The 96,711-nt window shown below is 52.4% G+C and carries 85 protein-coding genes and 1 tRNA gene (1 of these 86 cut by a window edge); 48 read left to right on the top strand and 38 right to left on the bottom strand.

The features are described from left to right. Nucleotides 1-128: 128 nt before the first annotated feature. From G3I67_RS02675 to G3I67_RS02640, 8 genes are all read right to left on the bottom strand, one after another. Nucleotides 129-770 carry a M48 family metallopeptidase gene (locus G3I67_RS02675; RefSeq protein WP_163651397.1) on the bottom strand — a complete coding sequence of 214 codons (642 nt, stop codon included), beginning with the start codon at nt 768-770 and terminating at the stop codon, nt 129-131. Nucleotides 771-870: 100 nt separating this feature from the next. Then, a complete protein-coding gene (locus tag G3I67_RS02670) occupies nt 871-1,467 on the bottom strand; it encodes a Maf family protein (RefSeq protein WP_235931619.1) in 597 nt (198 codons plus the stop codon). A 43-nt stretch (nt 1,468-1,510) separates the two neighbouring features. Continuing rightward, a complete protein-coding gene (gene rlmH, locus G3I67_RS02665; protein WP_163651396.1) occupies nt 1,511-1,981 on the bottom strand; it encodes a 23S rRNA (pseudouridine(1915)-N(3))-methyltransferase RlmH in 471 nt (156 codons plus the stop codon). Between the two features lie 24 nt (nt 1,982-2,005). Further along, entirely contained in the window at nt 2,006-2,482 is a 477-nt protein-coding gene (rsfS, locus tag G3I67_RS02660) for a ribosome silencing factor (RefSeq protein WP_163651395.1), read from the bottom strand. A 2-nt stretch (nt 2,483-2,484) separates the two neighbouring features. Continuing rightward, on the bottom strand, nt 2,485-3,093 hold the full coding sequence (gene nadD / locus G3I67_RS02655) for a nicotinate (nicotinamide) nucleotide adenylyltransferase (RefSeq protein ID WP_163651450.1): 609 nt from the start codon (nt 3,091-3,093) through the stop codon (nt 2,485-2,487). Then, nucleotides 3,090-3,986 (bottom strand): oxygen-dependent coproporphyrinogen oxidase, encoded by an 897-nt coding sequence (hemF, locus tag G3I67_RS02650; protein WP_311197036.1) that lies wholly within the window; start codon nt 3,984-3,986, stop codon nt 3,090-3,092. The genes nadD and hemF overlap by 4 nt, the downstream gene beginning before the upstream one ends. Nucleotides 3,987-4,050: 64 nt before the next feature. Next, nucleotides 4,051-5,334 (bottom strand): phosphoribosylamine--glycine ligase, encoded by a 1,284-nt coding sequence (gene purD, locus G3I67_RS02645; RefSeq protein WP_163651393.1) that lies wholly within the window; start codon nt 5,332-5,334, stop codon nt 4,051-4,053. Nucleotides 5,335-5,338: 4 nt separating this feature from the next. Further along, entirely contained in the window at nt 5,339-6,070 is a 732-nt protein-coding gene (locus G3I67_RS02640; protein ID WP_163651392.1) for a YebC/PmpR family DNA-binding transcriptional regulator, read from the bottom strand. 100 nt (nt 6,071-6,170) lie between these two features. Here G3I67_RS02640 and G3I67_RS02635 point away from each other — a divergent pair, with 100 nt between their 5' ends. Continuing rightward, complete coding sequence (locus G3I67_RS02635) at nt 6,171-7,160, top strand: quinone oxidoreductase family protein (protein ID WP_163651391.1); 990 nt, start codon at nt 6,171-6,173, stop codon at nt 7,158-7,160. A gap of 196 nt (nt 7,161-7,356) precedes the next feature. Here G3I67_RS02635 and G3I67_RS02630 read toward each other — a convergent pair whose 3' ends face one another. Together G3I67_RS02630 and pepN are read right to left on the bottom strand one after the other, a co-directional pair. After that, nucleotides 7,357-8,370: a class 1 fructose-bisphosphatase gene (locus G3I67_RS02630; protein WP_163651390.1), complete on the bottom strand. Its 1,014-nt coding sequence runs from the start codon at nt 8,368-8,370 to the stop codon at nt 7,357-7,359. A gap of 115 nt (nt 8,371-8,485) precedes the next feature. After that, entirely contained in the window at nt 8,486-11,206 is a 2,721-nt protein-coding gene (gene pepN, locus G3I67_RS02625) for an aminopeptidase N (RefSeq protein WP_163651389.1), read from the bottom strand. 108 nt (nt 11,207-11,314) lie between these two features. On the opposite strand from pepN, the gene G3I67_RS02620 reads away from it, so the two are divergent. Together G3I67_RS02620 and G3I67_RS02615 are read left to right on the top strand one after the other, a co-directional pair. Beyond that, the gene (locus G3I67_RS02620; RefSeq protein WP_163651388.1) at nt 11,315-12,151 is read left to right on the top strand and encodes a TauD/TfdA dioxygenase family protein; all 837 of its coding nucleotides are present in this window, start codon (nt 11,315-11,317) and stop codon (nt 12,149-12,151) included. Nucleotides 12,152-12,290: 139 nt separating this feature from the next. Beyond that, a complete protein-coding gene (locus tag G3I67_RS02615; protein ID WP_163651387.1) occupies nt 12,291-13,277 on the top strand; it encodes a Bug family tripartite tricarboxylate transporter substrate binding protein in 987 nt (328 codons plus the stop codon). 311 nt (nt 13,278-13,588) lie between these two features. Here G3I67_RS02615 and G3I67_RS02610 read toward each other — a convergent pair whose 3' ends face one another. Further along, a complete protein-coding gene (locus G3I67_RS02610) occupies nt 13,589-13,957 on the bottom strand; it encodes an H-NS histone family protein (RefSeq protein ID WP_163651386.1) in 369 nt (122 codons plus the stop codon). A gap of 202 nt (nt 13,958-14,159) precedes the next feature. Between G3I67_RS02610 and G3I67_RS02605 the strand changes: the two genes are divergently transcribed. From G3I67_RS02605 to G3I67_RS02550, 12 genes are all read left to right on the top strand, one after another. Next, complete coding sequence (locus G3I67_RS02605; protein ID WP_163651385.1) at nt 14,160-14,972, top strand: carbon-nitrogen hydrolase family protein; 813 nt, start codon at nt 14,160-14,162, stop codon at nt 14,970-14,972. Nucleotides 14,973-15,077: 105 nt separating this feature from the next. Further along, nucleotides 15,078-16,538, top strand: a complete 1,461-nt coding sequence (gene tldD / locus G3I67_RS02600) for a metalloprotease TldD (protein WP_163651384.1) — start codon at nt 15,078-15,080, stop codon at nt 16,536-16,538. Between the two features lie 272 nt (nt 16,539-16,810). Beyond that, nucleotides 16,811-17,884, top strand: a complete 1,074-nt coding sequence (aroG, locus tag G3I67_RS02595) for a 3-deoxy-7-phosphoheptulonate synthase AroG (RefSeq protein ID WP_163651383.1) — start codon at nt 16,811-16,813, stop codon at nt 17,882-17,884. A 1-nt stretch (nt 17,885) separates the two neighbouring features. Beyond that, the gene (locus tag G3I67_RS02590) at nt 17,886-19,298 is read left to right on the top strand and encodes an FAD-binding oxidoreductase (RefSeq protein WP_163651382.1); all 1,413 of its coding nucleotides are present in this window, start codon (nt 17,886-17,888) and stop codon (nt 19,296-19,298) included. Between the two features lie 60 nt (nt 19,299-19,358). Then, a complete protein-coding gene (locus tag G3I67_RS02585) occupies nt 19,359-20,855 on the top strand; it encodes an FAD-linked oxidase C-terminal domain-containing protein (RefSeq protein ID WP_163651381.1) in 1,497 nt (498 codons plus the stop codon). 9 nt (nt 20,856-20,864) lie between these two features. Then, nucleotides 20,865-21,962, top strand: coding sequence for a glycolate oxidase subunit GlcE (gene glcE / locus G3I67_RS02580; RefSeq protein ID WP_163651380.1), 1,098 nt, complete (start codon nt 20,865-20,867; stop codon nt 21,960-21,962). Between the two features lie 10 nt (nt 21,963-21,972). Beyond that, nucleotides 21,973-23,205, top strand: a complete 1,233-nt coding sequence (gene glcF, locus G3I67_RS02575; RefSeq protein WP_163651379.1) for a glycolate oxidase subunit GlcF — start codon at nt 21,973-21,975, stop codon at nt 23,203-23,205. Nucleotides 23,206-23,372: 167 nt separating this feature from the next. Beyond that, the gene (locus G3I67_RS02570) at nt 23,373-23,711 is read left to right on the top strand and encodes a bactofilin family protein (RefSeq protein ID WP_163651378.1); all 339 of its coding nucleotides are present in this window, start codon (nt 23,373-23,375) and stop codon (nt 23,709-23,711) included. Nucleotides 23,712-23,756: 45 nt separating this feature from the next. Continuing rightward, nucleotides 23,757-24,842: a M23 family metallopeptidase gene (locus G3I67_RS02565; RefSeq protein ID WP_163651377.1), complete on the top strand. Its 1,086-nt coding sequence runs from the start codon at nt 23,757-23,759 to the stop codon at nt 24,840-24,842. Continuing rightward, nucleotides 24,832-25,272, top strand: a complete 441-nt coding sequence (locus tag G3I67_RS02560; protein ID WP_163651376.1) for a bactofilin family protein — start codon at nt 24,832-24,834, stop codon at nt 25,270-25,272. Before G3I67_RS02565 ends, G3I67_RS02560 begins: the two co-directional genes overlap by 11 nt. A 175-nt stretch (nt 25,273-25,447) precedes the next feature. After that, nucleotides 25,448-25,783 carry a c-type cytochrome gene (locus G3I67_RS02555; RefSeq protein WP_163651375.1) on the top strand — a complete coding sequence of 112 codons (336 nt, stop codon included), beginning with the start codon at nt 25,448-25,450 and terminating at the stop codon, nt 25,781-25,783. Between the two features lie 53 nt (nt 25,784-25,836). Beyond that, nucleotides 25,837-27,105 carry an NAD(P)/FAD-dependent oxidoreductase gene (locus G3I67_RS02550; protein ID WP_163651449.1) on the top strand — a complete coding sequence of 423 codons (1,269 nt, stop codon included), beginning with the start codon at nt 25,837-25,839 and terminating at the stop codon, nt 27,103-27,105. A gap of 33 nt (nt 27,106-27,138) precedes the next feature. Here G3I67_RS02550 and G3I67_RS02545 read toward each other — a convergent pair whose 3' ends face one another. Genes G3I67_RS02545 through G3I67_RS02535 form a run of 3 tightly spaced genes read right to left on the bottom strand, consistent with a single transcriptional unit; the run spans nt 27,139 to nt 30,007 of the window. Next, the gene (locus tag G3I67_RS02545) at nt 27,139-28,581 is read right to left on the bottom strand and encodes an NAD(P)(+) transhydrogenase (Re/Si-specific) subunit beta (protein WP_163651374.1); all 1,443 of its coding nucleotides are present in this window, start codon (nt 28,579-28,581) and stop codon (nt 27,139-27,141) included. Next, on the bottom strand, nt 28,578-28,889 hold the full coding sequence (locus G3I67_RS02540) for an NAD(P) transhydrogenase subunit alpha part 2 (RefSeq protein WP_163651373.1): 312 nt from the start codon (nt 28,887-28,889) through the stop codon (nt 28,578-28,580). Before G3I67_RS02540 ends, G3I67_RS02545 begins: the two co-directional genes overlap by 4 nt. Next, on the bottom strand, nt 28,889-30,007 hold the full coding sequence (locus G3I67_RS02535) for a Re/Si-specific NAD(P)(+) transhydrogenase subunit alpha (protein WP_163651372.1): 1,119 nt from the start codon (nt 30,005-30,007) through the stop codon (nt 28,889-28,891). Before G3I67_RS02535 ends, G3I67_RS02540 begins: the two co-directional genes overlap by 1 nt. A 69-nt stretch (nt 30,008-30,076) precedes the next feature. Between G3I67_RS02535 and mnmA the strand changes: the two genes are divergently transcribed. From mnmA to G3I67_RS02520, 3 genes are all read left to right on the top strand, one after another. Beyond that, nucleotides 30,077-31,204, top strand: coding sequence for a tRNA 2-thiouridine(34) synthase MnmA (mnmA, locus tag G3I67_RS02530; RefSeq protein WP_163651371.1), 1,128 nt, complete (start codon nt 30,077-30,079; stop codon nt 31,202-31,204). Between the two features lie 131 nt (nt 31,205-31,335). Continuing rightward, nucleotides 31,336-32,922 (top strand): AMP-binding protein, encoded by a 1,587-nt coding sequence (locus G3I67_RS02525; RefSeq protein ID WP_163651370.1) that lies wholly within the window; start codon nt 31,336-31,338, stop codon nt 32,920-32,922. Between the two features lie 14 nt (nt 32,923-32,936). Continuing rightward, nucleotides 32,937-34,079: an acyl-CoA dehydrogenase family protein gene (locus G3I67_RS02520; RefSeq protein ID WP_163651369.1), complete on the top strand. Its 1,143-nt coding sequence runs from the start codon at nt 32,937-32,939 to the stop codon at nt 34,077-34,079. Nucleotides 34,080-34,088: 9 nt separating this feature from the next. Here the strand turns inward: G3I67_RS02520 and G3I67_RS02515 are convergent, their stop codons facing one another. Further along, nucleotides 34,089-34,700: a glutathione S-transferase family protein gene (locus tag G3I67_RS02515; protein ID WP_163651368.1), complete on the bottom strand. Its 612-nt coding sequence runs from the start codon at nt 34,698-34,700 to the stop codon at nt 34,089-34,091. Between the two features lie 129 nt (nt 34,701-34,829). On the opposite strand from G3I67_RS02515, the gene purB reads away from it, so the two are divergent. From purB to G3I67_RS02500, 3 genes are all read left to right on the top strand, one after another. Beyond that, complete coding sequence (gene purB, locus G3I67_RS02510) at nt 34,830-36,206, top strand: adenylosuccinate lyase (protein WP_163651367.1); 1,377 nt, start codon at nt 34,830-34,832, stop codon at nt 36,204-36,206. Between the two features lie 78 nt (nt 36,207-36,284). Further along, complete coding sequence (locus G3I67_RS02505) at nt 36,285-36,746, top strand: c-type cytochrome (RefSeq protein WP_163651366.1); 462 nt, start codon at nt 36,285-36,287, stop codon at nt 36,744-36,746. A 458-nt stretch (nt 36,747-37,204) separates the two neighbouring features. Then, nucleotides 37,205-39,034, top strand: a complete 1,830-nt coding sequence (locus G3I67_RS02500) for a sensor histidine kinase (RefSeq protein ID WP_163651365.1) — start codon at nt 37,205-37,207, stop codon at nt 39,032-39,034. Nucleotides 39,035-39,050: 16 nt separating this feature from the next. On the opposite strand, the gene G3I67_RS02495 is transcribed toward G3I67_RS02500, so the two are convergent. The 3 genes from G3I67_RS02495 to G3I67_RS02485 are packed head-to-tail and all read right to left on the bottom strand — an operon-like array spanning nt 39,051 to nt 42,176. Continuing rightward, nucleotides 39,051-40,214: an NADH:flavin oxidoreductase/NADH oxidase gene (locus G3I67_RS02495; protein WP_163651364.1), complete on the bottom strand. Its 1,164-nt coding sequence runs from the start codon at nt 40,212-40,214 to the stop codon at nt 39,051-39,053. Between the two features lie 2 nt (nt 40,215-40,216). Next, complete coding sequence (locus tag G3I67_RS02490; protein ID WP_163651363.1) at nt 40,217-41,098, bottom strand: MBL fold metallo-hydrolase; 882 nt, start codon at nt 41,096-41,098, stop codon at nt 40,217-40,219. Between the two features lie 4 nt (nt 41,099-41,102). Continuing rightward, entirely contained in the window at nt 41,103-42,176 is a 1,074-nt protein-coding gene (locus tag G3I67_RS02485; RefSeq protein ID WP_163651362.1) for a LacI family DNA-binding transcriptional regulator, read from the bottom strand. Between the two features lie 276 nt (nt 42,177-42,452). On the opposite strand from G3I67_RS02485, the gene G3I67_RS02480 reads away from it, so the two are divergent. The 6 genes from G3I67_RS02480 to G3I67_RS02455 all read left to right on the top strand — a co-directional run bounded on the left by G3I67_RS02480 (nt 42,453) and on the right by G3I67_RS02455 (nt 48,285). Next, nucleotides 42,453-43,631 carry an ABC transporter substrate-binding protein gene (locus G3I67_RS02480; protein ID WP_203583511.1) on the top strand — a complete coding sequence of 393 codons (1,179 nt, stop codon included), beginning with the start codon at nt 42,453-42,455 and terminating at the stop codon, nt 43,629-43,631. Nucleotides 43,632-43,701: 70 nt separating this feature from the next. Then, nucleotides 43,702-44,568: a branched-chain amino acid ABC transporter permease gene (locus G3I67_RS02475; protein ID WP_163651361.1), complete on the top strand. Its 867-nt coding sequence runs from the start codon at nt 43,702-43,704 to the stop codon at nt 44,566-44,568. 2 nt (nt 44,569-44,570) lie between these two features. Beyond that, entirely contained in the window at nt 44,571-45,632 is a 1,062-nt protein-coding gene (locus G3I67_RS02470) for a branched-chain amino acid ABC transporter permease (RefSeq protein ID WP_163651360.1), read from the top strand. Continuing rightward, nucleotides 45,629-46,354: an ABC transporter ATP-binding protein gene (locus G3I67_RS02465; RefSeq protein ID WP_163651359.1), complete on the top strand. Its 726-nt coding sequence runs from the start codon at nt 45,629-45,631 to the stop codon at nt 46,352-46,354. The genes G3I67_RS02470 and G3I67_RS02465 overlap by 4 nt, the downstream gene beginning before the upstream one ends. Further along, nucleotides 46,351-47,046 carry an ABC transporter ATP-binding protein gene (locus G3I67_RS02460; protein WP_235931615.1) on the top strand — a complete coding sequence of 232 codons (696 nt, stop codon included), beginning with the start codon at nt 46,351-46,353 and terminating at the stop codon, nt 47,044-47,046. The genes G3I67_RS02465 and G3I67_RS02460 overlap by 4 nt, the downstream gene beginning before the upstream one ends. 75 nt (nt 47,047-47,121) lie before the next feature. Further along, on the top strand, nt 47,122-48,285 hold the full coding sequence (locus tag G3I67_RS02455) for an acyl-CoA dehydrogenase family protein (protein ID WP_163651446.1): 1,164 nt from the start codon (nt 47,122-47,124) through the stop codon (nt 48,283-48,285). 42 nt (nt 48,286-48,327) lie between these two features. Here the strand turns inward: G3I67_RS02455 and G3I67_RS02450 are convergent, their stop codons facing one another. Genes G3I67_RS02450 through G3I67_RS02435 form a run of 4 tightly spaced genes read right to left on the bottom strand, consistent with a single transcriptional unit; the run spans nt 48,328 to nt 51,534 of the window. After that, nucleotides 48,328-48,741 carry a carboxymuconolactone decarboxylase family protein gene (locus G3I67_RS02450; RefSeq protein WP_235931612.1) on the bottom strand — a complete coding sequence of 138 codons (414 nt, stop codon included), beginning with the start codon at nt 48,739-48,741 and terminating at the stop codon, nt 48,328-48,330. A 29-nt stretch (nt 48,742-48,770) separates the two neighbouring features. Beyond that, nucleotides 48,771-49,580 (bottom strand): SDR family NAD(P)-dependent oxidoreductase, encoded by an 810-nt coding sequence (locus G3I67_RS02445; RefSeq protein ID WP_163651358.1) that lies wholly within the window; start codon nt 49,578-49,580, stop codon nt 48,771-48,773. Further along, the gene (locus tag G3I67_RS02440) at nt 49,577-50,497 is read right to left on the bottom strand and encodes an NAD(P)-dependent oxidoreductase (RefSeq protein ID WP_163651357.1); all 921 of its coding nucleotides are present in this window, start codon (nt 50,495-50,497) and stop codon (nt 49,577-49,579) included. Before G3I67_RS02440 ends, G3I67_RS02445 begins: the two co-directional genes overlap by 4 nt. Before the next feature lie 50 nt (nt 50,498-50,547). Beyond that, nucleotides 50,548-51,534, bottom strand: a complete 987-nt coding sequence (locus G3I67_RS02435; RefSeq protein ID WP_163651356.1) for a Bug family tripartite tricarboxylate transporter substrate binding protein — start codon at nt 51,532-51,534, stop codon at nt 50,548-50,550. 229 nt (nt 51,535-51,763) lie between these two features. Between G3I67_RS02435 and G3I67_RS02430 the strand changes: the two genes are divergently transcribed. Together G3I67_RS02430 and G3I67_RS02425 are read left to right on the top strand one after the other, a co-directional pair. After that, nucleotides 51,764-52,960, top strand: coding sequence for a pyridoxal phosphate-dependent aminotransferase (locus G3I67_RS02430; protein WP_163651355.1), 1,197 nt, complete (start codon nt 51,764-51,766; stop codon nt 52,958-52,960). Nucleotides 52,961-53,014: 54 nt separating this feature from the next. After that, nucleotides 53,015-53,890: an NAD(P)-dependent oxidoreductase gene (locus G3I67_RS02425; protein WP_163651354.1), complete on the top strand. Its 876-nt coding sequence runs from the start codon at nt 53,015-53,017 to the stop codon at nt 53,888-53,890. Nucleotides 53,891-53,937: 47 nt separating this feature from the next. Here the strand turns inward: G3I67_RS02425 and G3I67_RS15120 are convergent, their stop codons facing one another. Beyond that, a complete protein-coding gene (locus tag G3I67_RS15120; protein WP_203583509.1) occupies nt 53,938-54,855 on the bottom strand; it encodes an NAD(P)-dependent oxidoreductase in 918 nt (305 codons plus the stop codon). Between the two features lie 79 nt (nt 54,856-54,934). On the opposite strand from G3I67_RS15120, the gene G3I67_RS02415 reads away from it, so the two are divergent. The 5 genes from G3I67_RS02415 (at nt 54,935) to G3I67_RS02395 (ending at nt 58,950) form a co-directional block, all read left to right on the top strand. Continuing rightward, nucleotides 54,935-55,903 carry a LysR family transcriptional regulator gene (locus G3I67_RS02415; protein WP_235931611.1) on the top strand — a complete coding sequence of 323 codons (969 nt, stop codon included), beginning with the start codon at nt 54,935-54,937 and terminating at the stop codon, nt 55,901-55,903. Between the two features lie 65 nt (nt 55,904-55,968). Continuing rightward, the gene (gene gabD / locus G3I67_RS02410) at nt 55,969-57,417 is read left to right on the top strand and encodes an NADP-dependent succinate-semialdehyde dehydrogenase (RefSeq protein ID WP_163651353.1); all 1,449 of its coding nucleotides are present in this window, start codon (nt 55,969-55,971) and stop codon (nt 57,415-57,417) included. 226 nt (nt 57,418-57,643) lie between these two features. Beyond that, entirely contained in the window at nt 57,644-58,108 is a 465-nt protein-coding gene (locus G3I67_RS02405) for a hypothetical protein (RefSeq protein WP_163651352.1), read from the top strand. A gap of 133 nt (nt 58,109-58,241) precedes the next feature. Continuing rightward, nucleotides 58,242-58,508, top strand: coding sequence for an EF-hand domain-containing protein (locus G3I67_RS02400; RefSeq protein ID WP_163651351.1), 267 nt, complete (start codon nt 58,242-58,244; stop codon nt 58,506-58,508). A 10-nt stretch (nt 58,509-58,518) separates the two neighbouring features. Then, nucleotides 58,519-58,950 (top strand): PaaI family thioesterase, encoded by a 432-nt coding sequence (locus tag G3I67_RS02395; RefSeq protein WP_163651350.1) that lies wholly within the window; start codon nt 58,519-58,521, stop codon nt 58,948-58,950. On the opposite strand, the gene G3I67_RS02390 is transcribed toward G3I67_RS02395, so the two are convergent. Beyond that, on the bottom strand, nt 58,940-59,740 hold the full coding sequence (locus tag G3I67_RS02390; protein ID WP_163651349.1) for an IclR family transcriptional regulator: 801 nt from the start codon (nt 59,738-59,740) through the stop codon (nt 58,940-58,942). The genes G3I67_RS02395 and G3I67_RS02390 overlap by 11 nt on opposite strands. Before the next feature lie 104 nt (nt 59,741-59,844). Between G3I67_RS02390 and G3I67_RS02385 the strand changes: the two genes are divergently transcribed. Genes G3I67_RS02385 through G3I67_RS02370 form a run of 4 tightly spaced genes read left to right on the top strand, consistent with a single transcriptional unit; the run spans nt 59,845 to nt 64,165 of the window. Further along, nucleotides 59,845-61,074: a CaiB/BaiF CoA transferase family protein gene (locus G3I67_RS02385; protein ID WP_163651348.1), complete on the top strand. Its 1,230-nt coding sequence runs from the start codon at nt 59,845-59,847 to the stop codon at nt 61,072-61,074. Nucleotides 61,075-61,096: 22 nt separating this feature from the next. After that, the gene (locus tag G3I67_RS02380) at nt 61,097-62,263 is read left to right on the top strand and encodes an acyl-CoA dehydrogenase family protein (RefSeq protein ID WP_163651347.1); all 1,167 of its coding nucleotides are present in this window, start codon (nt 61,097-61,099) and stop codon (nt 62,261-62,263) included. A 28-nt stretch (nt 62,264-62,291) separates the two neighbouring features. Then, on the top strand, nt 62,292-63,302 hold the full coding sequence (locus G3I67_RS02375; RefSeq protein WP_163651346.1) for a Bug family tripartite tricarboxylate transporter substrate binding protein: 1,011 nt from the start codon (nt 62,292-62,294) through the stop codon (nt 63,300-63,302). A gap of 53 nt (nt 63,303-63,355) precedes the next feature. Further along, nucleotides 63,356-64,165, top strand: coding sequence for an enoyl-CoA hydratase-related protein (locus G3I67_RS02370; protein WP_163651345.1), 810 nt, complete (start codon nt 63,356-63,358; stop codon nt 64,163-64,165). 12 nt (nt 64,166-64,177) lie between these two features. On the opposite strand, the gene leuE is transcribed toward G3I67_RS02370, so the two are convergent. From leuE to G3I67_RS02330, 8 genes are read right to left on the bottom strand one after another with little or no spacing between them, the layout of a single operon-like run. Beyond that, nucleotides 64,178-64,843 carry a leucine efflux protein LeuE gene (gene leuE / locus G3I67_RS02365; RefSeq protein WP_163651344.1) on the bottom strand — a complete coding sequence of 222 codons (666 nt, stop codon included), beginning with the start codon at nt 64,841-64,843 and terminating at the stop codon, nt 64,178-64,180. Nucleotides 64,844-64,879: 36 nt separating this feature from the next. Next, nucleotides 64,880-65,182: a branched-chain amino acid transport AzlD family protein gene (locus G3I67_RS02360; protein ID WP_163651343.1), complete on the bottom strand. Its 303-nt coding sequence runs from the start codon at nt 65,180-65,182 to the stop codon at nt 64,880-64,882. After that, nucleotides 65,179-65,901, bottom strand: coding sequence for an AzlC family ABC transporter permease (locus G3I67_RS02355; protein ID WP_163651342.1), 723 nt, complete (start codon nt 65,899-65,901; stop codon nt 65,179-65,181). The genes G3I67_RS02360 and G3I67_RS02355 overlap by 4 nt, the downstream gene beginning before the upstream one ends. Further along, complete coding sequence (locus G3I67_RS02350; protein ID WP_163651341.1) at nt 65,898-66,578, bottom strand: HAD family hydrolase; 681 nt, start codon at nt 66,576-66,578, stop codon at nt 65,898-65,900. Before G3I67_RS02350 ends, G3I67_RS02355 begins: the two co-directional genes overlap by 4 nt. Nucleotides 66,579-66,586: 8 nt before the next feature. Continuing rightward, entirely contained in the window at nt 66,587-68,929 is a 2,343-nt protein-coding gene (locus G3I67_RS02345; protein WP_163651340.1) for an acyl-CoA dehydrogenase family protein, read from the bottom strand. A 14-nt stretch (nt 68,930-68,943) separates the two neighbouring features. After that, nucleotides 68,944-69,912, bottom strand: a complete 969-nt coding sequence (locus tag G3I67_RS02340) for a tripartite tricarboxylate transporter substrate binding protein (RefSeq protein ID WP_163651339.1) — start codon at nt 69,910-69,912, stop codon at nt 68,944-68,946. 60 nt (nt 69,913-69,972) lie between these two features. Continuing rightward, nucleotides 69,973-72,066: an acetate--CoA ligase family protein gene (locus tag G3I67_RS02335; protein ID WP_311197031.1), complete on the bottom strand. Its 2,094-nt coding sequence runs from the start codon at nt 72,064-72,066 to the stop codon at nt 69,973-69,975. Continuing rightward, nucleotides 72,059-72,856 (bottom strand): enoyl-CoA hydratase, encoded by a 798-nt coding sequence (locus tag G3I67_RS02330; RefSeq protein ID WP_163651338.1) that lies wholly within the window; start codon nt 72,854-72,856, stop codon nt 72,059-72,061. The genes G3I67_RS02335 and G3I67_RS02330 overlap by 8 nt, the downstream gene beginning before the upstream one ends. Nucleotides 72,857-72,954: 98 nt before the next feature. Between G3I67_RS02330 and G3I67_RS02325 the strand changes: the two genes are divergently transcribed. From G3I67_RS02325 to recD, 4 genes are read left to right on the top strand one after another with little or no spacing between them, the layout of a single operon-like run. Continuing rightward, nucleotides 72,955-73,698: an IclR family transcriptional regulator gene (locus G3I67_RS02325; protein ID WP_163651337.1), complete on the top strand. Its 744-nt coding sequence runs from the start codon at nt 72,955-72,957 to the stop codon at nt 73,696-73,698. Nucleotides 73,699-73,736: 38 nt separating this feature from the next. After that, nucleotides 73,737-77,339 (top strand): exodeoxyribonuclease V subunit gamma, encoded by a 3,603-nt coding sequence (gene recC / locus G3I67_RS02320; protein WP_163651336.1) that lies wholly within the window; start codon nt 73,737-73,739, stop codon nt 77,337-77,339. Next, entirely contained in the window at nt 77,336-81,106 is a 3,771-nt protein-coding gene (gene recB / locus G3I67_RS02315) for an exodeoxyribonuclease V subunit beta (RefSeq protein WP_163651335.1), read from the top strand. The genes recC and recB overlap by 4 nt, the downstream gene beginning before the upstream one ends. Next, nucleotides 81,103-83,202 (top strand): exodeoxyribonuclease V subunit alpha, encoded by a 2,100-nt coding sequence (recD, locus tag G3I67_RS02310; protein WP_163651334.1) that lies wholly within the window; start codon nt 81,103-81,105, stop codon nt 83,200-83,202. The genes recB and recD overlap by 4 nt, the downstream gene beginning before the upstream one ends. A gap of 3 nt (nt 83,203-83,205) precedes the next feature. Here recD and G3I67_RS02305 read toward each other — a convergent pair whose 3' ends face one another. From G3I67_RS02305 to dapC, 5 genes are all read right to left on the bottom strand, one after another. Further along, nucleotides 83,206-85,185: an ATP-binding cassette domain-containing protein gene (locus G3I67_RS02305; RefSeq protein ID WP_311197030.1), complete on the bottom strand. Its 1,980-nt coding sequence runs from the start codon at nt 85,183-85,185 to the stop codon at nt 83,206-83,208. Next, entirely contained in the window at nt 85,182-86,090 is a 909-nt protein-coding gene (gene prmB / locus G3I67_RS02300) for a 50S ribosomal protein L3 N(5)-glutamine methyltransferase (protein ID WP_163651333.1), read from the bottom strand. Before prmB ends, G3I67_RS02305 begins: the two co-directional genes overlap by 4 nt. Further along, nucleotides 86,083-87,222 (bottom strand): succinyl-diaminopimelate desuccinylase, encoded by a 1,140-nt coding sequence (dapE, locus tag G3I67_RS02295; RefSeq protein ID WP_163651332.1) that lies wholly within the window; start codon nt 87,220-87,222, stop codon nt 86,083-86,085. Before dapE ends, prmB begins: the two co-directional genes overlap by 8 nt. 5 nt (nt 87,223-87,227) lie before the next feature. After that, entirely contained in the window at nt 87,228-88,049 is an 822-nt protein-coding gene (gene dapD, locus G3I67_RS02290; RefSeq protein WP_163651331.1) for a 2,3,4,5-tetrahydropyridine-2,6-dicarboxylate N-succinyltransferase, read from the bottom strand. Nucleotides 88,050-88,199: 150 nt separating this feature from the next. Continuing rightward, the gene (dapC, locus tag G3I67_RS02285; RefSeq protein ID WP_163651330.1) at nt 88,200-89,393 is read right to left on the bottom strand and encodes a succinyldiaminopimelate transaminase; all 1,194 of its coding nucleotides are present in this window, start codon (nt 89,391-89,393) and stop codon (nt 88,200-88,202) included. Between the two features lie 74 nt (nt 89,394-89,467). Between dapC and G3I67_RS02280 the strand changes: the two genes are divergently transcribed. The 6 genes from G3I67_RS02280 to G3I67_RS02255 all read left to right on the top strand — a co-directional run bounded on the left by G3I67_RS02280 (nt 89,468) and on the right by G3I67_RS02255 (nt 95,962). Beyond that, nucleotides 89,468-89,554: transfer RNA gene (locus G3I67_RS02280), tRNA-Leu, on the top strand. Nucleotides 89,555-89,617: 63 nt separating this feature from the next. After that, entirely contained in the window at nt 89,618-90,922 is a 1,305-nt protein-coding gene (gene tig / locus G3I67_RS02275; RefSeq protein ID WP_163651329.1) for a trigger factor, read from the top strand. A 2-nt stretch (nt 90,923-90,924) separates the two neighbouring features. Beyond that, the gene (gene clpP / locus G3I67_RS02270) at nt 90,925-91,581 is read left to right on the top strand and encodes an ATP-dependent Clp endopeptidase proteolytic subunit ClpP (RefSeq protein WP_163651328.1); all 657 of its coding nucleotides are present in this window, start codon (nt 90,925-90,927) and stop codon (nt 91,579-91,581) included. Nucleotides 91,582-91,611: 30 nt separating this feature from the next. Next, the gene (gene clpX, locus G3I67_RS02265; protein ID WP_163651327.1) at nt 91,612-92,910 is read left to right on the top strand and encodes an ATP-dependent Clp protease ATP-binding subunit ClpX; all 1,299 of its coding nucleotides are present in this window, start codon (nt 91,612-91,614) and stop codon (nt 92,908-92,910) included. A gap of 185 nt (nt 92,911-93,095) precedes the next feature. Beyond that, a complete protein-coding gene (gene lon, locus G3I67_RS02260; protein WP_163651326.1) occupies nt 93,096-95,543 on the top strand; it encodes an endopeptidase La in 2,448 nt (815 codons plus the stop codon). A 23-nt stretch (nt 95,544-95,566) separates the two neighbouring features. Then, nucleotides 95,567-95,962, top strand: coding sequence for an Hsp15 family ribosome-associated heat shock protein (locus G3I67_RS02255; protein ID WP_163651325.1), 396 nt, complete (start codon nt 95,567-95,569; stop codon nt 95,960-95,962). Nucleotides 95,963-95,987: 25 nt separating this feature from the next. Here G3I67_RS02255 and lexA read toward each other — a convergent pair whose 3' ends face one another. After that, on the bottom strand, nt 95,988-96,711 hold the 3' portion of the coding sequence (gene lexA, locus G3I67_RS02250; RefSeq protein WP_163651324.1) for a transcriptional repressor LexA. The gene runs 59 nt beyond the window's last position; 724 of the gene's 783 nt are visible here — the last part of the coding sequence; its start codon lies off the right edge, out of view — the gene reads right to left on this strand; it ends in the stop codon at nt 95,988-95,990.

Genomic DNA, 96,711 nt, shown 5'->3' with positions numbered 1-96,711 from the left:
CCGTGAAACACCTTAGCGCCGATGATAGTGGATGTACATCTGTGAAAGTAGGACATCGTCAAGCTCTTACACCTCAAACCCCCGCATGCTATCAGCTTGCGGGGGTTTGTCTTTGGGGAGTAGGAAAGTTACTTCACACAGCTCATCTTGTATTTTTGTTTCGCAACTGTATCGGCATTTTCCATCCGCTCGGTATTTACCGGATGCGTCGATAAAAAAGTCACCGCTGTGCCTTGACCCAATTCCGTCATTCTTTTTGCAAAACGGTAACTACCGCAAGGTGAGTAGCCCGCCTGCATAGCCCATTGCATGCCAAGTGCATCGGCATCGCGTTCGTCCTCGCGATTAAATGTCAGGGTGGCGGTTTTAACGGCAGGGCTTACCAACATGCCGCTAAACGGCACGAATATATTTGCAACCGTCCCGAGTACAAAGCTTGTTGCGCTTTGCGCAAAGGCGACGCTTTCCTGGCGTGATTTATCCGTGTGGCCTAATTTGTGATGGGCCAGTTCATGCCCGAGCGTGGTCGCAAGCACATCCTGATCGTTTCCGAACTCATCCAGAAAGCCTGTCGTAAATATGACTAGCGTACGACCATCTTCGTTAACTGCAAATGCATTGATTTCTTTTTCTCGAGTAACCGCAATCGAGTAACTGAGTCCACTCACGTTTTGCATTCTTTTGCGAACTTGAGCCAGATTCCTGGTTGAGTTGTCTGTGCTTGTAGTTGCTCGATTCCACCAGTCTTCGTTCGGGATAGATACCGTCATTTCCGTTGATTTTCGATTAGACGACGCACATCCGGCTAGACATGCCACCAGACAATACAACATGATTCTCTTAAGCGTCATGTGCATGATTGCAAATGTCTCACAAGTTTTTTAGTAATTGTGCTGTTTCATACAGAGGTAATCCCATGATTCCGCTGTAACTACCTTCGATTTTTTGTATGAATTTCGCTGCGTAACCTTGTACGCCATAGGCACCGGCTTTGCCGAATGGCTCTCCGGTTGCGATGTAATCACTGATGTCTTGAGCTGAAAGTTTTCCGAACGTGACGATCGATTTTGACAGTGCGGTCCATTCACGATTTGCCGTGCTTAATACAATTGCCGTATAGACGATATGTTCGCAGTCAGATAGCGAAGACAAAATACGTGAAGCATCATTAGCATCGATCGGTTTGCCCAATACATCATCACCTAGCGCAACTGTCGTGTCTGCAGTAAGAACCGGACGATTGCAATCGTAGCTTTGCTGGTCTTGAGCGCTTAACCAGATTTTGGCTCTGTGCGCTTTGTCTTTAGCTGTTCTTTGTACATAGTTCAAAGGAGTTTCACCTGAATGGCGAGGCTCATCTTCGCCAGGAGGGGAAGGTACATCAATCACTTCATGCTCAACTCCGACTTGAAGAAGCAATTGATGCCGGCGGGGACTGGCGGACGCAAGGTAAATCATTGAACTCATTTAGACCCCTTCTCATTTAGACCCTTCCTAATTTAGACCCTTTTTAAATCCGATGATATGGATGGTTCACCAGTATCGACCAGGCCCGATAGATTTGTTCGATCAATACAACTCGGACAAGTGGGTGGGGCATGGTCATGGATGACAATCGAATCATGCCTGAACAAGATGCTTTTAGTTCTGCGTCCAAACCATCAGGACCGCCGATGATGATGGCGATAGACTGACCTTGATCTTGCCAGCTTTGCATGACATCGGAAAATTTTTTGGTGGAGTAGTCTCGTCCGTTTTCATCGAGCGCGATGCGAATCGCACCTTCGGGGATGGCAGCCTGAATGCGTTTGCTTTCGGCAGCCATCATTTGTGCGGGTGTCTTGCCGCTTGTGCGAGGCTCGGGCTTGATTTCTTTGAGAGTCACCTGCCAGTCAGCGGGCATTCTTTTTGCGTAGTCATCCCAGGCCGTTTCGACCCAGTTTGGCATGCGCGCGCCGACAGCGATGATGAAAATTTTCATGTCATCATCGCCCTGTTCAATGGATTAGCGTGTCGAGCGTGGTGAGCGGGGTGGGCGTGTCGTGCGCGTGACCTCGCGGCGACCAGTCGATTCTTCACGCATGGCCATCGGGTCGAACTTGGTGTCTGACGACACGACCGCTGGGCGTGTGGATTCGGGCAACAGCTTCAAGCGCACGGGTTTGCCACCCCAGACTTCTTCAAGTCGATAGTACGCACGAATCGCCGGCTGCATGATGTGAATGACGATGTCGCCGATGTCGACCAACACCCATTCGCCCGTGTCTTCGCCTTCTGTTGCGATCACTTCGCCGCCGATGCTCTTGACCTTTTCGCAGACGCTATTGGCGAGCGATCGCGTTTGGCGATTCGATGTGGCCGAACAAATGATGACGCGATCAAAAAGGCTGGTGAGATGCGTGGTGTTGAAAACCTGGATATCCTGAGCTTTCACGTCCTCAAGTGCGTCGACCACGGCGCGTTGTAGTTTTGTAATGTCCATTTTTATGTCCTGTCAGACTGATGCCGACGATAAAGACCGTGAGCAGAGATATAGTTTTCAACGGGTTCGGGAATGAGCTCGCTGATCGTTTCGTTATTCCCAATCCGGCGACGGATCTCGTTTGCCGAAACATTGAGTGGTTCAAACGGAAGGTGAATCAAAGGTTTACGATGATGCTGCATCCAGGCGGTGAGCTCGGCAGGGGCAACGGAATGTGATCCGGGGCGCTCTGCAACCACTAACTGCACGCGCTGGGCAATATCGTACCATTGCCGCCAACTACAGAAATTTTGTAGCTGATCAGCCCCGAGTATCCAGAAGTAATCGTTACCGCCGGGCAGACCCATCACAGTGTCTATTGTATAGGTGGGGCCGCCACGATTGATTTCAACCGGATTGATGACTATTTTTTCAGTCGAACCGACCGCAAGCTTGAGCATGGCAAGTCGATGTTCGGGTTGGGCGCCTAAAGCCGCCTTTTGCCAGGGCTGTCCCGCCGGAATCAGTTGCACCTGGTCAAGAGACAGTTCGGACAAGGCCTTGCACGCCAATGCAATATGGGCAATGTGTACCGGATCGAAGCTGCCGCCAAGAAGTCCGATGCGCATCAGACCCACGACCTAGGTTTCAAATATTGATTCAGTGATGCTTCCGCGGATCCGGGTTCGGCTTGCCAGTTATAGCGCCAGGTCACGATTGGCGGCATCGATAATAGAATCGATTCGGTGCGGCCACCGGATTGCAGGCCGAACAGTGTTCCGCGATCGAAGACCAGGTTGAATTCGACGTACCGGCCTCTGCGATAAGCCTGAAAGTCGCGTTCGCGCTCGCCGTAAGGCGTGTTCAATCGCTTTTGGACAATCGGCAGATAGGCATCGAGGAACGCGTCGCCCACAGAGCGAGTCAGCGCAAAGGCTCCATCGAAACCCGGGGTAGACAAGTCGTCGAAGAATACGCCACCCACACCACGTGTTTCGTTGCGATGCTTGAGGAAGAAATACTCGTCGCACCATTTTTTGTATTCGGGGTAGGCATCGGCACGATGCATATCCAGTGCGTTTTTATTCACTTGATGAAAATGCCGCGCATCTTCCTCGAACACATAATAGGGGGTCAAATCCATGCCACCGCCAAACCAGAAGATATCCTTCTGATCCGTACCGGGTTGCGCCTTAGCGACGAACATCCTGACGTTCATGTGCGTGGTCGGGATGTAAGGATTGCGCGGGTGCAGCACCATGGATACGCCCATGGCCTCCCAGGGCCTTCCGGCAACACCGGGTCTGTGTGCTGTGGCCGACGGAGGTAGCGTCTTGCCCATCACATGGCTGAACAATACGCCGGCGCGTTCGAATACATGCCCGCCCTCGATCAGGCGCGAAATCCCGCCACCGCCTTCGTCGCGCTTCCACTCATCGCGCTGAAATGGCGCACCTTCAATCTTCTCGAGCGCACTGACGATGTTTTGCTGCAGGGACAGCAGATACGAATGAACCGCCGGGATATCGACCTGGCCATCTGCGAGGGCTGTGTGGTTTGAGGTGGAGTCGGTATTCACGCCATTCGTCCTAACGTGGCCCAAGTGCGCGCCAGCCGATATCGGACCTGAACTGGGCACCATCGAACTTGATTGCGTGAACGGCTTCATACGCACGCTGTTGTGTCGCACGAACCGAGTCGTCCAGGGCTGTCACGCAAAGCACTCGTCCACCAGATGTACTCAATACGCCGTCTTTCAGGATAGTCCCTGCGTGAAACACCACGCAGTCGGAACGTGCAGCTGGAATGCCGGTAATCACATCGCCCAAACGAGGGGTCGACGGATAGTTCGCACTCGCCATCACAACCCCCAGCGCTGTGCGCGGATCCCAATCTATTTTGGCTTGATCCAGAGTACCGTTCACTGCGTGTTCAAAGACATCGACCATATCGCTTTGCACCCGCATCATAATCGGCTGCGTTTCGGGGTCGCCCATGCGGCAATTGAATTCGAGCACTTTGATCGATCGCGTCGCATCGTCGCCATCACCGATCATGAGACCCGCATACAGAAAACCCGTGAAAGGGATGCCATCAGCCTGCATACCCTGAATCGTTGGTTCGATGACTTCGCGCATCACGCGCGCGTGAATGATGTCGCTGACCACAGGAGCAGGGGAGTATGCGCCCATGCCGCCGGTGTTAGGTCCCTGGTCGGCATCCTTGAGGCGCTTGTGATCCTGGCTGGTGGCCATAGGCAGAATATGCTTGCCATCGCACATCACGATAAAGCTTGCTTCTTCGCCGAGCAGACATTGCTCGATCACCACGCGTGCGCCCGCAGTGCCCATCGATCCGTCACCCAGCATGGCATCGACAGCCTGATGCGCTTCGGCGGCCGTCATCGCGACCACGACGCCTTTGCCTGCAGCCAAACCATCGGCCTTGATGACGATCGGTGCGCCTTCGCTGTCGATGTAGACATGTGCCGATAAGGGATCGGTAAAGGTCTGGTATTTGGCCGTTGGAATATTGTGGCGAACCATGAACGCTTTGGCGAAGTCTTTCGAGCTTTCGAGCTGTGCGGCGGCCTGGGTCGGCCCGAATATTTTGAGCCCTTTAGCGCGAAACACATCCACGATGCCTTGCGCAAGTGGAGCCTCGGGACCGACCACAGTAAATGCAATATGGTTGCTGATGGCGAATTCGGCTAAAGCCGCCGGATCGCTGATCAAGATGTTCGAGGCTTTTTGCATGAGCGCTGTGCCACCATTGCCCGGCGCCACGTAGACGTGTGCGACCCGCATCGATTGCGACAGGCGCCATGCCAGAGCGTGTTCGCGACCACCAGAGCCAATCACTAGAAGTTTCATCAGATTAGCCTTGTTCATCCATCACTGCGTTGGTGTAGACCTCTTGCACATCATCCAGTGCTTCGAGGGCATCGAGAAGTTTCTGCATCTTGATGGCGTCGTCTCCCGCGAGTTCGATCTCGTTGTTGGGCTTCATGACGATGTCGGCCATTTCAGGCGTCAAGCCTTTGGCTGCCAGCGCATCACGCACAGCCGCAAACTGCGACACAGGACAGACCACTTCGATCACGCCTTCCTCATCGGTCGTGACATCGTCTGCTCCGGCATCCAGGGCGACTTCCATCACCTGGTCTTCCGAGGTGCCAGGTGCGAAGACAAATTGCCCGCAATGCGTAAACATGAAAGCAACCGATCCTTCCTGACCTAGATTGCCACCGTTTTTGGAAAACGCGTGACGCACATCGGCAACAGTCCGGGTGCGGTTGTCGGTCATGCAATCGACGATGACCGCTGCGCCGCCCAAGCCATAACCCTCGTAACGGATTTCATCGAAGTTCGATCCATCGGCCCCGCCTACGCCTTTGGTGATGGCACGCTGGACATTGTCCTTTGGCATATTTGCGGCATTAGCCTTGTCCCAGGCCAGACGCAGACGCGGGTTCGAGTCCGGATCCGGTCCGCCTGCACGTGCGGCGACGGTGATTTCGCGAATGATTTTGGTCCATAGCTTGCCGCGCTTGGCGTCTTGACGCCCCTTGCGGTGCTGAATATTGGCCCATTTGCTGTGTCCAGCCATAATTCCCTGCAATTTTGTCTGAATAATCCGCCATTTTACCTTGTGCAAGAGATAAACTTGTCCTGTTTTTGATCGTCCAAAATCATTCTCAGGAGCACTCATGAGTCAAGTCGTCAAGGCCATCCGCATCGAGCAAAATGGTGGTCCCGAAGTTCTGAAGTTAGTTGATGTCGAAGTTTCGGCACCGGCCGATAATGAAGTCACGATCCAGCAGCATGCCGCCGGCTTGAACTTCATTGACATCTATTTCCGCGAAGGTCTCTACAAACAGCCGTTGCCTCATGGCCTGGGTGCTGAAGGCGCAGGCGTCGTGACCGCTGTCGGCAAGCTGGCTAAAAAGCGCTTCAAGGTAGGTGATCGCGTGGCCTACGGTCAAAGCCCCCTGGGTGGATATGCCCAGGCGCGCAACGTGCCAGCCGCGCAAGTCGTGCATCTGCCCAAGGGCATCAGCTTCGAAGAAGCGGCTGCGATCATGCTTAAAGGCTTGACCGTTCAGTATCTGTTCCGTCAGACGTACCGCCTGCAAGGTGGCGAAACAATTCTGTTTCACGCAGCCGCCGGTGGCGTGGGCCTGATCGCATGCCAGTGGGCAAAAGCCCTGGGCGTCAAGCTGATCGGCACTGTTTCGAGCCCCGAGAAGGCCGTCATAGCCAAAGCCAACGGCGCTTGGCAAGTCATTGATTATTCGAAAGAAAACGTAGTCGAGCGCGTGATGGAACTGACCAAGGGCAAAAAAGTTCCGGTCGTCTATGACGGCGTAGGTAAAGACACTTGGCTGGCATCGCTTGACTGTTTGCAACCACGTGGTCTGATGGTTAGCTACGGCAATGCTTCCGGTCCGGTCGATGGCGTGAACCTAGGCATTCTGGCTACCAAGGGATCGCTGTATGTCACGCGTCCAACCTTGGGCACCCACGTCAACACGGCCGAAAAAATGCAAGCGGCTGCAGACGAGCTCTTCGATCTGGTCTTGAAAAAGAAAATCAAGGTGCGCATCGATCAGCGTTATCCGCTGGCTCAGGCAGCTGACGCGCAAATTGCGTTGGCTGCCCGCAAGACTACCGGCGCGACGGTTTTCACGCTGGATTAAGGATCACGATCGGGCGACTATCCATCGATTTTGATGCGGTAGATAGTTGTCAGGCTAGTCAAAAAAAAGCGCGATTGCATTGAAGTGCAATCGCGCTTTTTTAATCGTGCTTTCTTTTTGAAAAAATATTTATAGCCGGATACTTTATTTGTCCCTTGTGAGGATTTTGGCTAATGCCGTTATCTTTGCAAATAAATCACTTCGTTTCGTGGTGATAGCGGGTGACGCGTTCGACCTCGTTCTTCGATCCCAACACCACGCCAACACGCTGGTGCAGAGATGTCGGTTGAATGTCCAGAATGCGCTGATTGCCGTCAGTTGCGGCGCCCCCGGCTTGCTCGACCAGCATGCTCATCGGGTTGGCTTCGTACATCAGGCGAAGTTTGCCGGGCTTGTTGGGTTCACGCGAGTCCCACGGGTACATGAAGATACCGCCGCGTGTTATCAGGCGATGCACATCGGCCACCATGGAGGCGATCCAGCGCATATTGAAGTCCTTTTCGCGCGGACCGGTTTTACCGGCCAGACACTCGTCGATATACCGCTTAACCGGTGGCGCCCAGTGGCGCATGTTCGACATATTGATAGCGAATTCTTTTGTGTCGGCAGGGATCTGCATGTTTTCGGACGTCAGGATCCATGAACCCATTTCGCGATCCAGCGTGAACCCCACTACACCGTTGCCGATCGTGAGGATGAGCATGGTCTGTGGGCCGTAAATCGCATAGCCTGCTGCAACTTGAGTGCTGCCGGGCTGCAGGAAATCCTCTTCAGTCACTTCGCGCCCCGAGGCCGATTGCGGAGCACGCAGGACAGAAAATATCGTACCGATCGATACGTTTACATCGATGTTCGACGAGCCATCAAGCGGATCAAACAGCAACAGAAATTCGCCTTTGGGATAGCGGTTCGGAATTCGGTGGATGGTTTCCATTTCTTCGGACGCCATGGCAGCCAGATGTCCGCCCCATTCGTTGGCTTCAAGCAAGACCTCGTTGGACATCACGTCGAGTTTTTTCTGCACTTCACCCTGAACGTTTTCGGATTCGAGACTGCCTAGCACTCCACCCAGCGCTCCCTTGCTAACCGCATGGCTGATGGACTTACAGGCACGCGAGACGATTTCTATCAGCAGTCGCACTTCAGCGCTCAGGGCGTGGGCAGAGCGTTGTTGCTCAACCAAGTATTGCGTGAGAGTTTTACGTTTCATATCGATACAGGTTCAGGGATGAGTTGTTAAGGGATGGATAGCGGATAGCGTCAGTTTAACGGTTGTGCAGCGTAACCTAGTAACAAGACTTGTCAACGGTTCTCGCCTATGGTCATCAGAGCGATAGAGCCTTGGACACAATTTCAAGGGTGTTGCGCGAAATGCCCTGGTGCGAGGCTACCCGCTGCAATTGTGACTGCATCAGTTTGGACGCGGTCGGTATCATGCGCGACCACTGGTCCATGGCGCGCGCCAGGCGTGCAGCGATCTCAGGATTGATTTCATCCAGGGCCAATACTTGATCTGCCCAAAAAATGTATCCGCTTCCGTCTTCGGCGTGAAATCCGGTCGGATTATTGATGCAGAACTGGAATATCAACGCCCGCGCGCGGTTCGGGTTTCGTAAAGTAAAGGCGGGGTGGGCCATGAGGCCGCGCACGCGCTCAACAGTGGTCAAAACTGAAGTGGCCTGAGCCGCGAACCACTTATCGATCACCAGCGGCTCATGCTGCCATTGTTCGAAAAAGCCCACGACTGCTTCACTGGCATCCTCGGAATCACTTTGCTGGGCAAGGCCCGCCAGGGCGGCCATCCGGTCCGTCATGTTAGTGGCATGGTTGAATTGCATCAGGGTCAGCAACAAGGCATCCTGCTTTTGTGCAGCAAGCAGATAGGCCAGCGCCAGGTTTTTGAGTGCCCGCTTGCCTGATGGTCCCGGGGCCGGGGAATAGGCTCCCGGCGTGACATTGTCCTTATACGCGGCAAGCAGTTCATGCGCGCAGGCCTGGCCAAGTTGAATCCGCATGGCTTGTCGCGCATGTGCGATCGCTAGTGGATCCATTGGCGACATGCGCGCTTCGAGTGTTTTGTCCGAGGGCAAGGCGAGCGCGCGGGCGCGGTAACCGGCATCCAGGCTGGCGTCTTGCAGGATCGATTTCCACGCTTGTATGAACACGGCATCGATCGAGCTGCATCGCCCTGTTTCTCTCCACGCCTTGGCTAGGCGGATGATTTGCCTGGAGGCGAGCTCCTGTCCGGCTTCCCATCTCGCGAAGGCGTTACGGTCGTGTGCCAACAGCAACGCGAGTTGAGCATCGGTGTAGTCGTATTCGATAATGACGGGCGCCGAGAAATCGCGTAGCAAAGAGGGCGTTGGAGCAGATTCGATGTCATCGAATGTCCAGGACTGTGATTCCTGCAGTAACTCGAGCATGACGGTGCCGACGGTTTGTCCATTGTGCTTCAAGGGCATGTTTTTGCCATTGGCATCCAGCAGTCCGATCAACACCGGGATATGGAAAGGCAACTTTTGCAGATTGGTTTGCTTTTCGACACCGACCGGAGCGCATCGTTGCGTCATCGTCAGGTGGCACTGCCTAGTATTGGCGTTGTAGTCCATCATGACATGCACGCGCGGCGTGCCAGCCTGGCTGTACCACCGTTTGAACACCTCGAGGTTGATCTCGGGGTTGCCCGGATGTTGACGCTCGTAGGCCCATTGCATGGCGCTGACAAAGTCATCGCATGTCACGGCCTGGCCATCGTGACGCCTGAAGTATTCGTCCATGCCGGCCCGAAATCCCTTTTCGCCTAAAAGCGTGTGCATCATGCGGATGACTTCGGCGCCTTTTTCGTAGACGGTGGCGGTATAAAAATTGCCGATCTCCTGATAGCTTTCCGGACGGATCGGGTGCGCCATCGGGCCGCTATCTTCCGGAAACTGGGCGTTGCGCAGCGCAATCACGTCATCGATGCGTTTATTGGCCCGAGCACTGGCAGCTTCATTCGCTGGCAATCCATGCGCCATCATGTCGGCAGTGAATTCCTGATCTCTGAAAACCGTCAGACCTTCCTTCAGACTTAATTGAAACCAATCACGGCAGGTGACGCGGTTGCCGGTCCAGTTATGAAAATACTCATGTCCGATGACCGCCTCGATGGCTTGATAATTGGCATCGGTCGCCGTATTCGGGTCGGCCAGAACATAAGCTGCATTAAAGATGTTGAGGCCTTTGTTTTCCATTGCGCCCATGTTGAAATCGCGCGCCGCAACGATCATGAAGCGATCAAGATCCAATTCCAGACCGAACCGGTCTTCATCCCATCGCAGCGATCGCTCAAGCGACTCCATGGCCCAGGCGGTTTGGTTGATGGTTCCCTGATCGCTATAGATCTGCAGCAGGGCATCGCGTCCGGACGCGGTCTTGGTCATGTGTTCGCGGCATGCGAAATTGCCGGCCACCAGGGCAAACAGGTAACAGGGCTTGGCGAAGGGGTCATGCCACTGGGACTCGTGCAGCCCCTCAGATAAATCCTGTTGATGAATCAGGTTGCCGTTTGACAGCATGTTCGGATAAAGCTTGCGATCGCCGCGAAGGGTGACCCAGTATTCGGACATTACATCGGGTCTGTCGGCAAACCAGCATATGCGTCTAAAGCCTTGCGCCTCGCATTGCGTGAACATGCTTTCACCCGATACGTACAGCCCTGACAAGGTTGTGTTTTTGATCGGGCGACATGTGCTGACGATCGTCACTTCTGCCTCATCTGGCAGGTTCAGTAAAGTCAGCGTGCGATCTGTCAGAACATAATTTTTAGATGTCTGCACCAGACCATTGACGTGGATGGAGATCAGGGACAGTTCTTCGCCATCAAGCACCAGATCCGCAGTCGCGGCCGTCTCGCCAAGTTCGTCGACTCTGCGTTGAACCTCGAGCGTGCAACTGACCCAGGTCTGATCCGCATTGAGTTCGAAGCTCAACCTGACTGTCGGTATCCGGAAAGGGTAGGGTTGATAGTCCTGACGATGAATGGTCGTGTCGGTTTCGTTGTGCATGGGAGATGTCCAATTCAATTCCGTACATTGTAATTTGTCGCTTGCCGACGCCAACGACCTCATTTTTGCCCTATCATTAAATGAAAAGCATAAGGGGCGAATGTATAAATGAGCATAAAACTTGAAGTTAAACCGATATCCGGTTCGGTGGGAGCCGAGATTCACGGAGTCAATCTGCTTGAACCGGTCAGTGATGCGTTGATCGCACAGATTCGTCAGGCTTGGCTTGAGCACGGCGTGGTGTTTTTCCGAAACCAGCCGCTTGAGTCTGGACCCTATCTGGAGTTCGCAAAGCGTTTTGGCGAAGTGATCGAATATCCGTTTGTTAAAGGGTTGCCCGATTTTCCGTTGATCATTCCGGTATTGAAGTTGCCGCATGAAAAAACCAATTTCGGCGGGGTCTGGCATACCGACACCACGTATCTCGAAACTCCACCGACCGCCACGATGCTGATCGCGCGTGAATTGCCCCCCTATGGTGGCGACACGATGTTTTCGAGCAATTATGCGGCTTACGATGCCTTGTCGCCGGGCCTCAAAGAAATGCTCGACGGCATGAAAGCAGTGAACTCTTCGGCCAAGGCTGCCGTCACTAAAACACGTGAGGATCGGCTCGAGGACTCCGCGACCGACAAAGCACGTACGGAATTGTCCGCTGAGCATCCTGTGGTGAGAACGCACCCCGAAACCGGGCGCAAGGCTCTTTACGTCAACCCCGGTCACACAACGCATTTTGTTGGCTGGACCCAGGAAGAAAGCGAGCCTTTGCTGAATTACATATACGCACACCAGGTGAGGCCCGAATTTACTTGCCGCTTCCGTTGGGAAGTTGGTTCGATTGCATTGTGGGATAACCGCTGCGTATTGCATAATCCAATCAACGATTATCATGGCTACAAGCGTCTGCTTCACAGAGTGACGCTCAAGGGCGATAAACCCCGCTGACCCTCTATCCCTCGGGTTGGTTGACGTGCATACGATGGATGATCGCATCCATCGTGTCGTTTCGTCTTCATTCATCTACTCTTTATTTTTAATATTTCCGGATATTTTTATTTGGAAGATGAGGTTTTGGGATTAAAAAATGAATATATTCAAAGGCTTATCTGGAATGGCCTGTTTGCTGATTACACTGGGCATGATGACAGGCGCCCAAGCGCAGATGCCATCCGAACTGTCGGGTAAATCCATCAAAATCATTGTGCCCCAGACGGCGGCAGGGGCATCGGATTCACTCGCCCGCATCATGGCATCCGAATTGTCCAAGCGTTGGGGTGCCAATATTGTGGTTGAAAACCGTCCTGGTGCCGGCGGCAATATCGGCAGCGATATCGTTGCCAAGTCGCAGCCTGACGGGACAACCTGGCTGATGAGCTATTCGGGTACGCACGCAATTAACCCCGCCTTGTACAAGAACATGCCATTCGATACCGCCAAAGACCTTAAGCCTTTGGGATCGCTTGCGACCTTGCCCTTCGTCATGGTGATCACCCCCAGTCTGCCGATCAAATCGGTTGCCGATTTTGTTGCCTATGCCAAGGCTAATCCCGGTAAGGTCAATATCGCATCCTCAGGTAATGGATCAGTCGCTCATTTGCTCGACAACATGATGGATAAGGACGCGGGCATTAAAACGACGCATGTCCCCTACAAGGGCGTGGCTGCCTCGCTCACCGACGTGATGAGCGGCGAAGTGCAAGGCACGTTTGCCAGCGCGCCCTCTGTCATGGGGCAAATCAAGGCGGGGCAGGTTCGGCCGATTGCTGTGTCTGCCACCAAACGGTCGGCCGCTTTGCCTGATGTTCCAACATTTGCGGAGGCTGGTTTGCCGGCTCTCGCGCTAGATGCCTGGTTTGCATTTTTTGTACCCTCCGGCACGCCCGATGCGTTAACCAAGCAAATTCACGCCGAAATTAATAAAGTGCTTGAAGATCCTGCCGTTGTCGCACAGTTTGCAAGCAAAGGAGCTTCACCCATGAAGACCTCTTTGGGCGATTTTCAGAAAATTGTCGACAAGGATATGGCGCAGTGGGGACAGGCTGTTAAAGACTCGGGAGCCAAAATCGATTAATCGATTTACGAGAATCGGTATTGATTTTAGTAATTTTCTTGTATGAATTGATTTAATTTTTACCAATTAAATCAATTCATTACGAAATTTTTTTACAAAATTAATTAATTTAGTTGAAACCACCTGGTTCAAATTGTTACTGGAAACGATTTGGTTTTTAATTGAAGGATCTTGATTTTGTATAACTATTATTTTTGATTCAAAATATTTCAAAATGAAAAAATGCACCAGATTGGTGAAGGTATCTAACTACCTGAATCTGGTGCATTTGGATTTTAATTAGACGGAATCTAATTAAGAAAAATCGATATTTAAATCAGAAACTGCTGGCGAGGCTGTCCGTTTTTCTCGGCCTCCACCACCCACAAAGGTGCTTTGCCACGACCGGTCCAGGTTGCGCCCGATTCGGGATGGCGATACTTTGCCGCAACAGGCTTTTTCGCCGTTGTCTTTGGAGCCTTTGGTGCCTTGGATGAGCTTGGTTTGTCCGCGCCTGATGATTTACGACCAAAGGCTGCTGCAATTTCTTCAGGAGTAATGTTGTACTCTTTCATCGAGCGAATGATCGAGTTGATGACAGGTTTACGGCTCTTGCTCTGAAGAACCTGCGCCTGTTTTTGCAGTCTTTCGATTTCTTTATTGATTTTTGCTTGTAAAGACGCGTAATTTTGGCGTGCCATGTATGTATAACCTTTATGGATTTTGAATCGTTGAATTGTTTATTTTGGAATCAGAAAACGTATTAATAAATAATACGCTTTCATAATAATATCTCATGAACGACTAAATATATATTATTCACGACAGATATTTTTTTAAACTGGACAATTTAATCATAATTAATCAGGCCTGATTAGATAAAAATATTATTTCCAAATTGACATGCATATGAAAGAATCCTTAAAAGTCGCGGCAATTCAAATGGTTACGGGAATATCCTTGTCTGAGAATCTTGAAACTGCCGGACGTTTGATTGATCTGGCCGCATCGGACGGGGCACGGTTAATTGCGCTGCCGGAATATTTTTGTTTATTGGGTCAAAACGAAACCGATAAACTAAAAATTGCTGAAACTCCAGGTGACGGACCCATACAGAAGTTTTTATCGGATAAATCCCGTCAGCACGGAATTTGGTTATCCGGCGGGAGTATTCCGCTGGTTTCGCCTGTGCAAGATAAGGTATTGAATACTCAATTAGTATTTAATCCCGAGGGTGAACAAATCGCCCGTTACGACAAAATCCATTTGTTTAGTTTCTCCCGCGGCGCGGAAAATTACGATGAATCCCGGGGCATAGTCGCGGGGGCGTCGATTCAACGGGTCGATACGCCCATTGCGGATATTGGATTGTCTATTTGTTATGACCTGAGGTTTCCGGAGTTGTACCGGGCGTTGGGGCAGGTTGATTTGATTCTGGTGCCATCTGCTTTTACTTACACAACCGGTCAGGCACACTGGGAAGTCTTGCTACGTGCCCGGGCCATCGAAAATCAGTGTTATGTGCTGGCCCCCGCCCAAGGCGGGGTGCATGCAAACGGACGTAAAACCTGGGGTCATTCGATGTTGATCGACCCTTGGGGCGAAGTGATATCCGTTTTGGATGAGCAGGAGGGGGTTGTAAGCGGTACGATAGACCCCATACGATTAAGTGAAGTCAGGCAGGCGTTGCCGGCACTCAAGCATCGTGTGCTTTGATAGAGCATGCTCTGATTTCTGTTTATGCATCCATGAATGCTGGATGTTAGCGCCCGAATCACTTATCGATTCGGTTGTTCCATATTTGTTTGACGCTTGAGCTAAATGAATCTGATCGATCCCGGTAGTACCTCGCTTGTGACCGCCAAAAACCTTTTGCTCGACCCTTGGGGGTTGACTGAATCCGATATGGCGCGCGCCTTGAGCGAAATTTTCACGCATAAAGTCGACTACGCGGATCTTTATTTTCAATATACGCGCAGCGAAGGCTGGAGCCTGGAAGAGGGCATCGTCAAGACCGGAAGCTTCTCGATTCATCAAGGCGTTGGAGTGCGTGCCGTGGCCGGCGAAAAAACGGCTTTTGCCTATTCGGATGCTTTATCGCCCGAGGCATTGCTTTCGTCTTCACGTGCGGTGCGTAGTATCGCCAGGCAAGGTAAGGGTCGAATTCATGTCCGCACCGGCGATGACCATACGCCCGGGTCCAATTTGTATTTGCCCGTGGATCCGTTGCAAAGCATGACCGCCCCCGAAAAAGTCGCCTTGCTCGAAAAGATCGAGAAAATGGCCCGCGCCAAAGATCCTCATGTGATTCAGGTGATGGCCGGCATGGGCATGGAATACGATGTGGTCATGATCGCAGGCAGCGATGGACGCCTGGCTGCCGATGTGCGTCCTTTGGTGCGTTTATCCTTGAACGTGATCGTCGAGAAAAATGGTCGCCGCGAAACGGGTAGCGCTGGTGGGGGCGGGCGCACGGGGCTGGAGTACTTCACCGATGAGGTGTTGAGAAATTATGTCGATCGCGCTGTGCACGAGGCGCTTGTGAATCTCGAAGCACGACCTGCGCCCGCCGGCGAAATGACGGTGGTGCTCGGATCGGGATGGCCGGGCATTCTTTTGCATGAAGCTGTCGGGCACGGACTTGAAGGCGATTTCAACCGCAAAGGTTCGAGTGTGTTTTCCGGTCGGATCGGCGAAAAGGTTGCTGCCAAGGGCGTCACGGTCGTTGATGACGGCACGATCCAGGGGCGCCGTGGATCCCTGAATATTGACGATGAAGGCAATCCGACGCAGCGTAACGTGTTGATCGAAGACGGGATTTTGCGGGGCTACATGCAGGACACCACTAATGCGCGCCTGATGAAAACCGCAGTCACCGGCAATGGTCGACGAGAATCCTTTGCGCACCTTCCCATGCCCAGGATGACCAATACTTTCATGCTTGCCGGAGATAAAACCCCGGAAGAGATCATTTCTTCGGTCAAAAAGGGCATTTATGCCGCAAATTTTGGCGGGGGCTCGGTGGATATCACCAGCGGAAAATTCGTGTTTTCCGCCTCAGAAGCCTACATGATCGAAAACGGCAAAATCACCTATCCGGTCAGGGGGGCGACTTTGATCGGCAATGGTCCGGAGTCCATGAGCCGCATCAGCATGGTCGGCAACGATTTGAAACTCGATAGCGGGGTTGGCACTTGCGGCAAGGAAGGGCAAAGCGTCCCTGTTGGCGTTGGCATGCCGACAGTCAAAATGGACGGCTTGACGGTGGGTGGCACGGCCTAGTGGTGTCGGATGAGCCGGAACTGTGCACGATGACCTGATTTTCATGGTAGAGTAGAGCGAATATGAATAAACAAGCCCTCCTTATCCATACTTTGCCTGACGCGACCCGCTCTGCCGGTATTGCCTTGGGCGAACGATTTTATAAGTATGGATATACCCATTCGCTGGCGAAGGGCTGGTTGCATTTGATCTGATTAAACCAATACCCGAAACCGCCAGCCAAGCTGGCGGTTTTTTTTTACCCGATACGTGTTCGCTTTCAGGAGTCTGTTGTGTCCCATAATACCGATGACCTTCGCATCCGAGAAATTAAAGAGCTGGCGCCGCCCGCGCACACCATGCGCGAGTTTGCCTGTTCCTCGCAGGTTTCATCCCTGGTGCATGATGCCAGGCAATCCGTGCATCGCATCCTGCATAACATGGATGATCGTCTTGCCGTCGTGATCGGGCCATGCTCCATACATGACACCAAGGCTGCACTTGATTACGCACGTCGCCTCAAAGCCGAACGCGACCGCTTTAGCGGCGAACTCGAAATCATCATGCGGGTTTACTTCGAAAAGCCACGCACCACCGTAGGCTGGAAGGGGCTGATCAACGATCCGCACATGGACGGCAGTTTCAACATTAATGAGGGTTTACGCATCGCGCGTGGCTTGTTGCTCGAAATCAACGAGATGGGTTTGCCGGCCGGTTGCGAATTCCTGGACATGATTACCCCGCAATACATCGCGGACCTTGTGTCCTGGGGCGCGATTGGCGCTCGCACCACCGAAAGCCAGGTGCATCGCGAACTGGCTTCGGGACTGTCTTGCCCAGTGGGTTTCAAAAATGGCACGGACGGAAATGTGCGCATTGCCGTCGATGCGATCAAGGCTGCATCGCATCCCCATCATTTTCTTTCGGTCACCAAAGGCGGTCATTCCGCAATTGTGTCGACCGCCGGTAACGAAGACTGTCACGTGATTCTGCGTGGAGGCAAGGTGCCTAACTATGATGCGCAAAGTGTTGAGGCAGCATGTGTGGACATGGCCAAGGCCGGCCTGGCGCAGCGTGTCATGATCGATGCAAGCCATGCCAACAGCAACAAGAAGCCCGAAAATCAACCTGCAGTCTGTCAGGATGTCGCGAGTCAGATCGCAAAAGGCGATTTGCGCATTATGGGGCTCATGATCGAAAGTAACCTAGTTGCGGGGCGCCAGGACCTGGTGGCGGGTCAACCGTTGACTTACGGCCAGAGTATCACCGATGGCTGTATCGATTGGGACAGCTCGGTTGCGGTCCTCGAGGTTTTGGCTCAATCTGTTAAAGACCGCCGCCGTGCAATCAATACATCCGGTAAATAATATGAACGCACCGCACGCCATGCAAGTTTTGCGCCGTCCGCTTCCACAAGCAATGATCGATTTTTTGCGTGAGCGCTTCGGCGACCGCTTTTCCCAAGCTGGCGCCGTGCGCGAGCATCACGGCAAGGACGAGTCTCCCTATCCTTCGATGTTGCCTGATGCGGTCGTATTTGCCGAAAGCACCGATGATGTCGTTGTCGTCGTCAATTTGTGCAACGAATTCAACGTGCCGTTGATTCCCTATGGCGCAGGTTCGTCGCTTGAAGGGCATATTCTGGCGATCGAAGGTGGCATCACCATCGATTTGTCCGGCATGAATAAAATACTGTCGCTTAACACCGAGGACTCGACCGTGACGGTGCAGGCGGGCCTGACGCGTAAACAGCTCAATGAACAGATACGGGATTCCGGACTGTTTTTCCCGATCGATCCCGGTGCGGACGCATCGCTTGGCGGCATGTCGGCCACGCGTGCTTCAGGCACCAATGCGGTTCGTTACGGCACCATGCGAGAAAACGTTGTCAATCTGACTGTCGTGACCGCGCAGGGCAAAGTGGTGCGCACCGCCCGGCGCGCGCGCAAGTCCTCCGCAGGGTATGACCTGACCAGAATCTTCGTCGGCAGCGAAGGTACGCTTGGCATCATCACTGAAGTGACGGTCAAGCTTTATCCGCAGCCAGAAGCCGTTTCAGCGGCTGTCTGTAATTTTCCGACAGTCCATGATGCTGTTCAATGCGTCATCCAGACGATTCAGCTTGGCGTGCCGATCGCGCGGGTCGAACTGATGGATCAGAATGCCGTCATCGCCAGTAACCGCTACAGCAAGCTCACGCTGCGCGAAACGCCGTTGTTGTTATTCGAATTCCACGGCAGTCAGGCAGGCGTCAAAGAGCAGGCCGAAACGGTTCAGGAAATCGCTCGCGACAACAATGGCATGGATTTCGAATGGGCTGATCGCCCGGAAGAGCGCACGCGCTTGTGGACGGCACGTCACAACGCCTATTTTGCCGGATTACAGATGCGCCCCGGTTGCAAGGCCAGCACCACCGATGTGTGCGTTCCGATTTCGCGCTTGGCCGAATGCATTGACACGGCAACAAAGGATTTGGCTACTGCAAGCTTTCCTTCGACAATCGTTGGTCATGTCGGGGACGGCAATTTCCACGTGTTGATGATGCTTGATCCCGACAGCCAGGCGGAATGGGCTGAATCCGAAAAGTTGAATAAAAAGCTTGTCAAACAGGCAATAGATGCCGATGGAACCTGTACCGGCGAGCATGGAATCGGCTTGCACAAGATCCAGTTCATGTCTGATGAGCACGGTGAAGACGCATTGGATCTGATGCGCTCATTGAAAAAAGCTTTCGATCCCAACAATATCCTCAACCCGGGCAAGGTTATCCGCTTGGATTAAACCCTGTTCGGGTTAATCCCGTCCTGATTATTTTGTCGGGACGGGATAGTATTTCATCCTATGAATGCCATCACCGAATCGGGGTTTGAGCCCTTGAATATTCCCGCGCCTGAAATCATTGTCCAGGCGCTTCGAGCGGTGTTGCCCGCGCATTGCGTGCTGAGTCGCGAAGAAGATACCAGGCCTTACGAATGTGATGGTTTGTCTCTGTACAGATCATTGCCGATCGCTGTTGTGCTTCCCGAAACCGAAGTTCAGGTTCAGGCTGTGCTCAAGACATGCAGAAAATTGAATGTGCCTGTCGTGGCGCGCGGGGCAGGGACAGGGTTGTCGGGTGGCGCAATGCCGCATGCGCAGGGCGTGTTGCTCGGATTGGCCAAATTCAACCGCATCAAATCGATTGACCGTGATGCCGCAATCGCCGTGGTCGAACCAGGCGTTCGCAATCTGGCAGTTTCGGAGGCTGTCAGTAAATATGGCTTGTATTACGCGCCTGATCCGTCCAGCCAGATCGCCTGCACGATCGGTGGCAACGTTGCCGAGAACTCAGGCGGTGTGCATTGCCTGAAATATGGCTTGACCATTCACAATGTTCTGAAAGTGCGCATGGTCACCATGGACGGCGAAATCATGGAACTCGGTTCGCTGGCGCCCGATAGCGCCGGCCCGGACTTGTTGTCCGTGTTCATTGGGTCCGAGGGTATGTTGGGCGTGGTCACCGAAGTGACCTTGCGTCTGACTCCCAAGCCCGCGCTCGCGCGCGTCATCATGGCCAGCTTCGATGATGTCGAAAAGGCTAGCCAGGCCGTAGCCAGTGTCATTGCCGCGGGCATTATTCCTGCAGGTCTCGAGATGATGGACAAACAGGCCACGCAGATGGTCGAGCCGTTTGTCAAAGCCGGTTATGACACGAATGCAGAGGCGATTCTGTTATGCGAGTCTGATGGTACGGTTGAAGAAGTCGCGGATGAAATCCGCCGCATGGAAGACGTGTTTAAAACCGCAGGGGCTACGCGCCTGCAGGTATCCGAATCCGAAGCTGAAAGATTATTGTTTTGGGCCGGCCGTAAAAACGCTTTTCCCGCCGCCGGTCGCGTATCTCCGGATTACTACTGCATGGATGGCACAATTCCGCGCAGAAGGCTCGGCCATGTGCTCAAGGCGATCCAGCAGATGGAAACGACCTTCAGCATGCGTTGCGCAAACGTCTTTCATGCCGGCGATGGCAATTTGCATCCCCTGATTCTGTTTGATTCGAACATACCCGATGAAGTCCGGCGTGCTGAGGATTTTGGTGCGGCGATTCTAGAGCTGTGCGTTGAGGTGGGCGGCACTATCACCGGCGAGCATGGTGTCGGTATGGAAAAAATCAATCAAATGTGTGTGCAGTTTTCTCGCGACGAGCTTGACATGTTTCTTTCAGTCAAGCGTGCATTCGATCCCGATTGTCTGTTGAACCCCGAGAAAGTGATTCCAACCCTTTCGCGTTGCGCCGAGTACGGCAAGATGCATGTGCATGGCGGAGCGATCGCCTTTCCCGATTTACCGAGATTCTGAAGAAGCAGCATGAAATACGAAATCGCGCAGTTAAGCGAACAGGTGCTGGCTGCGAGAGCCAGCTTCAGGCCCATCCTGGTCTCGGGAGGCAACACTAAATCCTTTTACGGCAATCCAAAGCCGGAATCAAACGATGAAGCCATATCCATGGATATGCGTTCATTGCGAGGTGTGGTCAATTACGAACCCAGTGAGTTGGTGATTACGGCCTATGCGGGTACGCCCTTGCAAGAAATCATGGACTTACTGGATGCTTCCGGCCAGATGTTCGCATTCGATCCACCATCGTTTGGTCAGCATGCGACAGTCGGTGGTTGTGTTTCTGCAGGCCTTTCCGGTCCCGGTCGCTATAGCGCCGGAGCAGTCAAGGATTTTGTGCTGGGTGCCCATTTACTGGATGCGCAGGGCCGGGTGCTCAAATTCGGTGGCGAAGTCATGAAAAACGTTGCCGGCTATGACGTGTCGCGCCTGCTTGCCGGATCAATGGGAATGTTCGGTGCCATTTTGCAGGTATCTCTCAAAGTCGCGCCCAAGCCTTTGCAGATATGTACGCTCGAGTGGGAAATTGATCAGGCACGTTCTCTTCACATGTGCCATTCGTTGCGCGCCCAGCCTCTTCCGGTGAACGCCACTGCATGGGAATCGATCGGCCATGCCGGCCGATTGCGCATGCGCCTTGCCGGTGCACCAGCGGCAATTCAGTCCGCACGAGCCAAACTTGGTGGTGATGTTGTCGCTGATGATGTTGCCCGGACTTATTGGGAAGATTTGCGCGAACAAAGATTGTCCTTTTTCACGACACCTTATTTATGGCGTATTGCGGTTGCGCCCGGCACCCCCGAACTGGATTTGGGACCGACATTGATAGAGTGGGGTGGCGGTCAGCGTTGGATCGCAGCCAATTGCGATCCGGCCGAAATTCGAGCTGTGGCCGAAACCGCGCAAGGCCATGCGACGTTATTTCGTAGGCCGTTTGCAAACGAGCTGCCCGAGCACGGCGTATTTCATCCACTCAGGCCCGAAGTCATGAACGTGATTCGACGGTTGAAACAAGAATTCGATCCGAAGGCGGTGTTCAATCCCGGCCGACTGGTCACAGGAATCTGACAGGTCGCATATGCAAACAAATCTCGCCGAATGGGCGCGCAAGTCTGAAATCGGCAATGAAGCGGACGCTATCCTGAGGCGATGCGTACATTGCGGCTTTTGTACCGCGACATGCCCCACCTATCAGGTCCTGGGTGACGAGCTTGATGGCCCGCGAGGTCGCATTTATCTGATCAAAGAGATGCTGGAAGGCAAGGAGCCAACGCAAGCGACACAGCAGCACCTCGACAGGTGTCTGACGTGCCGCAATTGTGAAACGACCTGTCCATCGGGTGTGCAATACGGACATCTGGTGGATATTGGTCGTCAGCTCGTCGAAGAAAAAGTCCAGCGACCGAAATTACAACAGCTTCAACGTCTGGTGCTGCGCAAAGGCTTGACTTCAACGTTGTTCGCGCCTGCTTATCGGCTTGGCCAATCTATTCGGTCCTGGTTGCCGGAGTCCTTGCAGCGCAAGGTGTTGCCATTGCGCGAAGCCGGTGCGGTGCCGGTCACCCGTCAGCATCCGAGGCAAGTACTGATTCTGTCCGGTTGCGTGCAACCAACCATGATGCCGACGATTGATGCCGCCACGATCCGCGTGCTCGACAAAATAGGCATAGGCACGCAAGTGATTCAGGGGGCAGGGTGCTGCGGCGCCTTGAACTTTCATCTGGATGATCAGCAGACCGCCCTTAAACAAATGCGCCTGAATATCGATGCATGGCTGCCTTGGGTCGAATCGGACAAAATCGATGCCATCGTCATGAACGCATCCGGTTGTGGTGCGATGGTGGCTGAATACGCACATCATTTGCGTCATGACCCGATTTATTTGCCCAAAGCGCAAAAAATCGTTGCACTTGTGAAAGATGTCGCGCAAATTGTTGCACCCCATGCCGATGCGTTGCTTAAGCATATTGATGCACAACGCTTGCCTGCGCGCCCTGCATTTCATCCGCCTTGCACGCTGCAGCACTGGCAGGGATTGCGTCCACTGAGCGAGCAGTTGTTGACCAAGTTGGGATTCAATCTAGCGCCGTTTAACGAAACACATTTGTGTTGCGGTTCTGCAGGAGCGTATTCCGTGCTTCAGCCGGAAATTTCCCAATCATTGCGCGATCGTAAATTGGGCAATATCGATGAAGCTAAACCAGACATGATCATGTCGTCCAACATAGGTTGTATTGGTCATTTACAAAGTGGCACGCCAACACCTGTGAGACACTGGATCGAAGTTGTCGATGCGGCATTGCGCAACTGAACATCATGCTCAGTGATTCGTTTTATGCTCTCGCCCGGATGTACTCCATAGGGCTATAAGCCTTATTTTATGCGGTTCTTGAGGGTATTCCCTTTTTTTAATTTGCCATTAAGGTGCTAAGATTCGCGGTCTAACTGCTTAGCAGATACTCAGCGGAGACGGATCGAATGGCAACGCAAGACGCGCATAAAAACAACTTGATCGTTGGCGAAGGTGTATTGATTACCGGCAAGGTGGAAGCGGCCGGCGAGATGCTTGTGCACGGCACGATTGAAGGCGAGGTCCGCGCCGATACGATCCGTGTCGGCACCAATGGACGTATTGAAGGCGCACTAACCGCTAATCACGTCGAGGTACATGGTTTTATCGGGGATACGGTTCAGGCTAACGAACGCCTGACGGTGCGATCAAGCGCCACGGTTGTCGGTTCGATTCAATACAAGAGTATCGAGATCGAATCCGGCGCCAAAGTCAGCGCCACGCTGCAACAAATTGCGCAAGGTTGATCGATATCGCGCGGTGAATTATTACCGTCGACTCGATAAATTCCCATGCTACAGATCATCTCCAACGCCTTAAAACGACTCTGGGCCAAGCCTGGCTGGATCCAGGCGCTGGAGAACGTTTTACCTGAGTCCGAACCTGCCAAACTGATCATTACCCATTCTGGCGGGGTACAGTATCTTGAAGTCAATCGCAACGAAATCGAAGGCTCTCATCTCACGCTGCAAAGGGCGATCAGGTTTGTATGCTTCGGATTGGCCATGGTGTTTGCCTCGCTGATTATTTATATCGCCTATGTGAATTTTCAAGTTTGGCATCTTGACCGGTCGCTTGCAGACAAAAAAGCCGAACTAGTCACGTTGAACGATGCCATCAATGCATCTCAAACAGTGATCGACAATTCGATCAAAATGGCGCTGGAAGACGATCGTCGGATTCACGTCACACAATTGCGCAAGATTTTGATCGATGCACATCGTAAAGAGGATGTGTTCAGTGAATATATTGCCGCCACCAGCGCGATGATGAAAGCCGATGTCAATCAGCTGAAATCGAGATTGACTGGGGTGGGGCTCGATCCCCACCAGATCGCCAAATCCCGCAAGGCAGGTGTCAATACCTGCGACATGCCCGATCGCATTCAGGTGCTCGATGCAGCAAACAAGCATATCGACAGAGATATCCTGAATCTCTATTCTGAGCGTAACAGACTTGTCGCCATGTACAGCGCCTTACCAAAATTGAATCCTCTCAAGGGATCAAAAGTGACTTCGACATTCGGTTTTCGCGATCATCCTAGGCTAGGTAACGCCCGTGTTCACGAGGGTGTTGACTTTACCTCGCCTGATCGTCGCATTCGGGCTTCCGGGGATGGCGTCGTCAAGTCTGCCGAATTCAAAAACGGTTATGGACTGACTGTCGTGATCGATCATGGACATGGACTCGAAACCGTATACGCCCATCTATCCGAAATCAAGGTCAAAACCGGCCAGAAAGTCGCCGCCTCAGATGCGATCGGCATCACCGGCAACACTGGCATTTCGACGGGTACTCATTTGCACTTCGAAACAAGATTCAATGGCAGGCCCGTTGATCCACTCAAGTTACTTGCAGAGGCTAACTATGTTCGGTAAGAAGAAAGAACTCAAGCTTGACGAACCATCAACACAACAAGTGCCTGTGGTCGCACCTTCCCCAGTGATAGCTCAGTCAACTATCGCAGCATCTGTGGAGCCTGTGATCGTTGAGCAAAACATCGTCGAACCGTCGGTACTTAGTAAAGGGGTTGTGATCAAGGGCGTCATCGAGTCGCCCGGGGCATTGCATTTTCAGTGTCACATCGAAGGCGAGGTGAACGCTCCCCAAATCACCGTGGGACGACATGGCAATATCAAGGGGCGTGTTGACTGCGACTCCCTCACGCTCGACGGTTTCATCGATGGCACCATCGTGTGCACCGAGCTCAAGGCTGGCAATACAGCACACCTTGAGGGCTCGATCAAGTGCGCGACTCTAAATCTGGCTTTGGGCGGCTCTATTAACGGTAAGATCGATATCGGTTAATCCTTTAACGACAATGCTTATGAATAATCGCTGCTCCTATTAATTCCATACACATTTCATGGTTTTTGCCTGGAGATTTCAGGCGTAATATCCGAAACAACGACAGTTTTTCTTGGATAACGCCTGTATGTCGTATCACACGATCTTTCGTTCCTACATTTTGATTGGGTCCGCGATGTCTGCCCTGGCATTAGCTGTGCCCCGGTCGATCGCACAAACGACTTACGATGTGGCCACATTGGCAAGTGCTTGCCTGAATTGCCATCTTGCAACGGGATCAGATGCAACATCAGCATCAGGGTCTACATTGATTGCACCGATTTCAGGCCGCTCTAAAGATGCATTACTGGCTCAGTTGCGTGCCTTTAAATCCGACACGCCGCCAGCGGGTACAACGATTATGAATCGTATCGCTAAAGGGTACAGCGATGATGAGCTGATCGCATTGAGCGAATATTTTTCCAAACAACGCGCCGCGCCATCGACACCTTCTAAGGGGGGTGAAAAATGAGCAGGGACTTAAAGTTTTTATCCGGTAAGCAGCCGAACCAATTGCGTCGTAGCATGTTGAAGTCCATGGGGCAAACAACGGTTGCCGCCTCTGTTTTGAATCACTTCATCCTCGCACCTGTTTTTGCGCAGAAGTCAGCGGGGCGTGTTGTCGTTGTTGGCGGTGGGTTTGGTGGCGCGACTGCGGCAAAGTATCTCAAACTTCGCAATTCAGCGCTCGATGTCACCTTAGTGGAACCCTCTAGTACGTATTACACCTGTCCGTTTTCAAATATGTATCTGGGTGGGTTGCGTCAATACGAGCAGTTGGCGCAAAACTACAACGCCTTGCGAGCAATGGGAGTGCAAGTCATTCATGAATCCGCAACCGATGTGGATGTTACGACCAAATCCCTCAAGCTCAGTAGTGGCAAAGCCATCGCATATGACAAGCTGGTGTTGTCTCCTGGCATTGATTTTCGTTGGAATACATTGTCCGGCTATGATCAGGCTGCCTCAGAACTGGCGCCTCATGCGTGGAAGGCAGGCGCACAAACTGTACTGCTTAAAAAACAGCTGACTGATATGCCTGATGGCGGCGTGTTCATCATGTCTGTGCCGGATAATCCGTATCGTTGTCCACCTGGACCTTACGAGCGTGTCGGCATGATTGCCCATTATTTCAAGGCGTACAAACCTAAATCCAAAATCCTGATTCTGGATGCCAAGGATGTGTTCTCAAAGCAAAGCCTGTTCATGGATGGCTGGAAGCAATATTACGGCGACATGATCGAATGGATCCCTTTGTCCAAAGACGGCAAAGTTGTTCGTGTCGACGCCAAGAATCTGTCTGTTGAAACTGAATTCGGACAAGTACACAAAGCTGCAGTACTCAATGTGATTCCACCTCAAAAGGCCGGACTGATTGCCGAGCGTGCAGGCGTATTGACAAACAGCGGGTGGGCAACGGTCAAGCCACAAACATTCGAGTCCGCGCTTGTGCCTGATGTGTTTGTTGTGGGCGATGCCACTATTGCCAATCCGATGCCCAAGTCGGGTTTTGCCGCTAACGTACAGGGCAAGGTGGTGGCTGCGGCTATTGTCAACGCGTTGGCCGGTCGTGCCCCAGATCCGGCAAAATACGCCAACACCTGCTACAGCCTGATTGCTCCGGACTATGGCATATCGATCACAGGGGTATATGAAGTTGCGGGCGGAAAATTGGCTGAAGTCAAAGGCGCGGGTGGGGTTAGTCCAAAGAGCGCCGATGCATCGTTTAGAAAGCGCGAGGCTGATTACGGGGACGCTTGGTACAACGCCATCACTCGTGACACGTGGGGTTGAGCGTGTCGCGAGTGATTAAAATTTATCAATGCATCACTCTACAGCTTTCACCAGGTCCTCAATGACCTTTTTCGCGTCACCAAACACCATCATGGTTTTATCCAGATAGAACAATTCGTTGTCCAGACCGGCGTAACCCGATGCCATCGAACGTTTGTTGACGATGATTGTTTTAGCCTTATAAGCCTCCAGGATCGGCATGCCGGCGATGGGGGACTTGGGGTCGGTTTTCGCGGCAGGGTTCACCACATCATTGGCACCTAGCACTAGCACCACATCGGTTTGCGCGAATTCGCCGTTGATGTCTTCCATCTCGAACACCTGGTCATAGGGCACTTCGGCTTCGGCAAGCAAAACATTCATGTGACCGGGCATGCGTCCGGCAACCGGATGGATCGCATATTTGACCGTCACGCCATGCTCTGTGAGTTTTTCGGCCAACTCCTTTAATGCATGCTGCGCACGTGCCACGGCCAGACCGTAGCCCGGTACGATCGTGACGGTTTCGGCATTGGTCAGCAAAAATGCCGCATCGTCCGGGCTGCCGGATCGAACCGTACGTTGTGCCTGACCGCCGCCGGTGGCAGCACCCGCATCGCTTGCACCGCCAAAGCCACCGAGAATCACATTAAAGAAGGACCGGTTCATCGCCTTGCACATGATGTAAGACAGAATCGCACCGGATGATCCGACAAGCGATCCCGCAATGATCAGCATTTGGTTGTTGAGCGAAAATCCGATCCCAGCGGCTGCCCAGCCTGAATAGCTGTTGAGCATGGATACCACGACAGGCATGTCCGCCCCACCGATCGGGATGATGATCAGTACACCCAGAACGAATGCGATGATCGTCATCAGCACAAAAGGCGTCCAGCTTTGCGTCAGCATGAACCACAAGCCGCATCCCAGCATCACCAGTGCCAGCACCAGATTGATCATGTGCTGGCCCGCGAACGTCACGGGAGCACCCTGAAACAATCTGAACTTGTACTTGCCCGACAGTTTTCCAAACGCAATCACCGAGCCTGAAAACGTGATTGCGCCGACAAAGGTACCGATAAATAACTCCAGTCGATTGCCAAGCGGAATCGTATTGCCCGACTGGACAATGTTGAACGCCTTGGGATCTGCCACGATGGCGACCGCAATGGCGACGGCAGCCAGACCGATCATGCTGTGCATGAAGGCGACCAGTTCCGGCATTTTGGTCATTTCGACCCGTTTGGCCATGATGGCACCCAGACCACCGCCGATCACCAGGCCAAGAAGCACCCAGCCTAGGCCTATAGCGGGGTTTCGATCGCCGGATAAGCTGTAAATCAAGGCGGCAGTCGTGAGCACTGCAATCACCATGCCAGCCATGCCAAACGCATTGCCCAGCCGCGAGGTGGTGGGATGTGACAACCCTTTAAGCGCCTGGATAAAACAAACCGACGCCACGAGATAAAAGAGAGTGACCAGATTGTTGGAGATCATGCTTTGTCTCCGGCCTTAGTGGCTTTTTTCTTGAACATTTCAAGCATCCGGCGCGTAACAAGAAAGCCGCCAAACACATTGACCGCGGCAAGCGCGGTTGCGAAGACCCCCATGGATCGGGCCAGTCCGTCTTCCGTCAGCGCGGCGGCCAGCATCGCCCCGACAATTACGATGGCGGAAATCGCGTTGGTCACTGCCATCAACGGGGTGTGCAAAGCGGGCGTGACATTCCAGACTACGTGGTATCCCACGTAGATGGCCAGCACGAAGATAATCAGATTGATGATGGTTGGATTGATCGCGTCCATTATGCGTTCCTCAGATTTTTTCCGTCTTCGCAGATCAGGCAGGCCGTAACGATATCGTCTTCGCGGTTGATGACCAGCTTGCCATCCTTGTCGATGATGAGCTTGAGAAAGTCCATCACGTTGCGCGAATAGAGTGCCGACGCATCGGTAGCCAGCATGCCGGGTAGATTGGTCAGGCCGACCAGCGTGACATCGTGCTCCTGCACGACCTTGCCTTTTTGCGATAGAGGGCAATTGCCACCACGTTCGACGGCCAGATCTATGATGACCGAGCCCGGCTTCATCGACCGGACCGTTTCGGCCGAAATCAGGGTGGGAGCAGGGCGTCCCGGGATCAGTGCAGTGGAAATCACAATATCGGCCTGTTTACAGCGTTCGGCAACAAGCGTTGCCTGGCGAGCCATCCACGCAGCCGGCATGGGGCGGGCATAGCCACCGACGCCTTGGGCGATTTCGCGCTCTTCATCAGTTTCGAACGGCACATCAATGAATTTCGCCCCTAATGATTCGACCTGTTCTTTGGCTGCAGGGCGCACATCCGACGCCTCAACCACGGCGCCTAGCCGCTTGGCCGTGGCGATGGCCTGCAATCCGGCGACACCTGTGCCCAGTACAACCACGCGCGCAGCTTTGATGGTGCCGGCAGCGGTCATCATCATCGGAAACATCTTCCCGTAGTAGTGTGCGCCAAGCAAAACCGCCTTGTATCCGGCCAGGTTGGCTTGCGAGGACAGCACATCCAGACTTTGCGCGCGGGTCGTGCGGGGAGCTGCCTCAAGCGCAAACGCCGTCAGACCGGCAGCCGCAATGGCATCGTTGCTTGCGGCATCAAACGGATCCAGCATGCCAACCAGAAAAGCCGTACGGCGCATTTTGGACAATTCTTCCGCATCGGGCGCCCGAACTTTCAGGACCAGATCGGCCCCTAGGGCATCATTGGAATCGGTTAATACCGCGCCGGCCTGCTCATACGCCCCATCGTCGAAGTGCGCGGCTTTGCCTGCTTGACGCTCGATTAAGACCTGATGGCCTGTGGCAACGTATTTTTTGACTGTTTCGGGCGTGGCAGCCACACGGGTTTCACCGTCACGGGTTTCGCGCGGAATTCCGATGCGCATACACGTCTCCTTTCTGGTTATTTTTAGGGTTCCTTCGTTTATACACTAAGGGAATACAATAAAACCATCATGATTGAATCTGTTGTTTCTTCCTCTGGCACTAAAAAACGCGTGGTCGTCGGCATGTCCGGCGGCGTGGACTCGTCCGTGACCGCATGGCTGCTTAAACAGCAGGGCTATGAAGTCGTCGGCTTGTTCATGAAAAACTGGGAAGATGACGACGATTCCGAGTACTGCTCGACCCGTCAGGACTGGCTTGATGCCGCCAGCGTTGCAGACGTGGTGGGTGTCGATATCGAGGCGGTCAATTTTGCTGCCGAATACAAAGACCGGGTTTTTGCCGATTTTTTGCGTGAATATTCAGCCGGACGCACCCCTAATCCCGATGTCCTGTGTAATGCTGAAATCAAGTTCAAGGCCTTTCTGGATCACGCCATGAGCCTGGGGGCTGATCACATCGCTACGGGCCATTATGCACGGGTAAGGTCGGTGCAAACTGATCATGGACAGCGGTTCCAGCTACTTAAGGCGCTCGATCACACTAAAGATCAAAGCTATTTTCTGCATCGCTTGAATCAGGCGCAACTGTCGCGCACTTTGTTTCCTCTTGGCGAAATCCCCAAAACTGAAGTCCGTCGCATAGCGCAAGAGCTGGGCCTTCCCAACGCCGCCAAAAAGGATTCGACCGGTATCTGCTTTATTGGCGAGCGTCCGTTTCGCGAATTTCTGAATCGTTACCTGCCGACACAACCCGGCGCGATCAGAACCGAAGACGGCAAACAAGTCGGTACACATCACGGTTTGTCGTTTTACACGCTGGGCCAGCGCAAGGGCTTGGGCATAGGCGGGGTTAAAGGCTATCAGCAAGCCGATGGCACCGGTGCGACCTGGTATGTCGCCCGCAAAGATTTGGCAACCAATACCTTGTACGTGGTGGACGGACATGATCATCCCTGGTTGTTAAGCCATCAGCTAAAGGCGGATCAAGTCAGTTGGGTAGACGGGCAGGGACCGGTACTTGGCAACTATGCCGCCAAAACCCGTTATCGACAGGCAGATGCCGCCTGCAGGCTGGTCGCCTCGGATGCTGATGGCTTCGAATTGACTTTCCCCGATCCGCAGTGGGCGGTGACGCCCGGACAATCAGCCGTGCTGTATGACGGCGATGTTTGTCTGGGTGGTGGAATCATCAGCTGATTTAAGCCTTATTCGTGAAAACCCTGCTTTTTGCGGGGCAAACCGTACATTCCGAAATGCAGAATTGACCCATCTGTACTGTCAAACTACTATCGCTCAAAGAAATCAAGTGTTGACTGGAGAGGGGCGGTATGTCGAGGTTGAATCGCTGGGCGCAACAACAACCGGATCGCGTAGCACTGGTTGATCTGGGATCCGGTGAGACCCTGACATTCAAAACATTAAATGATCGTGTTCAACGTGCCTCGGTATGGTTGATCGATCAGGGGTTGCCCGTCGGTGCCGGAGTGCTGGTTGTCATGGAGAACCGGTCCGAAATCATCGAAATTGGTTTGGCTGCCCGTCGAACAGGTCTGTATTTCACCGCCGCCAGTACCCACCTGACGCAACCTGAATTAACTCACATCGCATTGGATAGCCATGCTGAGGTCATACTCGTATCTGAACAAACCGCGGGCATTGCCATTGAATTGCTCAAGCGCCCCGAACTTAAGCACCTGAAAGCCTTTTGCGTCGGTAAAAACCTGGACCGACAGCACATCGGTCCATTGTCCGACTATGAGGCCGCACTTGCAGATGCTGATCCCTCCAGAGAGTTACCGTTGCGTCCTTTAGGTCGCGACATGCTTTATTCATCCGGGACAACGGGTTTTCCGAAAGGCATTCGTCGTGCCATGGTCTCGGCGGAAAAGCGCGACGAACCCGAGACCGAAGTCGTCAACTGGGCGAAAAACTTCGGGTTTGACGAGCACAGCGTATATCTTTCACCCGCTCCGCTTTATCACGCAGCGCCACTGCGCTATGTGATGCGCACGATCGAAAACGGCGGCTGTGCGGTCATCATGAAAAAATTCGATGCAGAGCAGGCATTAGCCGCAATCGAAAAGTATTCAGTGACTCATTCGCAGTGGGTGCCGACCATGTTTGTGCGCATGCTTGAGCTGCCCCAGGCCACACGCAAACAATACAACCTGCAATCCATGCGCGTGGCTATCCATGCCGCTGCGCCTTGTCCGGTGCATGTCAAACAGGCCTTGCTTGATTGGTGGGGTGATGTGGTCTACGAGTATTACGCGGGTTCCGAAGGCTTTGGCGTGACCACTATCACTTCTGCCGAGTGGCGCACGCATCCTGGATCGGTTGGTCGTGCAACGCTGGGCGTATTGCATATCGTTGATGAAGACACCGGCAAAGAATTGCCGGCTGGTGAAATCGGAAAAATCTATTTCTCGGGTGGCCCTTCTTTTGCTTACTGGAACGATCCCGAAAAAACCAAAAGTGCCTACAACGAACAAGGCTGGGCAACCTATGGCGACATGGGCTATGTCGATGCAGAGGGCTATCTGTACATGGCCGACCGCCGAACTGACCTCATCCTGTCTGGTGGCGTCAATATCTATCCGCAGGAAATCGAAAACGCCATCAGCCAGCACCCTGCCGTGCAGGACGTAGCGGTGGTGGGTGTTCCGGATGATGTATTCGGACAAGTCCCGAAAGCCATCATCCAGTTGCGTGACCCTGCGCAGGGCGATCAAGCATTGGCCCACTCGATTATCGAATTCTGCGGCCCGCATTTGTCTAAAGTGAAAATGCCGCGCACGATCGTGTTCGAACAGAATTTGCCCAGGCTCGAAACCGGCAAACTGTTGCGCCGCGTGTTGAAAGAGCGCTTCAAAACCGATCCGCAAGCAGGTTATTCAGTCAGACCATCTATCTAAATTCAAGGTATTTCATGCGTAACGTTTATCGCGAAGATCACGAACAGTTTCGTACACAGGTGCGCCGTTTTATCGAGAAGGAAATCACTCCTTTTTATGCAGACTGGGAAGAGCAGGGCATAGTGCCCAAGTCCGTCTGGCTCAAGGCCGGCCAAGAAGGCTTATTGAATCCTATGTTGCCTGAGCCTTTTGGCGGCAGCGGTGACTTTGGGCATTCGGCCGTTTTGATCGAAGAGTTTGGGCGTGCCAACTGCGTGGGCGTCGGGTTCCCGTTGCATTCGGATATCGTCGCGCCATACATTTACACCTACGGCACGCCCGAGCAACGCGATAAGTGGTTGCCCAAAATGGCAAGTGGCGAGCTGATCGGATCGATTGCGATGACCGAACCCGGCACCGGCAGCGACCTGAAGTCCGTGCGCACGACTGCGGTGCGCGACGGGGATCACTATGTAATCAATGGCCAGAAAACTTTCATCTCCAACGGCCAAAACACCGGCATCGTGATCGTGATCGCCAAGACCGATCCGGATGCGGGTGCCAAAGGCATTTCGCTGATCGTGGTTGAAGAGGGCACGCCCGGATTTTCGAAAGGTCGCAAACTTAAAAAGATCGGGTTGCGCTCGCAAGACACATCAGAGCTCTATTTCGACAACGTTCGCGTGCCAGTCTCGAATCGCCTTGGCGAAGAAAACTTGGGCTTCAAATATCTGATGCACGAACTTGCGCAAGAGCGCCTGGTGATCGCGGTGCGCGCGGCTGCGTCGATCGAGACCTTTTTGGCCAAAACGATCGAATACACGCGCGACCGCAAAATCTTTGGCAATTCGGTGCTGTCATATCAGAACACGCGCTTTAAGCTTGCCGAAGCCAAGGCGCAGTTTGTCATGTTGCGCACGTTTGTCGATGATTGCCTGAGGCTACATTTCGATCGCAAACTCACCCCCGAACGTGCGGCCATGGCCAAGCTTAACGCAACTGAAATGCAATCACGCTTGCTTGATGAGTTTCTGCAATTGCATGGCGGCTATGGGTATATGACCGAATATGTCGTCGGCACGGCCTGGGTGGATGCGCGTGTTGGACGCATTTATGGCGGCAGCAGCGAGGTCATGAAAGAAATCATTGCTCGCACACTTGAAAAAGATCTTGAGTAAAACGCCGGATCAGACTGTCGGTGGCGCAGTTTCTATGAAAGCGGGGCGCGCCGACAGTTTTTTGTAGAGACGATCCAGATTGGGATGATCAGCCCTCCAGTCGACGTGGCTGAACCTCAAGTCCAGATAGCCTAAGGCGCAACCCACCGCAATATCGGCCAGGCTGTAATTTACACCCATGCAGTAGTTTTGTTCGCCTAAGTGTGATTCCATGGTTGTCAGCGCGGCCCGTATTTTGCCGTACTGACGGTCTAGCCAGTCGGGACTTTGCTGCGCTTCAGGACGCTTGGTTTCCAGAAAAATCGCAATACAGGCGTCCAGCGTGCCATCAGCCAGGGCTTCCCAGCACTTGACGGTCGCGCGTTCGCGTCCGCTTTGAGGAATCAGGCGACCAACCGGTGAAAGTGTATCCAGATATTCGACGATCACGCGCGAGTCATATAAAGCTGTGCCATCTTCATTAATCAGGCAGGGTACTTTGCCCAAAGGATTGAAACTCTGGATTTTAGTATCCGGTGACCAGACGTTTTCGAGCTCCATGTGGTAGTCGAGTTTTTTTTCGGACATCACGATGCGGACTTTACGAACGTAGGGACTGGTCAGAGAAGATATGAGTTTCATTTGGTACGAAGAATAATTTAAATACCCGGTTAGTTTATCCAAACAATGTGGGTTTTGGGATTAAACCTCGGTGATAAAATGATCCGAGTTCAAATTGTCCGAATTTGTCGTTTTTTTATCAAAATTCTCATGCAAATCAATCCTTCTTTAAGCGTTCTGAACGCTGTCTCGCCGCTTGATGGTCGTTACGCCTCGCGGTGCGACTCTTTGCGCCCCTATCTATCCGAGGCCGGTTTCATGGCGCATCGGGTCGAGGTTGAAATTGCATGGCTGATCGGTCTGTCCGATGCCGGGCTGCCCGAGTTTCCTGCGTTTTCTGCTGATTCTCGCAAGATTCTGAATAATTTGGTCATCAACTTCTCTGAAGCCGATGCCGAAGCGATCAAAGTGCACGAGCGCAAAACCAATCACGACGTCAAGGCAGTCGAATACTGGCTGAAGGACAAGGCGGCCGGACATCCCGAGCTTGAGCGTGCAAGTGAATTCATCCACTTTGCCTGTACGTCCGAAGACATCAACAACACTTCGCATGCGCTGATGCTGACACGCACCCGCGATCAGATCGTGTTGCCGCAGCTGAAAAAACTGCTTGAAGCACTGCAGGCCATTGCACATGCCCAGGCTGCGCAACCCTTGTTGTCACGTACGCATGGCCAGCCCGCTACCCCGACCACGTTAGGCAAAGAGTTTGCCAACGTGGCCGCACGTCTTCGTGATGCCATCGCCGGTATCGCTGCCATTGTGCCGCTTGCCAAAATGAATGGCGCCACCGGCAACTACAACGCGCACTTGTCTGCATACCCTGAAGTTGATTGGCCTGCATTCAGCGCCCGGGTATTGAATCAGCTTGGACTCAAGCAAAACATTCACACGATACAGATTGAGCCGCATGACTGGATGGCGCAATTGTTTGATGCTATCGCGCGCGCCAATACGATCCTCATCGACTTAAACCGTGACGTCTGGGGCTACATCTCGCTGGGTTATTTCAAGCAACGTCTAAAGGAAGGCGAGGTCGGTTCATCCACCATGCCACACAAAGTCAACCCGATCGACTTTGAAAACGCCGAGGGCAATCTCGGCATGGCCAATGCCGTATTGCGCCACCTTTCGGAAAAGTTGCCGATTTCGCGTTGGCAGCGCGACCTGACCGATTCGACCGTTTTGCGCAATCTTGGTGTGGCGCTGGGCTACTGTATGGTTGCCTATGATTCCTGTCTGCGCGGCCTGGGCAAGCTCGAGGTTAACGCTGCCGCGATCGATGCCGATCTGGATGCCTGCTGGGAAATCCTGGCAGAACCCGTTCAGACCATTATGCGTCGTTACGGCGTGCCGCATCCATACGAAAAGCTCAAAGAGCTCACGCGTGGTAAGGGAATTACCCAAGAGGCCCTTAAAGCGTTTATCGTAACGCTTGAAGTCCCGCAGGACGCCAAGGATAGAATGCTTGCGATGACGCCAAGATCGTATATAGGACTGGCGCAAGAATTGGCTCGCAAGATATAGTGACCCCAGTAAAGTAGTTCCTGTAACAGGCTCGTCATCAAAACCAGTAAAACTATACTTTTCATGCGGAGAATCATCTTGAAAACATTATCTTTGATCGCAGTCACATGTTCTTTGGCCGGATCGCTTTGGGCCGGCTCCGCACATGCCCAGTTTGCCAAGCCTGAAGACGCGGTCAAATACCGTCAGTCGGCTTTCACGCTAATGGGTTCACACATGGGGCGTATGCAACCCGTCATCAAAGGCCAAGCCCCTTACGATGCGGCAGCCATCAAGGCAAACGTGGCCATCCTTAAAACCTTGTCCGGTTTGCCCTGGGCCGGTTTCACCGCCGACTCCAAGTCCGTGAGTAGTTCTGCCAAACCCGATGTCTGGTCCGATGCTGCAGGTTTCAAGGCAGCGCAGGACAAATTCAATGGCGCGATGACCAAATTGGTCGCCGCAGCCGACTCGGGCGATCTTGAAAAATTGCGCGCGGCTTACGGCGATGTCGGTGCAAGCTGCAAGGCCTGTCACGATACATTCCGCGCTAAAAAATAATTCCTTTTTTTGCTTTCTCAAAAAACGATGAACTAAGTTCATCGTTTTTTTTGGCTTTAATTTTGAAAATTGATTTTCAAAACTTGAGTACTAACGATATCAATTTTTGGTGATTATCTCTTCAGAGTACGCCTCGATATTTACCCGCAATTCATGACAAAAATTAAAAACTGTTGTGAGGTAAACAAATTGAAACAACTAATTTTCATTCTGGAAATTCTTGAACTTAATTTGCATTGATCCCTCAATAGCATTATTTGGTGCGGCTTTCACAGGATTATGCTAATGGGATCGGGAGCAAAGTTGTACGCTCCGGAGCGAATTGTCACTGTTACTTCCATCACTTATCGTCGCATCCATTAATGATCGGTTACATGCGCCTGCAATTTTTATTGCTTGTCAAAGCGATCATTTAAAGCAATTCATTTTTTGAATTTATGGCGGCGATTGAATAAGTTATGCGTACATCCAAACAAACGGTATTAACTTCTGTTTCTCAAGTTCAAACAGTCGGAACATCGCAACGATTTGTCATGTTTGCTGCGCATGCAGTATTAATAGCATCGATTGCGCTTTTAGCCGGATGCGCAAGCACCACGTCTGGTGTACGCACCTTTAATCACCCCAACGATTACGCTAATGTGGGATCGCTGCGCAATCCGTTGGGCAACGGTTTTAACAATATCAACATACCGCAGAGCATTAGCCGCGTAGTGTATTACCGCACCGGCGGTGGTGCGTTCAACAATGCAGCCACGGTGTATCTCAACGATGACTATCACGCATCGCTTATTCCAGGATCGTATAGCGATGTGTGCGTAGCGCCTGGTCCTGCGCGTTTGGGTACACGGATGGTTGATGTGCGTGGCCAGGTTAAAGACGGTTGGGATTCGGTCACTATTGCGGATCTCAAAGGCGGACAAACTACCTATGTTCGCGTGTTTGAGCAAGGCTCCAAAGCCACGCTTGAACCTGTCTCGCAAGCCGTAGCTTTGCAGGAGCTTGCCAACACACGCTTACAGCGTCACACGATTTCGCGTGTGCAGCAAGCCGTGGCCTGTAATGGTGAGGCTGCCACGCAAGCGCGGTTTGATCTGCGTGCCGATGCATTATTCGCATTTGGTCGGTCCGATCTAATGTCCATGACAAAAGAAGGTCGCCAGTCCTTGAATGAATTGATCCAGAAGATACGCGACAACTTTGTAGCCGTGCGCCAAATCGCAGTCATTGGGCACTCGGGTTTAAAGTCTAGTATCGGCCTGATTGTCGGACTGGTTTTTGGACTTGTGCATATATATTTCGGATATCGCATCTGGACCCTATCGAATGCACCGAATGTCTATGTGCGTGTGATGATCATCATTTCGCTCGCGCACGGTGTGTTGTGGTTATTTAGAGGCATGTTGGGATTTTTCACCGGGTTTCACATGATCTCGTCCCAGGTGATGACCAATGTCGTTTTTGTTTTGATTTTCGTCATGCTTTACACAGCACGGCAATTTATCTACGTGCTGATGCGTCTGGCGGCCACTTCAGAAGAACGTAAGCAGCTGGTTGAGTTAAATGATGAAAAGAACAAGTTGATCGGATCTTTGCTAAGGGTGAATAAGACGGTAGCCACGGGTGCGCTGTCTGCTTCAGTGGTGCATGAAGTCAATCAGCCGCTTGGTTCGATTAAGTTGACGCTTCAGTATCTGCGACTCAAGATCGGCAAGAACGGGATTGATAATCAAGATCTAATTAAAGAGTTGAATTGGCTCGAATCCGAAGTCGATCGTGCGGTTGATACTGTCAAAACTCTTCGCTCTGCGTTTCAGGAGGGTGATGCCAACATCGAACCATGCGATCTGGTCAGTCTGGTCGAATTCGTATTAAATCTATCTGCTTATGACTTCAAGAGTCACGGAATCGAAGTTGTTAAAGAATTCGACGATGATTGTCAGGCGTTGATCAACGCAAGCGAGATCCGGCAGGTATTGCTCAACTTGTTCACCAATGCAGTGGATGCGTTAACTGATGTCGATAGACAAGATCGTCGCATCACGATTCATATTGAATCTGATGATGATGTGGCAACGATCAGCGTTGCCGATAACGGAAGTGGAATTGATCCCGAGTCCCAGACGGAGATTTTCGATTTGCTGCTCACCAACAAGTCTCATGGCACAGGATTGGGCCTCTGGCTTTGCCGTGCTTTACTCGACAGAAAAAAGGGCAGCATCGAGTTCAGGCCCGCCGCAGGTGGCGGGGCTGAATTTTTGATCAGGTTACCGCGGGTTAAAGATTAATTGGATTGTTGAGCGGTTATTTCTTGCCGAAGGTATACGCACTCGTGGATGTTTTGCCCCTGAATCCATTAGCAGCGCGTTTTTCAAGCCAGTAGCCGTAGTTGGGCGGGATCATGGCATACGGATCTTGTTCACCCAGTTTTTCCGCGGCATCCAGCACCCAGTTGGGGTTGTGCAAGAACTCCCGGCCAATGGCGATCAGGTCGGCGCTGTCGTCTCGCAGGATTTGTTCAGCCTGTTCGGCGTGGATGATCAATCCCACAGCCATGGTCGGGATATGTGCGCCATGCTTGATTTGCCTGGCATACCCGACCTGATATCCGAATTCGAGCTTGACGGCTTCGCGTCCGACGGTGTCACCGGCAATGCCGCCACTGCTGCAGTCCACAACATCGACGCCCAGTCGCTTGAGCTCTTTGCTAAACCGCACGCTGCTCTCTATGGTCCAATCGAACTCATCCACGGCCGAGATCCTGTAAAACAGGGGCTTGTTTGCGGGCCATACTTTTCGCACAGCTTCAACGAGTTCAAGCGGAAACCGCATTCTGTTTTCCAGAGATCCACCGTACTCGTCCGTGCGTTGGTTAGAGCTTGCGGACAAGAACTGATGCATCAGATAGCCATGCGCGCCATGTAAATCCAGAACATCAAATCCGGCTTGATCCGCGCGTCTGGCAGCCTGGCACCATGCGTCGATTTGCGCGCGAATATCGTCCTTAGTCATCGCGCGCGGCACGCTGTATTTGGAAGAGGGCGGGATTGCGCTTGGGCCGATCAGTTCCCACTCTTCACCGTGATCGACGCCTTTTTGTTCGGGACCAAGCGGTTCGCGTCCTTCCCATGGCCTTGAATGGCGTGCTTTGCGTCCCGAGTTGCCGATTTGAATGCCGGCGGTTGCGCCATAGGACTTGATCATTGCCGCAAGTTTGGACAAGGGTTCGATGAAATCGTCTTTCCACAAACCAAGGTCATTCGGTGTGGTGCAGCCACGGGGATCGACTTTGGTGGATTCGACAAACACTAATCCCACTCCACCGCCTGCATACTTTGCGTAATGCGCGTGATGCCATTCGTTAGGGTATCCATTCTTCGCGCAATACGTCATCATCGGCGACAGCACAATGCGATTCTTCAATGTGACGCCTCGCAGTGTGATCGGCGTGAACAACTGATTGGTCATGCTTATTTCTCCGCGTACTTGTATTTAAAGCCGCCTGTGGCGTTGTCTTCGATGGTGCCGAATGTCGGCGTCGGAAAATGTCCGGGCAACAGGATGGTGCCGCTACCTGCCAGTTTTTCGATCAGGGCGGTGCGTGAGACGCGTGCGGCGTCCTTGTCATCATCGGCGCTGGTCGACATCGACGGGTAGCGTAACTGGATTTGGTGGTGAATCACATCGCCCGTGACCACGCCACGCTGCCCGTTTGACTGCATATTGATCACAAAGGTGCCGGGGGTGTGTCCATGGCAGGGTTCGACCCAAATGCCATTTTCTAGTTCGTAGTCATCGCTCACCAGCACGGCTTGCTTGGCGCGCTCGATCGGTTGCACGCTATCTTCGAAGGCCTGCGTGTGCGGGCTTTTGACACCGGTGCGATAGGCGTTGTCCCAAAAGTCGTATTCGGTTTTGGACATGATGTATTTGGCGTTCGGAAAGGTCGGCTTCCAGGTGCCGTCTTCCAGATAGGTGTTCCAGCCCACGTGATCCCAGTGCAGGTGCGTGCACATGACGAAATCGACTTCTTCAGGCTTGACGTTGGCTGCGGCCAGCGCTGGCATGAAGTTGGTTTTGAGTTTGTGAAAAGCAGGGCGTTCGGGGCGCTCTTTGTCATTACCGCAACAGGTGTCAAACAGAATCACATGCTTGCCGGTTTTGACTACAAAGGCGTGAAAGCTCATCTCAAGTTCGCCGGCGGCGGTGATCTGTCCCTTGGGCAGTTCGCGTTGGCACGTCGCCAACATCTCGTCGGTCAGGTCGGGAAAGAATTTCTGCGCATGCGAGAACGGTTTTTCGAGTTCGATGACGCGCTTGATGAAGTAATTGCCGATGTTGATGTCGCTCATGATGCTAGTGTCCCCTTGTTTTAGCGATCGCGCATGATTTGCGCAATACGATTTCGGTTGGTCTGACGATATGTTTTGCCCCGGTTGATTTGGGGTCTGTTTTAGTTTTGATGCGATCAAGCAGGATGCAGGCGGCTTCGGCGCCAAGACCTTCAAGATCCCATCGCACGGTTGTGATCGGTGGGGATCCCAGTTCGGCCAGATCGGTATCGCCCACGGCGATGATGGATACGTCTTCAGGTACCCGCTTGTTGACCAGTTTCAATGCCCGAATAGCGCCTGCCAGCATCATGTTGCCGCCCATGATGATGGCTGTGGGCGGATCATCCAGGCTGATCAACTCCTGCATCTGCTGAAAGGCGTAATCGGCGGATAAGTTGTCCGGGCGCAACAGTACGGGATCGATGCGAATGCCGGCTTGTTTGAGTGCTTGCTCGAATCCTTTGCGCCGCTCTCGGCCCGGCAGAATGTTCGGTTGCAGCGTGATCAGCGCGATGCGCTTATGGCCAAGCGATATCAGGTGTTCAGCAGCTTGCCGCAATCCATCTGCTTGATTTGATACGACACGATCGCAACTGTTTGGATATTCGCGCTCCATGAGCACTGTTGGCATGCGGGCATTTTCTATTGCCTTGATCATGTTCGGATTGGTTTCGTCTGATGGAGCGAATAACAAGCCATCTACGCGACGCTGAATCATGAAGGTCAGGAGTTCGATTTCGTGATCGGTGTCGTAGCCGCTGTTGGCCACAAGAAACGCATAGCCGTTTTTTCTGATGATGGCTTCGGCGCCTTTAGCAATCGATCCGAATAGCGGATTGCTCGTGTCGGGTAGCACGCATCCGATCACTTTGGTCGATGCGGTGCGCATGCTTTGTGCGACTGCGTTGGGTTGCCAGCCTGTTTTCTTGATTGCTTTTTCGACCAGGTCGCGTAACAAGGGTTTGACGCTAGGGTGTTTGTTCACAACTCTCGATACTGTTCCCAACGAAACGCCAGCCTCTTTGGCCACATGTTTCATGGTGACGGCCTGATTGGCCGGGCTAGCGTGAGTCGCTGAGTTCTTTTTTTGTTTCATGATGAAACGTTATATTGACTTGAGAGAAATGTAAACATAGAATCTCATGCAAGGCGATAGTTACACAAGTGTTTAATAAATATAACTATCTGTTTTATAACAAAAAATATAAATTATAAAAATAAAAAATTAAATCTGTTGTAGCGCATTTTGTTTTAAATGTCGTGTAAATCGTTTCATATTGCAGTGCGGTATGACTTGTTGTTGCGCGGTGAATTGAATAAGTGCATGCAATCAAAATGTATTAATCAACTTTATGAATGGATGGAGACAACAATGAAATTACGTCATTTAAAAATGGCACTGAGCTTGGCGGCAGCGGGTTTGGCGTTGACCGGGCAAGCATCCGCACAGGACTGCGAAGTCAAACTGGGTGCGGTGGCGGTTCTGTCTGGTCCCGCCGCCAACTGGGGTCAATCATTGCGCGCTGCTGTGGCAATGAACGTGAAAGAAGTCAACGATGCCGGCGGCTTGAATATTGGCGGCAAAAAGTGCAAGGTCAGTTTTGTGGCGCTGGACAGCAAGTATTCGGGTGAAGGTGCTGCGGCCGCTGCCAACGAATTGGCTAGCCAGGGCGTGAAGTTCATCATCGGACCGATCGGTTCACCAGAAGTCACGGGTGCCAAGCCGGTTGCTGTTCGCAACAACATGCTGATGATGGCTAATAGCTATGCCAAAGACGCCATCGGTCCGAAGTGGCCTTTAGTGTTTCACGTGGGCCCCGGTGCAAGCGGCTGGGCCGATCCGATCGTAGCCGAAGCCAAAGCGCGCTTTAACATCAAGCGTGCGGTGGTTGTGGCACCAAACGATCAGGGTGGTACCGACGTCGCTTCGGTGGATGCCGCGATGTACAAAAAGAACGGCATCGATGTGACCGAGGAATACTATCAGCGCGGCACAACCAATTTTGCGCCAATCGTATTGCGTATCCTGAGCAAGAATCCTGATGCGGTCGATCTCGCTTCGTCGCCGGCTGGTGATGCCGGAACGATGGTCAAGCAGTTGCGCCAGGCTGGTTTCAAAGGGGCGATCGGTCGACTGGGTGGTCCGAGCACGGATGAAATCGTGCGCATCGCCGGTGGTCTGGACGTGGTTAAGAACATGTATTGGTACGAGCCGATTCTGCGCACGCCTGCAATCGATCAGGTGGACGTGAAATACAAGAAGATGTTCAACCAGGATGTGCCCACGATTACCTTCTTCTACCAGTGGTTGGCGGGTTCACGCATGGTGCTCAAGGCAATCGAAGCTGCCGGCACGGCTGACGACACCGCCAAGGTCGCCGAAGCACTCAGAAAGTTGCCTGTTGAAGATCCCGACTTGGGCAAGGGCCAATGGATCGGTCAGGAGTTTTTCGGCATCAACCAAGAGATGTCGCATCCCTTCGGAATCGGCCTGATCGCAGATGGCAAGTATTTGCCTGTGATTGCCAAGCCAGCTGCGACCGGTAAGTAATACGGTCGCTAGTTTGGGTATCGACGTTATACATATAAAAACGATAAAACAATAAACAGGGGGATAAGCCATGAGCACGATTTTTGCCACCGGCTTGATCGGCATGACACTTGGTGGCCAGTATGCATTGCTGGCCATGGGTTTCACGCTGATCTTTGGAATTATCGGTGTGATGAATTTTGCTCATGGCGCCTTTTTTGTACTGGGCGGGTATGTCGCGTTTGCCTGCGTGCAGTTTTTGCAGTTTCCATATCCGGTTGCAGTGATTGCGGCAGGTGTGGTCACGGCGGCGTTAGGATATTTATATGAACGCTATGTCATCGAACGCACCATCGATGATGGCTTGAGTACGCTGATGCTGACTCTTGGCCTGGCGATGGTCATGATCACCAGTATCGTGGTGGTGTTTGGTGTCGAGGCGCCGCGATTCGAGTTTCCAATCACGGATGTGCTGTTTTACGAAGGTTTGTTTCTGCCTGTGGCCAACCTGATCCTGGTGTTGTGCTGCGGCATCATTATTCTGGGTGTTTATTACTTGCTGTATCGCACCAGCTTTGGCAGGTCGTTGCGCGCCATTTCATGTGATCGCGAAATCGCATCGACACTAGGATTGCGTGCCAATCTGCTGTTTCCGCTGGCCTTTGCACTCGCGACCGCTTTGGCCGGTGTGACCGGGGCGTTGGTGACGCCTATTCTCGCGCTGCATCCGCATGTGGGTGATCATGTGCTGGCGATGTCGTTTATCGTGGTGATTCTGGGCGGGTTGGGCAGCTTGTGGGGTGCGGTGGCTGCGGCATTTATCGTCGGGCTGATCGAGGCGTATTCAAGCGTCTATCTGGGTGGCACAAAAGGGGCACTGGCCCTGTTCGTGCTGGTGATGATCATGCTGATCGTCAAGCCGTCTGGCTTGTTCGGTCGTGAAGCGAGGGGGGCGTGATCATGGTCAATGCCGATTTGAAACAAAGCGTGAATCATTCAGGCTTGAGTACGGGCAGCCTGAATCGAAAAATCAGCTTTGATCCGACCTGCGTGGTGTCCTTGATCGTGATTGTGGCGGCATTGTATGTGCCGTTTTTCAGCACGAGTTTGCTGGCTTACTCCGTTGTCAACCAAATCATGGTGGTCATCCCGGCCGCCTTGAGTGTGTTTCTGATGCTGAGGATGGATTTGCTCAGTTTTGCCGTCCCGGCCTTCATGTGCCTGGGAGGCTACGCAGCCGCGCTGTGCGCGATGAATGTGACAACCAATGTGTTCGTCCTGATTGCGACTAGTTTTATCGTGCCGATGCTGGCTGCGATTCCGCTTGGCGCGATGATACTGAAGTTGCGCGGCGTGTACTTTGTGCTCGTCACTTATGTCATGACCGAAATTCTGCAGCTGATGCTGCTTGAGTTCGATGGGTTGACCGGTGGCACGAACGGTTTGACAGATCTGCCCGCATCGACGGTGTTCGGTTTCGCAATTTCGAATAACCGCACCGTTCTGGTGGTTGCCATTCTGACCGCGTTGCTGGCTGCTGCAATCACGATGTGGGCGATTTCTAAATTCCATAAGCAATTCGATGCGATCCGCGAAAACGAATTGCTTGCGCGCAGTCTGGGACTGGTGGTCTGGCACTACAAGGCGATCGGCTTTGCCCTGGCAGCCGGCTTGGCCGGATTGTCGGGATATTCGGTGGTCAATATGTTGTTGACCGCGCATCCCTCGTCGTTTACCTCGATTAGCGGCGTGAACTACATCGCTTACGCCTACATTGGTGGACAGGCCGTGATGCTGGGATCGATCATCGGATCGAGCTTGCTGGTCTGGGCGACCAATTATTTCAGCATCGGCGGAGAATACTCGCCCGGCATGTTCGGATTGTTGATTATTTTTGTGGTGCTGGTTTCGCGCGGCGGCATTTACGGCACGGTAGTGAATGCATATCGCGCGCTATTCAACAAGAAATCTTCAGGCAAGCAGTCCATGCAGGCATCCGAAGCGGGGGAGGGACGATCATGAAACCAATGATGCGGGTTTCCGGATTGACCAAGCGTTTTGGCGGAGTCAAGGTCTTTGAGGACCTGAGCTTTGATTTAAATAAAAACGAAATACTGGGCGTGGTCGGCCCTAACGGCGCCGGCAAAACGACTCTGATTAATGTGTTGTGTGGCGCTGGCCCAGCCAATGCCGGACAAATCTGGCTTGAAGACAAACAGGTCACCGGCAGTTTGCTCCACGAAATGAGCAAGCTAGGTGTATTAAGGTCGTTTCAACAGGCCAATACGTTCGGGGTGAAGTCGGTCAGGGAGAATCTTCTGTACGCCTTGACTTTCAGCGGCCAGAATCTGGATCCTGATCCGATCGCGATGGACTTGCTCGATCAATTCGACCTGTTGCCCAGGCTTGATGAACAAAGCAATAAATTGCCCTATGGCCTGCAAAAGGTTCTGGGCATGATGATGACCTTCATGGCGCGCCCGAAGGTGCTGCTGCTGGATGAGCCTGCCGCAGGACTGGAGGTGAGCGAGCGTCCTAGAATCGATGCGTTCATATCGGCCGCGCAACGCGCGTATGGCACGAGTGTTCTGATCGTCGAGCATGACATGGCGCTGATCAGAAGACTGTGTTCGCGCATGATCGTCCTGGATGCGGGTCAATTGCTGGCGATCGGTGCTCCGCAAGAGGTCTTGAGCAGAAAAGATGTGCTGGATGCCTATATCGGCGAGACAGAGGACGCATGATGCTGAGTGTGAAGAATATCGATGTGCGTTATGGCGGCATCCGTGCATTGCAAGGCGTGTCGATCGAAATAGAACGCGGTGAAACAGTATTGCTGCTGGGAGCCAACGGTGCGGGTAAATCCAGTTTGCTCAAATCCGTAATTGGCACGGTCAAGCCTGTGTCGGGCGATATCGTCTACGCGGGCAAAGTGGTGACGACCTTAAGGGCGGACCAGCGCGCAAGGCTGGGTATTGGATATTCGCCAGAAGGTCGCAGGGTGTTTGCCACCATGTCGGTATACGACAATGTATTGTCCGGTGCGCCCGGGATTTCGGAGTCCGCCCGAAAGGACGCCTACAAACGTTTGTCGGGCATGTTTCCGCTGCTCGCTGATCGTGCGATGCAACCTGCCGGACAGTTAAGTGGTGGTCAGCAGCAGATGGTGGCGTTTGCCCGCGCGATGTGTGCATCGCCCGACTTGTTGCTGCTTGACGAGCCGTTTCTTGGCCTGGCTCCGATCTGGATCAAGCAAATCAGCGATGCCATTCGCGAGATGAAAAAAGCCGGCACGACGATTTTGATGAGCGAGCAGATGGCTGTACCGGCGCTTAAAGTCGCCGATCGGGGCTATGTGCTCAGGGGCGGTGAAGTTCGCCACAGTGGCAGCGTGGATGAAATCAGGTCGCTTGCGCTGGATGAAGAGTATCTCTAACGAATTTGGTGTTGAACATTTTTGGAGTGGGTTGAAATGAGTGGTACGCAGCAAGATTCTCAAGATCTGTCGGCGATGATTTCGACGGAAAAATACGACTATCCGGAGTTGCGTGATGCGGTCAGACGCATCTGTGCAGACTATCCGAGCGAATACTGGCGCAAACTGGATGACACCAGCGCGTACCCGTCCGAGTTTGTTCAGGCGTTGACCGATGGCGGATTTTTGGGCGCCTTGATTCCCGAAGAATACGGTGGATCTGGCATGAGCCTGCGTGCGGCCGCCGTGATTCTTGAAGAAATCAATGCTAGCGGCTGCGTGGCTAGCCCCGCGCACGCGCAGATGTACATCATGGGCACCTTGCTTCGCCACGGTAGCGAAGCGCAAAAAAGGAAATACCTGCCGCAAATCGCATCGGGTGAACTTCGTTTGCAGGCATTTGGCGTGACTGAACCTTCCACCGGATCGGATACGACCAAGCTCAAAACACGCGCCGAGCGTCGTGGTGATGTGTATGTGGTCAATGGACAAAAGGTCTGGACATCGCGCGCACTCTATTCGGATCTGATGCTGTTGCTGGTACGCACGACACCGATCGAGCAGTGCAAGAAAAAGACTGAAGGGTTGTCGACTTTGCTGGTTGATTTGCGCGAGGCGAAAGGCAACGGTCTGGATATCAGACCAATTGACGCGATGATCAATCACAATACGACCGAGATCTTTATCGAAAACCTCGAAGTCCCTGTTGAAAACCTGATCGGTGAAGAGGGCAAGGGATTTAAATACATTCTGGATGGCATGAATGCCGAACGTATTCTGGTTGCGCAAGAGTGTATTGGTGATGGCAGATGGCTGCTGAAAAAGGCTGTTGAATACGCTAATGATCGTGTCGTGTTTGGCCGTTCGATCGGACAGAATCAGGGCGTACAGTTTCCTTTGGCGCGCGCTTATATGGAGCTTGAAGCTGCCGAGCTGATGTCCAGAAAGGCTGCTGCCATGTTCGAGAAAGGGTTGCCTTGTGGCGAAGAGGCCAACATGGCCAAGCTGATGGCCTCAGAAGCTACCTGGAAGGCAGCTGAAGGCGCCATGCTGGTTCACGGAGGCTTTGGTTTTGCCAAGGAATATGGCATCGAGCGCAAGTGGCGCGAAGCGCGTATCTACCAAACCGCACCGATTTCGACAAACATGATTTTGTCGTACATCGGCGAGCATGTGCTGGGGATGGCGAGGTCTTACTGATTTGTCGGGTCGTGTACGGCAGCCGTACACGACTTGCGCAAATTAACCGGCGCGCTGGTCCAGGACTTCCTTGGCAATGCGGAAACCTTCCAGTGCCGCTGGCCAGCCACAATAGCAGGCAGAATGGATCAGGATCTCCTGCAATTCAGATTTGGTCCAACCATTATTAAGCGCACCGTTGATGTGCACCGCCAGTTCGTGGGTCCTGCCCAAGCTGATCAGAATACTGATCGTGACCAGACTGCGCGACTTGGGATCCAGTCCCGGACGTCCCCAGATCGCACCCCAGCCCAGGGCCGTGACGGCCTCTTGAATCGGCTGAAAAAAATCATCTTCCTTGGCTTTTTGAAGTGAGCGATCCACGTGCGCATCGCCCAAAGTGGCGCGCCGCATGCGCTCGCCCATGGCGATGGTTTCGGGCGTGACGGGTTGGAATGGCTTGGTCGATTCTGTCATGAGTTTGCTTCTGTTGGGTTGGTTGTTGTCTAACGCGGAAGATTGACCAGGCCGCCACCGTCAACGGGTAACACGGCACCCGTAATGAATTGGGCTTCGTCCGAAGCAAGGAATAGTGCGGCATTGGCCACGTCCCAGCCTGTTCCCATGCGGTGGCGCAATGGGACTTTTACATTGCGCTCAGCCACAACTTGCTCACGTGTTTTGCCGAACACTCTGGCTCTGGTATCGATTGCCATCGGGGTATCCATCAGCCCGGGCAAAATCGTATTGGCGCGAATCCCGAACTCTGCATTTTCGATTGCGAGTTGCTTGGTGTATTCGATCATCGCCGCTTTAGTAGCTTTGTAGGTGACCCATGGATAGCGCTGAAAGGCTGAAATGGACGATATGTTGATGATGACGCCGGATTGCTGCGCTTGCATGATCGGCAACACATGCTTGCATGCCATGACGCATCCGCGCAGGTTGACGTGGGTGATCAGATCGAACGCTTCTTCGGTGATTTCGGTCGGGCTGCCGTCTTTGCCGGACACGCTGATACCGACGTTGTAGTGCAAGATGTCTATGCGCCCCCATTTCTCCTTGGCGAAAGCGATGGCTGCCGCCAGATCGCTTTCTTTGCAGACATCAGCCTCAAAGGGGACGATTTCGATTGCTCCATATTCATTTTTGGCGATTTCGCATGTCTCTTCGGCCGAGGCCAGGCTGCGGTCGACGGCCAGGATGCGTGCGCCTTCTTGCGCAAAGCGCAATACCGTCGCACGACCGTTTCCGACGCCCACACCGGGGCTTTGGCCGGCGCCGATGATGACGGCAATTTTGTCTTGTAATCTCATGGCTGATTTCCCTTTTTGCTGCGGACTTCGACGCCTACCCATCTTTCGAAAACCTTGATCAGCGATGTGAAGTCCAGATCGCCTTCGCCTTGCGTCATTGCGAATTCCCACATTTGTCGGGTATTTCGCGCCACCCACATCGGCACTTGCAGCTCTTCGGCTTCGATCAGGCCCAGAGTGATGTCTTTGTGCAATGTTTTGGTGGCCGCACCGTAATCGAACGTTCCGGGTAAGACCGATTTGGGGATTTTGTCTGTGGTGGCGCTATTGCGTCCGGTGCTGGCATTGATCACGTTTACCATCATGTCGGCATCCAGTCCGGCTTTTGCGCCCAGCACTAGCGCTTCAAAAGCGGACGCCATGTTGGTGGCCGATATCAGATTGTTGACCAGTTTCATCATCTGGGCCATGCCAGGCTCTGGTCCGATATCGAATACGTTTTTGCTGATCAGGTTCAACAGATCCCGGATGCTGTCGATCACAACCGGATCACCGGCGACCATGATCGCCAACGTACCGCTGTCCGCACCTTTAGGTCCGCCGCTGACAGGGCAGTCAAGCACTTGGATATTTTTGGCGGCCAGCGTTTTGGCGATTTCAATGAGTGGTGTTCGACCAATCGTCGACATTTCGATATAGGTCTTGATCATCTTGCCGTGAATGACGCCATGATCGCCAAAGGCCACGGTTTTGCTGACATCACTGTTGGGCAGACAGGCGAACACGACTTCAACTGCATCGGCGACGCCTTGGGGGTCGCGATGAACAATTGCGTCCCATTTAGCGAATGCCGCGGTTTTGCTTGGATCGGGATCGTATACGTGCAGTTTCACGCCTGCATTGGCTAGCCGCCGCGCGATTCCGCCTCCCATTGCGCCAAGACCGATGAATCCTGCTTGCGCTTGTTTAAGCGTCATGTCGTTCTCCGGATTTATAAGATGGAGTTATCAGATTTGTTGCCGGTCTTTTATTTGGCGGCCATATCCAGTTTTGGAATCAGCTTTGCCAGCTCTTCATAGTCTGATCGGAAGTATTTGTCGAATGCTGCAGGTGATCGGGGTTCGGTGACCATGCCCTGATTTTGCAGTGTTGACACAAACGCTGGGTTAACAAGCAACTTGTTGACGGCTGCGTTGATTTTGTCGACAACGGGGGCGGGTAGGCCCGCGGGACCGAACAGACCAAACCATGCTGCGACTTCGAAGTTCGGATAACCCAGTTCGGCGATAGTAGGTACGTTAGGGTAAGAGGGGACGCGAGCCTTGGATGAGACCGCTAACGGAATCACGCGCTGGCTATCGACAAAAGGTTTAGCCGATGCGATCGATCCACTGACGATTTCGACGTGTCCGCCCACCAGATCGGTGAGGGCCGGGTTGGATCCTTTATAGGGCACGTGAATCATGCCGGCATTGGCCTGCGTTCCGAGAAGAGCAAGCAACAAATGCGACATACTGCCAAGGCCCGAGGTGCCGAATCTTAATGCGGTCGGATCTTTGCTTGCCGTATCCAGCACTTGCTTGAAGTTGGTGTATTTGGAATCTTTGGCCGCCACAACCATCATTGGAGCGTTGGCGACAAAAGCGATTGTTGTGAAGCTTTTAAGTGGATCGAAGGTGAGGCCTTTGGGGTTAATGAGTGGCGCGATCACGATGTTTTCACGTAAGGCCAGAATGATTTCATAGCCATCCGGAGCAGCTCGGGCAATTGTCGACAGCGCGATGATGCCGTTGCCGCCCGGGCGATTTTCTACCACGATGTTCCAGCCTTCTGCTTTTGTCAGATTTTCGGCTAGCTGTCTGGCTAGCACATCTGTTCCCCCGCCGGCTGTAAAAGGCACGATCAATTTGATCGGTTTGTTCGGATATGTTTGTGCTGCAGTTGGTGCGGCTGCAAAAAGCAAAACAGCAGAGCACATGGCCACAACGCCCGAAAGCATGCTGCGAATGATCAAAGTTGTCTCCCGATCAGTTTTTATCTTTTATTTTTGAAACGTTATTATTTTTTTATTTTATATATTTTTAGGGAGTTTTATACATCAAAATTGTAATTTGATGTGTTTGATTTTCCACTATCTGATACCAAATGTGAAACGTTTCACATTTTGTGCGCCAATTCGGTTCAAAAAACATCCATCAGTTAAACTTTCAGCGACCTTTTCATATAAACAGACAAATTAATAAATGAAGCGAAACTCCCTTCGGATGGATGCGGTCGAGACACCGATCATCCCGGCCATCGCCGCCTTAGTGCGTGACAATCCAGGCACCATTTCGCTCGGTCAGGGTGTCGTTAATTACGGTCCGCCGGCGCAAGCGATTGCGGCGTTGCCAGGCCTGATGGGCGATATCCAGCTCAATAAATATCAGGCTGTCCTTGGATATCCTGCGCTGGTCGATGCATTGAAGCAAAAGCTTGCCGATGAAAACAATGTGCGCATCGGTGCGGATTCGATGGTGATGGTGACGGCCGGCAGCAACATGGCTTTTTTGAATTGCGTCCTGGCGATCGCCGATGCGGGCGACGAGTTCATATTGCCGATGCCGTATTACTTCAATCAGGAAATGGCGGTGCGCATGTGCGGGTGCGTGCCGGTGCCTGTTCCTGTCAATGATGATTGGACTTTGAATGTCGAGGCCTTGGCCGCTGCCATCACGCCGCGCACGCGTGCCATCGTTACTGTGTCGCCCAATAATCCGACCGGTGCTGTGTATTCGCAAGAGTCATTGACTGCCGTCAATCGTTTATGCGCCGAAAAGGGCATTTATCACTTCAGTGATGAGGCCTATGAATACTTTACCTACGAGGGTGTGAAGCACTTTTCGCCGGCCTCGCTTCCGGGGGCGTCTAAGCACACATTTTCTTTCTACTCCATGTCCAAAAACTACGGCATGGCAAGCTGGCGTCTGGGGTATGTCGTGTTTCCGGCAGACCTGTTCGATGCGATGAACAAGGTGCAGGACACCAATTTGATTTGTGCGCCCGTCCCTTCGCAGTTGCTTGCTCTCGAAGTATTAAATTTCGGTCGGGCATGGGTGCAACCTAAGGTTGATGCACTGGCGACTGTCCGTCAAAACGTGTATCAGGCGCTCGACACCTTGGGTGACTTAATTCAGTATCCCAAAACGCAAGGCGCGTTTTATGTATTGATGAAGTTGCCGGGCCTGAAGGGTAGTGCAGATGCGCTCGATTTCAACCGCGCCATGGCGGTCAATCACAAGGTTGTGTCGATTCCCGGCTTTGCTTTCGGTTTGACCGAGACGCAAGACGCGAACTATCAGCGTCTGTCATATGGCGCTCTTGAATCGGCCAGCGTGACCGAGGGCGTGCAACGTTACGTTAAGGCAGTGAAGGATTGGTATCCAAGTCGATCCGCCTGATCCGTGTGCTTTGCATTGTTTGGATGTATCCATAAATATAAATAGGGGTAGAGCATGAGCAGCAGAATTGGTTTTATTGGCTTGGGCGTAATGGGTGAACCGATTTGCCGCAATCTGGCGCAAAAGTCCGGTGGCACGGTCACGGCTTTCGATCTTGACCCGGCGCCATTGCAGCGTCTGGCGACCTTCGGAGTCAAATCGGCCTCTAGCGTTGCCGAGGTGATGTCGTCATCGGATGTGGTCTTCATGTCATTACCCTCCGGTGAAGTTGTTTACGCGCTTTGCCATGATGTGAACGGCTTGTTGGCGCATGCTCGTAAGGGCCAATATCTGGTCGACCTGAGCACGTCGCCGGTTGATACGACGCGCGTCTTGGCGCAAGAGTTCGAACAGAAGGGGGTAACCTTCGTCGACTCTCCGGTCGCTCGCACTAGGGCAGCTGCCGAATCAGGTACGCTTGCCATCATGGTAGGTGCGACGCCTCAGGTGCTTGAGCATCTTCGTTCTATGCTTGCGACCTTTGCATCAGATATTGCTCTGTGCGGTCCGGTCGGGTGCGGCCAGGTCGTGAAAATCCTGAACAACATGGTCTTGTTTGAAACTGTGGTCGCTATGAGCGAGGCCAAGGCGATTGCCGAGCGTTCCGGAGTAAACGCAGATGTGTTGTTCAAGACACTGATGTCCGGATCGGCTGACAGTTTTGCTTTGCGCAATCACGGCATGAAGGCGATTGTGCCGGGTGACTTCCCCGAGCGCGCATTCTCGGTCAAGTATTCAAGAAAGGATCTGACGTATGCACTTAAATTAGCGGCCGAAACCAAGGTGGACGCCCGCAGCGCGCACGTCGTGGATCAGTGGTTCGCCGAAGCGATCGACAAGGGACTAGGCGAGCAGTATCACCCGGTGATCAGTCGGTTGATTGGTGGGTGATGTTGTCTCATTGTTCGTCAGGCCACGCGAGGTGGCCTTTTTTAGCTTTAAGCAGGTTTCCAGCCTTTTGGTATTCGAGGTTTATCGATATTGGCAATGCCACAGATCACGTCGGCAATGCCGGAGAAGTCGATCGCACCAAAGTCTGCTGCTCGGGCTTGGCTAAATGATTCATGCACCGCAGCGGCTACGGGCATAGGTACTTTCGCGTGATGTGCAGCGTTGACGATTAGCGACATATCCTTGTGGGCCAAATCGATGGTGAATCCGGGTGTCGTATCGTCAGCCAGTACTTTGTTCGGAAAGTTCATCCGAAGCTGTCCGTTGTTTGCCGAAGTCCCCAATAACACTTCCAGTGTTTTGACGATGTCCAAACCAAAACGCTGTGAAAGCGCCAGAGCCTCTGCATTGACTTGCGTAAGCGTGACTGCAACATAGTTGTTCACGAGCTTTGTTCTGCCACCGGTACCAACAGGTCCACAGTGAAACATCGCAGTTCCCATGGCTTCGAGCATGGGCTTTATTTTGGCGTAATCGGCATCCGACGCACCAACCATGAAAAGAGATTCCCCGCGATCCGCATGTTCCGCCAGTCGACCAACAGGAGCATCCACCATGGTCATGCCATGCTTTTGCGCCTCGTCATTTAACCGATCGGTCGCAATCGGATCGATCGTACTCATGTCCATCAGGATGGTGCCTTTCTTGGCGTTGGCAAAAATACCATCTGTACCGTTTGCGACTTTCTCAACTTCGACGGAAGATGGCAACATCGTGACAATGACATCGCATGAGCGGGCAATGTCCGCAACGCTGTCACCGGCTTTCGCACCTAACGCTACAAGCTCTTGAACGGCTAGTTTGTTCAGGTCAAGTACGGTAAGTTGAAACCCTTTCTTTTGTAAATTCGACGCCATGGGTTTGCCCATGCGACCGAGTCCGATAAAGCCGATTTTTTGAATCACATTTGTCTCCTGCACCCATGTTAGGTGTCTGTAGAAATACTATTGTTTGATTGAATGGTGCGTACAATAGAAAAAGTTGATGGTTTCAATCACTATTTCGAATAGATCGAACTTCATGGACTTCAAACAGTTGCGTGCTTTGGTGACGGTGGCGGATACGGGCAATGTGACGCGTGCCGCTTCGCTCTTGAATATCGTTCAACCGGCCGTGTCGCGGCAACTGCGTTTGCTCGAAGAGGACGTGGGTGCGACGCTGTTCGAAAGAGGGCGCCACGGGATGGAACTGACCCAGGCAGGTCAGACGCTAGTCGAATATGCCCGCCGTGTTTTGCATGAACTTGATCGTGCGCGCGCGGAATTGAAGCCGGCTAAAGGAACAATCGGCGGCATCGTGACAGTGGGCTTATTGCCAAGCACCTGCGATCTGCTTTCTTCAGCGCTGGTTGAATCGATTGCTCAAACTTACCCCGGTATTCGGGTGCGTATTTCGATGGGCTATGCGGGACACCTTCAGCGGTGGCTGGAAGATGGCGAAATCGATGTGGCCTTGCTTTACGATCCAAAGCAGACAAAGACCATGCAGGTCACGCCCTTGCTTGATGAAGGTGTCTGGATAGTCGGATTACCTGAAACTGGGTTCCGTGCGGATCAGCCGGTTTCTTTTTCCAAATTGAATGGAATGCCACTGGTTTTGCCTAGCGCGCCGCACGGCTTACGCTCCTTGATCGAAAACGCTGCGATGCTGATGGATATGCCGTTGAATATCGTTGCCGAAACCAATGCGATGAGTATCCAGAAAAGTCTTGTTTTGGCCGGGCACGGGGTGACGATTTTGCCCACGATTGCTGTGGCCGATGATATTGCCAAAGGTGAACTGGCCGCAGCGCCACTGATTGAGCCGTCACTGAACAGAACAATCGTGCTTGCGTTACCGGCTAATCGGAATAGTCCATCCTCGGTTCATTGCGTTGTATCCGCACTGGTTCAATGCATGAAGTCGTCGGTGCGCAATGGTGATTGGCCTGCGGCCAGATGGTTAACCGGCTGATCATGGACTAAAAGTGTTAGGATTTTGCGTAGTATTAAACAAATAATGATTCGGGAGAAATAAATATGTTGAACCTGGCAGACAAGTCGCTCTTGCGCGAGGAGTGCCTAATTGATGGAAAATGGGTCGGTAGCGACCTGAAAATCGCGGTGACGAATCCTGCCACCGGCGCGCATATTGCAAACGTCCCCAAATTCGGAGTGGCGCATACCCGTCAGGCAATCGAGGCGGCTAATCGCGCGGGTCCGGCTTGGCGTGCCCGCACCGCCAAAGAGCGTTCTGCGGTTCTCAATCGCTGGTTTGATCTGATCATGGCAAACCAGGAAGACCTGGCCCGCATCATGACGGCCGAGCAGGGTAAGCCTTTGCCTGAGGCGCGTGGTGAAATCGCCTATGCGGCGTCATTCATCGAGTGGTTCGCCGAGGAAGGCAAACGTGTTTACGGCGAGACCATTCCTGCTCCTGTCTCTAGCCAACGCATTGTGGTGCTCAGAGAGCCGATCGGTGTTTGCGCTGCGATTACGCCCTGGAACTTTCCGGCTGCGATGATCACGCGTAAAGCGGGTCCTGCGCTAGCTGCGGGTTGCACGATGATCGTCAAGCCTGCATCGCAAACGCCTTTGACAGCGTTGGCATTGGTTGTGTTGGCTGAGCGCGCTGGTATTCCTGCAGGCGTGCTGTCGATTGTGACCGGCGCTGCAGGCGAGGTGGGCACCGAACTGGCAACCAATCCGCTGGTCCGTAAATTGACTTTCACAGGTTCGACCGAGGTCGGTCGCATCCTCATGCAGCAGACCGCATCCACCATCAAAAAGGTTTCGATGGAGCTCGGTGGCAATGCACCGTTCATTGTCTTTGATGATGCCGATCTGGATGCCGCAGTTGAAGGCGCAATGATCTCTAAGTATCGCAACGCCGGACAGACGTGCGTGTGCGCAAATCGTATTTATGTTCACGCCAAAGTCTACGATGCGTTTGCAGCGAAATTGGTGGCTGCGGTCGAGGCGATGAAAGTCGGTGATGGCTTTGCCGAAGGTGTGCGCATCGGACCGCTGATCGATCAGAAGGCCGTTGCCAAGGTTGAAGAACATATCGCCGATGCAACTTCAAAGGGTGCCAAGATTCTGACTGGTGGCAAACGTCACGAGCTGGGGCAGTCATTCTTTCAGCCGACTGTGATCGCAAACGTGACAAAGGATATGGCCGTGTCGCGCGAAGAGACCTTCGGTCCGCTTGCACCCTTGTTCCGTTTTGAAACTGAAGATGAAGTCGTTGCGCTGGCTAACGATACAGAGTTCGGTCTGGCAAGTTACTTCTATGCGCGCGATCTGGGACGCGTCTGGCGCGTGGCCGAGCGACTCGATTACGGCATGGTGGGCGTCAATACCGGGTTGATTTCCAATGAAGTCGCTCCGTTTGGCGGGGTGAAGCAATCCGGCTTGGGGCGCGAAGGTTCGCACCACGGTATCGAAGACTATCTCGAAATGAAATACGTCAATATGGCCGGGATTTAATCCCTTTAACAACGCCGGGTGTATGGTCTTCGTTGCCGTTTGATTGAAGTTGTACACCCAGCGTCTGATCATTTTGGATCAAATTGGGTTGTCTAGTTGTATTAAAACCACTTCAAGCCTGCTATGCAGGCTTGATTTGTTTTACATCACGTTACAAAGTAAATGCAGGTTCATAATAATAGGTTGTAACTGTTTGATCTATATTGATTTTGATTGAGAGATTCCGATGAAAGCACCTTGGTCTGTTTTGTCGATTACTGCCATGTGCGTCACTCTGGTTGCGTGCGGTGGCACCAAAAACGTGAGTCGTGCACCTGAAACATCCAATGCTGTTCAAGTGACCTTCAGCAATTCAACGACCAGTGATGTTTTAGCCAGACTGGCTAAAAAATGCAGTCAGATCGGATCCGCAGTCAAAGAAATCAAGTCCGATTCGATTACCTGTGTGCGCAGATTGAGTGATTCGGATGCTGCTCTGGTTGATATTTCAAGCGATACCACTCGCTTGTCCAAGCCAGAGAATCGCATCAAATTCACCGCCCAACCAGATGGACGCGATGTGATTGTCACCACCCAGCAATGGGCGGAAATACCAAATGTGCCGGGCCAGTCTACCCGTGTTGATTTGAATCACGCCAAGCAGAAAGACAATTTACGCAAGATTATGGTGTCGATGGGCGGCACAATGTGAAGGTTAATTTTTTTGTAATCTGATTGGCGTACTTTCTCGGTAAAATGATTTTGCCTGGTTCGTTCATCAGGCCGTGGGCATTATTTCTTAATAATGCCTTGTAATTCGTCATTACATCGAAAAGGTAATTTTCATGAAAGCAGCAGTTCGTATTTTAGGTGCATTGTTGGTATCTGCTTTGGCTATTTCGCAAGCGCTGGCCGCTGATCCTGCACCGAATAGCCAGGTGCAACAGGCCATCGAAAGATTCAAGGCAGCAGATAAAAATGGTGACGGTAAGCTGACACTTGAAGAGGCCAAAGCCGGGATGCCACGGATTGCTGCAAACTTCGACAAGCTCGACACTGAAAAGAAGGGTTACTTGACCTTAGACCAGGTCAAAGCCGCTGCTGCACGTTAAGGCTTGCCCTATGACTGACTCTGTAAATGTGCCTTGCGGGTTTGGACCGATCATTATCGAAGAACCCTTTACCGCCAGGATCGGTCCGCTCTACACCAAAGAGGATGAGACGGGCTACAGAGTCGGTTTTTTTGCCGACTCCTCACATTTGAATATTGAGGGTGTCGTGCATGGCGGGATGTTGGCCACTGTCGCCGATCAGGCGATCGGAATTAATGTGGCACGCTCAAGTGGCGAGCGCACTGATGTGCTGACCGTGCATCTTTCCATAGACTATATCGGTCCCGCCTACGAGGGCGACTGGGTCGAGGCCACCACCACGCTCAGCAAGAAAGATGGCCGAATCCGATTCGGCAATTGCGAACTGCGCGTGGGCGATCGACTCGTGCTCAAAGCATCAGCCGTGTTTACTGCTCTGCGTGGACGTTCGGTTAAGGCTTAAGTGTTAACCACTTACCGCCATATCCGATTTTGCGTGACATGGTCTCTGCACAGTTAGTGACGAGTTCAATTAATTTTTTTTGTTGATTTTTAAACCGCTCGCTTGGCCCTGCCGTGCCAAGCGCGGCGATCACTTTGCCTTGCGTGTTCAGAATCGGCGCGGCCAGTCCCGTTGCACCTTCGACTGATCCACTGCTAAAAATATATCCTTGCATGCGCGCTTGTTCGAGTTCGTGCTTGAGTGCTGCTGCATCGGTAGTCGTATTGCTGTTGATCGCGATCAGTTCGGTGTGTTCGAAATAGCGTGCCTGTTGTTCCGGTGTCGCGTATGCCAACAGGATTTTGCCTACCGTAGTCGAATAGAGAGGGCGGTACGCACCTACCTTGATGCTGAATCGCAGACTGCTATTGCTTTCGACTACATCCACATAAACAAGATTCATCCAGTCTTCGGTCGGTGTGCCGATCATGACGGTTTCACCGCTGTCTTGTTGAAATTGCTCAAGCAAGTCATGAACATTGCCGGGAAACGAATCAATGCGATGTATCAGCGCCGCAATCCGAAATGCTTCAGGACCCAGACGATGTGTTTTGTCCTGATTGACGACGTAGCCTGCTTCGCTGAGCGAATGCAGCAGGCTGAATAAACTTGTTTTGGGTAATTCAGTCTGAACGGCCAATTGGGTCAGGGTCAGGCCTTCTCTGTGGGCTGCCAGAGCCTCCAGTATCCGCATCACCCTCTGGGGTGCCATGGTAGAGGCTTTGGACGACTCAAGTGACTTCTTCGGCATGGTTTGTTTTTGTTGTTTGACGAGACCAACTGATTACATAATAATAATTCATATATGAAAATTATTGTACGTATATCAGAATAAATTACAACAAATCGAATCCAATGATTGACAACGGGACAAATAAAAACAGCACTGGCCCCTTGAAAGGCCTGAAAGTCATCGACCTGACAGCAGTCCTGATGGGGCCATACTGCACACAGATGCTCGGGGATATGGGGGCCGATGTCATCAAGGTTGAGCCGCCGGATGGCGATATGGTTCGCCAGATCGGACCTGCGCGACATTCGGATATGGGACCGATCTTTCTGAACACTAATCACAGCAAGCGCAGCATCGTAATTGATCTAAAAAAGAAAGAAGGCATTGATGTGCTGATGCGTTTGATCGCGGATGCAGATATCCTGGTGTACAACGTGCGCCCTCAGGCAATGGATCGACTTGGTTTGTCGTACGAAAAGGTCAGTGCGGTGAATCCGCGCCTGATTTATGCAGGTGTGTTTGGTTATGCGCAACATGGCCCATACGCAGCCAGGCCCGCCTATGATGATTTGATGCAGGGAGCGTCCACGCTGGCATCCCTTTTTGCGCGCAGTTCGGGCGGTGCGCCTAGGTATGTGCCCAACGCTTTGTGTGATCGCATTACCGGGATGAGCGCAGTCGGACTGATATTGGCCGCAGTCTACGAAAGGCAGTCCAGCGGCCAGGGTCAGCGCATCGATGTCCCGATGTTTGAAACCATGGTGAATTTTGTTCTGTCCGATCATCTTGGCGGCTTGACGTTCGATCCCGCGCTTGATCAGGGCGGATATGCACGTCAACTGTCCAAAAGCAGACGGCCGTATCAAACCAGCGATGGTTATATATCAGCCCTGATTTATACCGATAAACATTGGCAAAGCTTTTTTCGTGCGATCGGCCGTGAAGAGGAGTTTGCTCAAAACCCCTTGTATTCCACGTTTACGGCACGGTCTGAAAACATCGATACGATATACGCAGAGCTTGAATCGATCTTGCGCACGCGGTCGACCGGCGAGTGGCTCGAATGCCTGACTGCTGCCGACATTCCCGCTACAGTTGTGCATGACTTGCAAACGATTTTCGAAGATCCGCATCTGGTGGCCACAGAATTTTTTGGCAATGAGGAGCACCCATCGGAAGGGGCGCTCAGAACCATGCAGTTTCCGAGCCAGTGGTCGCGCACGCAACCCGGGGCCACGCGGCATGCTCCTAGGCTTGGTGAGCACACAGCGGAAATACTGCGTGAAGCCGGAATATCGGATGAACAAATTAGTCATTTATTCAATCAATCTGTCGTTCAGTCTGCGACATAGTTAGCTGCAGGAAGGTTAAAAAATGAATTTTGAAATCACCGAACAAGAACGCGCGATTCGCGAAGCTGTTTTACAAACCTGTTCGCCTTTTACAGAAGACTATTGGTTGGCCCGTGATGCCGACGAGGCGTTTCCGGATGAGTTTTATGATGCGATGGCCAAAGCCGGTTGGCTGGGTATTGCCATGCCTGAAGCGTATGGCGGATCCGGTCTAGGTGTCAGCGAGGCTTCGATTCTGATGCAGACGGTTGCCGAGACGGGCGCTTGCATGTCGGGTGCAAGCAGTATTCACATTAATATTTTCGGGTTGATGCCAATTGTCGTGTTTGGAACCGAAGAGCAAAAGAAGCGCTTTTTGCCGCCCATCATCGATGGGTCGATGCGATCCTGTTTTGGTGTCACCGAACCCAACACCGGCTTAAACACGACACAATTGAAAACCCGTGCGGTCAAAAAGGGCGATCATTATGTCGTGCATGGACAGAAGGTCTGGATATCAACAGCGCAAAAGGCCAACAAGATTCTGTTACTGGCACGCACGACGCCGCTTGAGGAATGCAAAAGCCACAGCCATGGGTTGTCCTTATTCTATACGGATCTGGATCGAAGCAAAATCGATGTTCGCAAAATCGACAAGATGGGACGTCATAGCGTCGACTCCAATGAACTGTTTATCGATGGACTTGAGATCCCGGTCGAAGATCTGATTGGCGAAGAAGGGATGGGCTTCAAATATATCCTTCACGGTATGAATCCTGAACGTGTTCTGATTGCTGCCGAGGCAATCGGTATCGGTCGTATCGCATTGCGCAAGGCGGCCGAATATTCGAATGAGCGCATCGTGTTCAATCGTCCGATCGGTCAGAATCAGTCGATCCAGCATCCGTTGGCCAGAAACTGGATGGAGCTGGAGGCTGCAGATCTGATGACACGTAAAGCCGGTTGGCTGTATGACGCAGGCAAAGAGTGCGGCACTGAAGCAAATGCTGCCAAGTATCTGGCCGGCGAGGCGGGGTTCCGTGCATGCGAGCAGGCCGTCATGACTCATGGTGGATTCGGTTATGCGAGGGAATATCACGTCGAGCGCTATTTGCGCGAGGTCTTGATCACACGCATCGCACCAGTCAGTCGTGAAATGATTTTGTCGTATGTTGCTGAACGCGTCTTGAATCTTAAAAAATCTTATTAAACAAAACGCATCGAACGAGGAGACAACCATGAAGTTATTCCGTAATTGTGGTCGCATGATGTTTAAAGGATTGGGCGGCGCTCTTGTGTTGTCCGCGGGGTTAAGCGCTGTATCGATGCAAGCGCGGGCTCAGGCGCCAGCGTGGCCTTCCAGAACAGTGGCGATTGTGAATCCGGCCGCTCCGGGCGGTAGTTCGGACCCACTTGCGCGAATCGTGGCCGAGGTGCTGGCCAAGGATTTCGGTGGTAGCTTCATTGTGGAAAACCGCCCGGGGGCGAATGGCAATATTGGTGCGGCTTATGTTGCAAAGGCAGCCCCGGATGGTTACACGTTGCTGATGTCGTGGACAGGCACGCTCGTCTCGGCCGTGACGATGTATGGATCAAAGCCATTTAATCCAATGACTGATTTTGAGCCCATTGTTCTGATTGGTTCCATTCCGAATGTGATCACGGTCGATGCGAAGTTGCCAATTCATAATCTGAAAGAACTTGCTGAGTATGCCAAAAAGCATCCCAATGGCATGAACTTTGGTTCGACCGGCAGTGGTAGCTCCTGGCATTTATCCGCGGAGCTTTTCAACAAAGTAATGGGCGTCAAGATGACGCATGTACCGTACAACAGTCCTGCAGCGGTGACCAAGGACCTGGTCGGCGGTCAGTTGCAAACTGTGTTTCCGGGTACTATGACGATTGCGTCTCTGGTCAAGGAGGGGCGCTTGCGCGCGTTGGCAGTCATGGCGCCTGAGCGCACAAGCGTGTTGCCCGATGTGCCTACAACAAAAGAGCTGGGTTATCCCCAGCTTGAATCGGCGACGTGGATGGCATTGCTGGCTCCCAAAGGGACTCCAAAGGAAATTACATCCAAAATCAACAAAGCCATCAACGATGCTTTGGCTACACCTGCCGTGCGTAATCGTTTGATCAGTCTTGGTTATACGCCTTTGGGTGGCACATCGGCGCATTTTTCATCTTATATGGCCGATGAGATCAAAAAATGGGATGAAATCGTGAAATTCTCAGGTGCCAAAATCGATTAATTACCGGTCATCAATCGGTAATCAAGCTTAACAACTTCGTGCGAGTAACTATCATGTCCGATTCAACCCCTTCGACTCATCCTGCTTTGCCTGTACTGACTGAAATGCGTGGCGCAGTCATGTGGATCACGATCAATCGTGAAGAGCGTCGAAATGCCTTGAACGAAGAGGTTGTTCTGATGATAGACCGATCCATCGAGGCAGCAGGCAATAATCCGGATTGTCGGGCGATCGTTTTGACCGGTGTGGGAGATAAAGCGTTTTGCGCCGGAGCGGATTTGCAGAAAGGCGTGCAGGGCGGTGCTTTCGATGTCGATTATTCGCAGCCGCGCCATTATCTGGTGGACTTGTTCAACAGAATGCGTGCATGCCGTATACCGATTATCGCGCGCGTAAACGGTCATGTCATGGCCGGGGGCATCGGCGTACTGTGTTCGTGCGATATGGCGATTGCGGCAGATGATGCGTTGTTCGGCACACCCGAAACCAAAATCGGCATGGTGCCGATGATGATTCTGCCAAGCATGCTGCGCATCATTCCCGAACGCAAGTTGCTTGAAATGTGCATCACCGGCGAGCCATACAATGCCACCCAGGCGCTCGAGCTGGGGATGCTCAACTATTCGGTTCCACGAGCCGAGCTGGATGGTAAAGTCGATTGGTTGTTGTCGCGTATTCTCGATAAATCACCGACAGCCATTCGCATCGGCAAGCAGGCTTTTCACGCCATGCGCGATATGTCGATGGAATCGGCCTTGCAGTATGCGCAGGTGACAGTGCCGGTGATGGCAAGTACTCAAGATGCGAAAGAGGGCATCGCATCGTTTCAGGAAAAGCGCAAGCCCAAGTGGACAGGTAAATAAACCGGATTTGTTTTATCTGGTGAGACGAACCGCGAAGGCCAGGAACATGAGCCCGACCGCGCCAGTCATCACCGATGAGAGGATCCGCCTTCCCGAGAAGGCGCGTGCGAACTTGATTCCGCCGAATATCAGGGCTGACAGGTATGTCAGGCTACATGCCTGAACAATGCAACCTAGGATCAAAAATGAAATTTGCGGATAGGGATAAGCCGGATCCACAAACTGCACGAAATAGGACAGAAAAAACAGGATGGCCTTGGGGTTGAGCAGACTGATGATGAATGCCTTGCGCGCTGCACCTAAAGGGGTGATTTCCTTAACCATGGCAAGCGATGCTGTCAGATTGTTCACCAGCTCGCTTTTATCTTGACGAAATTCTGTCAGTGATCGGTAGGCACCAATCAGCATTTTGATCCCAATGTACCCGAGATAGGCCGCACCTGCCCAGCGTACGATGGCATAAAGAACAGGTGTCGTATGCAATACCGATGCGGCGCCAAGGGCGGTCAGAATCATCAGGATGGCATCGCCGAAAAAGACGCCCGTTGCGGCACCATAGCCGATTCGTTTGCCTGATTTTGCGCTGACAGTCAGCACATAAAGTGAGTTGGGACCGGGCAGCAGCACGATCGCGATGGTGCCCGCAAAAAACAAACCTATATCGGTAATGCCAAACATAAGACACGCGAGAGTGTGTGAATCGATGTGCCTAGTTTACATCGGTAGCAAATAACGCATCAGCGCGGCGGCGCACAGTCCAGTCAACACGGTGATCAGCATCGAAAAACGTGTGGCGGCAAAAATGGTGATTGCCAGAGCGATCAGATCCGCCGGGCGGTTTGACGCAAAGGCGGGGGAGATGACCGAAATCAACACGCAACCAGGGGCGGCTTGCAGAACAGTCATCGCTTTGGCGCTCAGGTTCATGCGTCTGAGCACCAGGTAGCCGATAACTCTGCAGGAGTATGTCACCACGGCGATGACAATGATGGTGATGATCGTCGATGTTTGGATCACGTTGATTCAGTCCAGAAGTATGCTGAAATCAATCCGCACGTTGTCCCTGCAATCACATACCAGGGCCCGGGAATCAGTTTATATGTCAGCACTGCCACGATCAGGCTGACAAGCCAGGGGCGTGCTTTTTTCCAGCCTTTCCACATCCCTCTGAGCATGACCAGGAAAACGGCCGGAATCGTCATGTCGAAACCGTAGCTTTTCAGATTGCCAAGCATGGGCCCAAGCGTGGCGCCGATCGCGGTAAAACTGACCCAGGTGAAGTAGAAGGTCAGCGCACTCCCCACGTAATAAGGCACACTGAAACCGAATTTCATGCCTTTGCTTTGCCGCTTATTGGAATCGGCGACACTCATCACCCACATGACATCGCTTAGTAAAAAGAGCATCGGAAGGGTTTTGCGCTTGGGTAGGTGCTGGATATAGGGGGTGATGGACGCACTCATTAGGATGTAGCGACTATTGATCAGAAAGGTGATCAAAGCGATCAGCAGTACCTGCGGAGGCCAGGTCCAGACTTGAATCGATGCGATGTCGGATCCGCCCGCAAAACTCATTGCCGTCATCAAGGTGATTTCAAATGCGGTCAGCCCTTTTTGAATAGCTTGGGCACCCAGAACAATTGCAAAAGGCAGAAACCCCACGATTAACGGCAAACTGTTCCGAAAACCCCTGAGCAATTCGGACTGTATCGTTTCGTTAGGGCTGGGCTGTGTCATGGGCGTGTCGGATCGCCCGTTTGTATGTGTCGACGCACATATGCGGTCGCTTCATCCATTCCTCCCAGTATTGCCGTCGCACGATCAAAGTTGTGCGATGCCGAGAGTGCCGTGGGCAGGGCCAGGCAAGGGATGCCGGCTTGCGCGGCCGCCTGAAGACCATGTTCTGTATCTTCTAGCGCAAGGCATTCTTGCGGCTCAAGGCCCAGCTTTTCAAGCGCAAGCAAATAACATTCTGGATCGGGCTTGCTGGCTTTGACATCGTCGGCCGAAACGACGAACGAAAAATGCCGCGTAAAGTCATAGGACCGCATCGTTGCGCCGACCGAGTGATTGTTGGCACCGGTCACAACCGCGAGTTTCAATCCATTTGAGACGAATTCGTCGATCGCGGCTTCAACCCCCGGCATCAATGGGTATGCACTGTGGGCCAGAAATTCTTTGGTGATCGCATGCTTTTGTTCGGCAAGCGCCTCGGGTGAGATTTCCAGACCGTAACGCTCGACCAGATCCATGGCGTTTGCGATCGTGGGCAAGCCTGCGCATTGTGAATTGAACACTTCTTCAGTGATCGTCACGCCATGGCGATCGAGTATCTGGCTCCAGAGCCGGAAGTGGATGGGTTCGGAATCAACAAGGGTACCATCGTGGTCAAACAGGATTGCGCGTAGTTTCATGTATGAAACTATACCAATCCGCGAGCGATAATTCCTAGTTGTATTTCCGACGCCCCGCCAAAGATTGTGTATGCTCGGCTATTCAGGTAATCGCCAAGCACCGTTTTTGTGAGTTTTTGCTCATCGCTTAGCGCTTGCAGGTCAATTTGACCGGCATCCCAGCGCAATGCCCGGTCTTTCATCAGATAGACACCGAGTTCACCAATATGTTGCTTGAGCCGGCTAGCTCGCAATTTGAGTATCGATGAAACATCCCCGATGTCTCCACCGGTGCCGATCGAAATCAATGTCTGCAATTCGAGCATTTCGAACGTATCCAGATCGACCGCCACCTCTGCGAATTTTCTCAACAGCTGGGGATGATTTTGAACCGATTTTCCGTTTGTATCCAATGATTGAAGCATTAACCCTACGCGCTTAAGTCCTGCGCGCAGGCGTGGGCTGTAGATACCGGCACCACGCTCAAATTCGAGCAGATATTTCGCACAATCCCAGCCTTGACCTTCCTCACCGATACGCTGATTGACCGGAACACGCACGTCATCGAAAAAAATCTCATTGACGTCATGGTCACCTCCAATCGTATGGATGGGGCGCACATGAATGCCCGGAGTATCCATACGCAAAACCACGAAGCTGATGCCGGTTTGTTTTTTGCCTTCGTTGCTGGTTCTGACCAGGGCGAACATCCAGTCGGCGTGATGCGCATGGGTAGTCCAGATCTTTGAGCCATTTAGGACGTAATCATCACCGTCCCGAACAGCTTGCAATTTAAGCGATGCCAGGTCCGATCCCGCGCCGGGTTCAGAAAATCCCTGACACCAATATGACTCTCCATTGACGATAGAGGGCAAGAGAGATTTTTTCTGTTGTTCGGTTCCGAATTTCAAAATAACCGGTCCGACCAGTCGCGGCCCCATCGGATGCACAAGCGGTGTGCCTGCCTGCGCGCATACATGTTCGAATATGTATCTTTGCAAGGGTGTCCACCCCGTGCCACCCCATTCTTTGGGCCATAAAGGCACGCTCCATCCTTGTTTGGCGAGCAGTTTGACCCAGGGTCGTGAATACTCGGGCTCTGGATACATCTCTGTGGTGTAACGCTGCCCGAGCATCAGAGACTCTGTCAGGTTTGCGGATACAAAAGCCTGAATTGAATCACGAAACGCAAGATCGGATGAATCGTATTGATCATCAGATGAAAATACCGCGCTTTGATAAGCGTCGCCTGACGCTAAGCGCGAAGCACCCGATTGCTGATCCAGTTCGTCGGAGATGCCCCAAATCGTTTGAAACCAGAGCAGTTTTCTGAAATGACTGGCAATCGGCAGCTCTTCAGTCACGCCCATAGCGCCATGCAACTGCACGCAATCCTTAGAAACGGCTTGGGCGCACCGACTGACCTTGGCTTTGACGCGCATGGCGATATCCAGGATATTGTCCGGCTCATGTTCGGCTTGAATCACGCCAAGTTCGCAGATCGCGCGCGCCTCTTTGCACAAAACCGCCATCTCGGCCAGCTTGTGCTGAACGACTTGGAATTCATTCAGCGCCCGACCGAACTGCGTTCGTGTCGCGACATAAGAGCATGTTTGGTCGAAAGCCGCCGACATGGATCCTAGCGCTTCCCAGCAAAGCAGCAGCATCGCACGGGCAATTGCGTGACGGGTTTTGGTTGCGACGCTCGGATCATTGGAAAGCAGTTGATGGGCTCCGATTTGCACGTTGCTCAAACGGATATGGCCGGCCCTTGATCCATCCAGCATTTTGAAAGATTCGATAGCAACGCCTGCGTGTTTTGCGTCGAGATGAAATAACACTGGTCTGCTTTGCGAGTCGTCCTTCAGCTTGGCGAAAACGATTAAATCGTCAGCGCAAGGTGCGCCCGGGCAAATCTTGAGTTCGCCATTCAGTAGATATCCGGTTGGAGTCCGTATTGCATCGAAAACCGGCTCGATCGAATCGATCGATGTGATTCCCGGATGTGCAAGGGCTGCGCATGACTGTCCCTGGATCAATCGTTCGATGATATCGATGCGGTTAGGCGCGCATGTTTGTAAAACCTGTGCCGTGAGCATGGTGCTGGACCAAACGGGCTCGATAACCAGATGTCGCCCCAGCCCCTTCATCAACAATCCGGATTCGAGCAGCCCTAATCCTAGTCCCCCGGACTGCTCGCTCAAACTCAATCCCAGCCATCCAAGAACAGCAAATTGCTTCCATACTTCAGGATTGATCCCATCGCGCGATTGGATCGATTTCAAGCGTTGCGTAAATGAATACTCGTTGCTTAATACGTCGGCAACACTTGATTCGATTTGGTTTTGTTCTTCGTTTAAATGTAGCTGCATCGAATTCTTCTTGATTAATCGACTTTGGCGCCTGAATCTTTAATGACTTGGGCCCATTTTTTCTGATCCTTTTCTATGAAGGTGGCAAATTGGGCAGGCGTGTTTCCAATAATGTCCAGCCCGAGGGATTTAAAGCGATCTTTCACATCCTGAAGCTTTAAAACCTCACCCACTTCTTTGTAGAGGAGATCGACTACAGGTTTTGGCGTGCCGGCAGGTGCGACAATGCCAAGCCAGGGCATGGCTTCATAACCTGGCAAGCCTGATTCTGCAACGGTCGGCAGTTCAGGCGCAGATACAGAGCGCTGCGCTGTTGTCACTGCGATCGCGCGCAAGCGACCGCTCTCGAGATATGGCTTGGAGGATGCGATTGGATCGAACATCATTGAGGTCTGACCGCCAACCAGATCGGCCAGTGCCGGTGTACTGCCTTTATAAGGGATGTGCGTGATGTCCACTCCGGCCATTTTCTTGAATAGCTCAGCTTCTAGATGGGTGGATGTGCCGCTACCTGTCGAGCCATAACTGACTTTGCCGGGATTAGCTTTCAGGTATGCGATCAGATCCTGAATCGATTTGACCGGCAGGTTAGGATTGACGACAACCAGATGAATTACGGCCGCTACTTGGGTGACAGGAGTGAAGTCCTTGATCGGATCATAGTTCACCTTCGAATACAAGGACGGAGCGATCACCAGCGATGAAGCCGCCATCAGCAGGGTATATCCATCTGCAGGCGCTTTTGCGACAAATTCGGATGCAAGCATGGTGCCGGCACCCGGCTTGTTTTCGACGATAACAGTCTGGCCTAGTCTGGGTGTCAGCTTTTCGGCCAGAATCCGGGACATGACATCGGTTGCGCCACCGGGCGGGAAAGGTAGTATCAATTTGATCGGCTTGTTCGGATAGGTTTGTGCCACAACAGGCGCGATCGCTGCAGCAGCGAGAGCCAGGCCGGAAAGCAAACGTGTGATGTAACGCATATTGAGTCTCCAGTTAAATGTAAATCTGTTTTTTCTGTTGATGATGCTATGTGGATCCGGTTATTCGATAACAATCAACGCATCGATAGCAGATGCGCCATGTCCTGATTCATGCACAAGCAGCGGATTGATTTCAAGCTCCCGAATATTCAAAAACGCGTTGAATGACTCAGAAACAGCTTGCATGGTTTGCATGACTGCACCTTTGTCCGCAAGCGGTCGGCCTCGGTATCCATCCAGAAGCGGATAGGCTTTCAGTTCCTGAAGCATTTGATGCGCAATATCTTCGTCTACAGGCAAGATGCGGTGAGATACATCCCGATAGATTTCAGTGAGCACGCCTCCAAGGCCAACAGTCATCACCGGCCCGAACACTTGATCCGTTGTAATCCCGATAATTAATTCAGCTACCCCTTTTTTCATTGGCTGAACAAGAACCCCGTCGATTTGCGCGTCCGGTTTGGCGCGAGTGACTCGACTGAGAATGTCTGAAGTCGCTTCAGATACCGCCAGCGCCGAATCCAGCCCGAGTTTGATCGCATTGAGCTCTGTCTTATGCGGTACGTCGGCGCTGAGGATTTTTACGACAACCGGGTACCCGATTGTGTCGGCTGCCTTGATTGCTTCTTCAGGTCCGGTTGCTGTAAGTTCATTGATGGGTGGCAGTCCGAACTTAGACAACAACTTTCTGGTTTCATGTTCGTTGAGTTTTTTATCGATGCGACCTTTTGAATGCGTCGATAGTGTCGCTTGCTCGTTCAAGTCAAACCATTTCAACGCTGCGTCCCGCCTTTCAAGCCATTGGCAAAAGGGTCCAAGAGCTTGAATGCTACGCCCCACATCGTCGAATACGGCTACGCCGGATGCCGTCAGTTTGTCGCGACATGTCGCCTTGCCTGTATCGACCGCAACGATCAACCTATCCGTCTTTGCTGCGATTTCGATCAGATATTCGCTCATTCGGTCCAGAAGGTAGCCCGGGGCGGTCACGACCAATACATCGACATTGGGCGATGTGGCTAATGTAGTCAAGGCCGATCTTGCGAATTCGGGCGTATTGACTAAATTGCCGGTGACATCGATCGGGTTCGAGACCATGCCATAGTCGGGTATGCCGGCGCGCAATGCCATTTGTTCTTCTGTAGACAGATTGGGAACTTCCAGTCCGGCCAAAATGCATTTGTCGGCAAGAATGGCTCCCATGGCGCCCGACATGGTCACGATCGCTACGCGTTTACCGCCTTTGCGATGCTTGAATTTGGCCAGATAGGCCAAATTGACCATTTGAGCGAAATCGTTCGATGCAATCACGTTCATCTGCGCGAATGCGGATCGATACACGTCCATATTGCCAGCCAAAGCTGACGTGTGCGACTGAACCGCTTCCGATCCTTTATCGGTTTCGCCCGCTTTATACAGGATGAGTGGTTTTTGCTGTTTGGCAAATTGATGTGCCGCGCGGATAAAACCGGATCCGTCGCGCAGTTGTTCGATATACCCGAGCACGCAGTCTGTATTGGGATCTTGCGCCATATACCCCAGATATTCAGAGTATTCGACGCATGCTTCGTTGCCGGTGTTGATAAAGTGACTGAATTGAATGCCACGCTCGCGTCCCATTGCGAAAAGCGCCGAACACACATTACCGCTTTGTGTCAGAACGGCTGTCGATCCAGGTCCGGATTGTGGTGGAACCATCTTGAAAATGGACGCAAAGGCGGTATATGCATGTGAATTCAGGTTGGCGAATCCCATGCAATTCGGTCCTGCCACCACCATGCCACTTTGAGAAACGAATTCTTCCATTTCTTTTTGCAGAGCCAATCCTTTGGCCCCAGCCTCGGCAAAGCCGGCTGCGTAAACAATTGCAGCCCGGATTCCGCGATTATGGCAACGCTTGAGCATGGGAGTGACATCATCCGCGGCAATAGCCAATACGGCCAGGTCAGGCGTGTGGGGCAGGGACTCGATATCCGGATAGCAGGTGTAGCCGAACATGTCCGAATATTTGGGATTGACCGGATAGACCTGACCCTTGAATCCGAAGTGGCTCATCATGTCCAGCGGCATGCCACCGATGCGCCCGGGATTGTTTGTGGCGCCAATGACAGCGATAGATTGGGGGTCGAGCAGCGAACCCAAGTGTTTAGACACTTTTGGCTCCCTTTTGAATGGCTTTGGCCAGGCCTTGATCGCGCAATGTTTTGAACTCCTCAGTCATATGGCTGAGCTGGTGGGTGTCGAAATGAGCGGAAAGCGATTCGCGAAGTCCTTGTGCGTCGAGTGTGCGATTCAGTGATTTTTTCGTGAGCTTCAGGCCGAATGGAGCGGCTTGTGCGATCTTTTGAGCCATTTCCATCGTTGCCGATTCCAGTTCCGCGCGCGGGACCACGCGATTGATCATGCCGATTTCCTTTGCATCTTGCGCGGTCAGTCTCATGCCGGTGTAGAGAAATTCCTTGGCTTTACGCAATCCCATGACCCAGGGGTGGATCAGAACCTCGACTGCGGCCGTTGCAAGGGTTTGTCCGACCGGATCCGAGAAAAAAGCATCATCCGATGCAACGATCAGGTCGCACATGTTGGCGATCATGAAACCACCCGCCACACAGGCGCCTTGAACTTGAGCAATTACGGGCTTTGGAAAATCCCAGATACGCATGCAGTAATCGAAATAACGAAGCTCTTCATATGCCCAGCGTTGTTCGACGGTAAAGTTTGCGCGTTTTTCCTGCGCTTCTTTTAGGTCATGGCCCGCGGAAAAGTGATCTCCTTTGCCGGCGATGATGACAACTCGGACGGAATCATCCTTTTGAGCCGCAGTCAGCGCGGCATCCAGTTCATCAAGTAACTGCTGGCTTTGTGCATTGCGTTGTTGTGGCCGATTGAGACTGATGGTGCAGACCGGACCGTTTTGTTCGGTCATGATGAATTCGTAGCTCATGTTGTCTTCCTGTATTGAATTGATTACTCATTGCTTTTGGTTAACTCTAATCAGATAATTCTCATCAGGAAACAATAAACTCTTAAATTTCCCATAATATGGACATAATTAAAAATATTGACGGTGCCCAAAGCGTGCGTCGGGCGCTTGTTTTGCTCAAGCTTTTGGCATCGCAGCATGAGACGGGCATGCGTCTGTCCGATATCGTGGTGTCGAGCGGGCTGGTCAGATCAACTGCGCATCGGCTTTTGACTTGCCTGATTGAAGAAGGGTTTGTCGAGAAGGACGCATCGGGCAAACGCTATCGTCTCGGATTGCAGGCGATGCAATTGGGATTCGCCGTCATGAACCGCATGCCGTTGCTTGAAAAATTTCGCCCCATTATGCAAAAACTGGCTCGCCTGTCCGGGGACACGGTATTTCTGGTGATCCGGCAGGGCGATGAGGCGTTGTGTCTACATCGCGAGACTGGATCGTTTCCTGTCAAGGTGTTCACGATCGATGTCGGCGAGCGAAGATTAATCGGTGTGGGGGCGGGCGGTTTGGCCATGCTGGCGGGTTTGGATGATGAAGAAATAGAACAGATCTACGCGCGTCACCAGCAAGAGTATCTACAAGCGGGGCTGAGCGTGTCTCAGTTGCGCAAAGCAATTAAAAACACAAGGAAAAACGGTTTTTCCGAAACAGTCGATTCGATCACGCATGGTGTCGCAGGGGTAGGGGCTGCGATTCCTGTTGGTTTCGGCATGCAGGCCGCGCTGAGCTTCGGGGCAATCGCAAGCAGAATGGATGTTGGCAGGCGCAGAGAGTTATCGAAGATTTTGGTGGATGCGATAAAGTAAACTCAGGTCATCATTTCTGAGACTTTGCGTTGCAACGTATGCCACAAACACACATTCGCCCGGGTTTGATCGTCTTGCATAGTAATTTGTCCGAAAGCCTGGCAGAGACTGTCGTGACATGGCTTTCGAACAATCCGCTGAACCCTCTGGAAGAAGAGATTTTTCTGGTTCAAAGCAATGGCATGGCGGAATGGCTCAAAATGGAGCTGGCCACGATGGGCGGGGTGTATGCCGCGACGCGTGTCGCGCTGCCCGCGAAGTTCATGTGGCAAACCTATCGTCAAGTGCTTGGCAGGGATGCGGTGCCGTCCGACTCGCCGCTGGATAAGATCCCCATGACCTGGCGGGTCATGAAGCTGCTGCCAACATTGTTGAGTGATCCCGACTTTGAGCCGATCGATGGGTTCCTGAAAGCAGACGAACCCGATCGCCAGTTGCAGCTTGCGGCAAGGCTTGCCGATCAGTTCGATCAGTACCAGATTTATCGTGCCGATTGGCTTGAAGCCTGGGCAAGTGGTCGCGACGTTCTGATACTGGGTGATGGTTCAGAAAGGGATCTGCCACCTGATCAGCGTTGGCAGCCCAAACTCTGGCGAGCATTGTTAGGTACGTTGAGCGAACCGGAACAAGAGGTGATTCGTCCGCGTTTGCATCGCAAAGTGCTCGATCGGTTAATGCAGTCAGATACGGTTAAAGCTAAAGTCGCGCGTCGTGTCGTGGTGTTTTGTGTCAGTCAGTTCCCATTGTCCAGTTTGAAAGAGTTGGCTGCCTTGAGCCGACATGCGCAGGTGATTCTTGCAGTGTTTAATCCCTGTCGGCATTATTGGGGCGACATTATTGAAGGTCGCGAAATGCTGCGTGCGATCCGGCGACGCCATGCCAATCGCGATGGCATTGATCTGGGCGCCATCGATATCGATCAAATGCATCTCAAGGCCAATGCATTATTGGCGTCCTGGGGTCGTCAAAGCAGGGATTTCATTCGTCAGCTTGATGAATTCGACGATGCCACACAAACACGCCTTCAGTTTGCCAGTCTGAAACTCGATTTGTTTGACGATACGGCTGTCAATCAAGGGAGCATGCTGCAACGGATTCAGCGCCAGATTCGTGATCTTGAACCTACTCCGCCTAGTCCGGACACGCACGCGATTGCGCGGCAGGATCGCTCAATCGTGTTTCATGTGGCTCATAGCAAGGTACGTGAAATTGAGATTTTGCACGATTGCTTGCTTCAGTATCTGTCCCAACCCTCAACGGATGGCAAGAAATTACAGCCACGCGATATCGTCGTGATGGTTCCCGATATCGAACAAATGGCACCGGCCATACGTGCCGTGTTCGGACAGTACAAGCGTACCGATCAGAGATTTATTCCCTTCGATATCTCCGACCTCGGCGCTCAAGCGGATAGTCCGCTGATTAGCGCTGTCGAGTGGCTATTGCGCATTCCGCAACAACGCACCCGATTAAGTGAATTGATCGATTTGCTTGAAGTCCCTGCGATTGCAGGTCGTTTCGGCATCAGTCAGGATGCGTTGCCAAAATTGGTCGCATGGATGGAAGGATCCGGTATACGCTGGGGATTGAATCAGGGGCAACGCCATGATTTGCAGCTTGATGCCTGTGGTGAGCAAAATACCGCATTATTTGGTTTGCAACGCATGTTGCTTGGGTATTGCAGCGGCTCGCTCGCAGGGTTGACGGATGACAACAGCTTTAACGGAATCGATCCGTATGTCGAAGTCGGTGGACTCGAGGCTGAACTAGCAGGCTCGTTGGCGCATTTTCTGAAAACACTGACCGACTGGTGGACTATCGCGCGCGTCGTTGCCACACCCGACGAATGGGTTCAACGCGGTCGGCAGTTATTGACGAGTCTCGTGAGTGCTAAAGAAGAAACGGATAAACAGGCGATAAGCGCATTGAATGCGGCATTGAACGTCTGGCAGCGTGCCTGCGAACAAGCTGACTATGTCCAACAGGTACCACTGAGTGTTGCCCGTGCATCTTGGCTTGAGGCGCTAGACCGACCGACCTTGAATCGACGTTTCAGGGCGGGAGGGGTGACCTTTTGCTCGCTAATGCCAATGCGGGTGATTCCGTTTGAAGTGGTTTGCCTGCTTGGCATGAACGAAGGAGACTATCCGCGCGCCTCAGTGCGAAGCGACTTTGACTTGATGAAACTAAAAGGCGTGGGACGTCCGGGCGATCGCTCGCGGCGCGAAGATGATCGCCAACTGCTACTGGAAGCGGTGCTTTCGGCACGCAGAACGCTTTATGTGAGTTGGACCGGAAAAAGTGTCAAAGACAACAGTGATCAACCTCCATCGGTCTTGATAGCGCAGTTACGTGATTATCTTCAAGCACATTGGGGTAATGATTGCGTCGACTCTCGTACAACTTTTCATCCGCTTCAACCTTTTAGTCGAAAGTATTTCGAGCCGGACTCAGGATTGAGAACTTATGCGTCCGAATGGCGTGCGGCTCACTCTGTACAGCTAGATGAACAATTAACGCTTGGAGCGACGCAGGATGATTGGAAACGAGGCGATCTTTTTTCTACTCGTGCGCCGGACAGTCTTCCGACTTTAACGATTCAGCAGTTAGTGACGTTCTTGCGCAACCCTGTAAAAGCATTTTTCAGGCAGAGCCTAAGTGTTGTATTCGATCATCAGCAAGAGCAGGATTTTGATGACGAACCGTTTGGTATCGATCATCTGGAAAGATACTATTTCGTTCAAGAATTGCTTGCTGATTGTCCTGCCGATCTTGACGCGGATTCGATAGGCTCTTTTGTCGATAGCCGTCTTGCGCAAATGCGCAGGGCAGGCCGATTGCCTCCCCAGGTGCTCGGTGAGCTTGTGCAGCATGATCTCGAGCAGGTTTTAAAAATGATTTTGGGTAGTCTGGTGATCGAAAAATCCAGATGCGGCATTGAAGCGCCACGTCGTTCTGTCAGGACGTCACATGATGGTGTGGTGCTGGAAGACTGGTTGCATCATTTGCATGAACCGGGCGCTGAGATGCAGGGCGAAGAAGTTGAGGCAGTCGGACTGAGTGTGGAGTCAGGAAAGCTTTGCGAACAATCGTATTCGACCAAGAAGTCTTCGGTCAGGCCCGATAGATTACTGAATGCTTGGGTTATGAGCCTGGTGGCCGCTAGTTGCGATGTCAAATTGCGACAGGTGATCGTTGGGAGAGATGTTGTAGCCTACATTCAACCCGTTAATAAAGAGCTTGCTAAACAAGTTCTGGATATGCTGATGTCGTTGTGGAAGATTGGGATGGCTCGCCCGGTTCCTTTGCCGTTAAAAACCGCGATTGCTTATGCAATTGCAAGTGCGAAGTCTACGCAGGACAATCCTGTTAAAAGACCCAAGCCCGCAGTCGATGCCTATGAAGGACAGGAAAGCTTCAGTGGCGGGGATCCGAAGCCTGGTGAAAATCAGGAGATGTGTCTGAGCCGTGAATATCCGGATTTTGACGCTTTGCTTGAAACTGATTTTGTGACGCTAGCGCCTCGAATCTATCAACCACTGATTGACTGGTGCGCGTTGTGCGTAACGACTCATCCGCATGCATCCGGTTTTTCAACCGATGATGATCATGCTGAAGATGCGATCGGAGAGTCATCATGACTATTCGTGATGAATCGATTGACTTGCAGGACTTGAAGCCTTTGACGTTTCCGCTATTTGGAAGCCGTCTGATTGAAGCGAGCGCGGGTACTGGCAAGACTTGGACGATCGCTGCGCTATACGTGCGGTTGGTTCTTGGGCATGATCCCGATTTGGGCAATGAACAAAATTTTTCGAAGGCTAGATTGCCTTCCGAGATTCTGGTGATGACTTTTACCAGAGCGGCCACGCGCGAACTGTCCGAACGGATCAGGGGGCGACTGATTGAAGCGGTCAGGTACTTTAGGGAAGAAACCCAGGCGAGACAAGAAGACGATTTTCTAATTTCATTGCGTCATGACTATCCGTCAGGTAAATCACGCGATCAGGCTTCCTGGCGACTAGCCATGGCGGCTGAAAGTATGGACGAAGCTGCAGTTCATACGATTGATGCCTGGTGTCAACGCATGCTTAAGGAGCATGCCTTCGATAGTGGTTGCCTGTTCGATGAAGAATTGGTCGCCGATGAGGATTTATTGCGTATAGAAGCTTGTCAGGACTATTGGCGGCAGCAATGTTATCCCTTGAGTGTAGATCATTTGAGTACAGTTTTGTCTGTCTGGCCGAGTGTCAATGCCTTGATCGGGGATATGAAATATTTGCTGGATAAAGACGTTCAGGACGATATTGGACTGGATTCGATCGAGGCAAGAATCGATGCTGCAGTTGCAAAGAGAAATCATGAATTAGGGCAGCTTAAGTCTGTCTGGCGCACAAATGCCCGGGCGATGCTGGAGTGGCTCAATGGTCAGATCGATAATCCTGTATTAAAAAAAGGCTGGAACACAAGAAGTTTGAAGAAACCCAGCTACACCGGATGGCTAAATTCATTAATTGCGTGGTGCGATGATCCGGATGCATTTAAAGAGCCGACCCTCAAGACCGGGTGGGACAGGTTTACTCCGAAGGGAATGGAAGAGGTTAGAGTCGTTGGCTCCGGTCCGTATGAGTTGCCTGCCGAGTTCAAGGCTTTTGGCGAACTGCGTGAAGACATCGAGTTTGTAAATGATATTAAAGCACCGTTGCGTCGTCATGCCGCCCTCTGGATTTCGGTGCGACTAGCCAAACTCAAGCGTGAAGCAGGCACCTTTGGTTTTGCCGACATGCTTTACAGATTGGATCGTGCATTGTCGACACCGGCCAGTGGCGAACGATTGCGTCAGAGGATTTTGTCTCAATATCCCGTTGCGCTGATCGACGAGTTTCAGGATACATCGCCACTTCAGTTCAATATTTTTGATCAGATTTATCGTGCCAGTTCGAACAGTGATCAAACTGCATTGCTGCTGATCGGTGACCCCAAACAATCGATTTACGGTTTCAGGGGGGCTGATATTTATAGTTACATCAAGGCTCGTCAAGCGACCAAGGGTCGGCAGTATGTGTTGAAGACCAATTATCGCTCGACCCATGCTGTGGTGAATGTGGTGAACCGGCTTTTTAGCCGAGTGGATCGCCATCCGAATCGCCCGGACGGCGCCTTTTTGTTTAAAAGATTTCCGGGCAATCCGTTGCCGTTTGTCGATGTACAGGCAAATGGGCGTGCTGAATATTTTGTAGATTCAACGGGCATGGTTCCCGCACTCACTTTAGTGCATTCGCTGACTGATCTGCAGTCGGCAGATCAATTGCGCGACAACTTTTCGGCGCTATGCGCCGAGCAGATTGTTGGTTGGCTCAATGATGCGCAGGCTGGATTTGCCGAAGACGGCAAGAAAACAGTTCCGCTTCGTCCCAAGGATATCGCGGTTCTGGTCAGAACAGGCAAAGAAGCTGCTGCGGTTCGCAAACATTTAAGTAGAAGAGGCGTCTCGTCGGTATACCTATCGGACAAAGATTCCGTATTTAATAGTCCTGAGGCACGAGATCTTTATTTCTGGTTGCAAGCTGTTTCCATGCCCGGAAATGTCCGTTTTGTTCGGGCTGCTTTGGCCACGCGCATGATCGGATTTTCGCTTGCTGATCTTCAAAATCTCGCGCAGGACGAAGAGGCCTTCGATACTCAGGCCGAGCGCTTGCGTGATTTGCAATCCGTCTGGCAGTCGCAGGGTGTGCTTGCCATGTTGCGACGGACATTGCATCAATTCGATCTGCCGTCGCGCTGGCTGAAAGAATCCGAAGGCGAGCGCAGTCTCACTAATTTCTTGCATTTGTCCGAATTGCTGCAGTCGGCAAGCACTCATCTGGAGGGCGAGCAGGCTTTGATTCGCTGGTTTAAAACCGAAATGGAAGAGCAGTCTCAAGCGAGCGAGGATCAGATCGTTCGTCTTGAGAGCGATGAGGATTTGGTAAAAGTCATTACGATACATAAAAGTAAAGGCTTGGAATATCAGGTCGTGCTGCTGCCTTTTGTGACAAGCTTTCGGGCCGCAAAAAAGGAAGATTCCAGCTTCATGGATGTGCCTGATGAGCAGGGAAAGCGCAATCTGATTCTCAAGTTGAATTCAGAAATGACTGAACGGGCTGATCGTGAAAGACTGAAGGAAGATCTGCGACTCCTGTACGTTGGCCTGACGCGTGCACGCCATGCTTTGTGGGTTGGATTTTCGGCTGTTAAATTTCGAAATACAAAAACGTGTATCTCTCATCAAAGTGCGATCGGATATTTGTTGAATGGTGGCCATGAAATTGACGAGCCAGCCAAGTGGATTGAACCGCTGGAAGCCTTTGTGCAAGATATAAGCGATCACGTGCCTGTAGCATCTGAGTGGGTAAGATTGGTTCCGGCTTCACCCCAAATTGCGTTAACCCGTTTGGTCCGGAAATCGGATCAGGTTGGCTTGCTTGAACATCCGCCTTACCGTTGCGATTTTGATAAAAACTGGTCGATCGGCAGTTTTTCACGGCTGACGAAAGATATCGTTCCGCTGAAAACACAGCTGTCGGCATTGCAAATAGCTCAACCTGCCGATGACGAGTCGGATCAGGACAGTGATGCAGATGTGGATGCCTTGTCGATACTGATGCCTGTCATTCAGACTGCTGGGCAGGGTAGTCATGCTATTCGCCATGTTTTTCACAAAGGTCCGATAGCCGGGAATTTTTTGCATGATCAGCTCGAATGGCTCGCAGGCGAAAAGTTCGCATTAGCCGATGACATTGACCTGCAGGGCAGGTTAAAGCGGCGTTGCGAAAGATTCGGTTATGACAGGCATGCGGATGGCCTTGTCGAGTGGCTGTCGGCAATCGTTCAAACCGTATTGCCTGGTCCGAATGCGTCACTCAACGTTCTGGAACAGGTATTGCCCGAGATGGAATTCTGGTTACCTACATCGTTAATTCAAACTCCCTTGTTGGATGAGTTGTGCCGCAAGCATTTACTGAATGGTCACGCACGATCTTCATTGCCTGATCGTGAATTGCACGGCATGTTGATGGGGTATGCAGATCTAGTGTTTGAGCACAATGGCAAATTCTGGGTGCTGGACTACAAATCGAATTATCTCGGCAAAGATGACTTGGCCTACGATTTTGCGGCAATGGAGAAATCAATGGCCGAGCATCGTTATGATATGCAGGCGGCTTTGTATATGCTGTCGTTGCACCGGTTGCTTAAAAAACGCTTGGGTGATCGTTATGATCCCTTTGTTCACATGGGAGGTGCTGTTTATCTGTTTTTACGGGGTATAAATGGCCCTTCTCAAGGGACATATGTCGTGCCGCCATCGGTCGATATGTTGCTTGAGCTTGATGCCATGCTTGGCGAAACGGAAGGATCGGCATCATGATTGTTTCAATGCTGAATGACGATGTTCAGATTGAGGCAATGTCTTGCCTGCAGATCCTGTCGAGCTGGTCTGACAAGAAATGGATCAGGCGACTGGATAGCGCGCTTGCTGAATTCATTTTTGAACAGGATTCGGGTGAGACTTCAGATGCTTTGTTGGTCGGTGCGGCCATGCTTGCCTATTTTGAAGGACACGGGCATACCTGTTTGCCGCTGCGTCCGCTGATCTCGAGTCCGGATGCTTTATTGGGATGGCCTGAGGATCGTCAGCATGAGTTGAATTCTCTTTGGTCAAGATTGCCATCCGCCATGGCCGAATGGGTTGAACAGATCTTGATGAGTACTTGCGTGCAATCTTTGATTGACGTTTCCATGCCGGATGTCACTGCACCGACTGATCAGTCCGTTGCGTCACGGCCGCTCGTGTTAGCAGGTACGCATGATGAACCCGTCCTGTATCTGCGTCGTTATTGGAATCACGAGCAATTTGTTTTCCAAGAGATCGTGCGGCGCGTGGGAGAAGCCCGAAATGTGGATGAATTGCGTGCCGCCACGATACTATCGCGTCTTTTTGATTCCGGCATAGCAGAGGATGATTTATCCGAGGCATCTCGGTTTGACTGGCAAAAGTTTGCCTGCGCAGTTGCGTTGCGATCATCGTTCACAGTCATCACGGGTGGTCCCGGTACAGGCAAAACCTATACGGCTGCACGGTTGCTCGCGACCTTGTTTGCAGTTGATTCAGCACCGGATCGTTTGAAGATCGCACTGGCGGCTCCGACCGGTAAGGCGGCCGCCCGTTTGCGCCAGTCGATCGACAAGGCTCTTGAAGAGTTAGTTCAACAGGTTGGCGATGGCTTGGATCTAACTGAATTAGCCCGTCGAATCGGTGCCGCTAAAACATTGCATGCTTTGCTGGGAGCGTCGTCCGATTCGCGTCAGTTCAGGTACAACGCCAGTAACCAGCTTGATCTCGATGTTTTGATTGTGGATGAGGCATCGATGATTCACCTTGAAATGATGTCTGCGTTGTTGCAGGCGTTACCGCCATCAACCAGATTGATTTTGTTGGGTGACAAAGATCAATTGGATTCCGTGGAGGCGGGAGCGGTGATGGGGGATTTGACCCGCGAGGCGATCAAGGGATCCTACAGTGCGCAAACCGCACGTTATGCATGGGCGGTGACGCAACAGAGAATACCTGATTCGTTTTGCGCCATGGGTTCCGGTTCTCCATTACTAGCGCAGCAAATCGTTATGTTGCGTGAAAGTCGACGCTTTGGTGCCTCGATTGGACAGCTTGCTTTATCAGTCAATTCAGGTCATTGCGAAATGGCTGTTGATTTGCTTGAAAGGGATTCGCTGCAAACGGTGTTGGCGTTGGCGAGTTCGACTATCAGTGACGTACTGGATTTGGGTGTGCGTGGCCGACCCGGCGCCAAACCTTGTTTCGCAGATTATCTCAATGAAATCAAGCAATGGAATGCATTCAAAGATAAAAATCCAGATACCCACCAAGCCTGGATTAAACGTGTTTTAAATGCCTTTGATCAATTCAGGGTACTGTGCGCTGTCAATCAGGGAGACTGGGGCACTGTCGCAATTAATTACTCCATGCTTAATGCGCTTGAACAGGCCGGACTACTGAACACCGGTAAGACTGGCAAAGAGTGGTTTGCCGGACGGCCTATCATGGTGACACGTAATGATCCTGATTTGGGTGTTTATAACGGCGATGTCGGTGTTGTGCTGCCGAGTTTGCGGCGTGTTGAGGGTGATAAGGGTGCTTTTGCCCTGCGTGCCTATTTTCTGGATGGCGACCAGCTGCGATCAGTATCCGTCAGCCGTCTGGCGCATGTCGAAACGGCATTTGCGATGACTGTTCATAAAAGCCAGGGATCCGAGTACCGACATGTCGCTCTGGTTCTACCTCCCGGACGCAATGAGCATTTGAGTCGGGAACTGATTTATACCGGTATTACGCGTGCGCGCGAGTACTTAACTATTTTCGAAGGGCAGGCCGGATCGTTTAAACAGGCTGTTGCTCGTGCATCGGGTCGCACGAGCGGCTTAGGCAGTGCTTTGGGCAGTGCGTAAAGGCTAGAGCGCCTCAAGCTCGGCTTGCAGTTCGAGCCAGACTTCTTCGAGTTGAGCGATGCGCTTGGTGAGTTCGCCATGTTCGGCCAGTTTGGATACTCTTTCCTGGCGACGCGAGTCCGAATACAGATCCGGATCGGCGATATCCGCATCCAGCTCTTTCAGACGGCTTTGCGCTTGTTCAAGCTCTTTTTCGACCTTGACCAGTTTGGCGTCAATGGGTTTACGCAGCTGCGATATTCTTTGACGCTCAAGGGCTTCATCCTTTTTCTGCTGCTTACGATCAACTGCTGTCATGCCCGATGCACCGCCATCAGTTCCATCCGGGACACCAGACTGATCGTTAGCGCTTTGCTTGAGTTGCTGCTTGATCAGCTGATCGTCCCTGCGAGTGTTTGCTTGACGCTGTGCCAGCCAGTCACGGTAATCTTCCAGATCACCGTCAAAAGGTTGTACTTTGCCGTCGGCCACAATCCAGAAGGTGTCAACTGTTGTGCGTAGCAGATGCCTGTCGTGCGAGACCAGCAACATGCTGCCGCCGAATTCGGCCAGTGCCGTTGTCAGGGCTTCGCGGGTTTCGACATCCAAATGGTTACTCGGTTCATCTAGCAACAGCAGATTGGGCTTTTGCCAAACGATCAACGACAAGGCAAGACGTGCCTTTTCACCGCCCGACATGGGGGCGACTTTATCCATCACGCGTTCACCGCCAAAACCGAATCCGCCAAGATAGTTGCGTAGTTCTTGTTCGCGTGTCTCCGGAGCAAGTCTGGCTAAATGTTGCAGTGGGCTGCTGTCTAGGTCCAGCATGTCTAGCTGGTGCTGGGCGAAGTAACCGACTTTAAGGCCTTTGGAAGCTATCCGGCTTCCGGCCTGTACGTCGAGCTCACCCGCCAGAGTTTTAACCAGCGTGCTTTTGCCTGCGCCGTTGACACCGAGAATGCCGATCCGATCGCCACCTCTGACCATCAGGCGCACATCGCGCAAAATGGGAATGGTTTGTCCCTCATCAGTCATGTAACCCGCTTGCATATCATCAAGCACCAGCAAGGGGTCGGGCATGTCTTCAGGGGAGGGAATGCGTATATCGATTCCGGCTTCCGCATGTATGGGTGCGAGCTGTTCCATTCTGGCGAGCGCCTTGACGCGGCTTTGCGCCTGCTTGGCTTTGGAAGCCTTGGCTTTGAAGCGATCGATAAACCCTTGCAGTCTTGCTGCTTCGCGCGTTTGGCGCTCCCAGGCGATTTTGCCTTGACGCAGTCGCTCGGCCCGCTGAATCACAAAATCCTGATAGCCACCTTTATATCGATTCAGTTTGCCCTGATCGAAATGAAGGACGGTCTGCGCAACCGCATCCAAAAATTCCGTATCGTGAGAGATCAGCAATACCGTACCTTTATAGGCTGCGAGCCAGCGCTCAAGCCACAGCATGGCGTCCAGATCCAGGTGGTTGGTCGGCTCGTCAAGCAAGAGTAATTCAGAGGGGGCCATCAGCGCGCGTGCAAGGGCAAGCCTCATGCGCCACCCGCCGGAAAAGCTATCGACCGGATGAGACCATTGCTCGGGCGTAAAGCCCAGTCCGGCCAGTAATTGTTCGGCTCGCGAATTGGCTGTCCACGCGCCTGCCTCAATCAACTCGGATTCGAGTTCAGCGATTTTCGACCCATGATGTTCTTGATCGAGAAGGCTTCTTTCTTTTTGCAATTGACGCAAATGCACATCGCCATCAATGACGAATTCACGCGCAGGTATCGAACAGGATGCAATCTCTTGCTGCACGCTGGCCACGCGCCACCCGGCAGGCACAGTCAGATTGCCTGCATCGGCGTCGATCTCCTGTTGGAGCAGTGCGAATAAAGTGGACTTGCCGGCGCCGTTTTTACCGACAAATCCGACACGCTCTCCGGGGTGCACGACAAAATCCGCTTGATCCAGCAGCACCTTGGTGCCACGCCGGACAGTCAATCCAGAGGCGCGAATCACGATGCCAGTTGCTCGCGGGTGAGCAAGAGAATCTGATCCGACGCTTCGGCAGTATCCAGCCAGATCGGATCCAGTTCGGGAAACGCTTCTTCGAAAAAGTGTTTCTCGTGACCGATTTCAATCACTAGCACGCCGTTTTCATTCAGGTGCTCAGCAGCCTGATCGATAATGGTTCGCACCAGATCCATGCCATCGTCGCCGCCTGCCAGAGCCAGAGAGGGCTCGTGGCGGTATTCTTCAGGCAGTCTGGTCATCGACTCGCTATTGACGTAGGGAGGGTTGCTGATGATCAAATCGTATGTCGTACCAGCAGGCAGCGGATCATATAGACTGCCATGATGCAGGTTCAGTCGATCACTCAGCGCGTGTTCACGCACATTGATTCTGGCAACATCAATCGCATCTTGCGAGATGTCGGTCGCATCGACTAGCGCATCCGGAAACTGATGTGCTGCGATGATGGCCAGACACCCCGATCCCGTGCATAAATCCAGCACGCTGGTGACCGCATACGGGTCGGTAATCCAGGGTTCGAGATGTTGCATCAGCAGCTCTGCAATTGGCGAACGCGGAACGATTACACGCTCATCAACATGGAATCGATAGCCTTGCAACCAGGACTCTTTAGTCAGGTACGGTGCAGGCAGACGTCGATCACATCGCTGATCGATCAGATGAAGCGCGCGTTGCCGCTCTTCGGGCAATACGCGTGCATCCATAAAAGGGTCGAGTTGATCGGGTGGAAGATGCAGTGCGTGCAATACCAGATAGACTGCTTCATCCCAGGCATTATCTGAGCCGTGGCCGAAAAACAGTTTGGCCGCGTTAAAGCGCGATACAGCGTATCGAATCAGATCGCGAACAGTCAGGAGTGTGTCGCGAGAAGCATGTGAATGATCAAGCATCGGGTAAAAGAGTTTCGATGGTGCGGCGATAGATATTTTTCAACGGGTCGATATCGGCAAGCAGGATGTTTTCGTTGACTTTATGAATCGTGTCGTTAACTGGCCCGAATTCGATCACTTCGTTGCAGATCGATGCGATGAATCGACCGTCTGACGTGCCGCCTGTGGTGGACAATTCGGTTTGAACGCCTGTTTCGGCCTGTATGGCATCGGACAGCGCGGCGCTAAGCGTGCCGCGTGGCGTCAGGAAGGGCGAACCGCCAAGCGTCCAGTTCAGTTCGTATTCCAGTTTGTGCTTATCGAGCACGGCATGGATTTTGTTTTTGATTTGCTCGGGCGTCGATGCCGTGGCAAAACGCAGGTTGAAGTCGATAATGAATTCACCTGGGATGATGTTGGTTGCACCCGTGCCGGCATGCGCGTTCGAAATCTGGAATGTCGTAGGCGGAAAATATTCGTTGCCCTGATCCCATTGCACTTGCGCAAGCTCGGCCAATGCAGCCGAGGCATCGTGAACCGGGTTGCGCGCCAGATGCGGATAAGCCACGTGTCCCTGAATGCCTTTGACTGTTAGCTTGCCCGAGAGCGATCCACGACGACCGTTCTTGATGACATCGCCCAGCTTATCGACTGAGGTTGGCTCACCGACGATGCAGTAATCCAGACGCTCTTCACGCGCCCGCAAGGCATCACAGACGATGACTGTGCCATGCACGGCAGGGCCTTCTTCATCAGATGTCAGTAGCAGGGCGATTGAGCCCGTGTGGTTCGGGTGCGCAGCAACGAATTCTTCGCACGCAACAACGAAAGCGGCAATGGATGATTTCATGTCAGCTGCGCCACGGCCATACAAGCGACCATCACGCTCGGTCGGGATAAATGGGTCGCTGCTCCATTTATCGGCCGGGCCGGGAGGTACGACATCCGTATGACCTGCAAAGACAAGTAGGGGACCTTCGGTGCCGCGTCTTGCCCATAAGTTAGTCACCCCACCTTCTTCATAAAACTCGGCCTTGAAACCAAGCGGCGCCAGATGCCGCATCAGCAACTCCTGGCATTGCTTGTCCTCGGGCGTGACAGAGGGACGGGTGATTAACTCTTTGACGAGGGAGAGTACGCGGCTGTCAGTCATTTCGATCAGGCTCGCAGCAAATCGTTGATGCTGGTTTTGGCGCGAGTTTGCGCATCAACTCGCTTGACGATGATGGCGCAGTTCAGGCTGTGGCTGCCGTCGGCCGCAGGCAGCGAACCGGGAACAACCACAGAGCCGGAGGGAACACGACCGTAGAAAATCTCTTTGGTTTGGCGATCATATATACGGGTGCTTTGCGACAGGAATACGCCCATGGCGAGCACCGAGTTTTCTTCGACGATGACGCCTTCGACCACTTCGGAGCGTGCGCCGATGAAGCAGTTGTCTTCGATGATGGTGGGGTTGGCTTGCAGTGGCTCGAGCACGCCACCAATGCCGACACCACCGGAGAGGTGAACGTTTTTGCCGATTTGAGCGCAGGATCCAACAGTTGCCCAGGTGTCGACCATCGTGCCTTCATCCACATAGGCGCCGATATTGACGTAAGAAGGCATCAACACAACATTGCGGCCGATGAACGTACCGCGACGGGCGACAGCGGGAGGCACCACGCGGTAACCGCCGGTTTTGAAGGCAGCTTCGCCATAGTCGGCGAATTTGAGTGGAACCTTGTCGTAGTACTGTGCCGGTGATTGGCCCATGATCTGGTTATCGTAAAGTCGGAACGACAGCAGCACGGCTTTTTTGACCCACTGGTGCACGACCCATGAACCATTTGATTTTTCGGCGACGCGCAACGTACCCGAGTCCAGAGCGTCGATGGTATGTTCAACGGCTTCGCGCAGAGCGGGATCCGCCATATCCGGTGAAAGGTTTGCGCGGTTTTCCCAGCCGAGTTCGATGGCGGTTTGCAGATCGAGTGTCATATAAGTCTTTTCCGAAAAATGGTGATGGAAATATTTTGTCTGGTTACTAACTAATCAACTAATTAATCAACTAATAAAAAAATCTAAACCAACATATCAAATACCAAGGGTGCAAATGCGGTATTTCGCGTACCGATCGCGCCTGATGGATTATCTCGTTTTGACGAATTCAGCGATGCGATGGGCCGCTTCAACGCAATCGGCCAGCGGTGCGACCAAAGCGATGCGAATACGGTTCTGTCCCGGGTTCACTGAATGCACGGTACGCCCAACGTAGCTTCCGGGCAACACGGTCACGGCAGTTTTGCCAAGAAGGTCACGCACGAAATCCGCATCTGAATAAGGCGTGCCTGCCCAGAGATAAAACGATGCGTCCGGACGCTTGACGTCAAGAACCGGTTCGAGAATAGGCAACACCGCATCGAATTTGGCCCGGTATTGCTTGCGGTTGTCGATGACATGGGCCTCATCGCTCCATGCGGCAATACTTGCCGTGGATACGACTGGTGAAAGCGCACTGCCATGATAGGTGCGATAGAGCAAAAATTTTGAGATCAATTTCGCATTGCCGGCGACAAAACCGGAGCGCATGCCGGGCACATTCGAGCGTTTGGACAGGCTCGAAAAGCTGATCAGATTTTTGAAATCGGTTCGGCCCAGCAGGTAGGCAGCCTGCATGCCCCCAAGAGGGGGATTCTTCTCGTCCTGATAGATTTCGGAATAGCACTCGTCTGACGCGATCACGAATCCGTATTTATCCGACAACTCGAATAGCTGTTTCCAGTCTTCCAGCGGCATGACATTGCCGGCCGGGTTGCCTGGTGAGCAGACGAAAAGAAGTTGCGTTCTTGCCCAGATGTCGGCAGGAACTGTTGCCCAGTCGCAACGAAAATTTTGGGCGGGATCGGAGTTGACGTAATAAGGAGTGGCTCCGGCCAGAAGGGCAGCGCCTTCGTATATTTGGTAGAAAGGGTTGGGGCAAACGACGATTCCGTCCTTGCCGGAGTCGATCACGACTTGGGCGAAGGCGAACAGTGCCTCTCTTGAGCCTAAAGCGGGCAGGACTTCAGTTTCGGGATTTGGAGCCGGAATGCCATAGCGTTTTCCTATCCATTGACTAATCGTTTGACGCAGCAGCGGATCGCCTTTGGTTGGGGGATAGACGGAAAGTCCGTCCAGAGCGCCAACCATGGCTGTTTTGACACATTCCGGTGCGGCGTGCTTGGGTTCGCCAATGGAAAGATTAATGGGGCATATATCCTTCGCCGGCGCGTCTGCCTGGGCAAGAAGAGCGCGCAGTTTTTCGAACGGATAGGGTTGTAATAAGTCGAGTCTCGGGTTCATCGGACTATTTTAACCAGTTGAATCTCCCTTGGGGCGGAAACTACTCTAAGACTGCGTTACAATGCTCGGCTACTGCGAAGGTGGCGAAATTGGTAGACGCACCAGGTTTAGGTCCTGACGCCGTAAAAGGTGTGCGGGTTCGAGTCCCGCCCTTCGCACCAACTGTTCCTTTTAATTCGGCGCGGGCTGTACGCTGCGCTCTACTTCCTGTTTGGTAGATTTTCATGCAACCTGTGGTTGAAACACTCTCCGGCCTCGAGCGCCGTGTTGAACTTTCGGTCAAAATGGCCGATGTCGAACAGGCCGTTCAGGCCGAACTCAAGCGTGTCGCACGTACGGCCAAAGCCGCCGGCTTCCGTCCCGGCAAGGTGCCGATGTCGATCCTTGAGCGTTCACACGCCCCCGGAATTCGCTACGACGTCATCAACAGCAAAGTGGGTCAGGCTTTCGATCAGGCCGTCCAGGGCTTGCGTGTTGCCGGTGCTCCCAAACTCGAACCCAAAACTGAAGGCGTGCCAGAGTCTGAACTCGCGTTTTCCGCGACTTTCGAGGTTTATCCCGAAGTGACCCTTCCGGACCTGTCTACCCTGAAAATCAAGCGCGCCGTGACCGAAGTTGGCGATGCCGAAGTTCAGCGCACCGTGGACATCTTGCGCAAGCAACGCGCGTTGCACGAAGCCCGTGAAGGCCGTGCGGCACAAGACGACGACCGCGTCACACTCGATTTTGCTGGCACGATCGATGGCGTACCTTTCGATGGCGGCAAGGCTGAAGGCTTTCCATTCGTTCTTGGCCAGGGTCGCATGCTTCCCGAGTTCGAAACCGCTGTGCGTGGCATGAAAGCCGGTGAAACCAAGGTGTTCCCGCTGGCATTCCCTGCCGATTACGGTGGCAAGGATGTCGCAGGCAAAACAGCGGAATTCACCATTACTGTGAAAGAAGTCGCCGAACCCGTTTTGCCGGCTCTTGACGCTGAATTCGCCAAGTCGCTCGGTCAGGCTGAAGGCGATGTCGAAAAATTGATGGCGGACATACGTGCCAACATCGAACGCGAAGTGAAGGCTCGCACGATGGCTCGCACCAAGACCAGCGTGATGAACGCCCTGATCGAAGCCGCAACTTTCGACGTTCCAAAAGCACTCGTCGACAGCGAAGCACAAGAACGTGTTGCTGCAGCCCGTGCCGAGCTTAAACAACGCGGGGTACCAAACGCCGATTCGATGCCGATCCCTGCCGATGCATTTACTGCAGAAGCCGAACGTCGTGTTCGACTGGGTCTGCTCGTATCCGAACTGGTGAACAAAGATCAGTTGCAAGCCAAGCCAGAGCAGGTTCGCGCCCGCATCGAAGAGTTTGCGGCTAACTACGAAAAGCCTGCCGAAGTCGTCAGCTATTATCTTTCCGATCGTGCGCGACGCGCCGAAGTCGAAGGCATTGTGCTCGAAGACAACGTTGTTCAGCACGCTTTGGCCAAGGCTCAAGTTGAAGACGAAGCCGTGGCATTTGATCAGATCATGGGAACAACCTAACTATGCAACGCTTTACCGATTTCTATGCATCCATGCATGGTGGCAATTCCGTAACGCCCACCGGCCTTGGTTACATTCCGATGGTCATTGAGCAGTCGGGTCGGGGCGAGCGATCCTTTGATATTTATTCACGACTGCTCAAAGAGCGTGTCATCTTTTTGGTTGGACCGGTCAATGACCAGTCCGCAAACTTGGTGGTCGCTCAACTGTTGTTTTTGGAATCCGAAAATCCCGACAAGGATGTCGCGTTCTACATCAATTCGCCTGGTGGATCGGTTTACGCCGGCATGGCTATTTACGACACGATGAATTTCATCAAGCCCGAGGTGTCCACGCTCTGTACCGGTCTGGCAGCGAGCATGGGCGCGTTTTTATTGGCTGCGGGTGCCAAAGGCAAGCGTTTTTCGCTGCCCAATTCACGCATCATGATTCATCAGCCATCGGGTGGTGCTCAGGGACAGGCCTCGGATATTCAGATCCAGGCACGAGAAATCCTTGATTTGCGCGAGCGACTCAACGGTATTCTCGCTAAGAATACCGGCCAAACTATTGACCGCATCGGCGTCGATACCGAGCGCGATAATTTCATGTCCGCAGATGATGCCGTTTCTTATGGTTTGATCGATAAGGTTCTGGTTTCCAGGGCTGATCCGGTCTAAAGAAGCAATTATTTCCGTAATTGGATTGTTATGACAGATAAAAAAGCTCCGGCAAGTGCCAAATCTTTGCATTGCTCGTTTTGTAACAAAAGCCAGCAAGAAGTAAAGAAACTGATTGCCGGACCTTCCGTTTTTGTCTGCGATGAATGTATCGATCTATGCAATGACATCATTCGCGAAGAGGCTCAAGCGAGTGCACGTGAAGCGGTTCGAACCGATTTGCCCACTCCGGCCGAAATCAAGGCTTTTCTGGACCAATATGTCATTGGCCAGACAACGCCCAAGCGTGTGCTAGCCGTTGCTGTTTACAATCATTACAAGCGCTTGCGGCATGGTGAAATCAAAGGCGATGACGTCGAGTTATCAAAAAGTAACATTCTTTTGATTGGTCCGACCGGATCAGGCAAGACATTGCTTGCACAGACCCTGGCTCGTCAGCTGAATGTGCCTTTCGTCATGGCTGACGCTACGACATTGACCGAGGCGGGTTATGTCGGTGAAGACGTTGAAAATATCATTCAAAAACTTCTTCAGAACTGTAATTACGAAGTTGATAAGGCTCAGCGCGCCATCGTATACATTGACGAAATCGATAAGATTTCCCGAAAAGCCGATAATCCTTCCATTACCCGCGATGTATCGGGCGAGGGCGTCCAACAGGCATTGCTCAAATTGATTGAGGGTACGGTTGCGTCCGTGCCTCCCCAAGGTGGCCGAAAGCATCCGAATCAGGATTTCGTTCAGGTGGATACAACCAATATCCTGTTTATTGTTGGCGGCGCCTTCGATGGTCTCGAAAAAGTCATTCGCAATCGCACTGAGCGCTCCGGTATCGGTTTTGGTGCTTCAGTTACATCTAAACTTGAGCAGTCCACTGGGGATACTTTCCTTGAGGTCGAACCCGAGGATCTCGTCAAGTTCGGTTTGATTCCTGAACTTGTGGGACGTCTTCCCGTTGTTGCCACTTTGCAAGAGTTGGATGAGGAAACTCTGATCAAGATTCTCACCGAACCCAAGAATGCCGTAGTCAAGCAATTTCAGAAGCTTTTCGCTATGGAAGGCGCCGAGCTCGAGATTCGTCCTGCCGCCTTGAGCGCGATCGCCCGCAAAGCGATTAAGCGCAAGACTGGTGCCAGGGGGCTTCGCTCTATCCTTGAATCTGCCTTGCTTGACACCATGTATGAGTTGCCGACCCAGGGTAATATCAAGAAAGTCATTTTGGACGAATCAGCAATTGACGGCACGGGCAAACCGCAGTTGATTCTTGCGGATGAAGGCAAACAGGAAGCTAAACCGGTTTCGACTTCAGTTCGGGATGTTGCTGCATAGCGGACATAATCGACGCATTTTCGATCGAATTCCAGCCCCTGTCATAGGGGCTTTTCATTTTCAAGCCTACGCGGTCTTGAATTTTCGGCTATTGTCTACATAACAAGCATATTCGTACCAATACGGGTCTTGCACCGGCTGCTTTACCCTTTTCGGATTTGCCGAGAATTACTTAGGATTTCGCCATGTCTGCAAATCAAACTTTACCTTCAGAACCGATTAGTCTTCCATTGTTGCCTTTGCGCGATGTTGTGGTGTTTCCGCACATGGTGATTCCACTATTTGTCGGACGCCCCAGATCGATTCGCGCCCTTGAGGCTGCGATGGAGTCGAACAAGAACATCATGTTAGCTGCGCAGAAATCTGCCGGCAAGGATGATCCTACCCCCGAGGATGTATATGAAATCGGTTGCGTAGCGACAATTCTTCAGATGTTGAAATTGCCTGACGGCACCGTCAAGGTGCTCGTTGAAGGTGCTCAACGCGCCCTTGTCAATTCGATTCAGGATGTTGAAACCCACTTTACCTCCGAAGTCACGCCTTTGGCGCCGGACTTGACGGTTGGTGCAGAGGTTGAGGCCTTGCGACGTGCAATCGTGGGGCAGTTTGAGCAGTACGTCAAACTGAACAAAAAGATTCCTCCCGAGATTTTGACTTCCCTCAGTGGGATCGATGATCCCGGTCGTTTGGCCGATACGATTGCTGCGCATTTGCCTTTGAAGCTTGAACAAAAGCAGAAGATGCTTGAGATTCTTCCGACATCGGAGCGCCTAGAGGCGTTGCTTGCTCAGCTCGAGACCGAAATCGATATTCTTCAAGTCGAGAAGCGTATTCGCGGTCGTGTCAAAAAGCAGATGGAAAAGAGTCAGCGCGACTACTATCTGAACGAGCAGGTCAAGGCGATCCAGAAAGAGCTCGGCGAGGGCGAAGATGGCGCGGATATCGAAGAGCTCGAGAAGAAGATCAATGCGGCGCACTTGCCAAAAGACGCGCGCAAGAAGGTCGATGGCGAACTCAAAAAACTGAAATTGATGTCACCCATGTCTGCTGAGGCGACTGTGGTTCGCAATTACATTGATACCGTCATCAGCTTGCCCTGGAAGAAAAAGAGCAAGGTCAATAATTCGATCCCCAATGCCGAATCCGTGCTCGATAACGATCACTATGGATTGGAGAAGGTGAAGGAACGCATTCTCGAGTATCTTGCGGTTCAACAGCGCGTCGATAAAGTGAAGGCACCCATTCTTTGCCTTGTCGGACCTCCTGGTGTAGGTAAGACATCGCTTGGACAGTCCATTGCTAAAGCGACCAATCGCAAGTTCATTCGCATGGCGCTGGGAGGCGTTCGCGACGAAGCCGAGATTCGTGGCCATCGTCGTACATACATCGGTTCGATGCCGGGCAAGATTTTGCAAAACATGTCCAAAGTGGCTGTTCGCAATCCTTTGTTCCTGCTCGACGAAATCGATAAGCTTGGACAGGATTTCCGCGGTGATCCAGCCTCGGCTTTGCTTGAGGTGCTGGATCCCGAACAAAACCATACGTTCCAGGATCATTATGTCGAGGTGGATTTCGACCTGTCGGATGTGATGTTCGTCGCGACGAGCAACACATTGAATATTCCTCCCGCTTTGCTGGATCGGATGGAAGTCATTCGCCTGTCCGGTTATACGGAAGAGGAAAAGATTCATATTGCTCAAGACCATTTACTGCCTAAAGTTCTTTTGAATAACGGTGTTAAACCCGAAGAGCTGAAGGTCGAGGAGTCCGCAATCCGCGATATCGTGCGTTATTACACGCGTGAGGCAGGCGTGCGTTCTCTTGAACGTGACGTCGGAAAGATTTGCCGTAAAGTCGTCAAGAAACTGCTTGCCGAATCCGAAGAGAAAAAGGCGAGCGGCTCAAACGAACCTATCGCGCAGGTGGTTGTGACTTCCGAAAACCTGAGCGATTACCTTGGCGTGCGTCGATTCAATTTCGGTATGGCTGAAAAGGACAACCAGATTGGTCAAGTGAACGGTTTGGCCTGGACGGAAGTGGGCGGCGATTTGTTGACCATTGAAGTGGCCGATATGCCGGGCAAAGGGGTGACTCAACGTACGGGTTCTCTCGGTGATGTCATGAAAGAATCTGTGGAAGCAGCTCGCAGTGTTGTGCGTTCGCGTTCGCATCGTCTTGGTATCGCCGACGAGGTCTTCGAGAAGCGTGACATTCACGTTCACTTTCCTGAGGGTGCGACACCCAAAGATGGCCCTTCCGCCGGTATTGCGATTACGACAGCAATTGTTTCCGCATTGACTCACATCCCTGTGCGTGCCGATGTGGCAATGACTGGCGAAATCACATTGCGTGGTGAAGTGCTCGCTATCGGTGGCTTGAAAGAAAAGCTGTTGGCGGCGCATCGCGGTGGGATCAAGACTGTTTTGATTCCTGAAGAAAACGTGAAGGATTTGACCGAGATTCCTGACAACGTCAAAAATAATCTCGAGATTGTTCCGGTGCGTTGGATCGATAAGGTTCTGGAGGTTGCTCTTGAGCGCGCTCCACAACCTTTTCCGGAAGCGCCAGTGGCTGAGGCCGTAGTTGCCAAGAGTGCTGTAACGGATCCATCCGATCCTGTTATCAAGCACTAGGCAAGCTAGGGATTGCGTGCGGCATGGAGTTTCCTGAAGTCAGTGTTCGATTGGACAAATGGCTCTGGGCTGCACGTTTTTACAAGTCCCGAACGATTGCTAGCAATGCGATTGAGATGGGACGCGTTCAGGTAAATGGAGATAGAGCGAAACCTGCGCGTGCAATACGCGTAGGTGACCGTCTGCTTATCGTTCGAGAGCAAGAAAAAACCGAGCTTTTTGTTCGGGCTGTATCAGAGACGAGACGATCGGCTCCACTGGCGAAATTACTTTATGAAGAAACGCCGGAGAGTTTGCTCAACAAGCAAACGTTGGCAGAGAGAAGAAGGTTTTATTCCGAGCCTTCGCATGAAATAGCTGGCAGACCGACTAAGCGCAATAGACGAGCTTTGCAAAATCTAAGAGGATATGACGGGTAGAGTCGTAGGGTAGCCCGTCATCCGTTTAATGCAAGGGCGTGTTGCGAATCAATCCTAGAGCGATGCCTTCAAGTGAGAAGTCCTGACCGGGTTTAATCACTATGGGTTCGAAGTCAGGGTTTTCAGGTAGCAGTTTGATGGTCGTGCCTTTTTTACTAAGGCGTTTGACAGTCACTTCGTCATCGATGCGGGCGACAACGATTTCACCATCACGAGCCTCAGACGTTTTTTTGATGGCAAGCAAATCACCATCCAGAATGCCCACATCACGCATGCTAAGCCCTTTGACTTTAAGAAGATAGTCGGGAGCCTGTGCAAACATGTTGGGATCAACGCTGAGTTCAGTTTCGATATTCTCTGTTGCGAGGATCGGGAATCCGGCAGCAACACGACCAACTAAAGGAAGCAGCATGTTTCCAGCGCCGGGCAGATCGCGCATTTTGGGCGTTTGGCGTTGTCCCGACTGTTTTTTGCGATTTACGGTCTCAACTTGATCAATAAGTGAGTCATTGGAGTGTTCATAAGTCGGATCGTAGGTGTCTCGATAAACATCCTCGAACCCACTATCCGAATCGGCAAAAAAGGCCTGTGCGCTTTCGGTCAGCCTAATGCCACGCGAGGCGCCGGCAGTCAGTTCAATCATGCCTTTTTTTGCGAGAGCACGAAGATGATCTTCGGCGGCATTTGCGGATTTAAATCCCAGCGTTTGAGCAATTTCGGCACGAGTTGGTGGAAATCCGGTATTGACG

This window comes from Sheuella amnicola, assembly GCF_010499255.1.
Taxonomy (GTDB): domain Bacteria; phylum Pseudomonadota; class Gammaproteobacteria; order Burkholderiales; family Burkholderiaceae_B; genus Zwartia; species Zwartia amnicola.
This window is presented reverse-complemented; position numbering and strand designations above follow the sequence as displayed.

Coding starts and splice junctions, on each gene's coding strand:
- G3I67_RS02340 (WP_163651339.1), bottom strand. CDS start 69,912: ATGCGTTACATCACACGTTTGCTTTCCGGCCTGGCTCTCGCTGCTGCA.
- G3I67_RS02635 (WP_163651391.1), top strand. CDS start 6,171: ATGAGTCAAGTCGTCAAGGCCATCCGCATCGAGCAAAATGGTGGTCCC.
- G3I67_RS02385 (WP_163651348.1), top strand. CDS start 59,845: ATGATTGACAACGGGACAAATAAAAACAGCACTGGCCCCTTGAAAGGC.
- G3I67_RS02560 (WP_163651376.1), top strand. CDS start 24,832: ATGTTCGGTAAGAAGAAAGAACTCAAGCTTGACGAACCATCAACACAA.
- G3I67_RS02425 (WP_163651354.1), top strand. CDS start 53,015: ATGAGCAGCAGAATTGGTTTTATTGGCTTGGGCGTAATGGGTGAACCG.
- G3I67_RS02640 (WP_163651392.1), bottom strand. CDS start 6,070: ATGGCTGGACACAGCAAATGGGCCAATATTCAGCACCGCAAGGGGCGT.
- G3I67_RS02355 (WP_163651342.1), bottom strand. CDS start 65,901: ATGACACAGCCCAGCCCTAACGAAACGATACAGTCCGAATTGCTCAGG.
- G3I67_RS02515 (WP_163651368.1), bottom strand. CDS start 34,700: ATGAAACTCATATCTTCTCTGACCAGTCCCTACGTTCGTAAAGTCCGC.
- G3I67_RS02550 (WP_163651449.1), top strand. CDS start 25,837: ATGTTGAAGTCCATGGGGCAAACAACGGTTGCCGCCTCTGTTTTGAAT.
- mnmA (WP_163651371.1), top strand. CDS start 30,077: ATGATTGAATCTGTTGTTTCTTCCTCTGGCACTAAAAAACGCGTGGTC.
- dapD (WP_163651331.1), bottom strand. CDS start 88,049: ATGACACTCGATCTGCAAACCGCCATCGAACTCGGCTGGGAAAACCGC.
- G3I67_RS02390 (WP_163651349.1), bottom strand. CDS start 59,740: ATGCCGAAGAAGTCACTTGAGTCGTCCAAAGCCTCTACCATGGCACCC.
- purD (WP_163651393.1), bottom strand. CDS start 5,334: ATGAAACTTCTAGTGATTGGCTCTGGTGGTCGCGAACACGCTCTGGCA.
- G3I67_RS02525 (WP_163651370.1), top strand. CDS start 31,336: ATGTCGAGGTTGAATCGCTGGGCGCAACAACAACCGGATCGCGTAGCA.
- G3I67_RS02570 (WP_163651378.1), top strand. CDS start 23,373: ATGGCAACGCAAGACGCGCATAAAAACAACTTGATCGTTGGCGAAGGT.
- G3I67_RS02675 (WP_163651397.1), bottom strand. CDS start 770: ATGACGGTATCTATCCCGAACGAAGACTGGTGGAATCGAGCAACTACA.
- G3I67_RS02380 (WP_163651347.1), top strand. CDS start 61,097: ATGAATTTTGAAATCACCGAACAAGAACGCGCGATTCGCGAAGCTGTT.
- G3I67_RS02405 (WP_163651352.1), top strand. CDS start 57,644: ATGAAAGCACCTTGGTCTGTTTTGTCGATTACTGCCATGTGCGTCACT.
- G3I67_RS02620 (WP_163651388.1), top strand. CDS start 11,315: ATGAGCATAAAACTTGAAGTTAAACCGATATCCGGTTCGGTGGGAGCC.
- rsfS (WP_163651395.1), bottom strand. CDS start 2,482: ATGGACATTACAAAACTACAACGCGCCGTGGTCGACGCACTTGAGGAC.
- prmB (WP_163651333.1), bottom strand. CDS start 86,090: ATGCTTGATCATTCACATGCTTCTCGCGACACACTCCTGACTGTTCGC.
- G3I67_RS02520 (WP_163651369.1), top strand. CDS start 32,937: ATGCGTAACGTTTATCGCGAAGATCACGAACAGTTTCGTACACAGGTG.
- G3I67_RS02500 (WP_163651365.1), top strand. CDS start 37,205: ATGCGTACATCCAAACAAACGGTATTAACTTCTGTTTCTCAAGTTCAA.
- G3I67_RS02565 (WP_163651377.1), top strand. CDS start 23,757: ATGCTACAGATCATCTCCAACGCCTTAAAACGACTCTGGGCCAAGCCT.
- G3I67_RS02475 (WP_163651361.1), top strand. CDS start 43,702: ATGAGCACGATTTTTGCCACCGGCTTGATCGGCATGACACTTGGTGGC.
- recD (WP_163651334.1), top strand. CDS start 81,103: ATGATTGTTTCAATGCTGAATGACGATGTTCAGATTGAGGCAATGTCT.
- G3I67_RS02540 (WP_163651373.1), bottom strand. CDS start 28,889: ATGGACGCGATCAATCCAACCATCATCAATCTGATTATCTTCGTGCTG.
- G3I67_RS02455 (WP_163651446.1), top strand. CDS start 47,122: ATGATTTCGACGGAAAAATACGACTATCCGGAGTTGCGTGATGCGGTC.
- clpX (WP_163651327.1), top strand. CDS start 91,612: ATGACAGATAAAAAAGCTCCGGCAAGTGCCAAATCTTTGCATTGCTCG.
- G3I67_RS02615 (WP_163651387.1), top strand. CDS start 12,291: ATGAATATATTCAAAGGCTTATCTGGAATGGCCTGTTTGCTGATTACA.
- G3I67_RS02345 (WP_163651340.1), bottom strand. CDS start 68,929: ATGCAGCTACATTTAAACGAAGAACAAAACCAAATCGAATCAAGTGTT.
- lon (WP_163651326.1), top strand. CDS start 93,096: ATGTCTGCAAATCAAACTTTACCTTCAGAACCGATTAGTCTTCCATTG.
- dapE (WP_163651332.1), bottom strand. CDS start 87,222: ATGACTGACAGCCGCGTACTCTCCCTCGTCAAAGAGTTAATCACCCGT.
- G3I67_RS02585 (WP_163651381.1), top strand. CDS start 19,359: ATGAATGCCATCACCGAATCGGGGTTTGAGCCCTTGAATATTCCCGCG.
- tig (WP_163651329.1), top strand. CDS start 89,618: ATGCAACCTGTGGTTGAAACACTCTCCGGCCTCGAGCGCCGTGTTGAA.
- clpP (WP_163651328.1), top strand. CDS start 90,925: ATGCAACGCTTTACCGATTTCTATGCATCCATGCATGGTGGCAATTCC.
- G3I67_RS02605 (WP_163651385.1), top strand. CDS start 14,160: ATGCATATGAAAGAATCCTTAAAAGTCGCGGCAATTCAAATGGTTACG.
- G3I67_RS02375 (WP_163651346.1), top strand. CDS start 62,292: ATGAAGTTATTCCGTAATTGTGGTCGCATGATGTTTAAAGGATTGGGC.
- G3I67_RS02590 (WP_163651382.1), top strand. CDS start 17,886: ATGAACGCACCGCACGCCATGCAAGTTTTGCGCCGTCCGCTTCCACAA.
- recB (WP_163651335.1), top strand. CDS start 77,336: ATGACTATTCGTGATGAATCGATTGACTTGCAGGACTTGAAGCCTTTG.
- G3I67_RS02370 (WP_163651345.1), top strand. CDS start 63,356: ATGTCCGATTCAACCCCTTCGACTCATCCTGCTTTGCCTGTACTGACT.
- G3I67_RS02480 (WP_203583511.1), top strand. CDS start 42,453: ATGAAATTACGTCATTTAAAAATGGCACTGAGCTTGGCGGCAGCGGGT.
- pepN (WP_163651389.1), bottom strand. CDS start 11,206: ATGCACAACGAAACCGACACGACCATTCATCGTCAGGACTATCAACCC.
- G3I67_RS02460 (WP_235931615.1), top strand. CDS start 46,351: ATGATGCTGAGTGTGAAGAATATCGATGTGCGTTATGGCGGCATCCGT.
- G3I67_RS02485 (WP_163651362.1), bottom strand. CDS start 42,176: ATGAAACAAAAAAAGAACTCAGCGACTCACGCTAGCCCGGCCAATCAG.
- G3I67_RS02555 (WP_163651375.1), top strand. CDS start 25,448: ATGTCTGCCCTGGCATTAGCTGTGCCCCGGTCGATCGCACAAACGACT.
- G3I67_RS02350 (WP_163651341.1), bottom strand. CDS start 66,578: ATGAAACTACGCGCAATCCTGTTTGACCACGATGGTACCCTTGTTGAT.
- leuE (WP_163651344.1), bottom strand. CDS start 64,843: ATGTTTGGCATTACCGATATAGGTTTGTTTTTTGCGGGCACCATCGCG.
- G3I67_RS02430 (WP_163651355.1), top strand. CDS start 51,764: ATGAAGCGAAACTCCCTTCGGATGGATGCGGTCGAGACACCGATCATC.
- G3I67_RS02545 (WP_163651374.1), bottom strand. CDS start 28,581: ATGATCTCCAACAATCTGGTCACTCTCTTTTATCTCGTGGCGTCGGTT.
- G3I67_RS02465 (WP_163651359.1), top strand. CDS start 45,629: ATGAAACCAATGATGCGGGTTTCCGGATTGACCAAGCGTTTTGGCGGA.
- G3I67_RS02610 (WP_163651386.1), bottom strand. CDS start 13,957: ATGGCACGCCAAAATTACGCGTCTTTACAAGCAAAAATCAATAAAGAA.
- dapC (WP_163651330.1), bottom strand. CDS start 89,393: ATGAACCCGAGACTCGACTTATTACAACCCTATCCGTTCGAAAAACTG.
- glcF (WP_163651379.1), top strand. CDS start 21,973: ATGCAAACAAATCTCGCCGAATGGGCGCGCAAGTCTGAAATCGGCAAT.
- G3I67_RS02495 (WP_163651364.1), bottom strand. CDS start 40,214: ATGACCAATCAGTTGTTCACGCCGATCACACTGCGAGGCGTCACATTG.
- gabD (WP_163651353.1), top strand. CDS start 55,969: ATGTTGAACCTGGCAGACAAGTCGCTCTTGCGCGAGGAGTGCCTAATT.
- recC (WP_163651336.1), top strand. CDS start 73,737: ATGCCACAAACACACATTCGCCCGGGTTTGATCGTCTTGCATAGTAAT.
- G3I67_RS02535 (WP_163651372.1), bottom strand. CDS start 30,007: ATGCGCATCGGAATTCCGCGCGAAACCCGTGACGGTGAAACCCGTGTG.
- rlmH (WP_163651396.1), bottom strand. CDS start 1,981: ATGAAAATTTTCATCATCGCTGTCGGCGCGCGCATGCCAAACTGGGTC.
- G3I67_RS02330 (WP_163651338.1), bottom strand. CDS start 72,856: ATGAGCTACGAATTCATCATGACCGAACAAAACGGTCCGGTCTGCACC.
- purB (WP_163651367.1), top strand. CDS start 34,830: ATGCAAATCAATCCTTCTTTAAGCGTTCTGAACGCTGTCTCGCCGCTT.
- G3I67_RS02670 (WP_235931619.1), bottom strand. CDS start 1,467: ATGAGTTCAATGATTTACCTTGCGTCCGCCAGTCCCCGCCGGCATCAA.
- G3I67_RS02630 (WP_163651390.1), bottom strand. CDS start 8,370: ATGAAACGTAAAACTCTCACGCAATACTTGGTTGAGCAACAACGCTCT.
- G3I67_RS02415 (WP_235931611.1), top strand. CDS start 54,935: ATGGTTTCAATCACTATTTCGAATAGATCGAACTTCATGGACTTCAAA.
- glcE (WP_163651380.1), top strand. CDS start 20,865: ATGAAATACGAAATCGCGCAGTTAAGCGAACAGGTGCTGGCTGCGAGA.
- G3I67_RS02450 (WP_235931612.1), bottom strand. CDS start 48,741: ATGACAGAATCGACCAAGCCATTCCAACCCGTCACGCCCGAAACCATC.
- G3I67_RS02490 (WP_163651363.1), bottom strand. CDS start 41,098: ATGAGCGACATCAACATCGGCAATTACTTCATCAAGCGCGTCATCGAA.
- G3I67_RS02445 (WP_163651358.1), bottom strand. CDS start 49,580: ATGAGATTACAAGACAAAATTGCCGTCATCATCGGCGCCGGCCAAAGC.
- G3I67_RS02255 (WP_163651325.1), top strand. CDS start 95,567: ATGGAGTTTCCTGAAGTCAGTGTTCGATTGGACAAATGGCTCTGGGCT.
- G3I67_RS02470 (WP_163651360.1), top strand. CDS start 44,571: ATGGTCAATGCCGATTTGAAACAAAGCGTGAATCATTCAGGCTTGAGT.
- G3I67_RS02440 (WP_163651357.1), bottom strand. CDS start 50,497: ATGACGCTTAAACAAGCGCAAGCAGGATTCATCGGTCTTGGCGCAATG.
- G3I67_RS02325 (WP_163651337.1), top strand. CDS start 72,955: ATGGACATAATTAAAAATATTGACGGTGCCCAAAGCGTGCGTCGGGCG.
- G3I67_RS02400 (WP_163651351.1), top strand. CDS start 58,242: ATGAAAGCAGCAGTTCGTATTTTAGGTGCATTGTTGGTATCTGCTTTG.
- tldD (WP_163651384.1), top strand. CDS start 15,078: ATGAATCTGATCGATCCCGGTAGTACCTCGCTTGTGACCGCCAAAAAC.
- G3I67_RS02395 (WP_163651350.1), top strand. CDS start 58,519: ATGACTGACTCTGTAAATGTGCCTTGCGGGTTTGGACCGATCATTATC.